General features: G+C 36.7%; 95 protein-coding genes (2 of these 95 running past the window's edge). 70 read left to right on the forward strand and 25 right to left on the reverse strand.

The genetic code is table 11. The features are described from left to right. From JTI58_RS11870 to JTI58_RS12015, 30 genes are all read left to right on the forward strand, one after another. A protein-coding gene (locus JTI58_RS11870; protein WP_205446832.1) for a manganese efflux pump MntP crosses the window boundary here: on the forward strand, window positions 1–362 show its 3' portion. Its footprint begins 136 nt before the window's first position; the window shows 362 of its 498 coding nt (coding positions 137–498); its start codon lies off the left edge, out of view; its stop codon occupies window positions 360–362. A 22-nt stretch (window positions 363–384) separates the two neighbouring features. Beyond that, window positions 385–825: a low molecular weight protein arginine phosphatase gene (locus JTI58_RS11875; RefSeq protein WP_205446834.1), complete on the forward strand. Its 441-nt coding sequence runs from the start codon at window positions 385–387 to the stop codon at window positions 823–825. Window positions 826–833: 8 nt separating this feature from the next. After that, the gene (locus JTI58_RS11880; RefSeq protein WP_205446836.1) at window positions 834–2,117 is read left to right on the forward strand and encodes a methyl-accepting chemotaxis protein; all 1,284 of its coding nucleotides are present in this window, start codon (window positions 834–836) and stop codon (window positions 2,115–2,117) included. Window positions 2,118–2,445: 328 nt separating this feature from the next. After that, window positions 2,446–2,883: a ribose 5-phosphate isomerase B gene (gene rpiB, locus JTI58_RS11885; protein WP_205446839.1), complete on the forward strand. Its 438-nt coding sequence runs from the start codon at window positions 2,446–2,448 to the stop codon at window positions 2,881–2,883. A gap of 86 nt (window positions 2,884–2,969) precedes the next feature. After that, the gene (locus JTI58_RS11890; protein WP_205446841.1) at window positions 2,970–3,512 is read left to right on the forward strand and encodes a TIGR01440 family protein; all 543 of its coding nucleotides are present in this window, start codon (window positions 2,970–2,972) and stop codon (window positions 3,510–3,512) included. Window positions 3,513–3,571: 59 nt separating this feature from the next. Next, on the forward strand, window positions 3,572–4,813 hold the full coding sequence (glyA, locus tag JTI58_RS11895) for a serine hydroxymethyltransferase (RefSeq protein WP_205446843.1): 1,242 nt from the start codon (window positions 3,572–3,574) through the stop codon (window positions 4,811–4,813). 287 nt (window positions 4,814–5,100) lie between these two features. Continuing rightward, complete coding sequence (locus tag JTI58_RS11900) at window positions 5,101–7,257, forward strand: sensor domain-containing protein (RefSeq protein WP_205446845.1); 2,157 nt, start codon at window positions 5,101–5,103, stop codon at window positions 7,255–7,257. A 124-nt stretch (window positions 7,258–7,381) separates the two neighbouring features. Beyond that, window positions 7,382–8,011 carry a uracil phosphoribosyltransferase gene (upp, locus tag JTI58_RS11905; protein WP_008180557.1) on the forward strand — a complete coding sequence of 210 codons (630 nt, stop codon included), beginning with the start codon at window positions 7,382–7,384 and terminating at the stop codon, window positions 8,009–8,011. 171 nt (window positions 8,012–8,182) lie between these two features. After that, on the forward strand, window positions 8,183–9,304 hold the full coding sequence (wecB, locus tag JTI58_RS11910; RefSeq protein WP_279381331.1) for a non-hydrolyzing UDP-N-acetylglucosamine 2-epimerase: 1,122 nt from the start codon (window positions 8,183–8,185) through the stop codon (window positions 9,302–9,304). Between the two features lie 537 nt (window positions 9,305–9,841). Continuing rightward, a complete protein-coding gene (locus JTI58_RS11915) occupies window positions 9,842–10,213 on the forward strand; it encodes an ATP synthase subunit I (protein ID WP_004269472.1) in 372 nt (123 codons plus the stop codon). Between the two features lie 36 nt (window positions 10,214–10,249). Then, window positions 10,250–10,960, forward strand: a complete 711-nt coding sequence (atpB, locus tag JTI58_RS11920) for a F0F1 ATP synthase subunit A (RefSeq protein ID WP_205446847.1) — start codon at window positions 10,250–10,252, stop codon at window positions 10,958–10,960. Window positions 10,961–11,023: 63 nt separating this feature from the next. Further along, window positions 11,024–11,248: a F0F1 ATP synthase subunit C gene (atpE, locus tag JTI58_RS11925; RefSeq protein ID WP_004269474.1), complete on the forward strand. Its 225-nt coding sequence runs from the start codon at window positions 11,024–11,026 to the stop codon at window positions 11,246–11,248. Between the two features lie 173 nt (window positions 11,249–11,421). After that, window positions 11,422–11,943 (forward strand): F0F1 ATP synthase subunit B, encoded by a 522-nt coding sequence (atpF, locus tag JTI58_RS11930; protein ID WP_205446849.1) that lies wholly within the window; start codon window positions 11,422–11,424, stop codon window positions 11,941–11,943. Further along, entirely contained in the window at window positions 11,940–12,476 is a 537-nt protein-coding gene (locus JTI58_RS11935; protein ID WP_205446851.1) for a F0F1 ATP synthase subunit delta, read from the forward strand. The genes atpF and JTI58_RS11935 overlap by 4 nt, the downstream gene beginning before the upstream one ends. Before the next feature lie 28 nt (window positions 12,477–12,504). Beyond that, window positions 12,505–14,013 (forward strand): F0F1 ATP synthase subunit alpha, encoded by a 1,509-nt coding sequence (gene atpA / locus JTI58_RS11940; protein ID WP_036123620.1) that lies wholly within the window; start codon window positions 12,505–12,507, stop codon window positions 14,011–14,013. A gap of 47 nt (window positions 14,014–14,060) precedes the next feature. After that, window positions 14,061–14,918, forward strand: coding sequence for an ATP synthase F1 subunit gamma (atpG, locus tag JTI58_RS11945; protein WP_036123615.1), 858 nt, complete (start codon window positions 14,061–14,063; stop codon window positions 14,916–14,918). Window positions 14,919–14,967: 49 nt separating this feature from the next. Then, complete coding sequence (gene atpD, locus JTI58_RS11950) at window positions 14,968–16,383, forward strand: F0F1 ATP synthase subunit beta (RefSeq protein WP_205446853.1); 1,416 nt, start codon at window positions 14,968–14,970, stop codon at window positions 16,381–16,383. 24 nt (window positions 16,384–16,407) lie between these two features. Continuing rightward, entirely contained in the window at window positions 16,408–16,815 is a 408-nt protein-coding gene (locus JTI58_RS11955; protein WP_205446855.1) for a F0F1 ATP synthase subunit epsilon, read from the forward strand. A gap of 81 nt (window positions 16,816–16,896) precedes the next feature. Continuing rightward, the gene (locus JTI58_RS11960) at window positions 16,897–17,136 is read left to right on the forward strand and encodes a DUF1146 family protein (protein ID WP_205446857.1); all 240 of its coding nucleotides are present in this window, start codon (window positions 16,897–16,899) and stop codon (window positions 17,134–17,136) included. A 495-nt stretch (window positions 17,137–17,631) separates the two neighbouring features. Continuing rightward, a complete protein-coding gene (gene murA / locus JTI58_RS11965) occupies window positions 17,632–18,942 on the forward strand; it encodes a UDP-N-acetylglucosamine 1-carboxyvinyltransferase (RefSeq protein WP_205446861.1) in 1,311 nt (436 codons plus the stop codon). Window positions 18,943–19,023: 81 nt separating this feature from the next. Next, complete coding sequence (gene spoIID / locus JTI58_RS11970) at window positions 19,024–19,962, forward strand: stage II sporulation protein D (protein WP_205446862.1); 939 nt, start codon at window positions 19,024–19,026, stop codon at window positions 19,960–19,962. A 37-nt stretch (window positions 19,963–19,999) separates the two neighbouring features. After that, complete coding sequence (locus JTI58_RS11975) at window positions 20,000–20,677, forward strand: M23 family metallopeptidase (protein ID WP_205446863.1); 678 nt, start codon at window positions 20,000–20,002, stop codon at window positions 20,675–20,677. Window positions 20,678–20,833: 156 nt separating this feature from the next. Further along, window positions 20,834–21,094, forward strand: coding sequence for a sporulation transcriptional regulator SpoIIID (locus JTI58_RS11980; RefSeq protein WP_004269485.1), 261 nt, complete (start codon window positions 20,834–20,836; stop codon window positions 21,092–21,094). A 209-nt stretch (window positions 21,095–21,303) separates the two neighbouring features. Continuing rightward, window positions 21,304–22,299 carry a rod shape-determining protein gene (locus JTI58_RS11985; RefSeq protein ID WP_004269486.1) on the forward strand — a complete coding sequence of 332 codons (996 nt, stop codon included), beginning with the start codon at window positions 21,304–21,306 and terminating at the stop codon, window positions 22,297–22,299. Between the two features lie 21 nt (window positions 22,300–22,320). Then, the gene (locus tag JTI58_RS11990; RefSeq protein ID WP_205446864.1) at window positions 22,321–23,154 is read left to right on the forward strand and encodes a flagellar hook-basal body protein; all 834 of its coding nucleotides are present in this window, start codon (window positions 22,321–22,323) and stop codon (window positions 23,152–23,154) included. A 24-nt stretch (window positions 23,155–23,178) separates the two neighbouring features. Next, window positions 23,179–24,018 carry a flagellar hook-basal body protein gene (locus JTI58_RS11995; RefSeq protein WP_205446873.1) on the forward strand — a complete coding sequence of 280 codons (840 nt, stop codon included), beginning with the start codon at window positions 23,179–23,181 and terminating at the stop codon, window positions 24,016–24,018. A 47-nt stretch (window positions 24,019–24,065) separates the two neighbouring features. Beyond that, complete coding sequence (locus JTI58_RS12000) at window positions 24,066–24,356, forward strand: DNA-directed RNA polymerase subunit beta (RefSeq protein ID WP_205446875.1); 291 nt, start codon at window positions 24,066–24,068, stop codon at window positions 24,354–24,356. 55 nt (window positions 24,357–24,411) lie between these two features. Next, entirely contained in the window at window positions 24,412–24,855 is a 444-nt protein-coding gene (fabZ, locus tag JTI58_RS12005) for a 3-hydroxyacyl-ACP dehydratase FabZ (RefSeq protein WP_205446885.1), read from the forward strand. Window positions 24,856–25,002: 147 nt separating this feature from the next. Next, a complete protein-coding gene (locus JTI58_RS12010) occupies window positions 25,003–25,386 on the forward strand; it encodes a hypothetical protein (protein ID WP_205446887.1) in 384 nt (127 codons plus the stop codon). Window positions 25,387–25,495: 109 nt separating this feature from the next. Further along, window positions 25,496–25,921, forward strand: coding sequence for a hypothetical protein (locus JTI58_RS12015; protein ID WP_205446888.1), 426 nt, complete (start codon window positions 25,496–25,498; stop codon window positions 25,919–25,921). Window positions 25,922–26,264: 343 nt separating this feature from the next. Here JTI58_RS12015 and JTI58_RS24865 read toward each other — a convergent pair whose 3' ends face one another. Both JTI58_RS24865 and JTI58_RS12025 read right to left on the reverse strand, forming a co-directional pair. After that, window positions 26,265–27,236 (reverse strand): nuclease-related domain-containing protein, encoded by a 972-nt coding sequence (locus JTI58_RS24865; protein ID WP_243456393.1) that lies wholly within the window; start codon window positions 27,234–27,236, stop codon window positions 26,265–26,267. An 83-nt stretch (window positions 27,237–27,319) separates the two neighbouring features. After that, window positions 27,320–27,745 (reverse strand): YwpF family protein, encoded by a 426-nt coding sequence (locus JTI58_RS12025; RefSeq protein WP_131520802.1) that lies wholly within the window; start codon window positions 27,743–27,745, stop codon window positions 27,320–27,322. A gap of 297 nt (window positions 27,746–28,042) precedes the next feature. Here JTI58_RS12025 and JTI58_RS12030 point away from each other — a divergent pair, with 297 nt between their 5' ends. Further along, the gene (locus tag JTI58_RS12030; RefSeq protein ID WP_205446890.1) at window positions 28,043–28,441 is read left to right on the forward strand and encodes a single-stranded DNA-binding protein; all 399 of its coding nucleotides are present in this window, start codon (window positions 28,043–28,045) and stop codon (window positions 28,439–28,441) included. Between the two features lie 245 nt (window positions 28,442–28,686). Here the strand turns inward: JTI58_RS12030 and JTI58_RS12035 are convergent, their stop codons facing one another. Continuing rightward, a complete protein-coding gene (locus JTI58_RS12035) occupies window positions 28,687–31,452 on the reverse strand; it encodes a DEAD/DEAH box helicase (RefSeq protein ID WP_205446892.1) in 2,766 nt (921 codons plus the stop codon). After that, window positions 31,449–33,023, reverse strand: a complete 1,575-nt coding sequence (locus JTI58_RS12040; protein WP_205446894.1) for a hypothetical protein — start codon at window positions 33,021–33,023, stop codon at window positions 31,449–31,451. Before JTI58_RS12040 ends, JTI58_RS12035 begins: the two co-directional genes overlap by 4 nt. Window positions 33,024–33,227: 204 nt before the next feature. Between JTI58_RS12040 and JTI58_RS12045 the strand changes: the two genes are divergently transcribed. Both JTI58_RS12045 and JTI58_RS12050 read left to right on the forward strand, forming a co-directional pair. Further along, complete coding sequence (locus JTI58_RS12045) at window positions 33,228–33,704, forward strand: IDEAL domain-containing protein (protein WP_205446896.1); 477 nt, start codon at window positions 33,228–33,230, stop codon at window positions 33,702–33,704. Window positions 33,705–33,877: 173 nt separating this feature from the next. Then, on the forward strand, window positions 33,878–34,765 hold the full coding sequence (locus JTI58_RS12050) for a flagellin N-terminal helical domain-containing protein (protein ID WP_205446898.1): 888 nt from the start codon (window positions 33,878–33,880) through the stop codon (window positions 34,763–34,765). A 257-nt stretch (window positions 34,766–35,022) separates the two neighbouring features. Here JTI58_RS12050 and JTI58_RS12055 read toward each other — a convergent pair whose 3' ends face one another. Next, window positions 35,023–36,246 carry an IS110 family RNA-guided transposase gene (locus JTI58_RS12055; protein ID WP_205444362.1) on the reverse strand — a complete coding sequence of 408 codons (1,224 nt, stop codon included), beginning with the start codon at window positions 36,244–36,246 and terminating at the stop codon, window positions 35,023–35,025. 495 nt (window positions 36,247–36,741) lie between these two features. On the opposite strand from JTI58_RS12055, the gene JTI58_RS12060 reads away from it, so the two are divergent. Together JTI58_RS12060 and JTI58_RS12065 are read left to right on the forward strand one after the other, a co-directional pair. Continuing rightward, entirely contained in the window at window positions 36,742–37,653 is a 912-nt protein-coding gene (locus JTI58_RS12060) for a hypothetical protein (RefSeq protein ID WP_205446900.1), read from the forward strand. Then, the gene (locus JTI58_RS12065; RefSeq protein WP_205446902.1) at window positions 37,650–38,639 is read left to right on the forward strand and encodes a coiled-coil domain-containing protein; all 990 of its coding nucleotides are present in this window, start codon (window positions 37,650–37,652) and stop codon (window positions 38,637–38,639) included. Before JTI58_RS12060 ends, JTI58_RS12065 begins: the two co-directional genes overlap by 4 nt. Window positions 38,640–38,725: 86 nt before the next feature. Here JTI58_RS12065 and csaB read toward each other — a convergent pair whose 3' ends face one another. The 5 genes from csaB to JTI58_RS12090 all read right to left on the reverse strand — a co-directional run bounded on the left by csaB (window position 38,726) and on the right by JTI58_RS12090 (window position 46,241). Beyond that, window positions 38,726–39,820, reverse strand: a complete 1,095-nt coding sequence (csaB, locus tag JTI58_RS12070; RefSeq protein WP_205446904.1) for a polysaccharide pyruvyl transferase CsaB — start codon at window positions 39,818–39,820, stop codon at window positions 38,726–38,728. Further along, window positions 39,820–41,733: a DUF5693 family protein gene (locus tag JTI58_RS12075; protein WP_205446906.1), complete on the reverse strand. Its 1,914-nt coding sequence runs from the start codon at window positions 41,731–41,733 to the stop codon at window positions 39,820–39,822. Before JTI58_RS12075 ends, csaB begins: the two co-directional genes overlap by 1 nt. 20 nt (window positions 41,734–41,753) lie before the next feature. After that, entirely contained in the window at window positions 41,754–43,310 is a 1,557-nt protein-coding gene (locus JTI58_RS12080; RefSeq protein WP_205446908.1) for a putative polysaccharide biosynthesis protein, read from the reverse strand. Beyond that, complete coding sequence (locus tag JTI58_RS12085) at window positions 43,307–44,047, reverse strand: WecB/TagA/CpsF family glycosyltransferase (RefSeq protein WP_243456394.1); 741 nt, start codon at window positions 44,045–44,047, stop codon at window positions 43,307–43,309. The genes JTI58_RS12080 and JTI58_RS12085 overlap by 4 nt, the downstream gene beginning before the upstream one ends. Before the next feature lie 343 nt (window positions 44,048–44,390). Further along, window positions 44,391–46,241 (reverse strand): S-layer homology domain-containing protein, encoded by a 1,851-nt coding sequence (locus tag JTI58_RS12090; RefSeq protein WP_205446910.1) that lies wholly within the window; start codon window positions 46,239–46,241, stop codon window positions 44,391–44,393. A gap of 637 nt (window positions 46,242–46,878) precedes the next feature. Between JTI58_RS12090 and JTI58_RS12095 the strand changes: the two genes are divergently transcribed. The 7 genes from JTI58_RS12095 (at window position 46,879) to JTI58_RS12125 (ending at window position 57,512) form a co-directional block, all read left to right on the forward strand. Continuing rightward, complete coding sequence (locus tag JTI58_RS12095; RefSeq protein ID WP_205446912.1) at window positions 46,879–50,157, forward strand: S-layer homology domain-containing protein; 3,279 nt, start codon at window positions 46,879–46,881, stop codon at window positions 50,155–50,157. A gap of 80 nt (window positions 50,158–50,237) precedes the next feature. Next, window positions 50,238–52,793: a hypothetical protein gene (locus JTI58_RS12100; protein WP_205446914.1), complete on the forward strand. Its 2,556-nt coding sequence runs from the start codon at window positions 50,238–50,240 to the stop codon at window positions 52,791–52,793. 966 nt (window positions 52,794–53,759) lie between these two features. After that, a complete protein-coding gene (locus tag JTI58_RS12105) occupies window positions 53,760–54,104 on the forward strand; it encodes a hypothetical protein (protein ID WP_205446916.1) in 345 nt (114 codons plus the stop codon). Between the two features lie 54 nt (window positions 54,105–54,158). Next, window positions 54,159–55,013, forward strand: coding sequence for a hypothetical protein (locus JTI58_RS12110; protein WP_205446918.1), 855 nt, complete (start codon window positions 54,159–54,161; stop codon window positions 55,011–55,013). 293 nt (window positions 55,014–55,306) lie between these two features. Next, complete coding sequence (locus JTI58_RS12115) at window positions 55,307–55,771, forward strand: JAB domain-containing protein (RefSeq protein ID WP_205446920.1); 465 nt, start codon at window positions 55,307–55,309, stop codon at window positions 55,769–55,771. 82 nt (window positions 55,772–55,853) lie between these two features. After that, a complete protein-coding gene (locus tag JTI58_RS12120) occupies window positions 55,854–56,141 on the forward strand; it encodes a hypothetical protein (protein WP_205446922.1) in 288 nt (95 codons plus the stop codon). Between the two features lie 489 nt (window positions 56,142–56,630). Beyond that, the gene (locus tag JTI58_RS12125) at window positions 56,631–57,512 is read left to right on the forward strand and encodes a tyrosine-type recombinase/integrase (protein ID WP_205446932.1); all 882 of its coding nucleotides are present in this window, start codon (window positions 56,631–56,633) and stop codon (window positions 57,510–57,512) included. A gap of 24 nt (window positions 57,513–57,536) precedes the next feature. On the opposite strand, the gene JTI58_RS12130 is transcribed toward JTI58_RS12125, so the two are convergent. Both JTI58_RS12130 and JTI58_RS12135 read right to left on the reverse strand, forming a co-directional pair. After that, window positions 57,537–57,974 (reverse strand): hypothetical protein, encoded by a 438-nt coding sequence (locus tag JTI58_RS12130; RefSeq protein ID WP_205446934.1) that lies wholly within the window; start codon window positions 57,972–57,974, stop codon window positions 57,537–57,539. 57 nt (window positions 57,975–58,031) lie between these two features. Continuing rightward, entirely contained in the window at window positions 58,032–58,562 is a 531-nt protein-coding gene (locus JTI58_RS12135) for an arginine repressor (RefSeq protein WP_205446936.1), read from the reverse strand. 327 nt (window positions 58,563–58,889) lie between these two features. Here JTI58_RS12135 and JTI58_RS12140 point away from each other — a divergent pair, with 327 nt between their 5' ends. The 12 genes from JTI58_RS12140 to JTI58_RS12195 all read left to right on the forward strand — a co-directional run bounded on the left by JTI58_RS12140 (window position 58,890) and on the right by JTI58_RS12195 (window position 72,932). Next, on the forward strand, window positions 58,890–59,327 hold the full coding sequence (locus tag JTI58_RS12140; RefSeq protein ID WP_205446938.1) for a hypothetical protein: 438 nt from the start codon (window positions 58,890–58,892) through the stop codon (window positions 59,325–59,327). A 74-nt stretch (window positions 59,328–59,401) separates the two neighbouring features. Beyond that, entirely contained in the window at window positions 59,402–59,806 is a 405-nt protein-coding gene (locus tag JTI58_RS12145) for a hypothetical protein (RefSeq protein ID WP_205446940.1), read from the forward strand. A gap of 95 nt (window positions 59,807–59,901) precedes the next feature. Next, the gene (locus tag JTI58_RS12150; RefSeq protein WP_205446942.1) at window positions 59,902–60,648 is read left to right on the forward strand and encodes a hypothetical protein; all 747 of its coding nucleotides are present in this window, start codon (window positions 59,902–59,904) and stop codon (window positions 60,646–60,648) included. Next, window positions 60,648–62,267 carry a DUF927 domain-containing protein gene (locus JTI58_RS12155; RefSeq protein ID WP_205446949.1) on the forward strand — a complete coding sequence of 540 codons (1,620 nt, stop codon included), beginning with the start codon at window positions 60,648–60,650 and terminating at the stop codon, window positions 62,265–62,267. Before JTI58_RS12150 ends, JTI58_RS12155 begins: the two co-directional genes overlap by 1 nt. A 171-nt stretch (window positions 62,268–62,438) precedes the next feature. Beyond that, a complete protein-coding gene (locus JTI58_RS12160) occupies window positions 62,439–63,362 on the forward strand; it encodes a tyrosine-type recombinase/integrase (RefSeq protein ID WP_205446955.1) in 924 nt (307 codons plus the stop codon). A gap of 15 nt (window positions 63,363–63,377) precedes the next feature. Continuing rightward, a complete protein-coding gene (locus tag JTI58_RS12165) occupies window positions 63,378–64,094 on the forward strand; it encodes a hypothetical protein (RefSeq protein ID WP_205446957.1) in 717 nt (238 codons plus the stop codon). A gap of 204 nt (window positions 64,095–64,298) precedes the next feature. Continuing rightward, window positions 64,299–65,222 (forward strand): Rpn family recombination-promoting nuclease/putative transposase, encoded by a 924-nt coding sequence (locus JTI58_RS12170; RefSeq protein WP_205446959.1) that lies wholly within the window; start codon window positions 64,299–64,301, stop codon window positions 65,220–65,222. A 569-nt stretch (window positions 65,223–65,791) separates the two neighbouring features. After that, window positions 65,792–67,900, forward strand: coding sequence for a hypothetical protein (locus JTI58_RS12175; RefSeq protein WP_205446961.1), 2,109 nt, complete (start codon window positions 65,792–65,794; stop codon window positions 67,898–67,900). Between the two features lie 218 nt (window positions 67,901–68,118). Beyond that, complete coding sequence (locus tag JTI58_RS12180; protein ID WP_205446963.1) at window positions 68,119–68,982, forward strand: hypothetical protein; 864 nt, start codon at window positions 68,119–68,121, stop codon at window positions 68,980–68,982. A gap of 253 nt (window positions 68,983–69,235) precedes the next feature. Continuing rightward, entirely contained in the window at window positions 69,236–69,610 is a 375-nt protein-coding gene (locus tag JTI58_RS12185; RefSeq protein WP_205446965.1) for a hypothetical protein, read from the forward strand. A 268-nt stretch (window positions 69,611–69,878) separates the two neighbouring features. Next, entirely contained in the window at window positions 69,879–70,880 is a 1,002-nt protein-coding gene (locus tag JTI58_RS12190) for an Ig-like domain-containing domain (RefSeq protein ID WP_205446967.1), read from the forward strand. Window positions 70,881–71,162: 282 nt separating this feature from the next. Continuing rightward, on the forward strand, window positions 71,163–72,932 hold the full coding sequence (locus JTI58_RS12195) for a transglutaminase domain-containing protein (protein ID WP_205446969.1): 1,770 nt from the start codon (window positions 71,163–71,165) through the stop codon (window positions 72,930–72,932). 600 nt (window positions 72,933–73,532) lie between these two features. On the opposite strand, the gene JTI58_RS12200 is transcribed toward JTI58_RS12195, so the two are convergent. The 3 genes from JTI58_RS12200 to JTI58_RS12210 are packed head-to-tail and all read right to left on the reverse strand — an operon-like array spanning window position 73,533 to window position 75,242. Continuing rightward, window positions 73,533–74,219 (reverse strand): hypothetical protein, encoded by a 687-nt coding sequence (locus JTI58_RS12200; protein ID WP_205446971.1) that lies wholly within the window; start codon window positions 74,217–74,219, stop codon window positions 73,533–73,535. A gap of 1 nt (window position 74,220) precedes the next feature. Further along, window positions 74,221–74,658: a hypothetical protein gene (locus JTI58_RS12205; RefSeq protein WP_205446973.1), complete on the reverse strand. Its 438-nt coding sequence runs from the start codon at window positions 74,656–74,658 to the stop codon at window positions 74,221–74,223. Between the two features lie 14 nt (window positions 74,659–74,672). Further along, entirely contained in the window at window positions 74,673–75,242 is a 570-nt protein-coding gene (locus JTI58_RS12210) for a hypothetical protein (protein ID WP_205446975.1), read from the reverse strand. Window positions 75,243–75,750: 508 nt separating this feature from the next. Here JTI58_RS12210 and JTI58_RS12215 point away from each other — a divergent pair. Then, a complete protein-coding gene (locus tag JTI58_RS12215; protein WP_205446977.1) occupies window positions 75,751–76,347 on the forward strand; it encodes a helix-turn-helix transcriptional regulator in 597 nt (198 codons plus the stop codon). A 322-nt stretch (window positions 76,348–76,669) separates the two neighbouring features. On the opposite strand, the gene JTI58_RS12220 is transcribed toward JTI58_RS12215, so the two are convergent. Then, window positions 76,670–78,190: a VPA1262 family N-terminal domain-containing protein gene (locus JTI58_RS12220; RefSeq protein ID WP_205446979.1), complete on the reverse strand. Its 1,521-nt coding sequence runs from the start codon at window positions 78,188–78,190 to the stop codon at window positions 76,670–76,672. A gap of 584 nt (window positions 78,191–78,774) precedes the next feature. Here JTI58_RS12220 and JTI58_RS12225 point away from each other — a divergent pair. Beyond that, a complete protein-coding gene (locus tag JTI58_RS12225) occupies window positions 78,775–80,667 on the forward strand; it encodes a stalk domain-containing protein (protein ID WP_205446980.1) in 1,893 nt (630 codons plus the stop codon). 66 nt (window positions 80,668–80,733) lie between these two features. Continuing rightward, the gene (locus JTI58_RS12230) at window positions 80,734–83,226 is read left to right on the forward strand and encodes an S-layer homology domain-containing protein (RefSeq protein WP_205446982.1); all 2,493 of its coding nucleotides are present in this window, start codon (window positions 80,734–80,736) and stop codon (window positions 83,224–83,226) included. A 494-nt stretch (window positions 83,227–83,720) separates the two neighbouring features. Here JTI58_RS12230 and JTI58_RS12235 read toward each other — a convergent pair whose 3' ends face one another. Together JTI58_RS12235 and JTI58_RS12240 are read right to left on the reverse strand one after the other, a co-directional pair. Further along, entirely contained in the window at window positions 83,721–84,977 is a 1,257-nt protein-coding gene (locus tag JTI58_RS12235) for an HlyD family secretion protein (RefSeq protein ID WP_243455992.1), read from the reverse strand. Further along, window positions 84,977–85,654, reverse strand: coding sequence for a hypothetical protein (locus tag JTI58_RS12240; protein ID WP_205441184.1), 678 nt, complete (start codon window positions 85,652–85,654; stop codon window positions 84,977–84,979). The genes JTI58_RS12235 and JTI58_RS12240 overlap by 1 nt, the downstream gene beginning before the upstream one ends. A 345-nt stretch (window positions 85,655–85,999) precedes the next feature. Between JTI58_RS12240 and JTI58_RS12245 the strand changes: the two genes are divergently transcribed. From JTI58_RS12245 to JTI58_RS12260, 4 genes are all read left to right on the forward strand, one after another. Next, the gene (locus tag JTI58_RS12245; protein WP_243455996.1) at window positions 86,000–89,971 is read left to right on the forward strand and encodes a rhoptry family protein; all 3,972 of its coding nucleotides are present in this window, start codon (window positions 86,000–86,002) and stop codon (window positions 89,969–89,971) included. 200 nt (window positions 89,972–90,171) lie between these two features. Continuing rightward, on the forward strand, window positions 90,172–91,239 hold the full coding sequence (locus JTI58_RS12250; protein WP_205441188.1) for a CAP and S-layer homology domain-containing protein: 1,068 nt from the start codon (window positions 90,172–90,174) through the stop codon (window positions 91,237–91,239). Between the two features lie 221 nt (window positions 91,240–91,460). Then, window positions 91,461–92,372 (forward strand): C40 family peptidase, encoded by a 912-nt coding sequence (locus JTI58_RS12255; RefSeq protein ID WP_205441190.1) that lies wholly within the window; start codon window positions 91,461–91,463, stop codon window positions 92,370–92,372. A gap of 233 nt (window positions 92,373–92,605) precedes the next feature. Beyond that, the gene (locus JTI58_RS12260) at window positions 92,606–94,531 is read left to right on the forward strand and encodes an N-acetylmuramoyl-L-alanine amidase (protein WP_205441192.1); all 1,926 of its coding nucleotides are present in this window, start codon (window positions 92,606–92,608) and stop codon (window positions 94,529–94,531) included. A 558-nt stretch (window positions 94,532–95,089) separates the two neighbouring features. Here JTI58_RS12260 and JTI58_RS12265 read toward each other — a convergent pair. Together JTI58_RS12265 and pruA are read right to left on the reverse strand one after the other, a co-directional pair. Then, a complete protein-coding gene (locus tag JTI58_RS12265; RefSeq protein WP_205441194.1) occupies window positions 95,090–97,060 on the reverse strand; it encodes an S-layer homology domain-containing protein in 1,971 nt (656 codons plus the stop codon). A gap of 274 nt (window positions 97,061–97,334) precedes the next feature. Then, the gene (gene pruA, locus JTI58_RS12270) at window positions 97,335–98,879 is read right to left on the reverse strand and encodes an L-glutamate gamma-semialdehyde dehydrogenase (RefSeq protein ID WP_205441196.1); all 1,545 of its coding nucleotides are present in this window, start codon (window positions 98,877–98,879) and stop codon (window positions 97,335–97,337) included. A gap of 180 nt (window positions 98,880–99,059) precedes the next feature. Here pruA and JTI58_RS12275 point away from each other — a divergent pair, with 180 nt between their 5' ends. Then, window positions 99,060–100,397: an AAA-type ATPase lid domain-containing protein gene (locus JTI58_RS12275; protein WP_205441199.1), complete on the forward strand. Its 1,338-nt coding sequence runs from the start codon at window positions 99,060–99,062 to the stop codon at window positions 100,395–100,397. Window positions 100,398–100,501: 104 nt separating this feature from the next. Here the strand turns inward: JTI58_RS12275 and JTI58_RS12280 are convergent, their stop codons facing one another. Further along, window positions 100,502–101,476 (reverse strand): proline dehydrogenase family protein, encoded by a 975-nt coding sequence (locus tag JTI58_RS12280; protein WP_205441201.1) that lies wholly within the window; start codon window positions 101,474–101,476, stop codon window positions 100,502–100,504. A 589-nt stretch (window positions 101,477–102,065) separates the two neighbouring features. Between JTI58_RS12280 and JTI58_RS12285 the strand changes: the two genes are divergently transcribed. Then, the gene (locus JTI58_RS12285) at window positions 102,066–102,665 is read left to right on the forward strand and encodes a TetR/AcrR family transcriptional regulator (protein WP_205441203.1); all 600 of its coding nucleotides are present in this window, start codon (window positions 102,066–102,068) and stop codon (window positions 102,663–102,665) included. A gap of 41 nt (window positions 102,666–102,706) precedes the next feature. Here the strand turns inward: JTI58_RS12285 and JTI58_RS12290 are convergent, their stop codons facing one another. Together JTI58_RS12290 and brnQ are read right to left on the reverse strand one after the other, a co-directional pair. Continuing rightward, window positions 102,707–104,074, reverse strand: a complete 1,368-nt coding sequence (locus tag JTI58_RS12290; protein ID WP_205441204.1) for a S41 family peptidase — start codon at window positions 104,072–104,074, stop codon at window positions 102,707–102,709. A gap of 182 nt (window positions 104,075–104,256) precedes the next feature. Continuing rightward, window positions 104,257–105,576: a branched-chain amino acid transport system II carrier protein gene (brnQ, locus tag JTI58_RS12295; protein WP_205441205.1), complete on the reverse strand. Its 1,320-nt coding sequence runs from the start codon at window positions 105,574–105,576 to the stop codon at window positions 104,257–104,259. A gap of 250 nt (window positions 105,577–105,826) precedes the next feature. Here brnQ and JTI58_RS12300 point away from each other — a divergent pair, with 250 nt between their 5' ends. Next, on the forward strand, window positions 105,827–106,720 hold the full coding sequence (locus JTI58_RS12300; RefSeq protein ID WP_205441206.1) for a C40 family peptidase: 894 nt from the start codon (window positions 105,827–105,829) through the stop codon (window positions 106,718–106,720). Between the two features lie 84 nt (window positions 106,721–106,804). On the opposite strand, the gene JTI58_RS12305 is transcribed toward JTI58_RS12300, so the two are convergent. Further along, on the reverse strand, window positions 106,805–107,704 hold the full coding sequence (locus tag JTI58_RS12305; protein ID WP_036076816.1) for an accessory Sec system S-layer assembly protein: 900 nt from the start codon (window positions 107,702–107,704) through the stop codon (window positions 106,805–106,807). Continuing rightward, entirely contained in the window at window positions 107,704–110,067 is a 2,364-nt protein-coding gene (gene secA2, locus JTI58_RS12310) for an accessory Sec system translocase SecA2 (RefSeq protein ID WP_205441207.1), read from the reverse strand. Before secA2 ends, JTI58_RS12305 begins: the two co-directional genes overlap by 1 nt. A gap of 225 nt (window positions 110,068–110,292) precedes the next feature. Between secA2 and JTI58_RS12315 the strand changes: the two genes are divergently transcribed. From JTI58_RS12315 to JTI58_RS12340, 6 genes are all read left to right on the forward strand, one after another. After that, window positions 110,293–111,360 (forward strand): glycosyltransferase family 4 protein, encoded by a 1,068-nt coding sequence (locus JTI58_RS12315; RefSeq protein ID WP_004230902.1) that lies wholly within the window; start codon window positions 110,293–110,295, stop codon window positions 111,358–111,360. 366 nt (window positions 111,361–111,726) lie between these two features. Beyond that, window positions 111,727–112,911 (forward strand): IS256 family transposase, encoded by a 1,185-nt coding sequence (locus tag JTI58_RS12320; RefSeq protein WP_205441208.1) that lies wholly within the window; start codon window positions 111,727–111,729, stop codon window positions 112,909–112,911. Between the two features lie 185 nt (window positions 112,912–113,096). Then, window positions 113,097–113,519, forward strand: a complete 423-nt coding sequence (locus JTI58_RS12325) for a hypothetical protein (protein WP_205441209.1) — start codon at window positions 113,097–113,099, stop codon at window positions 113,517–113,519. A 149-nt stretch (window positions 113,520–113,668) separates the two neighbouring features. Continuing rightward, a complete protein-coding gene (locus JTI58_RS12330; protein WP_205441213.1) occupies window positions 113,669–114,574 on the forward strand; it encodes a hypothetical protein in 906 nt (301 codons plus the stop codon). Between the two features lie 66 nt (window positions 114,575–114,640). Next, window positions 114,641–115,162, forward strand: a complete 522-nt coding sequence (locus tag JTI58_RS12335) for a hypothetical protein (protein WP_205441214.1) — start codon at window positions 114,641–114,643, stop codon at window positions 115,160–115,162. 175 nt (window positions 115,163–115,337) lie between these two features. Next, window positions 115,338–115,343: the beginning of a metallophosphoesterase gene (locus JTI58_RS12340; RefSeq protein WP_205441215.1), read on the forward strand. Its footprint extends 552 nt past the window's final position; the window shows 6 of its 558 coding nt (coding positions 1–6); it begins with the start codon at window positions 115,338–115,340; its stop codon lies off the right edge, out of view.

Raw genomic sequence — 115,343 nt, forward strand, 5'->3', positions numbered from 1 at the left:
TTGAATTAGGAAGCTATTTAGTTCAATTTCTATTAGAATGGGGACAATGGATTTCAAGTATTTTATTATTTTGTATCGGTATACATTTACTATTATTTTCTCATAGAGATGAAAAAGTAACAATTTCACCTGTACTTTTAGCAGTGACTGCAAGCCTAGATACCTTTTCAGTTAGTGTTTCTTTTGGTATGCTTAACTTAGAAAAAACAATCTTTATTATGAGTGCAGGCTTAAGTGCATTAATTTGTGCATATGGGTCATTAGTCATTGCACGTAGAAGCCAAGTCTTTTTTGGCAATAAAATTCAAGTAGTTGCTGGCATTATATTTATTATCATGAGTATTCTAGCTATTCAACAATAGATTAAACTGGAGAGTGATAAGTGTGAAAATATTATTTGTTTGTACAGGCAATACTTGTCGCAGTCCGATGGCAGAAGCTATTTTAAAACATAAACAAATAAACAATGTAGACGTGCGCTCAGCAGGTATTTATGCGATGCCTAATGCACAAATGTCAGCACATGCACAACAAGTGCTAAATGAAGCCCAAATGTCTCATCAGCATTTGGCAACGCAATTGTCAAAAGCTGAAATGGACTGGGCAGACTTAATTTTAACGATGACGACTGCTCACAAAGATACCGTCATTTCTAATTATCCAGAAGCTGAACATAAAGTATTTACATTGAAAGAGTATACAAATGAGGGCAGTCTGGAAAATGTAGGGGATCCTTACGGTGGTAATAGAGTAATTTACGAAGCAACATTTGCAGAATTAAAGGAACTGGTTGATCAATTAATACAAAAACTAGAAAAGAATTGAGGGGTCCTATGAAAAAACAATTTGGTTTACGACTAAAGTTGGTATTATTTGTTAGTGTTCTTGCGCTAATCACCTACAGTGTCAGTTTTATATTCATTGAGTTTTTACAACCTACCTTCTTCCCTGACACTAACAGGAAAGTTTTTGAAGTGATTACTTACGCGTTAGGCATAACATGGTCAGGTATACTAGCTGCCTTTTTAAGTGTAATTCTCATCAAGCCATTACAGCAGCTTGAGCATTCAGCAACACTTGTGGCAGAAGGAAAAATAGGGCAGGATGTCCAAATGCCTAATACAAATGATGAGATTCGATCAGTTGCAGAGGCATTCCAACAAATGGTGTTAAACTTGCGCCAAATGGTGGAAAGTATTGATCATAACTTCCAACAAACAAATCAATCAATTATTCAGCTATCCGATGAGGCAGGCGTGGCAACAAAAAAGGCAGAGGGTATTGCGTCTACAGTAAAGCATATTTCTACTGGAGCAGAAGCATCAGCAACAGCTGTACAAGATACTGCTGAAGCAATTGAAGATGTAAGAACGCTTGCAACAGAAGTAAATAGTAGAGCAGAGGCATCAGCATCACAAACGAAAGAGATTCTACATAATTTATCGACGACAACAAAAGCCATTGAAACATTAGTGAATAGTATTCAACAAATTGCGACAGGCAATAGTGAAGCATTAAAGAGCATTCATGCGCTAGAAGAAAATGCGGGACAGGTAGAACGTATAATTAGCTTAGTTGGTGACATTGCGGCACAAACCAATCTATTGGCACTAAACGCCTCTATAGAAGCTGCACGTGCAGGGGAGCATGGAAAGGGCTTTGCGGTAGTAGCTGAGGAAGTTCGTGGTTTGGCTGATGAAAGTGCGAAAGCTGTGCAAGGGATTACAGCTTTAATTCAATCCATGCAGCAAAATGTAGAAGTAGTTGTGAAACAAATGAACGAACAAGTGGCCTTTGCTACAAAGGAAGCCGATCGAGTTTCTGAAACAACGACAGCAGTAGAAAATATGGCTTCTAATGTACATGAAATGGCAGCATCAATTGTTGAGATTTCTTCTTTAATCGAACAGCAAATGCATAATATTGAAACGACAGCGCGACAATCACAGGAAGTTGCTGCCATTGCGGAACAAACGTCAGCAGGTGCACAGGAAGTTCGTAGTGCCGCTGAAGAGCAAGCCTACGCAATTGAACAGGTAGAGCATCTAGCTCAAAGTTTGAAAAAGCAATCGGAAGCACTGCATAAAATGATTCAACAATTTGATAGACAAGCATAGTGCTATAGGCTATACGTAAATGCGATGAAAAATCGGATTTATGTATAGCCTTTTTTATTAAAGGGCAATTTATGTCCACTGTAAGTAAAAAGCTAAAAAAACTTCAGAAGATGGAATATTACAACAAAAGACCATTATCCGAACTTATTAACATGATATTCACATTATCCACAAAAATATAGGTTTAAAAGTGAATGTTTTTGTGTTAATATACAATTAATGTTCGTCTTTCGGGAGAAATCAGCGTAAAAATACAAGAAAAATCATGTTATTCTTCAGAAAGAAGTGGTACACTAAGGTTGACTATAATTCGAAAAGAGGGAACCCAGTGAGAATAGCAATTTCTTCTGATCACGGAGGCAATAACTTACGTCGTGAGATTATGCAGCTATTAGATGAACTTCACATTAGCTACGAAGATTTTGGTCCACAATCTGCGGATTCAGTAGACTATCCAGACTATGCAAAACCTGTATCTGAGGGTGTTGCTAACGGAGAATTTGATAAAGGTATTTTAATTTGTGGCACAGGCATTGGTATGTCCATTGCCGCTAACAAGGTTAAGGGCATTCGTTGTGCGTTAGTACATGATGTATTTAGTGCCAAGGCAACGCGTTGCCATAACGACTCAAATATTTTAGCGATGGGTGAACGTGTTATTGGTCCAGGCCTTGCACGTGAAATCGTACAAACATGGCTAGAAACAGATTTTGAAGGCGGCCGTCATACACGCCGCATTGAAAAAATTACTGAACTAGAGCAATAGTGATTTTGTTATTCCATATATGGCATTCGTAGAGGATGTCATATATGGCATGATTTTAATGGATATAGATGAAGGAGCTGAGCTTAATGGTTGTAAAACAAATACGAACACATTTGACTCAGTTACTCAGTGAATTTGAAGAGCAGGTAACGTTACGACCCCATACAATTTTTGTAGTAGGGTGCTCTACATCTGAAGTGATTGGTCAGAAAATTGGCACAGCGGGCGCATTGGAAATAGCAGAAGCCATTTTTGAGCCGTTACAAGAATTTGCAACAAAGCATCAATTGCATTTAGCATTCCAAGGTTGTGAGCATATAAATCGTGCCATTACTATGGAAGCATCGACAGCTGAAAAATTTGGCTATGATCCAGTTGCGGTAGTCCCAGTACGTACGGCAGGCGGCTCGATGTCAGCATATGCTTATACGCAATTTGATAACCCAGTGATTGTTGAAACAATACAGGCACATGCAGGTATTGATATTGGACAAACATTAATCGGTATGCATTTGAAAGCAGTAGCTGTTCCAGTTCGAACATCGGTAAAAATGGTAGGAGAAGCAGTTGTAACGATTGCAACAACACGTCCAAAGCTAATTGGCGGAGAACGTGCAGTATATAAATAATTACTACTATTTATTAGTGGTATAGATAAATAATGATACTTTAGGAGGCTTTTTCAAACATGGCATATGAAAAATTAGCAGTACAAGACAAAGCAGTATTAGATGGAATTCTTGCAGAAAAAACACGTCAGCAAGCAAATATTGAATTGATTGCATCAGAAAACTTTGTATCCGAAGCAGTTATGGAAGCGCAAGGATCAGTACTGACAAATAAATACGCTGAAGGTTATCCTGGTAAACGCTACTATGGTGGCTGTGAACATGTAGACGTAGTAGAAGATATTGCGCGTGATCGTGTGAAAGAACTCTTCGGAGCAGAATATGCAAATGTACAACCACACTCTGGTGCACAAGCAAACATGGCTGTTTACCATACAATTTTAGAACCAGGAGACACAGTGCTTGGTATGAACCTTTCTCATGGTGGTCACTTAACACACGGCTCTCCAGTAAACTTCTCTGGTATCCTATACAATTTTGTTGAGTATGGCGTAACACAAGATACACAAGTGATTGATTATGAAGATGTACGTCAAAAAGCTTTAGAACATAAACCAAAACTTATTGTCGCAGGTGCATCTGCCTATCCACGTGAAATTGACTTCTCTAAATTCCGCGAGATTGCAGACGAAGTAGGTGCTTATTTCATGGTGGATATGGCGCACATCGCTGGTCTTGTTGCTGCTGGCGAACACCAATCACCAGTACCATACGCTGACTTTGTTACATCAACGACACATAAAACATTACGTGGACCACGTGGTGGATTAATCCTTGCTTCAAAGGAATGGGAGCAAAAACTAAATAAATCTGTTTTCCCAGGAATTCAAGGTGGTCCATTAATGCATGTTATCGCTGCTAAAGCTGTATCATTTGGAGAAGCATTACAACCAGAATTTAAAGACTATGCAAAACAAATTAAAGCGAATGCAAAAGCTTTAGCTGAAGTATTAATTGCTGAAGGTGTTGAAATTGTTTCTGGTGGTACAGATAACCACTTATTACTTCTAAATGTTAAATCTCTTGGTTTAACAGGTAAAGTAGCAGAGCATGCACTAGATGAAGTGGGTATTACAACAAATAAAAATACAATTCCTTACGATACTGAATCTCCGTTCGTTACTTCTGGAATTCGTATTGGTACTCCAGCTGTTACTTCTCGTGGGTTTAAAGAAGAAGATATGAAAGAAGTAGGAGCAATTATTGCAGCAGTTCTTAAAAACCCTGAAGATGAAGCAGTTAAAGCAGATGCAAAAGATCGTGTGAAAGCATTAACAGATAAGCATCCACTATACGCATAATCAATAGAATAATAGGGCTGTGTTTAAAGTACAAATTTTACTTTAAATACAGCTTTTTATTTTGTAAACGAAGGATTAAACTGTAAAAAACATCTTTTTTCTAATAAAGTAGAATAATCCCCTTATTTTTGAATAAATTTACATTAAATCGGTATAAAGGGATATATTATAGTAGGCAGAGGACAGATAGTGTCCTAGAAAAGAAGTTTTTTTTAATAAAAGTGAAAATTTAATTAAATTTTATGTACAATGGAAATGAGCTGAAGTGATAGAAAAGGAGGGGTTGGATGGTCACTAAATCGTTAAACACAGATTATGATGTATTATTAAACAGCATTCGCAAATTAGGGAATAATTCTAAAGAAAGCTACGTTATTTTTGATGCAACAAATCATCATTGCATATTAGAGTGTAATGATTCTTTTTGTATGCTTACTAATGCTTCACGCTCTCAAATTCTAAATACTAATTATTTTTCATGGCTATCTATGGACGAAAAAAAGACAACCATTGAAATGATTAAAGAAAAAATACATAACGGCATAATGGTGCAGGCAAAGCTAAATCATAACGGCATCAATAAACCTCCCTTTTGGGCAGAAATACAAGCACTACCATTTTGCAATGATGCAAATATAACGCAATTTGTTTTAGTATTTGTGAAGGATGTTACGTATTATCATACGGAAGACTTCTTAATGCGTCTAGAAAATGATATGTACAAGGCAATTGAGAAGGAGTTTACCTTCGAGCAGAAGATGAAGATTATTTGTAACGGTCTCAATGAATTTTTTATGCCAAATATTGCGAGTATGGTGCTCATAAAAACAGAAGTAAATCAATTACAAGTTTTCACAGGAGATAATCAAACAGAGAGCATACCAAGATGTTGTGCAAACAATGATTTCTTTAACAAGGTTATGCAATCAGAAACGTCTACTTTTATAGAGAATTTAGATGAAGTGAATATTCCTATAGAACATAAGCAATATGCTTCGCTAGCTAAAAAGCCGCATGGATGGTTTATACCTATACGCAATCAACAGCGGCAAGTGATAGGTGTTTTTTCGATATTTAGCCAAAAAACACAAAGTGACCAAACGTTTAAAAATATGTTTCGGAAAATGGGGGCACTTGTTGCATTGGCTTTTTCGTATGCAAGGACGCAGAAAAAAATTTGGGATTTAGCCTATACAGATATTACAACAGGTCTACCTAATCGTCACAGCTTTGTTAATACGATTGAACGAGAAGCTCAACAGGGACAAAGCGGCTTTATTAAAATATTAAAACCAAGTGAATTTCATCAAGTAGTTGAACTGTACGGCCGTGAAATTGGTGATGAACTTTTAAGACAACTTGCCAAACGTCTTGAGCAAGACAAGTCGGAAAATAATGAGTATGTTGCAAGATTTACAAGTTCTAGTTTGATTATGACTACAATGTCACTGAAAGAAAATTTGCATGATTATGAGATGAGAATAAAAGAAACGATTCGCCAGCCCTTTATTATAGGAGGAAAGCAAATCTATATTACATTAAAAACAGGAATTGCTTCATATAATGATGATACAAATATTAATGATGCGATCCGTTTTGCAGATAATGCGCTATCCTTTGCAATCGATAGACCAGGCACACATACCGAAATATTTACAACAGAGAAAAATGATGTGCTTGTACAGAAGATGACGGTTTTAAATCATTTGTCAGAAGCCATCAAAAATAAAGAAATTACAGTCCATTTACAGCCTAAAGTCGATTTACGCAATGGAGAGATTCAAAGTATTGAAGCACTTGCAAGGTGGATTTCTCCGAAACTAGGATTTGTTTCGCCAGCAGTCTTTATTCCTGTGGCAGAGAGTGCTGGCAAGGTTCGAGAAATTGATGTGCTTATTTTAGAGACGGTGCTCACATGGCTTTCGGACCGACAACGCTTGGGAAAGAAATTAGTGAAAATAGCTGTCAATATTTCACCTGATCATTTTTACTACACACACTTTGTTCAGGATACGCTGAAACTTGTGCGGAAGTATAATATTGACCCTAGCTATATTATCTTAGAAGTGACAGAAAATATTGGTTTAGTAGATTTTCAATCTGCCTATAAAATAATTCAAGAGCTAAAGAGCTATGGCTTTAAAACGTCAGTAGATGATTTTGGAACAGGCTTTTCTTCGTTAAGCTATTTGCAACAACTACCGTTTGCTGAATTAAAAATTGATCGTAGCTTTATCAATGCTATTGAAGATCCCGCAACACTAGCTATTGTTCGCTCTATCATTCAGTTAGCATTAAATTTAGGGATGATTTCAGTGGCAGAGGGCATAGAAACGGAGGAACAGGTTGAAATTTTACGTGCGCTAGGCTGTACAGTAGGACAAGGATACTTCTATTTTAAGCCAATGCCAATTGAACAATTAGATATAATACTGGATCAATAACTTATTTTTGACAAAAGAATAGATGATAAAAGGAGTCGTCCTAAATTTATTTTTGAGGCGACTCCTTTTTTCTGTTATACTAGTTGAGATAAAAATGAATCCGAACGGTGAGGAGAGAATCCCTTTGAGCAAAGTCTATGTATTTGATCATCCACTAATCCAACACAAATTAACTTATATTCGCGACAAGAACACAGGAACAAAAGAATTTCGTGAGCTAGTAGACGAAGTGGCAACACTTATGGCATTTGAAATTACACGCGATATGCCGGTAGAAGAAATTGAAATTGAAACACCTGTAACAATTGCAAAAACAAAAGTACTTTCTGGTAAAAAACTTGCGATTGTACCGATTCTACGTGCGGGTATCGGCATGGTAGATGGCGTATTAAAGCTTATCCCTGCTGCAAAAGTTGGTCATATTGGTCTTTATCGTGATCCAGAAACATTAAAACCAGTTGAATATTACGCAAAACTTCCTGCAGATGTTGAAGAACGCGATTTCATCATTGTAGATCCAATGCTTGCAACGGGTGGTTCTGCAGTGGAAGCAATCAATTCACTGAAAAAACGTGGAGCTAAAAACATCAAATTCATGTGCTTAATCGCTGCACCAGAGGGTGTAAAAGCTATTCAAGAAGAACATTCGGATGTAGATATTTACATTGCTGCACTTGATGAAAAATTAAACGATCATGGCTATATTGTACCAGGTTTAGGTGATGCGGGAGACCGCTTATTCGGTACAAAATAAAAATCAATACATGAAGTTTCCTCATTTAGGAAACTAATAACTTGTGAAAGCGTCCTTCAAATTGAAGGGCGTTTCATAGTATGTGTAGGTAAGTAATTCCTCCTCTTGATTAGCATCAATGGGGAGGATTGACCTTTGCATACAATAACAAAAAGGACGGTGCAGATCGTTTTGACAAAGAAATGGAAAGTAATGACGATTTTTGGTACAAGACCAGAAGCAATTAAAATGGCTCCTCTTGTTTTGGAGTTGCAAAAGTATCCTGAGCAAATAGAATCCATTGTAACTGTAACAGCACAGCATCGCCAAATGCTCGATCAAGTACTAGAGACATTTAAAATTACACCAAACTATGACTTAAATATTATGAAGGATCGCCAAACATTAATCGATGTAACGACAAACGCATTACAAGGTTTAGATAAAGTAATGAAAGAAGCACAGCCAGATATCGTGTTGGTACATGGTGATACAGCGACGACTTTCATTGCTAGCTTGGCGGCGTTCTATAACCAAATTGCTATAGGGCATGTAGAAGCGGGACTTCGAACATGGAACAAATATTCACCATATCCAGAGGAAATGAACCGTCAACTAACAGGTGTGATGGCTGATTTACATTTTGCGCCAACAGAAGTATCTAAAAAGAATCTTTTAGATGAGAATAAAAATTCTGAGACGATTTTTGTTACAGGTAATACTGCAATAGATGCATTAGCAACAACGGTCAGTGAACACTACACACATCCTGTATTAGATAAAATGGGTGAAGATCGCATGATTTTATTAACGGCACATCGTCGCGAAAATCTTGGTGAACCAATGCGCCATATGTTTAAAGCGATCACCAGAATACTAGCAGAACATGAGGATGTTCAAGTTGTCTATCCAGTGCATATGAATCCAGCTGTGAGAGAAATTGCAAATGAAATTTTAGGGGATAATGAACGAGTGCATTTAATTGAGCCTCTTGAAGTATTTGATTTCCATAACTTTGCGGCAAATTCATATATGATTTTAACGGACTCAGGTGGTGTACAAGAAGAGGCTCCTTCATTAGGGAAGCCAGTGCTTGTTCTTAGAGATACGACAGAACGTCCAGAAGGGATTGCAGCTGGAACATTAAAGCTGGCAGGAACGGAAGAGGAAACGATTTACGCTTTAGCAAAGGAATTACTAACAGATAAAAACGCCTATGAAGCAATGGCTAAAGCATCAAATCCATATGGCGATGGGCATGCATCTAAGCGTATTGTGGAGGCATTGCTAGGATTTTTACAAAAAACTAATTAATATACTATATTTTATATTAAAAATAAGTCTAATGTACCTATTGAAATGGGTAAGCTAATTTACGAGCATAATCTTGTCGTAAATTAGCTTTTTTTATGCGTGAGAAGGTTGTGAAATTTTGAAACTATGAAATTTCATACACAAATTTGTCAACAATTTGACAAGAGTATAGAGGCTGTGAAGTTTTTCTCCTTTACCAATTGACTTCAAATATCACCTATTGTATGCTTACAAAGGGTAAGAATGATAAGGGTTTCTGTTCATAAATAGGACGTTGAAACACTTGTTATATCAACTTTCTACTAAATTGACAGTTCAAAATAAAACTGTCGATTTGCAACGTTTTGTGCGTTTCGGTTTTTACCGAGTCGGTAAGGGGTGTAAGTTATTTTTTTGGGCATTTACACCTGTAATTGAAATGACTCTCCCATTACTATTCCGCTGTGAGTAGTGCTTTTCACTGCTCTTTTCTGATTTCACATAGTGGTCAGCAAACGTTTTCATTACTCGAAAAAATGATTCAGGAGATTACAACCAATGCTAGATTTGCATCACATTTTTGCTGTGCAGAAGAGGGCGTTATTTTTTTTGCTTGCACTCTGCGCATTAGGCTGGGGATTTACCCCCTATCAAACTGTTTTTGCGGGCATCGCAGTCGGTGCATTCTTTGGTACGTATAATTTTTGGATCTTAGTTCGTCGTATGGAGAAGTTTGACAGATCCATTAGTGAAGGGAAGAAAATAGGCTCACTTGGTACAGCGCTTCGCTTTGGATCAGGTGTTGCGGCAGTCGCAATAGCCATTTCGTTGCCAAACTATTTTCACTTAATTAGCACGGTTATAGGGCTAATGATTCCGTACGTTTTTCTCTTTGTCGAGAGAATTGTGTCACATGTAAGGAACCGCTAATGTGCTTTAAATTAGAAAGAGAGGTGAAAAATAACAATGAATCATGAAGCTCCGTTACTAGAAGTCGGTTTTTTAACATTTAACAAATCGACAGTTATGATGTTACTAGTTGCAGCAATTATCGTATTTTTAATTGCCTTTATTTCAACTAGAAGCCTAAAGTTAAAACCTACTGGTATGCAAAACTTTATGGAATGGATTATGGATTTCGTTAAGAATATTATTAAAAGCAACATGGACTGGAAAACTGGTGGACGATTCCACGTTCTAGCCATTACGCTAATTATGTTTATCGCAGTATCTAACTTATTAGGTCTTCCATTCTCTATCGTCTATGATCATGAGCTATGGTGGAAATCACCAACAGCTGATCCTACAGTTACGATGACGTTGGCAGCGATGATTTTAGTCTTAACGCAATACTATGGTGTTAAAATGAAGGGTACAGGTCATTATGTTGGTACATTCTTCAAACCAATGTCATTCATGTTCCCACTTAAAATAGTAGAAGAATTTGCAAACACATTAACATTAGGTTTACGTCTTTACGGTAACATTTACGCGGGTGAGATTTTACTTGGCTTACTTGCAGGTTTAGCATCATCAGGTGCTGTGGGATTCATCGGGGCAATCGTTCCTATGATGGCATGGCAAGGTTTCTCAATTTTCATCGGCTTTATCCAAGCCTTTATCTTCACAATGTTAACAATGGTTTACATGGCTCATAAAGTGAGCGATGACCATTAATATAAAGCATATATCCTATGCTTGAACAACAAATACAAACAATTCCAAGGAGGAAATTTTCAAATGACAGGTTCATTAGGTTTATTAGCAGCAGCAATCGCAATCGGTTTAGGTGCACTTGGTGCAGGTATTGGTAACGGTCTTATCGTATCAAAAACAGTAGAAGGTATCGCTCGCCAACCAGAAGCTCGTGGCGTTCTTCAAACTACAATGTTCATCGGGGTTGCATTAGTTGAAGCCCTACCGATCATCGCAGTAGTAGTAGCATTCATCGTAATGAACAAATAATTCAGTTGAACACTGAATTTTACTAGTGGCGAAGCAGGATTCACCAGATGAAACTTCGCCCTTCATTTTGGAACGGATAAAAGCTATGTGTAAATATAGCTTTTTAAAATAGGTAGTTTTTTTAATCACTAAATTATGTTGAAGTTAAAGCTCTTGAAGGGAGTGAAACAATCGTGTTTTTAGATAATCTTGTACTAGGTTCAGGCGGTGCTTCGTTTAATAGTGGAGATATCATCGCAACATTAGTTATTTTCATAGTATTAATGTTACTACTTAAGAAATTCGCTTGGGGTCCACTTATGGGCATCATGCAACAACGTGAAGAATTAGTAGCGAGTGAAATCGAAGCAGCTGAAAAAGCGCGCAAAGAATCGCACCAATTTTTAGAAGAACAAAAGAGCCTTCTTAAGGAAGCTCGTACAGAAGCACAATCGATTGTTGAGGGCGCTAAGAAGCAAGGCGAACTACAAAAAGAAGAAATTCTTACTGTAGCACGCAATGAAGCAAATCGCTTAAAAGAATCGGCTTTACGTGAAATTGAGTCTGAAAAAGAAAAAGCTATTGCAGCTGTACGTGATGAAGTCGTTTCATTATCTGTACTTGCAGCATCTAAAGTCCTTAGCAAAGAGATTTCTGAGGCAGACAACCGTGCTCTTATTGAAGAGACGATTGCGAAGGCAGGGGAAGCTCGATGAGTAATTCAACTGTAGCAAAACGTTATGCTCAAGCGCTTTTTGAATTAGCGCAACAAAAAAACAAGCTTACTGAAGTTGGAGCAGACTTAAACGAACTAACAAAAGTAATGAAAGAATCTCCTGATTTTTTAACACTTTTAAGTGCGCCTAAGTTCTCCATCGAACGTAAAAAGCAAATGGTAGCTGATATTTTCACTGGTGCAACACCAGAAGTTTTACACACAGTTCAACTGCTAGTTGAGAAAAAACGTGTAAACGAGATTAAGCTAATTGCTAATGCATATGCTGAGCTTGCTGCACAAGCACAAGGTATGGCAGATGCAACAGTATTTTCAACACGTGCACTTTCTGCAGAAGAAAGCGCTAATATTTCGACAGCGTTTGCGAAACTTGTTGGAAAACAAGCATTAAACATTACAAACGAAATCGATCCAACTTTACTTGGTGGTATTCGTGTTCAAATCGGTAACCATATTTATGACAGCTCAGTAGTTAACAAACTAGAGCGTCTAAAACGTGAATTAATCGGTTAATAATTTAGAAATGTGAGAGGTGACATACATGGGCATCAAGGCTGAAGAAATCAGCAGTCTGATTAAACAACAGATTGAGAATTATGAATCTGAACTTAAAGTAAGCGAAGTTGGTACAGTTATCCGTATTGGTGACGGTATCGCTCTTGCTCATGGCCTCGACAACGCCATGGCTGGAGAGCTTTTAGAGTTCTCTAATGGTGTTATGGGTATGGCTCAAAACCTAGAAGAAGGTAACGTTGGTATCGTAATCTTAGGTCCATACACTGACATCAAAGAAGGCGATGAAGTTCGTCGTACAGGTCGTATCATGGAAGTACCAGTTGGTGAAGAACTAATTGGCCGTGTTGTAAACCCACTTGGTCAACCAGTGGATGGACAAGGTCCTATCAACGCTACAAAATCTCGTCCAATTGAAAGTCCAGCTTTCGGTGTAATGGCTCGTAAATCAGTGCACGAACCACTACAAACTGGTATTAAAGCGATTGACGCATTAGTGCCAATCGGTCGTGGTCAACGTGAGTTAATCATCGGTGACCGTCAAGTAGGTAAAACATCTGTAGCAATCGATACAATCTTAAACCAAAATGGTGAAAACATGATTTGTATCTATGTTGCAATCGGTCAAAAAGAATCTACTGTACGTGGTGTTGTTGAAACTTTACGTAAACACGGTGCTTTAGATTATACAATCGTTGTAACTGCAGCAGCATCTCAACCTGCTCCATTATTATACTTAGCACCATTTGCTGGTGTTTCTATGGCAGAAGAATTCATGTTACAAGGTAAACACGTTTTAATCGTGTATGATGATCTTTCTAAACAAGCATCAGCTTACCGTGAACTTTCACTTCTTTTACGCCGTCCTCCAGGTCGTGAAGCATACCCTGGTGATGTATTCTACTTACACAGCCGTTTACTTGAACGTGCTGCGAAGTTAAATGAAACTTACAACTGTGGTTCTATCACAGCTCTTCCATTCGTAGAGACACAAGCTGGGGATATCTCTGCATACATCCCAACTAACGTAATCTCAATTACTGATGGTCAAATCTTCTTACAATCTGACTTATTCAACTCAGGTGTACGTCCAGCGATCAACGCAGGTCTTTCTGTATCACGTGTAGGTGGATCAGCTCAAATTAAAGCAATGAAAAAAGTTGCGGGTACACTACGTCTTGACTTAGCTGCATTCCGTGAGCTTGAATCATTTGCTCAATTCGGTTCAGATTTAGATAAAATTACACTTGCTAAACTTGAGCGTGGTAAACGTACGGTTGAAGTGCTTAAACAAGACCTAAACAAACCACTTAAAGTTGAAAAACAAGTTGCGATCCTTTATGCATTAACTAAAGGTCATTTAGATGATATCCCAGTACAAGATATCGTTCGTTTCGAAAATGAATTCTTAAGCTGGTTAGATTCAAACCACACTAACGTTCTAGATCATGTTCGTACTACAAAAGAGCTTGCTCCTGATGCGGATTATGAAGCAGCAATCAATGCATTCAAGAAAACTTTCGCTAAATCAGAATAAGTTCTAGCTAGTCACTTGATTAAAAAACAAAAGGTGGTGAAATACCAGTGGTAAACTTACGCGAAATAAAAGGTCGTATTAATTCAACAAAGAGTACGAAACAAATTACGAAAGCGATGCAGATGGTTTCTTCTTCCAAGTTACGTCGTGCAGAGCAAAATGCTAAAGCTTACGTTCCTTATATGGAAAAAATCCAAGACGTAGTAGGCGCAATTGCAGCAGGTACAAAAGACAGTGGACACCCAATGTTAACTGCTCGTCCTGTAAAGAAAACAGCTTACTTAGTCATTGGTTCTGACCGTGGTCTAGCAGGTGCTTACAACTCAAGCATCCTACGTCAAGTACAACGTACAATCAACGAGCGTCATAAATCAAAAGACGAATACGTGATTTTAGCAGTAGGTCGTGTTGTTCGTGATTACTTTGTGAAACGTGATCATAATGTCATCAGCAGTGTTGTTGCTCTTCCTGACCAACCTACATTCGCTGATATTAAAGAAATCGCTCGTAATGCTGTTGGTATGTTCATTGACGGTACGTATGATGAGCTTTATATGTACTATAATCACTTTGTCAGCGCAATTGCTAACGAAGTGACAGAGAAAAAACTTCTTCCATTAACAGATATCGCACCTGTAAACAGTAAAGCTTCTTATGAATTTGAACCATCTGGTGAAGCAATTCTTGAAGTATTACTTCCACAATACGCGGAAAGCTTAGTTTATGGCGCATTATTAGATGGAAAAGCAAGTGAACATGCTTCTCGTATGACTGCTATGAAAAATGCAACTGATAATGCATCTGATCTTATTGCAGATCTTTCATTGCAATATAACCGTGCACGTCAAGCAGCGATTACACAAGAAATTACAGAAATCGTTGGTGGAGCTGCAGCCTTAGAATAGGCTCAGCTCACCAATGTCGTATAAGAATACGATAGGAGGGTACACAGTAATGAATAAAGGACATGTTATTCAAGTAATGGGTCCAGTTGTCGACGTAAAATTCGAAAACGGCCAATTACCAGCAATCTATAACTCATTAACAGTTAAGATTGAACGTCCTAATGAAGATCCAACAATTCTTGCATTAGAAGTTGCACTTCATTTAGGTGATGATTCTGTTCGTACAATTGCAATGTCATCTACTGATGGCTTACAACGTGGAGCAGAAGTAACAGACTTAGGAAAAGCTATCTCAGTACCAGTTGGTGAAGTGACACTAGGTCGTGTATTCAACGTACTTGGAGAAGTAATTGACTTAGGTGAAGAGATTCCAGCTGATGCTCGTCGTGATTCAATTCACCGCGAAGCGCCATCTTTCGATGAACTTTCAACTACAGTTGAAATTCTTGAAACAGGTATCAAAGTAGTAGACTTATTAGCACCTTATATTAAAGGTGGTAAAATCGGTCTATTCGGTGGTGCCGGTGTAGGTAAAACAGTATTAATCCAAGAATTAATCAATAACATCGCACAAGAGCACTCAGGTATCTCTGTATTCGCTGGTGTAGGTGAGCGTACTCGTGAAGGGAACGACTTATTCTTCGAGATGAGCGATTCAGGCGTTATCAAGCAAACAGCGATGGTATTCGGTCAAATGAACGAGCCTCCTGGTGCGCGTATGCGTGTAGCTTTAACGGGTCTTACAATGGCGGAATACTTCCGTGATGAGCAAGGCGCTGACGTACTTTTATTCATCGACAATATCTTCCGTTTCACACAAGCAGGTTCTGAGGTTTCTGCCCTATTAGGTCGTATGCCTTCTGCGGTAGGTTACCAACCAACACTTGCAACTGAAATGGGTAAACTACAAGAGCGTATCACATCTACGAACAAAGGATCTGTAACTTCTATCCAAGCGATTTATGTACCAGCCGATGACTATACTGACCCGGCTCCAGCTACAACTTTCGCCCACTTAGATGCAACTACTAACCTTGAGCGTAAATTATCAGAAATGGGTATTTACCCTGCGGTTGACCCATTAGCTTCGACTTCTCGTGCATTATCACCTGAAATCGTAGGCGCTGAGCACTATGCAATTGCTACTGGTGTACAACGTACAATCCAACGTTACCGTGAATTACAAGATATCATTGCTATCTTAGGTATGGATGAATTATCTGATGAAGATAAACAAACAGTAGAACGTGCTCGTCGTATTCAATTCTTCTTATCACAAAACTTCCACGTAGCGGAACAATTCACTGGTCAAAAAGGTTCTTATGTACCTGTAAAAGAAACTGTTCGTTCATTCAAGGAAATCCTTGATGGCAAATGGGATCACCTACCAGAAGATGCTTTCCGTCTAGTTGGTTCTATTGATGAAGTAGTTGAAAAAGCGAAAAGCATGGGCGTAGAGGTTTAATACTAGGGACGAGGAGGAAAAAATATGAAGACAGTTCTAGTCAATATTGTCACTCCCGACGGCCCAGTATACGATTCTGAAGTATCAATGGTAATCGCCAAAACAACTTCAGGAGAAATCGGTGTTCTTGCAGGCCATATTCCAATGGTTGCTCCACTTGCAATTGGTGCAGTGAAGCTTAAAAAAGAAAACGGTTCGACTGATATTGTTGCTGTAAGTGGTGGTTTCATTGAAGTTCGTCCAGATAAAATCTCAATTTTAGCGCCGTCTGCTGAAATTGCTGAAAACATCGATGTTCAACGTGCTAAAGAAGCCGTTAAACGTGCTGAAGGACGTCTTCAAAGTAAACAAGACAACATTGATTTCAAACGTGCTGACCTAGCATTAAAACGTGCGTTGAATCGTATCAACGTTCATGAGGGTAATATCTAATTCATTTTTAACGGGCAGATATAGCATCTGCCCGTTTTTTAAGGTGAATCAACATATTGAAGGTGAAAAGGAGGATGCCGCATGGAACTATATGAGGCGATAGGACAAGAAGCTTTATTGGGAATATTATCGCATCTATTTTTTATTGCTATAACTTTTTACGCATTACAAGCTTTTATGATCGAAAAATTATTTAAAAAGAATCGAGTTTTTCAAATTCAGCTCATATATATTTTACTTAGTATTGCGATAGGCTCAGCAGTATCGAATTTCTTTCTCCAAATATCTAACTGGTCAGGCAAACTTCCATATTTATTTTAAAGAATTCACTTCTATCTTCAATAAATTTATGTGTCTACATACTTCAAAGGACTTTATAATACCATTTGTGTGGCCCTTTGAACTATGTAAAAAGACTGATCAACGCTGGATCAGAAATCTAATTGCGCTAACACATTAGATTCTTATAAATTCTACGCTATTAGCTGTTGAGATACCCATTGAGAGATGGGGTATAATGGGCATCCACCACATCACTTTTTATAGAAAAAGAAGTGAAAAGTTGTTTTTTATTCATATATCTTTGGGTATGTATTAGAAGCGAACGGGTTATTGGTCATTCACAAAAAAAAATTGGCAGCGTACAATAAATAAATAGCAAAATATCTAATAATGGCTTAAAATAGTGATTTGGACGCTTGAACGAGCGTTAGAAAAGTTGTACTATAGAGTTGTTTGTTTACTGATTATGACATTATACTTCTTTTTAAAATAAAAATTCGATAGGTTAATAGATTGAATTCGGAGGGACATAGGGTGGATAAAATAATAGTGACTGGCGGCCAAAAACTACAGGGAAAAGTTCGTGTAGAGGGCGCAAAAAATGCAGTGTTACCAATCCTTGCAGCAGCTTTACTTGCTTCAAAAGGAGAAAATGTAATTAAAGAAGTCCCTAATTTAGCAGACGTCTTTACAATAAATGAAGTACTTAAAAGTTTAAACGCAGCAGTTACATATATACCTGAAGATAATGCCGTATATATAGATGCAACAAAAGAACTTTCAAGTGAAGCTCAATTTGAATTTGTTAGTAAAATGCGTGCATCCATTTTAGTAATGGGTTCTCTACTTGCTCGTAATGGCTATGCTCGTGTGGCACTACCTGGAGGCTGTGCAATCGGTTCGCGCCCAATTGAATTACACTTAAAAGGCTTTGAAGCAATGGGTGCAAAAATTTCATTTGGCCATGGCTATGTAGAGGCGAAGACAGAAGGTCGCTTAAAAGGGGCTAATGTGTATTTAGACTTCCCAAGTGTTGGGGCAACTGAAAATATTATGACAGCTGCATCTTTAGCTGAAGGGACAACTGTAATTGAAAATGCTGCGAAAGAGCCTGAAATCGTGGATCTTGCAAACTTCATCAATAGTATGGGTGGCCGTGTAATCGGTGCGGGGACAAATACGATTCGTATCGAAGGAGTCGATACATTATACGGAGTAGAACATCATATTATTCCTGACCGTATTGAAGCTGGTACATTTATGGTAGCAGCAGCTATTACTAGAGGAGATGTGGTGATTGAAAATGCAGTTCCTGAGCATATGACTGCTTTAATTGCTAAAATGCGTGAGATGGGCGTAGAAATTACAGAGTTGGATGAAGGAATCCGTGTACGAGTTCCTCAAACGCTAAAAGCAGTTGATATCAAAACGATGCCACATCCTGGTTTCCCAACAGATATGCAATCGCAAATGATGGCTTTAATGCTTACTGCTGAAGGTACGAGTATTATTACAGAAACGGTATTTGAAAATCGTTTTATGCATGTTGAGGAGTTCCGTCGCATGAATGCCGGTGCTAAAATAGAGGGACGTTCTGTGTTTATCGAGGGGCCTGTGGATCTTCAGGGAGCTGAAGTAATGGCAACGGATTTACGAGCTGCGGCTGCATTAATTTTAGCAGGTCTTGTATCTGAAGGAATGACACGTGTTACTAAACTACATCATTTAGATCGTGGTTATGTTGATTTCCATGGCAAATTAGCATCTCTTGGTGCTAATATTGAACGTATTACAGAAGAAGTAGTAACAATTGAAGATATAACAGTTGAATTGCCTACAAACTAAATAGATTTCAAAACCCTTTGCTTTTTAAGCAGAGGGTTTTTGTTTTCTCATAACTAAAAGAAATCTAGCATATTATTCCTTATGAAAAAATGGATGATTAGTATAGGTGTCATTTGCTTGATTGGGGCATTATATATGCTTCCTATAGTAGGGCTTAGTGAAAGGCAAGAAGCTGTCAAATCTCCAGCTAGTGATGAGAATGCTTGTGAAATATTTATAGAAGTGGAGGGACAAGAAGAAAAAATCCCTTTGGAAACGTATATTACAGGGGTAGTTGCTGCGGAAATGCCCGTTTCTTTTAAAAAAGAGGCACTGAAGGCACAAGCGATTGCAGCACGCACATATGCGTTGAAAACGACAAATTACGGTAAAAATACGATTGCTCCAACTGTGGCAAAGCAAGTCTTCTATGATGAAGAGCAAAGAAAGGCGAATTGGGCTAGCAATTTCCTGGGAAATGAAAAGAAAATTGTCGAAGCTATCAATGAAACACAAGGACAAGTTATTCTTTATAATAATGAATTAATTACAGCTATGTTCCATTCAACAAGTAACGGTAAAACAGAAAGTGCTTATGGTTATGGTGGAAATGAAATTCCATATTTGCAAAGTGTTGCAAGTATATCCGATCAAACATCACCAAAGTTTGAGGCTGAGCAAGAGTGGACATTAGCGCAATGGAATAAGCTCTGGCCTATACAATGGCAACCTAGTGATTTTAATCGTATCCAGTTATTTTATAATGACTCTGGGCGAGTAGAGCGTTTACAGTTGGGGAATAATGTCTGGACGGGGAGAGAGGTAAGGACCCTCCTTGGTATTCCATCAACTGATTTTACCATTGTCTTTGATACCAACAAAAGAAAGGTTCAAGTGAAAACTCAGGGCTATGGTCATGGAGTAGGTATGAGTCAATATGGAGCGGAGGCAATGGCAAATGAAGGGAAAACAGCTGCCGAAATTTTACACTATTATTATCAAGATATTGAAATAAAAAAAATAGATGCATGTTTAAAATAACTTCTAGTTGTTCACACTGCAACTAGAGGTGATGAAAATGAGAGAGGATAAAAATAACAAAACTTCTCAAAACCAAGATCCAAATCAAAAGGAAAATGGCCAATTACAAAAGAAACCGTGGTTTTGGCCAGTAGTTTACACAGGCGGTGCACTCGTTCTAGCAGGATTGTTATTTGGTTACAATAGTCTCGTATCAAAAGTAGAAGAGGCTCCTTTACCAGATTTAGCTGAAGTAGATCCTGGTCCTGTAGTAGAAACAAATGCACGAACTGAAAACATGATGTATCCATTCAAAGAAGAGAACTTTAGTAAAGTACAAGTCTTACAAGAATTTTACGAGTTAGAGGCAAATGAAGAGTCTCGTGAAAATGCACTAATGGTATTTAATCAAACATTTACTACATCTTCTGGAATCTCTATTGCTATGAATGGTGAAGAATTTGAAGTACTAGCTGCTATGAGTGGTAAAGTACTAGAGGTAAAACTAGACGCATTTACAGGCAATAAGATCGTGATCGAGCATCCAAATGGTATGCAAACACATTATAGCTCTGTAAAGGATATCGCTGTTAAAGAAGGCGATGAGGTTACACAAGGTCAAGCATTAGGTAAAGCGACTGACAACGAGTGGAATCAAGCGGCTGGCGTCCACATGCATTTCGAAATTCTTGAAAACGGAAAATATATCAATCCGAAAAAATTACTAGCTTTTTAATGAGAAAAGCTAGTAACGCATAAAAAGTCAGCATTTTATCAAGAAAATGCAAAATGTGTTCTGAATAGCTTTGTCCCCACATAAGGTGAAGAAATGCGCAAATGTGCATCTGATTGCCAAAGCATTTTGTGAAATTGTGTGGAAAGGACGAAGAACGTGCATGAGCACATTCGGAAGCGCTGCATACGCCTCGGTGAATTACTGATTGAGACGCGTGAGACTGTGCGTGTCCTCGCGAAAATGACTGGTTATTCAAAAAGTACGGTGCACAAGGATTTAACAGAGCGATTACCAACAATTCATGAAGGATTAGCTGACCAAGTGAAAGAAATACTCGCCTACCATAAGGCCGTACGTCATATTCGTGGAGGAGAAGCAACGAAAAACAAGTGGAAAGAAAGAGCGAGTCAAGAATGATTCGTTCTTTTTTGTTGTGCTGGACAAGAATAATTGATGATTTCTTAGGAATAGTAATTCTATATTATAGCCGTTCACAACCTAAAAAGAAAACAGTCTTATTCACTAAATTTAGGTGAAATTACCAATAGAATATGATAAAATATTCTAGATAAAGAGATAAAATGAACGTTATGTAGTTGGAACTGGCGGGAAGGAGAAATTATAGAATGTTTTCGAAAGATATTGGCATTGACTTAGGGACTGCGAACGTATTAATCCACGTTAAAGGGAAAGGGATCGTCCTCAATGAACCATCTGTTGTGGCGATCGATAAAAAGACAAATAAAGTATTAGCGGTAGGGGAAGAAGCCCGCCAAATGGTAGGGAGAACGCCAGGTAATATCACAGCTATTCGCCCACTAAGAGACGGAGTCATTGCAGATTTTGATGTGACAGAGGCGATGTTAAGACATTTCATCAATAAACTAAATGTAAAAGGATTTTTGGCGAAGCCTCGTATTTTAATTTGCTGTCCGACGAATATTACGAGTGTTGAACAAAAGGCAATCCGTGAAGCGGCTGAAAAATCAGGTGGTAAAAAAGTATATTTAGAGGAAGAGCCAAAGGTAGCAGCAATCGGTGCTGGAATGGATATCTTCCAACCAAGTGGAAATATGGTAGTCGATATCGGTGGCGGAACAACAGATATCGCCGTTCTATCAATGGGTGATATCGTAACAAGTGAATCCATTAAAGTAGCAGGCGATGTGTTTGATAACGATATTTTGCAATATATTAAAAAAGAATATAAATTGCTAATTGGTGAACGTACTGCCGAGGCAATCAAAATGACAATTGGTACAGTTTTCAAAGGTAGTCGTAATGATACAATGGATATTCGTGGACGTGATATGGTAACAGGCTTACCACGTACAATTACAATTGAGTCTGAAGAAATTGAACGTGCACTACACGAATCCGTAGCGATGATTGTCCAATCAGCTAAAAATGTCTTAGAAAAAACACCACCTGAACTATCAGCAGATATCATTGATCGTGGAGTGATTATTACTGGTGGTGGTGCATTGTTACATGGGATGGACCAGCTATTAATAGAAGAGTTAAAGGTACCTGTATTCATTGCAGAGAGACCTATGGATTGTGTAGCCATTGGTACAGGCATCATGCTTGAAAATATAGATCGTGTGCCAGCATCCTTATAAAATTAAAATGAGGTGATTTCTTTGTTTAAAGGATTTTATACAGTTGCAACAGGTATGATCACGCAACAAAGAAGAACAGAATTACTTACCAATAATTTATCAAATGCGAATACACCAGGATTTAAGGCAGATCAATCTACCATCCGCTCGTTCCCAGACATGTTAATGTCTAGTATTGGAAAAACAAATGCACCTGCTCACCAACAAGCCGGCGCTGATTATATGAGTCAAGTAGGAGCTTTAAATACAGGGACATATTTACAAGAAACATTGCCTAATTACATACAGGGCCAAATCTATAACACTGATTTTACAACAGATATGGCATTGATTGATGGAAACTTACCACAAAATGAAGATGGTGTTACTGGTTCAATTTTCTTCCGACTAGAGCATCCTAATGGTGGTGAGGCGTACACACGTAATGGTAATTTCACGCTAGATGGTCAAGGCTATTTAGTTAACGGTCAAGGATTATACGTACTAAACGATGCGGGCCAACGTATCCAGCTACCAAATGATGATTTTCGTTTGGATGAAAGTGGCGCTATCTTTGTAAATGATCAACAAGTAGCTCGTGTTGGTGTATCATTCGCTGAAAATCCGAACATGCTACAAAAACAGGATAATGGCCTTATTCGTACAGCAAATGGTGAGAACTTGCCAACAGCCTATGGAGCGAATGGTGTTTCCTTTACACTACGTCAAAACTATTTAGAAGGTTCAAACGTAGATTCTAGTCGCACAATGACAGATTTAATGACAGCCTATCGTGCATTTGAAGCAAACCAAAAAGTATTGCAAGCTTATGATCGTAGCATGGAAAAAGCTGTGAATGAAATCGGAAAAATTTAATGGGCGAACAGGAGGCTTTTATCAATGCTACGTACAATGATTACAGCAACAAACACAATGGGTCAATTACAAAACAAACTTGATACAATTAGTAATAACATTGCTAACAGTAATACAACGGGCTATAAAGCAAAGGAAGCATCCTTTAATGAACTACTTTATCAGCAGTTTAATAATGATAAGCAGGATCGTGCTGAGCGTCAAACTCCTGTTGGTATTCGTTATGGAACGGGTGCAATGGTTGGGCAAATTAAATCCAATGAAAAGCAAGGTTCATTACAAACAACGAATCGTGATTTAGACTTAGCTTTCACAAAAGCGAAACAATATTTCAATATTTTAATGCCAGATGGTGAAAATGGAACAGAAACAGTGTATACTCGACAAGGTGACTTTTATTTATCTCCATTAAACAATGGAACAGTCATGCTCGTAACAGCAGAGGGATACCCTGTAGCCAATGCTGCAGGACAAGCTATTACATTACCGGATACTGTTCAAAAGTTTGCCGTTCGAGATGGTGGTGTATTAGAAGCATCTTATCCAAATGGGGATGTCATTCGTACGGATTTAGCTGTAACAGAATTCCAAAAACCGCAATTAATGGAGCATGTTGCTGGTTCTTATATGGGATTACCTAATAATTTAGCTGAACTTGGCTATACACAGGCGGAAGTTCTAACAGAGCTTGTGGGAGCGAACCGTCAGCAAATTGGTATGCAAAGTGGTACACTAGAAATGTCCAATGTTAACCTCTCGAAAGAAATGACAGAACTCATTCAAACACAACGTTCTTATCAATTCAACGCAAGAGCGGTTACATTAGCAGATCAAATGCTTGGACTAATTAATGGCATTCGATAAGAAGTCATCCAAAACCGCATAGTAAGGAATGAAGAGGAGTACAATCTATGACAAACGATTCACGTCGACGTTCTGTGCCGACACAAGAAACCGATACGCAACCGCAACCAGAAAAGAAAGAACGCCGCTCGACTGGAGAGCAACGCGAGGTTCGATGGGTGCAAATCCGACTGATTCCGATTTGGTTACGCATTGTAATTGTTCTCATCTTAGTCGTTGTTGCCGCATCATTAGGCGCAATGTTTGGCTTTAGCGTTATTGGAGAAGGCAATGCTATGGATATTTTTAAAAGAGAAACATGGCAGCATATATTTGATATTATGAATGGTAAAGAATAACATTATTCTTTACCTTACTTTGTGTATACATACTTAATTTTGAGGGGGAAATGACATGTTAACAGCAGAACAAATTCAAGCAATTTTACCACACCGCTATCCATTTTTATTCGTAGATCGCATCGTTGAATTAGAAGAAGGGAAACGTGCTGTAGGTTTAAAAAACGTTTCAATCAACGAAGATTTTTTTAATGGGCACTTCCCAGGTTACCCTGTTATGCCAGGTGTGTTAATTGTGGAAGCTTTAGCTCAAGTAGGTGGAGTGGCTTTATTAAATGCAGAAGAATTTAAGGGCCGTTTAGCATTTTTAACGGGTGTTGACAATTGTCGTTTCAAACGTCAAGTAGTACCTGGCGACCAACTTAAATTGGAAGTAGAGTTTGTAAAACTTCGTGGCGTAATGGGTAAAGGTCATGGTGTAGCAACAGTAGATGGAGAACTTGTATGTGAAGCCGATATTCTATTTGCAATTGGGCCTGAACAGCCTAAACAAGCTTAATTTGCATTTGTAGACCAAAAGATATAAAATAGATAAAGTCAAGTCAAAAATTGATTAGTAGGTTGTTAAATTGCGATGGCAAATAAGCGATTGTGAATTGAAATAGATGTAATTTTCAGGTTTTACGAATGTAGGAGGATTATTAAGATGTATAAGGAATTGTCTTCAGGTATTAAAATTAGCATTACTCGTTCGATTTCAACATCTTTTGAAACATACTTAGCAAGTATTGGTTGGGATGAAGAGCGCTTTTCCATGGAAGACTTCATTGCAAGCTGGCAGACTTATTTTCAGGAGAATGCCGCATGGATCGAAAAAATCCCTGCTGATACATTGATGAGTGCACAGTTTCATGAAGAAATGGCACAAAAAATCGATGAGGTTATTGCCAAAATTTTAAATGAAGAACCAACGGCGCAGCAAATCGAAACAATCGAAACATTGCAAAAAGAGCTAGGCACAAACTATAGCTACGACTGTAAAGCAGAAGCAGCATATATTGAACAATTATTAAAAGAAAAACAAAAATAGTTTGTACAAAAATCGGATAGTTCCCTCCTTTCCCGGGCAATCTATGTAGGATCACAAATACAGAAGATGTATTTGATGACATAGTACCCAAGAAAGGAGGTTTTTTACTATGTGGAAAATGTCATTTTTAACCATTATTCTTGCAACTGCATTCCTTGGAGGTTGTAACTGGGGAAATAAAGCAGTAGAAGATCACCCTGTCCGAGAAGTCGAGAATGACGTTCGTCGTGGTGTCGACGATGTCGAGGACGCATTAGATCCGAATAATCGTGATGATGCATACGATCGCAATAACGTAAATGGGAATGGTGTTGATCGAGGTACTGTAAACGATAATACAACATTACCTGAAGCAACAACACCTGGTTCAAATGCCGATATCAACGGCACAAACGGCTATGACAACACACCAAATGCAAACGGTGTAAATGGTGTTGAACGTAATGACAACATAAACAGCAACAATAATAATGATGTTGTCGACGATAAAGTTAACGACACTGAAAAGTACCGTGATGGTATGAACAACCGATAACATAAAAAGAGTGTTTCCTCTATGGAAAACACTCTTTTTTCAATACCCGCGGAAGGGAAACGAATACCCGCGGAAGGGAAACGAATACCCGCGGAAGGAAAGCGAATACCCGCGGAAGGGAAACGAATACCCGCGAAAGGGAAACGAATACCCGCGAAAGGGAAACGAATACCCGCGAAAGGGAAACGAATACCCGCGAAAGGGAAACGAATACCCGCGAAAGGGAAACGAATACCCGCGAAAGGGAAACGAATACCCACGGAAGGAAAGCGAATACCCGCGGAAGGAAAGCGAATACCCGCGGAAGGAAAGCGAATACCCGGGAAGCAAAGCAAAACCCCCATCAATAATATTTCTTCATATGCTCCAGCAAATTTTCAGGTAAATGGTAAACACGATCCTTATAGGTACCGGTATATGGAAACTGAAATTTCCGTAACAATCGAGTAGCTGCATCGTTAGAATTAATTTTAAAAAAAGCTCGTAACTGCTGATTGGTAATACAATGACTAACTAATAACCGATAATCAAGCATGGCCTCTGCAAAAATTTCTATACTCCTATAATGACAAAACGAACATTTCCAAATGCCTCGATGGAAATACATATTATTTTGATAGGAACATTTTGGACAAAGAACACCGTGTCGAAATCGTGATGGGGCTATCGTTGTATGAATCTGAGGAATCGTACGCTTAGCAAGTAAGCCTTGCACGAATTGACTTAAATGATTATCCGTCATTATTTTTTTAGGATGCTTTTTAAAAAGTAACTGAAGATACTTATGAAGACCTGACACATGAAAAATGGGGAGATTATTAGTTGGATTGACAATGATTGTTGAAGGATTCGCTATAATAACAGCCCCTTCAACAGGGAGCGAACAACTTGCAAAAAAATCTTTAAGAAATCGTATATGACGTTCAGTTTGAGTAAGAGCATTTGGGAATCCTTCAACAGTACCATCAACCTTTGTGCGTGTGCATTGATGTGTGTGTTGATCAAATTCAAGTCGACCATGTATATTTTTGATTTCTATCACCAACATAAATTGAGGACAAATAAAAAGCGTATCAATCTGATGCAGATGTTGAGCAGTGTTCACAAGGCATACATTATGTAAGACAAAAAAGGTATTTGGGTATATTAATTCATGCCATACGCGATCAACCTTTTGCTCGCCCGCAAACCCTGCATCTAGTCGACGATACTGCTCTTGATAATAATGAAATTCTACATCATCCTTTAAAAGACGCCTCATCAAAGCCTCAAGCCATAATAATTTTAAAGGCTTCTCCCTCATAGCAATAACCAAATGTAACCCTCCTTTTTTTAAATTGTATTGTACATAAAAATAATTGCTTGTCCAACAAAAAAGCGATGCAAAAATTCGCATCGCTAGTCATTTTTTAATTTTGGTCGCTTTTTCATATCTTGCGTAAAGCGATCCAGTAAATCCTCTAGGGAAACGCCCTCAGCAAGTAACTCTGACAGTAATTGCTCAGCATATTTAGAGCGTTTAATTTTAAGCGTACCTTTTAATAGTACTGAAACATGATCACCGATTTCTTCAACAGTATGTACGATCACCTGGAAAGGAGCGGGTTCATTATCTGGAAACGAAATAACTGCACGTACATTGAATACTGTAGCATTCGCTAAGAGCTCATCAAAGGTTGAGCGATATTGTTTTTCCATAAACAATTCAAGTACCCAAGATTGATGACTATTTTCCTGATTAATAATGATGCCATCGATTAAAGGGAATGGTTGCACGCCATCTTTTGTGACAAGGTCAAAGGAAAGCATTTTAAATGTTTTCAATATGTATATTCCTCCTAAGTCTGTCATTCTTTTAGTATAACACATGAGGTAGCGGTTGTTTGTGAAGTGCCCCTGTGACGATTTTTCAAAAACTGCGAAATTGCAAATTTCATGAAATAGCATTTACTATTACAGCCTAAAGCATTCAGCTAAAAAATTAATAAAAAATAGAAAAACAAAAATGTTAATTTACCCAATTTATGCTCAAAAACTGAAGGAAATTAACAATATTGATTTTTGCTAATGCCGGAATCATTTTGTAAGATGAGAGCAATCAAAAACAAAGGAGGTGAACGGATGAATCAAGTCGGATTGGTTGGAAGGTTTACGAAAGACCCGGTGTTACGTTACTTATCTGGAAATCGTGTGCAGACTCATTTTTCACTAGCCATTAACCGTAATTTTAAAAACAATCATGGGGAAGTAGATACAGATTTTGTTTTCTGTACAGCTTGGGGAAGGCTTGCAGAGAACATCGTTAAATATTGCGGTAAAGGTTCATTAATCGGTGTCAATGGCCGTATTCAAACAAGGTCATTTGTAAATGAGGAGAACACGAAGATTTTTATGACTGAGGTAGTGGTTGAGGATGTTAGATTTTATCAACTTAAACAAAGAGATAGTGACGAAACAGCTATTGTACCGTCGCAGCCACCGAACGAACAGGAAGGCTTAAAGGATTTTGTCTTACCTTAGCAAGGAAAGTTTACATACGGGGCAAGAGAACATTCATTGTCTGATCCGCCATTCTCCTTATATTTCTTGCACCGTAACAGCAGAAAGGAATGATGTGTACTACTAATAATAAACATTGCTGAAGACCGCACAGCAATGGAATTTACAACACAACTAAATATGAATGATGAAGTAAGTAGGGAAAAGAAGTAGCAAGTTCCACTAAAAGAGCGCCAAGAACTATTTGCTCTTGGCGCATCTCATTATTATATATCTAATGTTATTAAATCGCGGAGTTCTTGATCTTCTAACTCGGTCAACCACTGGCTTGATTGAATAAGCTCTTCCGATAATGCAGATTTCTGCACCAGCATTTTATCAATTTTTTCTTCGATCGTACCAATTGTCACAAATTTATGGACCTGCACAAATTGTGTCTGTCCGATGCGATAAGCACGATCTGTTGCTTGATTTTCGACAGCGGGATTCCACCAGCGATCCGCATGTAAAACATGAGTAGCAGCTGTTAAATTAAGTCCTGTTCCACCTGCTTTTAATGAAAGGATAAATATAGGGAAATCTCCTGCCTGGAAAGCCTCCACTAAGCGATCTCGCTGCTGCTTAGGCATGGCACCAGTTAAAAACGGTGCATCTACATTAAATAATTCACTAAAGCAATGCTGTAGCAATTGTCCCATGCCAATATACTGTGTAAAGATGAGACATTGCTCCCCATTGTCCACAATCTCAGCTGCCATTTGTACAATGCGCTCCAGCTTAGTTGAACGTGCAAGCATTGTTTCGGCATCCTCGAAAGGTTCCTTTAAATATAAGGCAGGATGATTACATAGTTGCTTTAATTTACTGAGCATCTTTAAGACGCGACCCTTTTTTTGAAAGCCTGTTAACTGCTCTAGTTGATCAAGTGTTTCTAAAATATAGCCCTCATAGAGTGAAGCTTGCTCTGTTGTTAATGGACAATATTCATTCGATTCTAGCTTATCAGGTAAGTTAAGCTGTAAATGTGGATCACGCTTTGTACGACGCAATAAGAATGGCTGAATTTTAGCTCGAAGCTTCTGCTTATGCGATTCTGATTCGTCCCGTTCAATAGGCAAAATAAATTCTTCATTGAAGCGGCCAAAGCTACCTAGATAGCCCTTATGAATGAAATCAAAAATAGCCCATAACTCAGATAAACGATTTTCTACAGGTGTCCCAGTGAGAGCAATGTGATGGTCACCTAGCAATTTACGAATGGCTTTTGATTGTAATGTTTGCATATTTTTTATATTTTGTGCCTCATCGAGTACAACTGTTGCCCAATCGATATTCTGTAAAAATTCAGTATCCTGTGACACAGTACCATAAGTTGATAAAATGACATGTGGCTTTTCTGCTGTCACTAGCTGTTTAAAATCTTCATCCTTTGCTCGATTTGTTTGATAATGCGTATGCACAATCAGGGAAGGAGCAAATCGAGCAAGTTCTTTTTGCCAGTTCCCAAGCACTGAAGTGGGACAAATAATGATGGATGGCTTCGTGTAATCAGCTGCGGACTCATAAATATGAAGTAAATAGGTAATCAATTGAACCGTTTTTCCAAGGCCCATATCATCGGCTAGACAAGCACCGAAACCTTGTTGACGCATAAAGACTAACCATTCAAAGCCCTCTAATTGATAAGGGCGTAATTCGGTTTGTAAGGACAATGGGATTAGAACGGCAGGCAAGCCTTTCTTCTCCAAAAGCTGCTCCATGTATGCTTTTAATGATTGTTGTATTTCTAATGCAAAGATTGGATCATCTCTCAGTGCATCATCTGCATCTTCTTCCTCAAGAGGAGCAGACAAGTCTTCTGGTAACTCTCTAAATAACAATTCCCGAACAGTCCAGCTTTCATCTTCAGCCTGCTGCATTAATTCACGCATTTCTTGCATCCAATTGGCGTCTACTCGGAACCATTCAGTTCCAATACGAATAAATTCACGTTTCTCATCCACGAGCTTTTTAAATTGCTCAGCTGAAATCGTTTGTCCGTTCATAGAAAACTGCCATTTAAACGTTAAAATATCATCTAAACCTGCTACCTTTCTTGTGGAGACATTACTAGTTGTGACGCGTATTCTAATTTTGGATTGTTTTAAATCCTTTAGCCATGCTGGTAGTACAACATCAAAACCAAGTGCCTGCAATCTAGCGAGATCCTCACGTAGGAAAGAGCGCACTTCTAAATCTTCCAGTGTCACACGAATAAAGATGTCACTATTGATCGTATCGGTGGATAGAAGTTCTACAATTTGCTGTTGTTGCTGCGCAATTTCAGTTGCAAACATTCGCCACTTTGTAGGTAGTGCTTCTTCTATAGGTAAGGATTGTTTACGAATAGCAGGTGTCCAGTAGTTTTTTGTTGTAGCAGTACTTAGGACCGTTTCTAATAACCATACATCGGCATCTTCTTCTGGCTCACTTAACCGTAAAGAAACGGAAACAGCTCCAGCTTGACGAGCTTGATCCAATGGCCAGCCGCCTCGTAGGAAAAAGGGTAGTAACTTTGGTAAATCAGCTAGTATTAGCCCAACCTGTGAAAGCTTTTGCTGTACAGCTGTTTCCAATAATGCTGAATCTATATGATCAATAGGAAAACTTAATGATGAAAAATCATCTGCAATGACAGCATGTGACCAAAGTGAAGGCTCTTGCCAGTATTCCTGTAAGGCGTATACTTTTTTCAACCATTCCATACTATCTTCATTTGCACCAATCCAACTGATAAAGGGGTGCTGGAAGCTTGATGAAAAAATATCTAGTAACTCAGCTGTAGAAACCTCAATCGTAAAATCAGCCCGATTTGTTAATAATCCATAAACATTTGCCTCATAAGTAAAGAATAGCGAAGAAATTAATGTATCAACATCGATTGTTGTACCATTTGCAGTAAAACCCTGCAACGTAAAATATCCTTCCCGAGCTACTTCAATACGGAGCTGTTGTGTTTTGGAAAAAGGGGAAGGAGCATTTATTGTCATCATACTAAGTTTCCTTTCTCAATTTCTTCTTGTAACGCACGGAGTCGTTTATATTCTGCACGAATGGTTTGCATATATGTTTCAAAATAAGCTACTTTGCCAGCCCGTTTTGCAGCGCTACGCATACTTTTCCAAATACGCACAGCCTGCTTATAATTTAGTCGTGATTTTTGAGCAATTTCAGTCATGGCATAGACATGATATAAAGGTAAAACAATTGCAGGTTCAACCTGTAATACATCCTTTAATCCACACATTTCTAAATAGGATAGAGATGATGGGTTTAATTGATGGAGAGCTGCCCATTCACGATAACGTCCTTTTTTTATTAAAAAACTTGAGAACGGCTGTAGCCCATACACACCAAAGGCACTGTATAGCATTGCTTCCTCTTCATCTGTAAGCTGTATCTCGTCAAATAAAAGTTGGAATTGCCTTACGTATTGGGCACGCTGAACAACTGGAACGACTTCCTGTAGAAATTCTTCAGTCAAAGGTAAAATTGCTCGTAAAATGACTGCTAATGAATAGGACTCACCAGCACGTTGAGCAAAAGTAGCCAGTTCAAACAAATCCTGCATTTGTGGTAAATCAATCTGTGCCAAACTTTCAAGCAGCAAATCTTCTTTTTGTAATAGCACATAAAATAATAATTTTAGCGATTGTAGAGAAATTTCTGCTGAAGGGTGATCAAGATTATTTATAAATGCCAATTCCTGTTCACGTCGAGGCTTCTCATAAAAAAGCACTGCCCACAGCAGCATGTATAGACGAAGTCGGTTAGCGAAAAGCCCTTGTCGTTCTAATAAAAATTCTCTTACTAGCTCTTGGATGGCATCATAAAATGGGTCAGTTGCAAACAGACGTGACCGATTAGAAAGCTCTGTGAGAATGCTCTCAAAAGATTGAGTGCTTTGATCGATAAAATATTTCATATAGGGTGAATCTAACGAATGTCCAGGTGTTTCATTTAAATGCCGCCATATCGAATTAAAAATAGCTAGCTCCATATACAGCTTATAAAGGGGTTGCCATTCACGCTCAAAGGGCATATGTCGACGAAGACGTTCCAATGCATCGGTTCTTACAGCGGAGAGCCCATAGCCTTCTAATACGCGCCCAGGTGGTAATAATCGTTTCATCACCTCATCCACCATCATCGACCAGCTTTGCGGGCTGCGTTCGTCTGCTAAAAATTTTAACTGAACTGATTTTTGAGCACGCCAAGCACTCGACCAATTTTGAACCGAATCAAAATATTGATAGAGAGCGAGTAAAGCACCTATTTGATGTCGGCACCATTTTGCTTGAGGACAGCTACAGTGTAGCTCTTCCTTGGAAAAATCAATTTCAACAGAAGCGGGTCTGACATCTTGAACACTTGCATATAATATAGAACTCGCTCCATTAAACCGTTCAAAAACAATGGATTTATTCCTTACAGAAAAGACAGCACGACGCACTAGTTCCTCATCCTCGGTGGAGGAAGGATGTAAGCCTTGTTCAGCTTCTTTTAATTTAGTCAGCACAAATGCTTGATGTTCCTTAGCTAATTGCGATATAGACAATGCCATAACCTCACTCCTTTCATCATGTATGGCTATAGTTAACATTGTTAATTGTAAAAAAGGAAAAAAAGACTGTCCTTCCATTATACGATTAAAATGCAGTAATGATAAGCTGAATGATCAGAAAGAAAAAAATGAAATAAAGATAGTTAACAAGGCTTTTGATTTGTGTTAAAATCTGAATAATCAGATAACTAGGAGGGGTGAAGGATGATGCAAGTTCAATACATGAAGCCGTTTTACACAAAAGTTACTGGAGATAAATTACGTCTCGTATTTGCTTATCAATATTTCTCTATTTTAAAAGAGAATGAGATTTTCCATTTCATTCCCATAGAAGGTAAAGAGATGATCATCAACATGAAGACACAGCAAATTGAAAATTTATCTGAGGTATTTGTTTTCCAAAAAGGAAATCGTTTTATTCGACTACCACTTTATCAACTATTGCTTATTACCAATGTTCACGAGCATCTAGCACCAATACTTGAAAGCGCTACACCAAAGCAACAAATTCCGATGGTTTCTACTGTGACGGTTGGCGAGATCGATCAGCTTATTGCAGAGCTAGAGGAGAAAAATTTGGATCATTTAATTGATCAGGCATTATTAGAGAATGATAAAGTACTCTTTTTCGAGTTGCTACAGCAAAAGAGCCATCAACTTGGAGGTTTCAAAATTGAATAGATGGATTGTCCAGTAAGCACCTACTTTTCATAAATGAAAAGCAGGTGCTTTTATGATGTGGTTAATCAACTATAAAATGTTAATAACTCATAAAAAAATAGAAACAATTTCCAAAAATAAAGTCAATAGATGAGGGGACGAACCGATATATAGGTCAAGAAGGTGGTGAAATCATGCTTGGTAAGTGGTCAGCAACGGGGATGGCGATCCTGAATAATATGAATCGTCATTATGGTGCGATGAGTAAAGCCGTGCTACGAATTTCTTCCGGTTATCGGATTAATAGTGCGGCGGATGATCCGGCTGGACTGGCGATTTCTGAAAAAATGCGTGCACAAATTCGTGGATTGAATATGGCAGCTAAAAATATACAGGATGGTATCTCTCTTGTGCAGACGGCAGAGGGCGCATTAAATGAGACACATGCCATGATTCAGCGTATGCGTGAGTTAGCAGTTGAGGCAGCCAATGATACATTAACAGATGAGGATCGTAAAAAATTAGATCTGGAGTTCCAGGAATTAAAAAAGGAAATTCAGCGCACATCGACCGATACAGAATTTAATACGAAGACATTACTCAATGGGGATTATGAAACAAATGGCATTAAGATTCAAGCAGGCGCCAATGCAGGGCAAAATATAGAATTATTTATCAATGGGATGGGGTCCGAGGCACTTGGTTTGAAGGATGCTTCCATTGCCACTCGTGAGGAAGCGGAAAAAGCCATGTCTTCAATGGATGAAGCCTTAAAACGAGTTTCCAATGAACGCTCAAGACTTGGTGCCTATCAAAACCGCTTGGAACATGCCTACAATGCCAATGTGAACACCGCAGAGAATTTACAAGCAGCAGAGTCTCGAATCCGAGATGCAGATATCGCAAAAGAGATGATGAATATGGTGAAGGCGCAAATTTTGATGCAAGCAAGTCAATACGTGTTAGCCATGCATATGCAGCAAGCACAATCGATATTAAAATTATTAGAAGTAGGAAAAAAGAGGCTGGGACAAAAAGAAAAAATGTTAGACCAAGATATAATTGGTCTAACATTTTTTTGATTTAGGAAGGCATATTTAACTTCTTAAAGTGAAAAAGCTATTATCAATTTTTATTGTTTTTCAATATAATCGAATTCTGTCCCAGCCTCTTTCTTACGATTAGTCAACTTTATTTAATGAATAATTTATATTTTTATGAGTGTGAAGTGGTGAGGGATATCCCTCATCACTTCACACTCATTTTTAGATACGCCAAAAAGACCTGACGATTTTTATTTTTTTCGAAAGGTCATTATGATATAGTTCTATGTAGGTGATTACGATTTCTGAGCTGGTAGTGCGGACTCATAATCGTAAAGAATGCCATGCGTCAGTAACTGAAATGTCACTTTCAGAAACTTATTGATGCAGGCGATGATCGCAACCTTATGAGGCTTCCTCTGAGGTTGCTTTTTTAATTTGTAGTAATAGTCCACAAAATGATTCGGTTTTCCTTTAGCCATAAGCATGGCGCACACCATAAAATATAAAATCTTTCGTAAATGTTTGTTTCCTCGTTTATTAATTCTGTCTCGATATTGCATATTCCCAGACTGGTACCGCATAATATCAATGCCTGCGTAAGCGTTCAGTTGTTTCGCATTTTGAAAGCGGTGGATGTCACCAATCTCTCCAATTAATCGGCACGCCGTTGAATCGCCAATTCCAGGAATCGATCGAAATACTAGATATTCTTTTCGTCCTTCCGACAATTCCACCATCTGTTTCACAAGCGTATCTTTCTTCTCTTGTAAATCCGCAATGCGAGCTGCGTAATCTCGTGCTTGATCACAACGAATATCTGTTGGTTTAATCGCGGGGTAACTATTTTCAGCTGCTTCTAATAATGTAATAGCTTTAGCCTCCGCACGCATTAGCGAGAGGTTTTTTCGCGTATTGGCCTTTAAACGATTTTTAATCATCGTTTTTGAATGGGCTTGTAAAAGTGCGGGGTGTGGATAGAGTTGTACAATATTTAAAAATAGTGCTGAACTCGGTGTAATCAGCTTTTCTAATTCTGGAAAACTCAGCTGTAAAATGGCATGCATTCTACTTTTGAGTAAAATGATTTCTTCATCAATTTCATCGTAGTAACGAGTCAGTGCACGCATCTGTTCATAATAATCGTCTTGTATGTACGTTATTTCGCGTTCCATTTTAAAATGAGTCTTCGCAAGTTCATGGGCATCACTAGTATCGGTTTTATGACGACGCATCGTTGCCATCTGTAAATTCGCTTCAAGTGGATTCATGCGGCAGTATGCGTAGCCGTAATCTTTGAAAAATGCTTCGATAGGTTTTGAATAGGTACCTGTTGCTTCAAATACGATAGCTGGTGCTTGTCCATCTTGTTTTGACATCTCTACTATTCGTTCGTGTAATCGCTCAAAATCACCGCGTGTATGAAGTAGCACACCTTCGAATTCACATTGGCGGTGACCATCATAAATCGCAACAGTACTTTTTCCTTTACTGACATCTAACGCAATAACATGTTTCATCTCATTCTTCTCCTTTTGACCAATCATAGAAGCCTTCACAGTACCTTATCGATTCCACTTTCTTATACACGATCTCTTGGACCCAACATACTAAACTGATTCATATAAGGGCATGAAGTTAGCCGGTTTAATATACGGACTCACAAATGGTCCCAGAGGCTGGTCGGCTTTTCTTCACTTCTACTATAAAAAAATAGTAGCACAAACCATGGCCTTGGTTTGTACTACTAATGTTAGTATGTTTCTTTTGAAGAAAAATTAATAATTTGGTAAGAATTATATTAAAATTTATTATTCGTCGCTTTAAAAATCCTTTAATATTTACATCATTTCTAGTGACTATTTTCAACCAAAAATATATTAAAACATCTTCACATGATTCTATTCGATTAACATTAGTTTCATAAATACAAGAAAAAACACCTCTGTATATTGTAAATTTTGGATGTTAATATATGATAAATATATCAATTAAATTAAAGGAGTATACCAAAAATGTTAAAGGATTTAGTTATAGATTTGACCGAAAACTATCATGATTTGGGCCATAATGGTAGCTCTGTTGATGCAATGATGGATTCTGTTGCTGGGATGGGGCATCGTATTAAACATGGGCATGATGCACAAGGGCTAATTGAGGCATATCAACTTGAAGGTATAGAGGGGATTGGACTTTGGTTTGACCATATGACAAAAGACTTTACCTCCCCAGCAGGCATCCCTTTACCTTTTTCGGAAGCTATTTATAATGTTAGCGGTATGCAAATGAATACGGCGATTGATTGGCTTACAGTAAATGCCTTCGATGCAGGTTCGCTTATTACACAAGAGATAGCCTTAAAATTATCAAAAAACAACCCAAAAGCATATAAAATAGCGTTTCTTCTTGGCTCTGGCATAGGCATTATTGATGATAATCCTCTTATTGTTGTTGCCAATACATTACGTCTACTAAAACAAGGAAAATTGCATCGATTAGTAAGGGATTCTTCAATACAATTTTTGAACCGTACAGCTCAAATTGCGGGGAGGGTATGTATGGGCACAGCCGCCATTACACTAAGTGCAGGTGTTGTTGGTATAAATATCCCAGAGAATATAGAGGAACTTGGTGATAATTTTGATTTGGTAGAAGGATTATCAGATGTTGCGGATATTTTAGATGGAGTGGTTTCTTTTGGTGTGATGTTATTAGTTTCAAAAGGGATTAAGGGTTTAGCAAATGAATGGAACAAAGAGTTAGTTGAAGAGGTACAACTTATTGAAGAGGACTTGGCCATGTTTAAATCATTAAAGCAACAAGTAAGTAATGGTGCTTCACTATCAGTAATCGCCCTATTAATGGACGATATGAAGCAGCGTAATTTGTTGCCAAATAAACAATTGCTTTTAGGTGATATACAATGATCGGTGCGTTGGTAAATACGTATAGAGGATTTAAAGATAACCATGATTTAAAAAACCGTAGATATATTTTAGAAAGAGAGTTAAGTACAAATGACTCTATCGATAAAATACTGGACCAAATGGAGGATCCTTTTGAACGAATACTAGCAAAAAATCAGCTTACTTTAGCAGAATTTATGAATGAACGGCAAAATGATCAATCTATGAAACAAATGAAAAAAATGTGGGAGATGGTGAAAAAGCAAATGACAGCAAATATCCAAGCAACAGAAGAACAATTAAACAATGTAAATGCGACAAAGTTAGATATTGCTCGAATTGTAACAACCTTGACTCAATTATCAAATGAGCTTGATTTGGAATTAGAAGATGTAAGGCAGCGAATTCCATTAAATAGAAATTTGCAAATTAAATTAGAAGATCTTCAAAATCATCCTCTGATTATTTCTTTAAAAAAGCAGTCAGGTAAACAGCAAATCGATTTATTAAAATTCAAACAGGATATTACTCAATTTACACAAGAATATCATCAATTTAAAACACAATATAACAAAGACTTTGGTGAAAATAGAAATAGTGTATTATTATTAAAATTTCAATTGAAAAATTCAACTGAGCGAATTGCTGATTTAGAGGAGAAACTATTAGAACATACGGTGGCAACTGATCAATTAGAAAAAGTTATGAATAACAGAATGACGCAGTTAAAAAAACAAGATGAAGGCATTCTAAGTAAGGTAGATTCAGTAATAAAAGAGCTTTATACTACCATGGATGAATTAAATGAACTAAAAAAGGTTGTTGATATACGAACATCTAAAATAGAATCACTATTACAGGATCAATATCAGCAATGGACTACTCGTGCACACAAGCTAGATCAGTCCATCCAAGAGCACTCAAGACATACTAAAATGACTCTACTAAAACTAACTGTTCCTTTATATGTGATTGTACTAGGCATTATTATTTTTTTATTTCAATAATTAAATGAAAACGAAAATGTTTTTGTTCACCTAAGACAATAAAAGATGAATTTCAATATTTACTTTTGAAATTCATCTTTTATTAATTATATTCTTCTTTGTACTTTTGAAAAAGCTTCAATTGCTAATTTAGCTGTTGCTGTTGCTTCGTCTTGCAATGGGATGACAGCCTGGCGCATTTTTTCTTGAACCGTTGTATAGGATTCAAGGATTGCCACAGCTTGTTCAAACAATGTCACACCATTCCAATCATCTACTTCGACATGACCGATTACAGGTTGTTCAACGATATCAGCAAATGCATCAATTTTCGGATCATAGGAAATCGCAATAAAAGGTGTGGCATAGATTGCAGAGAAAATTAAGGAATGTAGTCGCATACCTATTAATAGTTGCGATTGACCAATCACGGCAATTTTCTCCTCAATGGATAAATCAGCAGGTGCAATCAAGCTCTTTTCCTTCATAAGTGCTGCTACTTCCTGTGAAGTGATAAAATCATGCTCTCCATGCATAGGGAGGAAGACGATTTGCTCACCCTGACGTGCTAATTCATCTAGGCTGTGTGCGATTTTTTCTTTGTAGGCAACAGCAGAAGGCCAGTCACGAACACTTACCGAGATATAGCTATCGGCTGACAAAGATTCATTTTCTAGCCAATCACAATGAAAGTTATTACCGTTTAGTCCCATAACAGGGTCGGGTACTATCATTGTTTCTTTTCGTACGCCGATCTCTGTTAAAAGAGCTAGAGAGGCTCTATCCCTAACGGTTATTTGCTCGACCTTATTAAAGACTGTACGAACAATGAATTTACTAAGCGAGTGATTAATCGGACCCATGCCTTGGGCGTAAACAAATACTGGTTTCTTCAACCATTTGGCGATTTGAATAACGCCCGCATAGTAAGGAATAGTTTTCATGCCTGTTTGATCCTGCATGAGGCTACCGCCACCACTAATAAGTCCATCTGCTGTCTTAAGTAATTGGCGAATTTCTTTCATTTTCCAACGATTAACGGCTTTGACACCATATGTTTGCTCAGTAGCTGCTGGGTTATTAGATAATACCGTGATCTCTATATCATTTTGCCACTTTTTGAGAGATTGGATGATGGACAGTAGAATGGCATCATCTCCGACATTCTCGAATCCATAATAGCCAGATAAAACAACGTGCATTATGACCACCTCGCGATTGCCTTAGAAACCCAACGATAACCGATTTTGAAGAGTAGGATAAACACTAGTCCTACTACAAGACCAAGAGATGCGCTGTACAGTGTACGTAAGACAGAAACAGCTACTGGGATGTGTAGGTGAGTAAACGTATTCATGATGGATAAGAAACCGATAACACCTGGTACAAGGAGAATGCTACCCCATTTGCGATTAATCCCCATTACATATAACGCTAAAATAAAGAATGGGAAACCAATTAAAAATTCCTTCGTTCTTGGACGAACATACAATGTATTTTCTAGCCATTGTCTAAAGGCTAATTCCATATCACTTACAGAGCCAGAGTTACCTGTTCGGCTAATGTAAAATAATCCGACACCTGCCAACACAACGAGTAGTAGCACATGCCAATATTTTAATTCTTTATTTAACAATGTTACCGTATTCGATAAAGAGTTCTTAATGTTTTGATCCGCTAGTCGGTTAATCTCAATCACTGTAAATAATAAAACACCCATGATTGGAATAAGATAAACAAGCTTAACCCCTTTAAACACAGCAAAGCCTGTCATAAAGGCATTACCATTCAATAAGCCAATAACAATAACAATGCCAATAACGCTAATCGCTACAGCTTTTAAGTATTGGACCAATATGTTAGACAGCTTCGTAGAACCTTGCGCCGATTTGATGACTGCATAGGTTGGTGCAAGGACTGCAATAATGAGTGCAAATGCTTGTAAGAAAAGGGTACTTTTTAGGATAAAGTACGCAATGGCTAGTACAGCCATAAAGCCAGCTGCTGCGATACGAAGAGGCAGCCATTTTACTAATTCTGAAATGATAAAGGTAAATAAAATACCTGCTACTAATACGGCTGCTGTAACCCAAGCTGGTACGGCTACTTTATCAAACAGCTTTGGTTCACCTGGTTGGAAATGATCTGGCATTGTGTCATGCACGCCATTTAAGTAATCAATCGTTTCTTCTACATTTTCTTTGGCATTGCCTGTTGTTTTAATATGATAGAAGATGGAGCGAATATTACGCTCTTTGACAGCACGTGTTGTACGGTCAATACTTGCATTTAACTTTAATTTAGTCTCTCTGTTGACATTGATACTATGCAAACGAATCATATTGTAATCCGTCATTTGAGCGATTTTACTTTCACCTTTAAGTGGGTTACTTTCAATTGTGTAGAAGTAATAGCCAGCATCATTTAATTTTTCAACTAATTGATTGCCGTCTTCTTGTCCAAAACCAATAGCTTCATCACCTTGACCAAGTAAGCGGCCAGCAGAAGCTTCTTTTAAAGCGACTAATTGATTAACCAACTTTACATTAGCTACTTCATTATCTGCATTTTCTACCTTAAAGATGTGAGCTAGTCCATGCTTACTAATCATGTCAATAGCAGGCTGATCGTAGCCAATTGGTGTTTTTAAATCAAAATTGTGGTTAGAAGCAGGAAGGAAATAGAAAGCTTCTTCTCCTATTTGTACTTCCGCTGGTTCAACGCTCTCCATGATCAGCTTTTGGTAGCTTTCATTTTCAGGCACTCGAATATAATAGCCACTATTAGAGATATCTACAGCATCTTTATAAGGTGTAAACAATAATTGTGCGGCCAATTCACTTTCTTTATAAACGGTAATTAAGTTTTGCTTTTCCATTTCCTTTAATGTTAAGGGCTCTAGACTCACAGTATTCAGTCCAGCATCCTTTAATGAGGAAAGGATTTCATCCATTGTTAGGTCGCTATTTTTTTCTGCGGTTTGTATTTCATCATAGGGAATGACAATCTCATAAGCATCATTCGATTGCTCCGCATTCCACCTCATCATGATACCTGTAGAGGAAACGACGAGTAAAAGAACAATGATTCCCCAAAGCCATTTCTGTTTTGACATAAGTGTCCTACCTCTCTTATTTATGAAAATCTTTTTCCGATAACAGGGATTTTCTTTAAATCTTGTTTATGAATAGCTTTCATCAGCCATAGTAGAAGGAAGTAAAGAGCCCCTCCAACTACGATTGCGACAGTTAGATAGCCCATAGCTAACATTCTTGACCAATGTGTAAAGTCAAGCCAAAGTGTTGGTAATCCAACTGCTGCTCCCATTACAATCGAAGACACAATCATTTTTACCGTATCTTTTCCAAGGACAGTAAAGCGAATCGTACGATAAATAAAGACAGAATTCACAATAAATAACACAAAATACACTAGCAAAGTTGCATAGGCAGCACCATCTAAACCGAATGTCTGAATAAGGAAGATGTTAGAAAACACCTTAAGGACAACACCACTCAATATAATGATAGCCCCTGTTTTGGCAGCATTCATGCCCTGTAGAATACCTGTTCCAAGCAAAGTCAGAGATGTAAAGACAGAGCTAAGATTGATGATGGCTAACATTAAGCTTCCCTCTAAGTCTTTAAAAAGAGCTAAATTTAAAGGCAAGGTTAAGGCTAGTAGTCCAATCGCAGCTGGCCATGAAATAAGATGTGTCATACGATGGGTTTGTTCGATAATTTTGCGTGTTTCATCCAATTTACGTTCAGCTAGCTTCGTTGTAATGAGCGGTACAAGCGGTAAGATAATCGAAGAAGCAAAAACAGTCGTAATTTGAACTAATGTTAGTCCTCGACCATAAATACCATAAAGGTAACTGATCTCACTAGCATCTGCACCAGCACTTCTTAAGCCATATGTAACCGTAAAGGAATCTACAAAGTTAAAGAGTGCCATTGTGACAGAACCAATCGCGATTGGAATGGAAATTTTTAAAATGGTTTTACTGTATTTAGAGAAATCCTTACCAGAATATTTCTCCTTGCTCGTCACTTTTACCGAAGAACGGAAATATTTAAAGAGTAAATAGAAAAGTGAGCTGAGAGCTCCTAGTACAGAGCCTGCCATAATCCCCCCAGCTACGATATCATTCGAATAATCCATCGCAACTAGGAAATACGCCACAATTAAAATTAACGCAACACGTACTAACTGCTCAATCACTTGCGAGATGGCAGTAGGTCGCATATCTCCAAAACCTTGGAAAAATCCACGATAGACAGCCATATAGGGCGCTACCAGTAATGTGAGGGCAACAATAATTAAGGCAATCTCTGTTGAAGGCCCACCAAGTGCATTCGCTATCTGCTCTGAAAAGCCGTAAATGATTGTAAAACTAATGACGCCAAAGGATAATGCAAGGATTCTTGCAGTCACATAAATTTTCTTAATTTTGGCAGTATCATGACTCGACTTGGCTTCCGCAATCAGCTTTGAAATAGCGATAGGGATACCTGCAACGGATAAATAAAGTGCTACCATATAAACAGGATAGACAAGACTAAAAATACCGAGTACTTCATCACCAGCAATATTTTGAAGTGGTATACGGAAGATACTACCGATTACTTTAGAAAGTAAGGTTGCAATCGTTAAGATGAGTGTGCTTTTAACAAATGTTGACTGACTCATTTTGTTTTGCCCTGACCTTTAAGCTTTAATGCAAATACCTTTAAAGCGAAGCGTGGAAGTACAAGCATTCTGCCAAATCGACTTGGCTGGCGTAACAGTCGATAGAGCCATTCAAGATTTAACTTTTGCCAAATAACTGGTGCACGTTTGACAGTGCCAGCGATGACATCGAAGGAGCCACCTACACCGATAAATACACCCTTTGAAAATTTCTCAAGGTTTTCCGTTATCCATTTTTCCTGTCTTGGTACACCTAATGCCACAAATACAAGATCAGGCTGTAGAGTAGCAATTTCTTTTGCAAAATCATTATTATTCCAGTCGAAGTAGCCATCATGATAGCCAACGACATCAACGTTAGGATAGTTCTTATGAATATTGGCAACCGTCTTTTCGTTGGTTTCCTTTTGAGCACCTAATAAATAGATTTTAAAACGCTTTTGTTGACCAACTTCCAACAGACGTACCATCGTATCATAGCCTGTTACACGCTCTGGAAGTGAATCACCAAGAATTTGAGCAGCCTTAACGACACCAATGCCATCCGCACAAATGTAAGTTGCCTGCTTTAAGTAATTCATGACAGTTGGATTTTCATTTGCCTGCATGACAACTTCAGGATTGGCTGTCACAACGAAAGTTTTTTCTTGCTGTTCAATACGATTAACGAGTAAATCAACAAACCCTTGCTGACCAATATGTAAAAAGGGTACGCCCATAATCGTTACATGCCTCATATAGTGTTCAAACCTTTCTGTAATTCCATTTTCACTGCAATCTATCATACCATAAAAGCAATATTGACAGGAAATTTTCGATAATGGGCTTAACGGGGATTAACTAGGGTATAGCTCTCATAAGATAACGAATTTTAAAAAGAATATGGATCATCATATGAAGCTTTTTAGCGCACTTTTTAGGCGTAGAAATTTACTAAATTTTAGGGAAACATTTTGAAAATGATAGCCTAAAATTTCGAGTTTCTTCTATTATATAGCGCTTACATCTCCGTGATAAAAAATGACCAACAAAAAGAGTGCGAATCATCATCGCACTCTTCTTTGGCGCCTTCTATTAAAATCATTTTTTTACAATATAATCGCCATGCACCCAGCCTGTTTTTCCGTTGTAGATTACCTGATACCAGGCATCATTTTTTACAAATTCACCTTTATCGTCTACAACGCCGATAATAAAGCCATTCGGTTTAACAGTACCTAAAATAGCACTCGTAGTAGATGGTTCACTTCGGACATTTAGTGTAATGTTCATGTTGACAATTTGTAAACCATTTTCAAGACTCACATAATCATCAAGCACCCAGCCTTCTTGTCCATTGACACTTACTTTCAACCAACCACCATTTTCACCAAGGACCTTAATGGAGGTATCCTTTGGCAAATTCGTAATAATCGAAGCATTATCTGTTGTATTTGGATATGTTCTCATATTGAGATTAATCGTTGTCTTACCTATTGCTCCAGCTAAACCTAAATCCATTGCATATTGCTTCGTTGGGCTTGGTAATGAAGGAGCGGAAGATTGACTTTGATAAGCAGGTACATCAAACACTAGATTAGTTGTCGTATGAGCACCAATCAATTCATAAATGTCATAAATCTTTTTCGCTTGAATGACGGCCCACATCACATGTGTTGCATATTGATGGACTGTCGGGTTGTCAGGATTCCAACGCATTTTATAGAGCGTATCTTGACCCTTGCTAATGTACTGGTCCTTTACAAATTGGGCACCACCGATAATGGCATCCTGAACAGTAAACCAACCATTTGTATAAGCACGCTCAGCACCGTACTTATTAGCATCGGCATCAATAGCGCCAATACCGTAAGCATTGTAAGTTTTCTTAATAGCGGTTAATTTATCGCGATTTTCTGGTGTCGCCATCATCGGTTTGCCATTTGTATCTAAGCCAACCTCAATCCCTTTAATAAGTGCAGAACCACCATTGGCTGTTTCATGTAAGGCGTGTGAGACCAAATAAATAGCATTGATCTTATTGTCGATACCAGCCTGAATGAAGGCATCTGCTGTACCAGCTAAGCTTCCTTTATTTGCAAGTACTTTATCATTCAGCTCTTTTGCACTCAGGTTATTGACAACAGTAGATAATTTTAGGAATTGATAATAAGATGGGCTATCCTGCATAAAGCTTTTTGGGTGTACATAGTATGACACTAGTGCCTCGTTAGCCGTGAAAATGCCAGCACCATCGACCTTTGGATTATTCTTTGTTTGTTTACTCACTACAGAAGAGTAATCATGTGAGTAATTCGTCGTCATGTATTGCTTACCACCTGTCCCAGGCGCTTCCAGATGGATTAAACGATAGAGCACGGTAGCTGCCTCTGCACGAGTTGTTTGAGCAAGAGGTGCAAATTGATTATTCGGCTTCCCAACAAGTAGTCCTGTTGAGACGACAGCTTGTACATCTGCATAGGCCCATTTGGCAATACGTGCATTGTCACTAAAAGCGATAGGGGAGGAAGATGTGTTGATGTTTTGATAAGTAAGAGCTCTTTTTAACATAGCCGCCATTTCCTGACGATTAATGTGATTATTCGGATGGAACTTGCCTTGCTCGTCACCTTTAATTAATCCGTGATAGCTTGCTTGCTCAACCACTCCATAATACCAGTCACCTTTTTTAACATCTGCAAAGGTTGCCTGACTAGAAGCTGCTGGCAAGTTCAGGGTTCTGACAAGAAAAGCAGCAAATTCAGCACGAGTGACAGCATCATTCGGACGATAATGGCCGAATTCATCACCCTTCATTAAATCGTTGGTAATGAGATAGTTCATTTCATGGTAGGCCCAGTGCTTTGAAATATCTTCTGCTGAAGCGGTAGTAGGGGCAAGATATAACATGCCTGCCAAAACTGCTCCATAAAGAGGAAATTTACGTTTCATTTTTCAAGCTCCCTTCAATAGTTGATCATGTTCTATCAAACTATCAAAAGTGTAGCATAAAAAGTGGCAATCTATTATTACAACATGGGGACAGATAGAATTGATTATTTACTTAATAAAGAAGAAACTCGTGAAGTTGGTGGGGGAGTGGCAGAATTCGCTAAGAAACGCCTTCTATATTTCTGTTTCTTTACAATTATAACTAAAATATTACGGGAGTCTTTAATTTTTGACAATTTAGTAACCATTCCAGAAAATGCTTGGTTATTATTGAGAGTAAGGTATAATAGGTAACGGAACTATATGTTACCAATACATTTTAGACAATAAATAGATGGTAGCTTATTGGTATCTATTATATACCATAATAGGTATGGTAAAATAAGCTTTCATAACTAAATTTATGTCCCAGTGCTTGAATTTAGGAAAAGTTAGTGTTATATTATTGTAGAAAGTGAATAAACTTACTAGAATGGTATTCTACTACTCTTTTTCTAGTAAATTTACTAACAAATTTGCTTTAGTTTTGTATTATTCAAGAAAGCTATAATACATACATTTAGGTAACTAATAAGGCGGTACTATAGTTTTCGTTGGATTAATATCAATTTAAGGAATTTTAGGGAGGAATACATTAATGGCAAAGCAAAACAAAGGCCGTAAGTTTTTCGCGGCATCAGCAACAGCTGCATTAGTTGCATCAGCAATCGTTCCTGTAGCATCTGCTGCTCAATTAAATGACTACAACAAAATCTCAGGTTACGCGAAAGAAGCGGTTCAATCACTAGTTGACAACGGCGTAATCCAAGGTGATGCTAACGGAAACTTCAACCCACTTAAAACTATTTCTCGTGCAGAAGCTGCAACAATCTTCACAAAAGCATTAGAATTAGAAGCTGATGGATCTGTAGATTTCAAAGACGTTAAAGCTGGCGCTTGGTACTACGATGCAATCGCAGCAGCTGTATCAAACGGAATTTTTGAAGGTGTTAGTGCAACTGAATTCGCACCTAACAAATCATTAACTCGTTCAGAAGCAGCTAAAATCCTAGTTGACGCTTTCGGTTTAGAAGGTAGCGAAAGCCTAAGCCAATTCGCTGATGCTTCTTCAGTAAAACCATGGGCTAAATCTTACTTAGAAACAGCTGTAGCTAACGGAATCTTCACTGGTTCTGAAGCAAACGGTAAATTAAACCTTAACCCTAATGCATCAATCACTCGTCAAGACTTCGCAGTAGTATTCTCACGTACTCTTGACCTAGTTGACGCTGAAACTCCAGTGGATGCTTCTATCAAAGCTATCAACAACACAACTGTTGAAGTAACATTCGACGAAGAAGTGAACGTTGATGACGTAAAAGCTTCAAACTTCAAAATCGATGGTTTAGAAGTTAAAAACGCTTCTGTTAAACAAACAAACAAAAAAGTTGTTGTTTTAACTACTGAAGCTCAAACTGCTGACAAAGAATACGTTTTATCTTATAAAGAAGAAGAAATCGGTAAATTCAAAGGTATTGCAGCTGTAATCCCTACGAAAATCGATGTAACAACTACATCAGTACAAGGAGTTATTGGTAAAGAAGTAACTCTTAAAGCTCAAGTTACTGTAGCTGAAGGTCAATCTAAAGCTGGTATCCCAGTAACATTCAACATCGTAAGCGATAACGCTAACGTGAATGCTAAAATCGAAGTTGAAGCTTTAACTGATGAAAACGGTGTTGCTTCTTACTCTTACACTCGTTACTACGAGCACAACGATAACGTAGCAGCTTACGCTACTAGCAAATCTTCAGTTTCTTCTACTGGTAAAGTATACTGGGCTAACAAAATTCAATTAGCAGTTTCTGAAATCACAACTGGTAATGAATTAGCTAACAATACTAAAAAATCATACAAAGTAGTTGGCGCTAAAAACACAACTTACTATGTAGCAATTAAAGAAAACTTAGAAGTAAATCCAGATAAAATTGTTGACGTTAAAGTACAAGATCATAACAACAGTAACTTTGTAACTCCTTATGAGTTAACTACTGGTAAAGATGAATATGCTAAAGTACAAACAAACGCTAACGGTGAAGCAACATTTACTCTTTGGGGTTCTAACTTATCTGCAACACCTATCGTTTACTTACCATCATCAGTTAACAAAACTGTAACTGATTTATCTTACTCTAAACTTGCATTACAATCAGAAGCTCCAACAGTGAAATTCTCAAAAGTCGATAAATTAGCGATTACTGTTGCTGCTGAAGGTACTGCAGAATCTGCAGAGTTCCTAGCAGAACCAAAAACTTACGATCAAAACTCTGTAGGTGGCCGTAACTACACTGTTACTGTAACAGACAAAGATGGTAAATTAGCACCTGAAGGTACAGTTGCATATGTAACATTTGAAGACGGTAACTTCAAAGGTGATGTTTACTTCTCAACTGCAAAAGAAAACTTTGTAAAAGTAACAGCAGATACTCCATACAAAGTAACTGTAGGTAAAGAAGGTAAAGCACAATTCCACGTAGCTGGTAAAGGTGCAACTACTTTCGCAAAACCAACTGTATTCCTAAATACATCTGGTGACAAACTAGCACTTGACAAAAACGATGTGCAAGCTGTATCTGAAGTAACTTACTTCAAAGCACCAGTTGTGAATAATGCAAAATTAAAAGTAACTGATGAGTATGGTCGTACAATTTCATCTACAACTGCTGGTAAAGATGCGTTCTTCACTTACCAATCTGTAGACCAAAATGGATTTGACTACCGTCCAACAGGTTATAAAATTACAGGCGACACAACTCAATTAATTTGGGAAAAAGTAGTAGCTCCAGATGGTACAATTGCTTACATTCCTAAATACGTAACAGTTACAGGAGAAACAGTTTACGAATACAACTTAGCGTTTGATGTAACTTCTACATTTGGTAATGCAACTGTAAAAGATGCTTCTGGTAAAGTATTAGCTGCTTCTCAAAACTTAGGTAATACAAAAACTTACCAAGTAAAATCAGATGCATATGGTCAAGCAATTGTTCGCGTTACAACTGACACTGCTGATACAGTAAGTGTTAACGTAACAGGTGCAAGCAATATTCTTCCAACTCAAACTGCTTCTGTAACATTTACAAATTCATCAGTTGTACCTTCACTTTACACTGGTGTAGTAGATTCTTATGATTCTATTAAACGTACTCTTAAATTTGCAGGAAAAGATGCAGTATCATACGCTGGTGAGAAAGTTTACTACCGTAACCTAAACAACACTCCAATCGCAACTGCTGAAGACTTCGAAAAAGCTTTAGCAAATGCAACTGGTACTGTTCAAGTAACTTATGAAGTAAAAGATGGCGTAACAACATTCTACATCTACAGCGTGGCTACTACTGGTAACAAACCAGTTGATACAGCTGCAGCACAACCAGGTGCAGAAGCTTTAGCAACAGCTATTAAAAATGCAGAAAATGCTAACCTTAAAGAAGCTGATTACACTGCAGAATCTTGGAAAGTATATAACGATGCATTAGTAGCAGCAAAAGCTGTAGCTCCTACAGCAGCTGACTCTGTAAAAGCAGCAGCAGCAAAAGCTTTAAATGATGCTCGTACAGCACTTAAATCAGTTGTACCAGTTGGCGTAACAGCTATTACTTCTGCAACTGCAGTAGCTGACGAAACTTTCTTAGGTCAATTATTAGGAAACTTTGACTACACAGTAGCTGGTACAGTTGCTGACGTAAAAGCTACTTCTATTGAACTAGAACTTACTTTAGCAGACGATTCTGTAGTTGCTCGTACAGTAACTATTACTCCAGATGCAAGTGGTAAATTCACTGTTACATTCAGTGACAATGATTATGACCACAAAGTAAAAGCTATTAAAGCAAAAGGCACTGAAGGCGCAGCAACTAACGTAGAATTTAAATAGTTCAAAGAAACTATTAATATCTGTATAGACCTAGATTAGAAAATCTAGGTCTATACTATAAGTTTGGGAGGAAATAATAGATGAAAAAGGGTAAAATTGTGAAATTCTCTGCAGCAACAATGGTTGCACTATCAGCAATCACTCCAGTAGCAGCATTTGCAAACGAAACTGAAACTACAGCTCCAGGTTTTTACACAGGAAGCACTTTTGTTCCAGTAGCAGACTTTGCAAAACTTTCAAAAACAGCTAAGAAAGCATTTTTAGCAGAAAATATTGCTGCAAACGCATTAGTACTTGTTCAAAACGGTAAAGTTTATGACATGACTAAAGAAGAAATCCAAAAAGCTCCAGCTAACGAAGTGGAAGGCTTAGGTAAAACTGTAGAAGAATACACTGCAGAAACTGGTAAAAAACTTACTCCTAATGGAATCGTTGAAAGTATTGCTGGATTAACTGTTAGTTCGGTAAGTGCGATTAACGCTACTCAAGCTGAAGTAACATTCAACAAAGAAGTGAAAGAAGTTAAACCTGCTAACTTTAAAGTTACTGATAAAGACGGCAATCTTGTATTTGTTAGCAAAGTTGAGCTAAACGAAGCAAAAACAGTTGCTACTTTATCTTTCTTTGATAAGTTTGCAGATAAAGGTATTTACACAGTTGAAACATCTGGCGTAGCTGATGCAGCTGGTAATACAATCGAAACATCTTCTAAAGCATTCGAATATGCTGCGGCAGCAGTTTCTAAAGTTGAATTCACTGCAACTACAATTGCTCCAACTGCTAACATTAAAGATTTGGTTAAAGTTACAGATGCTTTAGGTAGAGACATTACTAAAGAAGCTACTTTAGTATTTGAATCTTCAAATGAGGCAGTAGTGAATAGCTCTACTGGAGCACTATCTGCTGGTTCAGCTATTGTTGTAGCAAAAGTTAAAGTTGGAGACACTTTTGTTAAATCAGCTCCAACAACAATCACTGTAAAAGATGCAACAGCAACAACGTTTGCTGGTTTCTATGCTTATACAGGTGCAGCTGCACCTGACACAGACGCGTTTGCTAAATTAGATGCAGATAAGAAGAATGACTATGTCTATGTTGGTGGAGCAGCATCAAAATTAGGTCTATACTACAAAGACCAATTTGGTAAATCAATGAATGTTGCTGAGAAAAATGATGTAACAATCACAAACTTAACACCAAATGTTGTTATCGTTGAGAAAAATTCTGTAGATAATACTTTAGATATCAAACCTATCTCAGCTGGAGAAGGATATGTTAAAGTCAAAAACGGTGATTTCGAGCAAACTATCAAAATCACTGTAAGAGCAGAAGCAAAAGTAACTTCTTTTGAAGTAGAAAAAACTGAAGTTGCTGTAGGAACAAATGCTGGTGTTAACAGCCAAACAATTAAAGTTGCGTACAAAGATCAATTTAATGCAGAGGCTACTCCAGCTGCTTCTACACTTAAAGCAACAGCAGCAGACGATACAGTTGTATTAGCAACTCCTGCTAACGACGGAAAATCTGTTACTATTACAGCTCTTAAAGAGGGTGCAACTACTGTAGAATTAAGCTACAAAGTAGATGCTGATACTACACTTAAGCAAACAATTAATGTAACAGTAACAAAAGCTGGCGACCTTTCAACATACACTGTTGAAAATGCTGCTGCTAAGTTAGACGTAAATGGTGATGTATCTGATACGGCTAAAACTCCTGAAAAATCAGTAGTAAAAGTATTTGCAACAGATGCAAATGGCAATAAAATCAACCCAATCACATTAGATGGTACTGATAACAAATTAGTAGCTGTTGATAAAGATGGCAAAGCAGATTCTTCAGTTGTTAAAATCAATGGCGATAACATTACTGTTGAAGCTGTAAAAGCTGGAACTGGCTATGTACAAATTAAAGTTGGTTCATTAGTAGTTGATACATTGACATTTGAAGTAGTAGATACAACTGAAGTTGCTAAAACTGCAACATTTGACAGTCTAGCTATCGTTCTAGGTGAAATCGAAAATGACGCTACTGTTGCTCTTAATGCTAAACTTCAAGATATCGTTAAAGTTAAAAACCAAGATGGCAAGGACTTAACTGGATTTACAAAAGGGCAATTAGCTTTCGAATACACTATTACTAATAATAACGGTCTAACTCTTGGTGGTACTGCTAATGCAGAGACAATAACAGCACTTACAGAAGCAAATGCTTCAGCAGATATCGTAGTAACAAAAGTAACTTATGATGGTGGAACAGCTAACCTAATTTCATCACCTGTAGTTGTTAAACTATCTGCTAAGGATACTAAAGCACCAACATTGGATGCAGGTGTTGCTATTACAATTGATGGAGCTAAAAAGAAAGTTACTTTAACATTTACTGAAGCAATTACTAACAACCTTGTTGACATTCCAGCTCTAAAAGCTGCTGTTACAGTTGCGACTGATGGTGAAACATACGTTGCACTTGGTGACGATGATTCAGTAACAGTATCAGGAAAAACTTTGGTAATTGATTTTGATACTGCATTGAATACTGCAACAAACACAATCAAAGTTAATGCAAATGCATTAAAAGATGCTGTAGGCAATAAAACTGTAGAAATAACTACATCTGCAATTGACGCTTCTTAATAAAACTAAACGAAACGTTACTTCATAAGCTAGTTATCTAGTGAAAGAAGTGGAAATTGACCTCGTGGATATAACTATAAAACGATCTTCTCCATGAGGTCTTTTTTTCTAACTATCGTGCTGTATTTGTCAGGGAAGTTCTGATGCGTGATAAACAGTTCCTAATGATCACGAGCCTAATCCTCCTGCATCCAGTGAAGAGCTATCTCTCTGAAGGGGTGAAGTCAGGTAAAGTCGTACTTAGGTGAAATTCCTGGGGCGGGGCTCTTTAAAAAATGACTATGGCTAGGAAGACGAATCCATGTAGGCTGTATGTGACAAGTGCATGTGTGAAATTGCTAGGAGCTCGCATGTATTTCGATGATCTGCAATGATCATCTGAGCATTCGAACAATTAGGAGCTGTTAAACGGATGATGTGCATACTGTATAGTGGGAGCCTAAGGTCATTAAAAGAAGGGAACAACACGATGGAACGTTTGAAGTCTAGTAGGTGGAGGTTAGATAGAACCAGTGATACCTAGTAGATGGCAGCGGGTTCATAGTAGTGTGGATTGCTAGCCGTTTGGACTTGATTGGTAACAGTCGAGAAGGGTAAAACTAGCAGGAGCGAAGGAACCCAGTCAGTGAATAGATTCAATACTTATCTCCCAATTAGTATTAAACCGAAATAAAATATGTATAGAACGGTCATGTGAAATGATTACAAGTAATTGTAAAAAGTTTTTCATGACTGTTCTTTTTTTAACCTAATTTTACCTTTGGTTAGTATAGTTGAAGTGGGAGATAAATATTGAAGGGAGTGTTTCATTGACGGATCGCCGTGTGCGATGAAAGTCGCCTGCATGGTGAAGGCTCGTTATAAAACCGAGATATAGAGAAGGTATAAGACGAGAATAGTGGATTATTAGCTCCGACGAATGTACAAGGTATATCCCAGGACACAGTTCAAAATGATTGGGGCGGTGTGCAAAATACAATTTCTTGGACTGACAGTCAATCAAGTGGGACTATTACGTATACAATTAAACGTAATACTGTAAATTCTCTTGCTGGAGCAACTATTTTGCAATCAAATATCCCTTCAGGGACACAGCAATATGTTGATGTGGCTACAAATGCTTCATATAGTAGTACAAAAACATATTATTATTTTTTAGAAGCAACGAATGGTACGGAAACTGTTGTTACAGCTAGTTATGAATTAATAACGGTTAAGGATGTAAAAATAGTTTCAAATCTAAACTATCAAAATACTAAATTCGCAAATGTTGTATTTAACCCAACAACAGGTTCTTTTGAGCGTATATAAAAATTTTAAAGAAGCCTACTGGTTAAGTAGGTTTCTTTTTTAGAGGTGAAGGCATTGGAAATCGTGAAGCTTAGTGTAGAAAATTATTTACTATTTAGTCCTTATTTGAATCCTAACCATTTTCAACGATTCGAAGATGGTGATGATCTATTTTGGGGATTCGGTTTAGTAGAGGGGCATGTACCATATGGTGTACTATTAGCTGAGTTATCTAGTACAAATAGTGTCTCCATTACACATTTTGAAGTAGCTCAGGACGCGCAAAGTACAACTTATTTAGAGCGTTTATTAGATCATACAGAAAGACAGATTAATCAAAATGATTTAGTTATTACAAATATGACGGTAAACTCCCCAATTGAAAGTTCATCTGTAGAAGAATTATTCAGAAAAAAGGGGTGGAGTCAAGAAAGCCAAGTCATTAATCAATATATAGTTGATTTTAAACTGATGCAACGTAGTGAATGGGTGTGGAGTTTGAAAAAGCCTGAAAACATCGCTATTCAAACATGGGATGATGAGGTTGAGCAGGCATTTAAAAGGGCGGTACATATTGAAGAGAAGTTTGATGACTTTGTCTTGCCGTTAGTCAGTAATTTAGGGGTAATTGACGATCAGTACAGTTTTGTTTTAACTGTGGATGGGGAGATTATGGGGTGGTGTTTTTGTGAAAGAGTCGCAAAGAATATGTTGCTTTCACCAATGAGTTATGTGAAACGAACACCCGCTACAAGACTTGGAGCCATGCTTTTATATTCAGAACTAGTAAAAAAGGCATTAGAAACAGATATGTATGTGACGTTTTTTGCGAATGTAGATAATCTATATATGCAAAATATTATAAATAGAAGATTCAAGGAATGTATTATTCAGAAAAAACCAATCATGCATTTGTTTAAAAGTAAGTAGTTGTCCTCTTCAAAAACTAAAATTCTAGTTGAATCACTTTATTTTTCATAGGGTGATTCTTTTTTTATACGACTATATGTAATTATGTTGACCAAGATGGAAAGAAAATAACCGTGGGAAATTGGTAGGAATTAAAAAAGCGCATGACAAATAAGCCAACTAAATCAAGCTTTGGCAATAAAACCGCTTTAAGTGAAAAGATAGACATATATTATATTAGTAGTAAGTACTAAATAAGCCTTTCATTCCGTCATGGAGTGAAGGGCTTTTTCTAGTTCAAGGAGGAGATTCACATGGCAGAAAAACAAAAGAAAGTACCAGCTAAACGTATCCAGTTAGTAGATGTAGTATTAGAGCGCAAAGGTTCACAACTATTTGAAGGGCGACGTGTTCGTTCACCAGAAGATGCCGCAAACATCATTCGTGATTTCATCGGAGATAGCGATCGTGAGAAATTCGTAGTGTTGTGTCTATCAACAAAAAATGAGCCAACAGCTTTACAGGTTGTCCATACCGGTTCCATTAATGCTTCAATTGTTCATCCAAGGGATGTACTAAAGGTAGCAGTCATTTCAAATAGTGCCAGTATTTTAGTGGCGCACAATCATCCAAGTAATGATACAACCCCTTCACCTGAAGATATTGAAGTAACGAAAAGACTTGTGGAGGCTGGTCAGATTTTGGGCATTGATGTCATCGATCATCTTATTCTAGCATCAAATTCATTCCGTTCACTCAAAGAATCAGGTTACATGTAATTCGAGAAGTATTCAAAAAACTCGTACACCGAGCAGAAACAGCTGCAAAATGAATATGTGAAGGAAAGGGAAGGTGGTTTACATGGCAGCCGAAAAACGTCTTTTAGAGGTTTTATCACAGAAGTTAGGAAAGGAAATACCCATCAGTGAAATTGGCTACGAAAGCATTGAGTTCATGAAAGAGGAAGTGGATGAGCAGTTAGTTCCTGAGCATGTCCTTGATCAATTAGCTGAACCTATCATTGGTGATAGTGCAAATTATACTGATGATAAAGGAGATTACTATACTTTGATTTCAATTGAAACAGGTAACGGAGAAACGTATGAAGTATGGTTAATCAATGACAAAGTTGTCTCTAATTTTACATGAGAAAAATAATCTGAATCGATTTTATCTCGCGACAATTCTAAGTTAAATCTCGCGACATAAGTAAAGGCGGATGGCAGAGAAAACGGTAAGTGCATGCGACACATAGCATGCGCTCATATTGTGTGCAGAAAAACTGACGACATTATTATATAACTGTCGTGAGTGGCCTCAGTAGGTAATGATTTTCACATGAGAGGAGGTGAGAATCCAATGTGGGGTGAATTATTGACAATTGTGATTATAGCTGTTGTTACAGCGGTTGTGGATTACGTGGTGAATCAAAAAGAATCTATTATCCGTTATGCTAGTTACTAATTTGAAGGGAGTAAGTGATTCGGAAAACTTGCAGGGGGAGGGAAAAAGTGAACGAAACTTCTTCCCTCTTTTTTTGATTTCTAGAAGGAGTCAATGTTCTGTGCATCTTGAGTTATTAGGTGTAAGCAAATTAAACAAATATAGTTTTTCATTGTGACAGAAAGGATGAAACACATGGAATTTAAAATTAACATAGTAGAACGTTTTACTGAATGGTTGACACATGAGGGAAAAGCAAGTGCAACCATTGCTAGTTACATTAATGATGTAAAGCAGTTCAATCAATACTTAGCAGTAAAAGATGTTGATCCAGAAGTGTTACTCACACGCTTCCTGTTCACAAATTACATGAAGCAACTAGAGACAGAAGGAATGGCAGTGTCGACTATCAACAAAAAGGTCAATTCATTAAAGGTGTACAATGACTGGCTTTATCATGAAAAAATGGTCGAGGATGTGTTCATTAGCATTAAAAAAGACAAAGTGAAAATTGCTACTGGTAGTGAAGCAGAGGTCAGTGTACTTACAGATACACAGGTAGAACAGTTTCTGTTTCATTTAGAGAAGGAGAGTCAACGTAATAAGTTAATTGGCTACCTTTTATTGTATACAGGCCTTCGAGTAAGTGAATTAGTAAATATTCAGCTAACAGATGTAGATCAACTAACTGCACAGCTGACAGTGAGGGGCAAAGGGGGCAAGCTGCGGGAAGTGCCGTTGCGAAAGGATGTGCTTGAAGCGCTGCAACAGTACCAAAAAGGGGAGCGAGCCAGCAGCAAACACAGTCAAAGTCTCTACTTGCTCGTCAGCCAGCGAGCAGAGAGGATGCACAGAGACGCAGCGAGACGATGGCTTGAACAAACGGGAGTCAAGCTAGGCTTTCACATGCATCCGCACATGATTAGACATACGTTTGCGACACGACTGTTACACAGAGGCAATGTGTCAATTACAACAGTGTCAAAGCTTTGCGGGCATGCATCGTTAAATATGACAATGCGTTTTTATATCAATACGTCAAAAGAAGAAAAGCAATCAGCGGTTGATAAACTGTAAATAGAATAACGGCTAGCAGAGAAGCTAACCGTTATTTTTTTGATGTTGTGCAATGAGTTCATCTAAAAAAGCAGAGACGTTGGCAATCTGACCAGTAGCTTGTAATTGCTTTACATAATCCATCTGTTCTTTCTGTAAATGTGCGGTGAATTTGATGCGATTTGCCTTGTAGGTGTCAGTAACTTCTTTTTTTGGTCGACCTCTTTTATCTGTGTACCCAGCATTTTTGAGTCGACCTAAAATAGCAGTAAGCTGTTGTTCTTGGTGACGAATCCTAACTTCTAATTGTTTTTGAAGTTTTGGATTACTGGATGCTTGCAGTTGTTGCTTAAAGTCTTGAAGATTTTGTTTTACATCTTTCAGTGTTTGCAATTGTTGTTGGATATACTGTTCATTTTTTTGAGCCGCCTGTACTTTCAATATTGCTACATTCTCCTTTGAAAAAATAACTTTTCCCATCATTTATCACTCCATTAAATTAGAATAATAAGTTGTTAGAATATTTTGGTCGACCAAAATTTAAACAAAATGACCATCCAAGATTTGATTTAATTCTGCTGTAATATTGACTTGATCTCTTTCAGAGAAGGTTAGTAGTATCTTTCCTGAATGATTTGCAAATGCAACGAAAGGATCATACCTATTTTCAAATAGCTGTTCTAGTAATACTGCTACTGCAACAGCAATTTGTGGTTCAGTATAAAAGATTTCAAAAGTTAAATTCAGTTTTTCTTGAGCTTCCTTCGTATTTACCTTCCCATCATCCAATCCATTATGAAAGTAATTGCTCTCAATTCCTGTACTTGATAATAAATTGTAGATTTGAATTTGTAGGTCTCGTTGTTTAGATTCTTGTGAGAGTTCAAGTGTCATTTTTTCTTTATTGCGATGAATCTTCAATTCTTTTAAATCTTTTGAAATAATCGAACGGTCGACTTCAATACTATATTCTTCTGCTAATATTTGGCGAATACCATCTTGTGTTAATCTATCATAGGTTTTCAAGATTTCTTTAATTTTTCTATGACGTATTTGTTTGTTTTCTTTCATTATTCCCTCCTGGAATTCGGAATTCACATTTTAGACACAATTTCCAGCGATGTGCAGCCAATAATTGTTTGTACGTTGATTCTATAAGGTTTTACCCAGATTGTAATTTGATAAAAGAATCAATAAGGATATCCTGTCACATAAAACCAAACATTGCAATTATCTTTGCACAATTCCTAAAATGTTGCACAAATTACTGTGTGTTTTATTGTTTGTTTGTTGATTTGAAGATGTTTTAATGTTGATTGTAATGTGCAAAGATTGTAAATTGAAGAAGCGGAAACGAGATAGATTGTTTCGGTAACAAAACACAAGGAGGTATTCAAAATGCAAACTGATACACATTGTAAAGTACTAGCAGAAGTTAAGAAGAAAGTTTATCCGTGGTACGATCTCGTCTTAAAAATGCACTCATCGATTCACGAAGTTGCGCCAAGCACAAATGAGGATAGTGTGATGTTATTTTCAACTCTTAAAGTAGAAGGTAAATCAAATTGGCATGGTGACTTAGATCATCTAAATGAAAAACTCTTACCGTTTATAAGTATAACGTTTCCGCAATTCTCCATTCAAACGCTAACGTCAGAGAATGACAACTTCGAAGCTACTTACGAGGCTCAAGCAATGACTCCATATAAGTATATAGGAGATTTATTTCATCAAGAACTAGCTTGTAAAGATGAAGCAATCAATGATTTTATTCAGGAGCATAATCTAGCGGATATAAAGTTAACGGTCTACATCGGTGCATGTATCTATGAATAAGTGAATTAGATAGTAGGTTCTAGCCTCAAAATGATTAAAAAATACTGAATTTTCAAATAAAAGGAGTGTTAAGTATGGAACAAGTACAACGTAAACAAATCAAAGCGAAGGTAGGTAAATTACGCTTACCAGAAGGAAAACACACAATGAGCATTCGTGATTTTAAAGACATTCAACAAGAGTTGAGTAAATTCGGTAATCAATGTCAAACAACAGAAGTTTTGTTAACAGGTAAAGTTTTCGATAAAGAAATGGAAGTATGGCAAAAATTATGGCTTCATAGTGATCCAGGTTCTTTATTCCAACAACTCATCTGGGCAACAGGTATTGAACCAGATGAAGAAGGCGACATTGATTTAACTGATGCCTTGGATAAAACGATACAAGTAATCGTAGAAAGGCAGGGACAATTTGTGAATGTTACAAAGTTTTTACCAACCAATCGTCAATCATCTTCATCCAAATTATTCAATATGTAAGTAGTTAACGGTCAAAAAAATACTAAACAAAGCCACATGGAAAGGGATGTAATAGTTACTTAGTTCCCTTTCCCATTATGAGGAGGAAATCAATCATGTTTAATCAAAATAAACCGTCAGGTACGAAAGTTATTAAAAAGCGCAACAATAATCCGTATGCTCAGGAAGTACAAGAAAAAGAGCAAAATCTAGCTACTTTTGATGAGACAGAAACTGAAACAACAGTTGAGGTCGCAGAAGTTGGATTGCCACCAAAAGATGAGCTAGAAACAACAAAGGGGGAAGAAGAGTCGGCAGCGGAGCTACCTAAACCAGCAACGAACGGATCGAAAGAAGAGCAGCAACCAGAAAAAACTTCATTAGATGATACCACTGAATCTAATGAATCAACCGTATCTGCTGAGGTTGTAACTATAGCTTCTAATAAGGTAGAACTTGATTCTTTGGAACAGGATGATACTTTGCTAGATGAAGCTGTTGCAACTACTCCGAATACGCCAACACACCGTCAAATGAATGCACCTCTAACAGTAGTGAATCATAAGAACGGGAAACGAAATAAAATCAATAAAGATGTCTGTAAGAAACTTGACTTAGCTGAAGGTGATCAGGTTGATGTGTTCGTCAAAGAAAATTGCGTGCTCATCTGCAAGTCACTCAATAACCAAGGGCATACCTTGAATAAAGGTAACATTATCTACAATAAAGAACTTGTAGAAATGATTACAGAAGCGTGCCAATTAGACTTCGATGGATGTTCATCAAATAGCTTAACGCAAGTCAAATACGTGCAATCCCAAGGTCGCCTTGTAGCGATTCTTACAAAAGGGGGTGATGTGTAATGATTACAGAGGCAGGATTAACAGCAGGAGATACTTTTGAATTCAAAAATCTTTTACTCAATAAAGATGGTGTCTATCGTTACGATACTAATAAAGAAGAGTACGAGTGGTTATGTAAACCTGTATTTATTTCATACAAACGACAAAACTACTTTAATAATCAAGTGATTCTAGGAATCAATTATTGGCAAAATAATCGATTTAGCATTTTGGAAATTGATGCTGAAACATTCAATAAACAAGTGGTAGATGTGCTAGCACCTGTGGGATTCTTAATTCCTTATTACTTTAAGAACTATGTCAATACTTTTCTTATCTTGCAACAACAAGAAGTGGCATTCAGAAGTGAGTATCATCAGATTGGATTTTTACCTAAGCCAACAAAAGATTCCCCTATCATTTATGGCTTGTCTACACCAATTAGTCAGTCTGAAACAAATTTACAATGGAATGAAGTCTTATGTAGATACGACTTAAAGCCTAAAGGTGAATTCGGAAAATGGTTAGATATGTTGAAGAAGCATGTCATTCCAAGTCCAGCGTTAAGTTTTATGTTGGGGGTGGGTTTCTCCTCCATGTTAATCGGGTACAGTAGCCATACATCTGAACCCTTAGATACGCAACTTGTGCATCTCTTAGGAAAATCAAGCTCAGGGAAGACGACCGCTGCTCAGTTGGCATTGTCTATCTATGGATTACCAACAGAACGAGCAGATGGAACCCTTTTTAACTTATGGCACGCAACTAATAACGCATTAGTCCATCAATTGACTGGAAATTATGGTGTAGCGATATTATTCGATGAATTTTCAATGTCCACCGCTAATACAGTCACATCATTAGTCTATGTCTTGGCTAGTGGTAAAGATAAGAAACGAATGAACGATAAACTGATATTAAAAGAAGGTGGGGGTTGGAGTACCGCCTTCATCACTACAGGTGAAAATAGTATCTTTGAGAAAACAAATCGAAATATGGGACTTACCGTCCGTTTGCAGGAATACGACAATAAACAATGGACAACCGATGCCGCTCAATCAAATGACATTAAAGCTACTGTCAATGAAAATTACGGACATGCCGCAATCGAAGTCGCACGCTATTTAGCTACCTCCAATTGGTCAACTGTCATGCCGACTATCCAACACTGGAAGGAACAGTTCCTATTAAAGTTACCTGAGAGTGGTGTGAAGGATCGTATGGCACGTAAATATGCAGTCATTGTAGCAGCCCTCTCCTTAGCTGGCGAAGCGATGGAGATTGAGTTCCCATTGGATGAAGTCATCGAATTTATCGTGCAGAATGATTATGTGTTAGAAACACAGCGTGATTTGGCAGATGTTGTCTATCGTGGTGTGATTGATGATATAAGGTCGAATGCAAATCAGTTTATATTCCCAGGTATAGCCCCATCTGGTTATCACATAAAAGGGAAAGTTGAACGTGACCAAACCTCCTACAAAGTTTATTACATTAAAGCAGAATTTGAAAAGTTGTTGGAAAGCCAAGGCATCACAAACTACACCAGTATTATAAACATGTTGAAAAGTAAACCTTACTTCGAAGCGGATACGGATCGACCCACACAGCGAAAAGTCATCGAAAAGGACAAGGGTTGACAGAATACCTATGTCTTTAAAATACCAAAAGCAGAGCTTGATACATGGTTAGTTTAAATCTAAAACCTACAAAACCAGTAAATAAACAAAGATAAAGACTATATTATAAAAGTAATCAAGGTAGTAGCGAGCGTGGGCTTGCTACTACTAGTTATTTAAGGAGGAGTTTACATGAAAAAGAACCAGTATACAGTTGTAAAAGAAGTAGCAGAAGATATAGTTCCAATGTTTAACACCGCTAAAGAATTGTTTCTAACAACTTTAAAAGATAAGCAAATGAGCAGTGAAACGATTCGGGGTTATGATAATGATTTAAAGCAATTCCATACCTTCTTAAGGGATGGCAGTAATGCCCCAGTGTTTGTGAATTGTATTACTACCGAATCCATTGAATTGTTGGTCAAACAGTTACGAAAAAATAAGCTAGCTGCTGCATCCGTTAATCGTAAAATCAATGCCATTTCAAGCTTCTGTAACTTTGCGGTAAAAAAGAGATGGTTTGCATTTAATCCAGCTGCAGATGTCGATCGTGTACGTGAGAAAAGTAAAGAGCGTGCTTACCTTAATGTAGAGGAGATACAAAAAATCCTTGCAGCCATCACGCATACAACGATTAAGTATGTCGTTATTTTGATGAGTAATACTGGTTTACGTGTGAGTGAAGCAACAAATCTACGATTATCGGATGTAGACTTTGACAATAAAGTGTTACATGTCATTGGGGGAAAAGGCAACAAAGATCGTGATGTTCCGCTGAATGATGCTCTCATTGAACAATTAAAAACGTATAAGGATAAGCATCGTCCAACTACAAATTCACTGAATTTCTTTGCGACAAGTAAAACAGGCGGTATTAGCCAGCAGTACGTGAATCGGGAGCTGAAAGAAGCAGCCAAAAAAGCAGGGATTGAAAAGGAAGTGACAAGCCATGTGTTACGCCATTCCTTTGCCTCACAACTTGTTCAAACACAAACCCATGTTGCTGTAATTTCGAAACTCTTAGGGCATGCAGATGTAAGAACAACTTCGATTTACATGCATGCTGATCAAACAGATTTGCAGCAAGCAGTGAATACAATTGGATTCTTAAAATAACAAGGAGGTCATCATATGTTAGAAACGGTTTGCCAGGATGAAAAGGTAGCTAAAGTATTAGAAATGTTACAAGAAGGCTTCAGAAGAGATGACATTGGTGACTACTACGAACAACAGTGGAAGTCAGTGGATATCTACATGCGGAGAAAAGGCTTTCGCTGGTGCAGGGAACAACAAACTTACATCCTGAAGGAAGGTGAACCTGAAACCAAGTTAGAAGAAGCTATACAAACCATAAACACTAAAGCCGCTCAAGTTGTTCGGATGTTAGATGTAAAGCATCCGAACATCCGCCAAACGGCTGCTAAACAAGGTTTTGCGTCCATTGAAGACATGGGCGAATACATGCGATCACAAGGCTACATCTGGGATGATGAACTTAGTAATTATCAATACGATGAAGCTAGTAAACCAGTTGTAAGCGAAGTATTAGCATCCATAACATTACCTGTAGGTGCTTTGGATGAAGAAGCAATCTTACAGCTACTTGTCCGTCATCAGGAAAAACTACTTCATCTGTTGCAATCTGAACAAGTGGGGAGTTTGCATACTTACAGATTCAAAGGAAATAAAGTCAACAAAACACTGACACTTGCCTCTAGTGCAGCTGCCCTTCTTGAAGATTACCAAAAAGAGTACAACATCACACAACGCTCCATCGTTGAGACAGCACTCGCAGAATTTTTCGAGCGACATGGCTACGATGAACAACTAAGACTGGCGACAACCTAGCGAAACAAAGAGTGAGCATGACTTCGGTTGTGCTCATTTTTCGATTTTGTCCGCTCGTCCCGCCTCCAAAACCCGTGTCAAACCTTTGCCACACAAGGGATTCCCGTAAATCCCGCTGTTTTTTGGGGAGAGGGATTTTGTAAAAAATGGCTTCCCATTTAGAGGTCATGGTATAATTAAATAAATAATTCGAGGTGAAATCCAATGAATCACAAAGCCTTAAAACGTATTCCATTGAATAAATTAATGGATTTAAAAGTAGACTATGCCTTCAAACAGTTGTTTGGTAGTGAGAAGAATAAAGATATTACAATCGTATTTTTAAATGCTATTTTACAACGTACGGGTCGAGATACAGTAAAAGAAGTCATGTTTGTTAATCAAGAAGTTGGTGGCGAATATGAAGATGATAAGCAATCAAGATTAGACATAGTAGTAAAAACACAAATGGGTGAATTGATTAATGTAGAAATGCAATTATCTAATCAAGATGATATGTTTAAGCGTACGCTATTTTACTGGTCACGTTTATATACAGCACAACTTCAAAAAGGAAGAGGCTATCGTAAATTATTGCCTACAATTACTATTAATATTTGTAACTTTACGATTTTTGATGAGATCAAACATTATCATAGTACCTATCATTTGTATGAAGATACAATGCTTGAACGATTAAAGCCGAAAGACGATGTACTTGAAGTGCATTTTATTGAAATGAACAAGTTTTTAAAAGCTTGGCATCAAGAGCAACTAAACCCATTAGATGATATTTTGGCTAGGTGGTTGTTGTTACTAGGAATGGTCGATGTTCGTAAGGAAAAGGTTTACAATGATATTTATCAAGAATTGGAGGAGTTAGCAATGAAAGATGAAAACTTATTAGAAGCGTTTAATGAGTGGGAAAACTTAAGTCAAACACCTGAGACAATAATTGCTTACCAATCTCGATTAAAAGCCATTTTAGATGAAGAAGCTCGATTAGATGATGTACATGAAAAGGGCATTGAAGAAGGTGTAAAAAAAGTAGCAAAAGAATTAATTTCTTTAAACCTTGATTTGGAAACAATTAGAAAGGCTACAGGTTTATCAATAGAAGAAATTGAAGAATTAAGATCAGAAATGTAATGTCCGTTTCTCGAGCAGTACATCTTTAAAATAAGGTGTGCTGTTTTGGTATAGGCTGTTACCGAAACAGCCGTTACTTTTTTTCTTGAAGATAGGTGTTAGGTGAGGGATTATACAAAAAGACATATCATTATCATGGTTTTAACCTTGATACTTTTTAACACTATATAATAGTAGAAACTCTGTTTTTTTGTTTCTGTGTTTTTGACTGTCTCTCCCAAATTGTCGGGATTGACGGGAACTTGATGTGTCCCATCGAGTTGTGTCGGGTTTTTCGACCGGGCATGACGGGAAGTGACTAGAATTTTAGTCTACAGAAATTATGATGTGGTTTAGTAGATATACAGCAACTTCTCTAGAATTTATATTGAATTTTACTAGACTAGCTTTTTGAAAGTATCCACAAATTCATGAGGGAGAAGGGATTGTGAATTTACTAAAATAGGAATAAATTTAGTTAAGTTTGTGCGATTAACAAAACTGGTGTTGACGTAGCAATCACTGCAACAACAGAAGCACTAACAGGTGTTACTATTGAAGTTAAAGACAACAAAGGTAACGTTGTTGAAGTGAAAGCAGTTGACCTAGTTAAAGGTGAAACTGTTGCTTCATTCAAATTTGAAAAAGAATTAACTGTTGATCCAGAAGGCGTTTGGACTGTAGCTGGCATCTCAGTTGATCTTGATTTGAAAGCTAATCTTGAAGCGGTTTACAACTACGAAAACCAAGTTAAACTTCTTGAAGGTTTAAACAAACTAGGTTTGACTGACGTGAACGCTGATAACATCGTTAAATATGCAGATGCAATTACTGCTTTAAAAGACTCTACAAAAGATACTTATGTAGCTCTTGAAGATTTTACTAAAGCTGTAGCTCAAGAAGCAGTTAAGGCTGGTAACAAAGCAGCTGCAGAAGCAACTGATGAAGAAGCAGTTGTAAAAGCTGTTAACGAAGCTAAAACTGAAGTTGCATTGTTAACTGCTCTTGCATCATTTGACCGTGTAAATGCAGATTGGATTGCTGAGTATGATGTAGCTTTAGGTACTTCTGAAACTACTATCAAGTCAATCCAAGGGAAAATTGATAATGCAAATGCTACTAAACTTTCATCAGGAGTAACAAGCCCTGTTGGAAAACTTCAACTTGATGGAACGAACAATAGTATTGTTAAAAAAGATTTAACAGATGCTAAAGCATTAGTTTCTGCATACATGATTCCAGATGCTGAAGGTGCAAACGCAAAAGCTGAACTTCTAAGAGAAATTGATGTACAATTAGCAGTTGTAGCAGTATTAGAGGCACAAACTCCTGCTCAATTAACAGTTGCTATCAATGGACTTAAAGCTGTAGACGCTGCTTATGTATTAAACATGGATAACTATAAAGATGCAAATCGTCAAGCTTACATTGATGCATTTAAAGCTGAAATTACTGTAACAAATAAAAATACTATTTCAGATATTAATGTTAAATTAGCAGTTGTTAACGGCGCTGTAGCAGCAACTCCTATTGCTAACGTTAAAACAAAAGGTAATTTCCTAGTTGCAGCACCAACGGCTACTCAAAAAGCAGAATTGTTGGCAGCTCTTAAGTCAGCAGACTTAAAACATGTTGCTGATGTAAATGCAGATGCTTATGCTACATTAGCAGATACTTCTGCTACAACTAAGAATGCTTTTGGTGAAATTACTATTACAGGAACATTAGCTACAGATAAAGCAACTGTTCAAGCACTAGTTGAAAAAGCAAACTTAGCAGCTATTCAAGCGGCTACAGATGGCGATAAAGTATACGCAGCACTTGTAGCTTACGGAAATGATATTAAAGATTTATCAATACACAATAAAGCACAGTACAATACAGATAAAGCAAATTACATTACAAACAAAGCAACTGTTCAATTAGCTGTTGATGCTTCTAATATTAAAGCTCTTCAAGCTCAAACAACAGCAGCTGGTGTTCTTGCTAAACTTCAAATTATGACACAAGTTAAGAATGTTAAAGCTGAAAATGCTCCAGCATATCTTGCAGGTGTTCTAGATACATCTACTGCTTCTTCTTTAGGTAATGCTACTACTGATACTATTGGAGAAGTTCAAACAGCAATTAACACTATCAACACAGCGCAAGCAGCAACTGCTGGTGTTAAAGCAGTTAATGAAGCTACAACTGCAACAGCTCTTCGTGACATCTTAACTGACCTAGTTGTAGCTAGCGATGTTACAGCAGGTAGTTACCTAGACCTTACAAATGCTGATAAATTGTTAGTTGCAGAATTGTTCTTAAACGATGATGTATTTACTTCTACTGGACTAGTTGCTGCAACTCGTACAAACCTTGATGCAAATGATGAATATCAGGCTCTTGGTGATATTGGAACTGATTTAGAAGCACTTGCAAATGCATTTAATACATTAAGAACTGATGCAAATACAGTATTTGCTGGAAATGCTGTTGGTTCTGTAACAATTTCTGCTGTTCAAGCTCAACTTGATAACCTAGTTAAAGCTAACTACACTGCATATGATGCTCTAACAGGTACTCAAAAGCTTGCTGTAGCTGAAGCATTTATCGCTGCATTCCCAGTTGATAAAGACGGTGCTAACTACCTTGCTGGTTACACTACATTTGGTGCTTACACAGCAGCAGTTGACGCAGCAATCGCTGCTTCAAAATAAGAATTCTTATCCACTCAACATTCTAAACTGTAGAGTAGATAATAAGAAAGGACTAGCCTTCGGGTTGGTTCTTTCTTTTTTACTTAGTGGAGCAGAAGGGAATAATGTGAAGAAATTATTCTAAGTGAAAATTACTATTACTTGAGAATTATAAATAGCGCTTTGTCTATTTACTCTAGAAATTATTATAATAGAGAGAACAAGAGGAGGTTTTGGAAATGGAATTTGATGTTCTATCTGGAACAGTTGCAACCAATGAAGAAGTCCTTGTACCTGAGATTTTAAACACAGGACAATTCATTGAAGTTGTAGAAGAAATGGCTTTATACCAACAACTATCTAAACAATTAAGTGAATTAGAAGTAATGGTAGATTATACGGATTCACAAGTGAAAACTATTCAAGTGCTAGTTGAAAAAATGATGATTCGTTTAGATGAAAAAGAAGAATTATTAATGCGTTGTGAGTGGTTAATAACAATGAAGGACATCGAGGGATGTTTAGATCAGTTGACTACGTTAGAGGCAGTAAAGGTTACTCGTGCACAGCTAGGTCGTGTACAAACTTGTCCACTGAAAAATGAATTACAACAAAAACTAGAGGCACTGGAAGCGCAGCTAACACCAGTTGAAAAACAACTTTCACCGAAGGAAGCACTCGTAGAGGCTATCTTTATGACAGGGAATGAAACGTTCATGAATTTAGGTAGTGCGGGACGTAACCATATTGTAGAGGAAGTAGTAAAAGGAGATGGCAAAGTAGAGACAGCTATTGCCAAAGCAGAAGCATTAGAAGCATCTGTACAAGCTACAAAACAATCAAGTTCTATAGCAGTGCTTAGACAAGCATTACAGCAACTACCGTTACAGAACTTTAAAACCATTCCTGTGGAACATGAAGCAGAAGTGTTACAGAAACTGCTCGACAATGCTAACTGGAATGGATTATTCCTACTGGATCTTCAAATAAAACATACCACTGCACAAATATATCGCAAGTATAATCCAATACAAGAAGGAGTATTGACAACTCTTATTTTGGATGAAAAAGTGAAGGAAAAGCTAGGTGTTCAACAACTGTAATGGTTGGAAAATCAAATATTTATTATACCCTTGAAAAAGCTCAAATGACTAACTGATGGTCATTTGAGCTTTTTGTATTCTTTAAATCTCCAAGAAAGTATTCTCTAAAAAGCAGATAAAGCAATGAGTAAGTCTAATGTATTCTCTGATAAATTTGCTAGATTAATTATTATCATCCCAAATAAAAAATTTATACGCTCATTGCCAATGATTTGGATTATAATGAAAATATATACTGTAGGAGGAATTTAAATTGAAAAATATGTTAAGAATTATAGTGGTTGCTGTACTACTATTTAGTATTTCTTTATCAGCACCTGTAAAAGAAAATGCCTTGGCAAGTGAGAAAAATGTCGTGGCTGGTTTCTATATTAAGAATGAGTTGGTCTATAATTTAAAAGATTTCCAAGCATCTTCTAAAAAGGATAAAAAGAAAATTATCAAAGACGTATTGGGCTATAAAACCTATTTAGTGATGGGTAATCAAGTATATGATTTTCAAGCAGCAGCTAAATTGCCAGCGGGCCAAAATCCTAAAGGTGTTTCTGTTAGTGAGTATGAAAAAGTAAATGGAGAATTAAAGCAACCAAATACTACTACAACGTTTACAATCCTTTCTATTGAGTAGTTAATACTTAAATATGATTGTGCATTATGGCTCTAGTAAAATTAATAGAGAAGACAACTGTAGTAAAAAGCGAAAACTCCTCATATGTTTTGTTTGAGCAACAGAACGGTTGAAGTGTTTTCGTCTTTTCTGTCTTAAGACAAGATTTTCAAAAATTTAGTTGAAATAATTAATAGTTCCTGAATTTACTAAACTATTCATAGTAAATCTTTTATTTCTACTTTAAATGAATATAGACTGAATAATATCAATGAATGGAGATGTTTGAGTGAAAAAAACTATTCAATTAATGGGATGCCTACTATTTTTATTATGTTTTACTAAAACCGTTTATGCTAGCGATACAGAATGGATAGCTAAAACAAATATAAATGTCGAAAAAGAATGGACCATTACTTTTAATGAGCCAATTGATGTTTCTACTGTAAGTAATGACACTTTCTATATTGTTGATACGAATGGTAATCGTTATGAAAGCTTAGTAGTATCTTTAGATGAATACCGTGTATTAGTCACACCAATTAATCAAGGCTATAATCCTAATACTACATATTCACTAATTGTTAATAATGTTAAAAATTTTAAAGGTAAATCATTAGAAGGTAAAGTTAAGATGAACTTTACAACGGAATCATTTTTTACAAATGAATTATCCAGTTCAGAGTATCTTCTTCTTGCAAAAGAAGTTCAATTAAAAATTGATAAAATAAAAATTTATTATCCTATTGGAAGATTAAGTGATTATGAATTCAAACGTTCTTATAACAAGCTATTGAAAGAAATTAAACTATTAAAAGAAAATATCGCTTTATATGAATTGGATAATTCATATGAAGGTAAGATGAATTTAAAAAATGCTAAAGAACAGCTTGGAAAAGTGAAGAGTGAGTTAGATGATTTTCTTATAGCGAGAAGAGCGCAGTTACAACTAAGATCATTGGAAAATATTCTAATCGAATACACTGCAAAATATGATAATGATAATAATCATTCCATTATTGATAAAAAAATAACAGAGATACAGAGACAATTTCCAGTAGGTGATTACTCAGATTATGAATATGAAAAACTTATAAAAGAAAAGTCAGCTGAAATTTCGACAACAAATTATAATATTTCTATCTTGGCTCTTGATACATCTGCAAAAGCAGATAAGAAAAGAAAAGAACTACAAGCTCAATTAGCAGAACTTGAGTTAGATTTGGATGAGATCAGAACTAAGAGAAGTGCACAATTACGAATCCGCTCTCTTGAAAGTCTTAGGGATTAGGGAAGAACTCCAAGAATAAAACGAGGTTTAACTTTACAATAACTGTCTATTTTTGGACAGTTATTGTTTTATATGATTCTAAGGAATCTCTAGATTTAAAATCTTACTTATTATATACATACATGAGTGGTAATTATATTCGATTTAATATTACTTTTTAGCTTTATGAAATATATTATTTTACCGATAAAAATATATTACTAGGTTTAGTATATTCATTTTTAATAGCTAAAATCAGAAAATTAAGGCATTAGTTTTATAACTTAAAGGGGGATACTTCCATTGAACAAACGAAAATTAGCACTGTCTGTCTTTATGACTGTACCAATTGTAGCAGTATCAGTAGTTCATCCTATAGAGAGTCTTGCCGAAAATCAGGATTGGGTTAGTGAAGAAAGGGGATTAATCGCGAATCCTGACATGAATGGTGTTAACGTTAATGTTTATAGCGATGTACAAGTATTAGCTGAAAGTGTACCAACTTTAACAGCAACGACTGTGCAAGAGCTTGCTGCGCTTATTGAGAGTGAAATGAATCAATTTCAGACAAATGTGTCTATCCAATATACGGGCGATAGCTCAATGATTATGGAACAAATCAATAGCATCATAAAAAACAACTTACATAACTATGATTATTTAAATGGAACAGTTGCAAGTTGGAAATATGGCTATAAGGGTACTGCTAATAATATTGCCATTAGTATAAATTTTGACTATCATACGACAGCTGAGCAGGAGGCATTTATTCAATCAGAAGTGAGACGAATTGTACAAGAAGAAATTAATCCGTCAATGTCTGATTTTGAAAAAGTAAAGGCTATCAATGATTATATTGTGTTAAATTCAACATACTCCTATAATTCATCGACAACACCGCATGCAGTGTATGCCATTCTTAATGAAGGGAAAGGGGTTTGTCAGGCATATGCGCTACTAGCTTATCGTTTATTGCAAGAGGCTGGAATGGAAGTACGCTATGTTACTGGCTGGGCTGGTGAAGCACATGCATGGAATATCGTAAAGGTAGATGGCCAATGGTATCATCTAGATACGACTTGGAATGATCCAGTATTCTCTGCAAGTGCGGGAGATATGTCTGATTATGTTAGCTATAAATACTTTTTAATTTCAGATAATGCTATTTCCCAAGACCATCAAATTGATGATTTAGGCTACCCAAATGCAACAAGTGAGCGTTTTGTGGCAATGAGAAATGTGGAAAGCCCAATACAAATTAATAAAGTTTTATATTATCCAAATGGCTCTGACAACCAAAAATTATATAAGATCGATTTAGGGAGTATGAATTTACAAGAAGAGAAGGTATCCGATACGCGTGTGCAACATTTGTTTTATGCAAATGACTGGTTATATTTTAGTAACTATTCAAATGGTGGATATCTCTATAAAATGAAGTCTAATGGCTCAAATAGTATGATGCTTGCCAACAAACGAGTGACAAAGATAACACGTGAAGGTAGCAATTTAGTAGCTTATAATAACAATGTTGAAATCTATCGTGAAAGTCTTCAAGAAAATCCTACTGATGATACGAAAATTAACCAAGTTACAGAATTGTCGAATCAAATCGTATTTCTAAGTAAAGATTTTAAATCGAAGGCAGAGCAATTATTTTCATTATTTGATAGTCTCTCACAATCTGAGCAATTACGACTATCAAATGGAGTACAGCAGCGCATTAAGCTCATAAGAGAGAAATATCAAAAAATGGAGTCGCTTACCTTTAATGACTCAACAGCTTGGACATCTGTGCCGAAGGTGAATGATGTAAAGAAGCCTTGGACAATCCAGTTAAGTCAAGAAGTGTTAAACACTCCTGAAAACTTAAAGCAAATTGTATTACTTGATATGTTTGGCGACCCAATAGATAGTTCTGTTCGAGTAGATGGCAAAAAAATTACGGTAACGCCAATGAACAATTATATAGAAGGTATCACCTATACGCTTGTGATTAAATCAAATTTGAAAAACTCAAATAATCAAACGCTGGATAAAGGTATTCATTTACAATTTAAATATCAAAAATAATTGAATTAAGAGAGAACAAAAATAAGAGTTTCGTGGCCAAATGAGTCACGAAGCTCTTATTTTTTTATGTTATGAGCTTGTAGTTTACAAGCGTTTGAAGTATTCAGGAGATGGTATTTCAAGCACTGCAATACGACGCAATCGAAAAGGAAATTAATAATTATGTAACTTATTGAGGCTATCACAAGTCTACTTAAAAGAGTAGTTTGATGTACTAGCAGTGTGAGTGCAACCAATTTGAAAAAAATTTGCTAGAAAATGTTCGTGCAATTTTGGAAAACCCTTTATTCTAACTGAAGCTTTCGAAGGAGGAAGGCTAGCACTCTAGTTGAAGAAGCTCAAGCTAGGTATCATGCCAATAAAGTGAAATGTGGTGCCCTCTTTTCTAAGTTGTTACGTGGCGTATTTTAAAACTATGCCTCCTTGCAGAAATATAACAGCTATTTGGAATCGCGCTGATTGAGTTTTTTTAAAATATGGCTATGAACAAGAACTCTTGAAAATTTTACGTTATGCTAACAAATGATTTATGGTCGCATAAATGAAAGAAACCAGCTTGGTGAGTGAATCACGGAGCTGGTTTTCTATTTATCAAGAGCTTTAATATTGTATGAAGTCTTCTCTACCGATTATTTTGAATTTAGAAGAATCATCGATTAAATTTTTATCCTTTAGTTCACCTTTAGTCATAATGATATCATCAAATGTTGCTAAAACAATCTCATGTTTAATCTCTTTTTCTTCTAGGTGTTGTTCTAATAGTTTGAGATAGTTAATGTCCTTTTCTTGAAAGGCATTTGGGCTGAATTTTACCTCGACAAATTCACCGACTTCGCCATCCCATGCCCCGGCATCAACAGATTGACGGTTACGGTCAGTTTCTGTAATAACTGCTGGTCTATATAAAACAGGAACACCATCTATCAGCACCTTTACCCCATAACCTTTTAAGGAACCACTATGTTTTTTATCAAAAAAAGGTTCGAAAAGGCTTTCAGCTATTAGACCTCTCAGTTTTTTCCAATCCTTATCATCCGCACAAACAGTTCCTATTTTCCCAAGCAAAGCTGAAAATTCTAGAACGTCTGCGGGATGCTTTCTCTTGTTAAATTGAGCACTCCATTGTTTATAAAATCTATTATAAGATTCTAGTGTATTTCCACTTCGTCTAAGAAATACAGTGATATCTTCATTTCTACTACGATATTTCAGTACAGCCGTTGCTATTTCTTTTGCTAATGCATCTAGTGCAGGTCTTTTAATATCTGATGGCTCAAACGTTATCATTTTATTGTCCTTTATTTTTTGATAACGATTCAATTATATCCATAGTTGGTAAATGGATTGGCTGCTGAAGCATTTGGCTAGTAATCGCTGAAATATGTGAGCGTGCGTAAGAAATTAGCTGTGGAACTGTTTGAATGTTTGCGAATTTCATTAACGTATCTATTCCATCAATATCTGTTACAGAAACATATTCGCCTTTATAGGTAACATTAATATTGAAAGCTAATTCACCTGTAGAAGTTAAACCTTTGATAGTGGTATGTAGGTATCCATAAACCTTTTCATTTTCATGCTTCACTTCGTATTTAAGTGACATAGCTGGTTGAAAATCATTAGTTTCTAGTACTTGTGTAAAACTTGAATTAACTAGTTTTACATTTGTTAATTGAATAGAAGTCTTGGCAATGACATATTCTTTAATAAGTTCGTTATTTTCCATTGGAAATTACTCCTTTATATAGATAGTAAAAGCTCTGCTTGTTCTTTATTAGCAGAGCTTTTTGGCATTTCAACAGACCAAGTTAATGCTTGTTGGTCTGTTATAAATGATTGAGGGTCATTTATAAGTGATACAGAAGATAAAATGACATCTTCTTGTTGTGGTAATGAACCGTTTATTGCCTCTTCATAATATTCACTAACATAAGTATTGATTGCTGGAATGATTTCTGTGATTGAATATAAAAAATCATGCATTGTGCCTTCAGTGATATCTGTATCCAAAATAAATTGTTCATATTCTAAAAATGCTTCGATATCAAATACAATGTTGATAGGAGTATCCAATTGATTAAGTTGCGGAATTCCCTTAGTAAAGAACCAATTGGCTACATATTCTTTGTTAGGGTGTTTAATTAAAAAATCATGGAAGAAATCTTCTAATTTGCTATAGTTTTGCCGTTGAATATTGAAATATATTTCAAATCCCTCAAAAATAGTGATGAGAATTGAATCCAGTAATTCATCTGCTCTTGTCATTGTATCTTTTTTCATTCCAATAAATTCTCGGATGTTTTGAGTCATGTTTAATCCACCTCCGAAAGGTTTTATACTTTAAGTATAGCCGAAATGCTTCGAAATACAACTTCGAAACTCTCTACATGTAAGTTGACGATTTTACGTTATGCAAACAAATGATGTAATGCCCTTTAATTAAAGAAACCAGATTCGTGAGCAAAACCACTTAACTGTTTTTTCTTTAAGGTTTGAATGTTAGTATCTTTCATAATGAAATACATGCAGGCTATGTGATGATACTAATATAGCGTTTTATAGTTAGCATTGTTTGGATTTCCGGGTCTGAAAATTCTCTATTCGAACAAGTCATAGTTGGTATTTCAATAACATTCCGGCACAATTGCATAAGTTAATTCTCCTTATAATATGAAAATAGTGGTAAAAGCATGACAGTGACATGATTTTTGAAGAGACTGGTTTATAAGATACAAGAAAAACAAAAAGTATTGAAATGTCATAAAATGTCTCATATAATAAATTAAACAACTACATTATAGGGAGGAAGGAAGTTAAGATGCCATTATTAACGATTAATGAAATTTGTGAGCATTATAAAATTTCCCGTAAGACTGTGGAACGTTGGATGCATAGAGGATTACCTGTTGTGAAATTAAATGCTAATAACGGAAGTGTTCGCATAGAGGAATACCAATTGGAGAAATGGTTAAGCGGTTTAAATGCAGAAAAAATAGGTGATAGAATCAGATGGCATGAATATGAATTAAAACACCAAATTTCCTATGATTTAGCCAGTTGTCAAAGTAATAAAAATACGTTTATTCAATTAGTAGATGAATGTAAATTAATATATCCGCATGATTATTATATAAAATTGGAAAATGGGAAAGAAATTTTAATATCAATCCAATGTTCGGACGGAAAGACTTTCCGTTCGCAAGAGTTTGTGGATAGTCAAATCGAAAGCTTTATTAGACAACTTCATCAGGAAAACAGAAAACCATATTTATTAATTTTGGATATTGATCTAGGAAATGCCGATGAGGAGTATACTCTGCATTTTGATGTGACACGATTTATTAATAAGGTTGTTATAAAAAGCCAATATATTCTTGAATTCGATATTATATCCTATTTACAAGCCTTTAAATAAATAATGTTTGGATTCAAAAATCCCTCAGGACGATTCTTGTGTCTCGTAAGAAAGGCTCTGTGGGAGTGGAAGTGAGTGCCAACATCTACTTTTGGTGTCCCTTCTAAGTAAGAGGTACTTCAACAACAACTGCCATGTGTCTCTTTCAAGAGGCAACTATGGAGGAATTAGTGACGGAGGTAGAGCATCAAAAAACAATACCGCATGATGAGTATAAAGACGATATAGATGAGCGAGGAGATGGACAAGGAATTCTCTTTAGTTAAATACAAATGTTGATAAGGGAGTGTCTTATACGATTTTTAAGATATCCCCCTATCAATTATTCATGAACGTTTTGAATGGCAAAAAAATCACATATAACTTCTATGACTTTTGGTTTTGTTGCTTTGTGAATATACCATAGCCAAGCTTGCCGATCATGAAGAATCTTTTGTATCGTCTTTTGTAAATGTTGATATCCAGTCCACTGGAGGGAACGTTGATGAAATACGCTACCCCATGTATAAAGCTTTGTTAAACCAATAAAATAATGAATATGTTCATCACTGGAACTCTTTTTCCAACTATATTGATGGTGTTTAATTTCCTCTAGTGTTTTTTCAATTTCATTAAATAGTTGTTGCACATCATATTCCATATGGATATATTGGAGTACGCCAAAATAATAGCTGGAATAAACGATGTCATTAATATACTGCTGATTTTGTAATAGAGATTGTAATAATTCCTGCCACTTATCAAATAATCCTTGACAAAGTTGGTATAAATTTTTGATATTCCCATAGCCATTTTTTCCGTATTGAATAAATTCTAGTTGTTCGGTTAAAATATCTTTTGCATTTTTATATTTTCTTTGTCGAATCCAATCTCTCTCTGTTGTTGCCCCTTTAATATTGCTATTATTTTGTGCTACAACATCAATAATTTCGACTTGTCTATCAGCAGCTTTTTGAATTGTACGTGGCTCATTACCTCCAATATCCATATTGAAAGCTAGATGCTGCATAAAACTTGCTGTTTTGGAATAAAGAATTAATTGATGTTTCGTATCAATGATTTGAACCGTATTAAGAGATTTGCTGTTTCCTGTAGTGACGGTAAATTTCTCTTTATTTAGCTCTTGTGTTAGATGAAAGCTAGTGATGGTTTCATCAAAATTATCAAAGATTTGCAGAGCATAATGCTCTTTTGCTAGTACTCTAGCATCCCATACTAATTCAACATTCATTCCATCCCAGTTTTCAGTAGATCTATAGTGGATTGCCGTGAGGTTAGAAGGGAATTGAAAGATGATATTACCTATGCGATCATTCATGAATTGTAAATCAATTGGTAAGATATTTTTTATGTAGTGATTAATTTTTTCAAGTGACGTGACTTGTAATAGTTCGTTTAGAAATGTTTTCTCTGTATCAAAAAATTCAATGATGTAGGAGCCATTGTGAAAATTATTTTTTAAAATAGAGTTTAACGGCACATTGCTTGTACCATTACATTTAATAAATTGCTTATTCAGTTTTTGTAGACCGATTAATTGAAATTCTTTTTCTTTATATCTCCAAATATGTTGTTGAAGCAGATGATTATAGGCTTCTGTTATTTCTTCTAATGTTAAATTATATTGAAAGATACCAATGAAAAAATCTTTCGAAATGTGAAAAGGATTGGAAAGGTAACTTTCATTAGGCGAGGAATAGGGTCTCTCTTCAAAGGCAATAAGTGTATAAAGATTATATGTCGTTTTTAATTTTTTGTTATAAATAAAAATCATCGTCACTTCACAAGATTGATAAAAGCCTAGCACACCTGGTGTTTGAAGTAATGTAAATTCATTGCTCATATTATCCAGTCTCCCTGAAATATATTTTAAGGCAAAACAACCTTTATAAAAAAATACGTGATAAATTTCAAAATCATGCTGCAAATAAAGGTTATGTTAGCTTCTCTACAGTCATTAATTATCTAGTAATCGTCACTAGAATGTACTACATATTTATTATCAACTACTATTCTATGCTTTTCTGCCCCGCATATTTCTACTATCAGTGACAACTACATCAAATATTCCCTTAGAAACATTGTGTTTCTAGCATAATACATCTTTCTTTATTCATAAAGTTTTCCTTTTATAACGCAACTCAATCGTTCAATTTCTTAAAAGGAAATTAAAATTATGTAACTTATTGAGGCTATGGCAAGTCTACTTAAAAGGGATGTACTAATAGTGTGAAAGCACCCAAAATAATTTTTATAGAAAATATTCATGGTATTTTAGAATACCATTTGTTCTATATGAAGCTTTTGAAGGAGGAAGGCTAGCACTCTAGTACCGAATTCTACTTTATTCGATAAAAATCCCACATTTTAGGGGTTTTTCGTGTTAAGATGGTAAAGACGATTTTAAGAGGAAAAAAGGAGATTGAGATGTTTAGAAAACTAAAGACTACATGTATTGTATCAGCAGTTGCTTTGGCTACAATTTTACCTGGACAAGCGTCTGCAACAGCTACTAATAACAATGGAATTCAGATAAAAAACAATGTTTCGATTACGATTAATGGAGAGACCATTAGTGTTTATGACCCTATTTTAAATAAATCGGATTTCTTATTACTACCAATGCGTGCATTATATGAAGCGGTTGGTGCAAGTGTGGATTGGGATAAGGAAACGTTGACTGCATCGGCGATTCGCAATGGTAAGACGGTTGATTTAACGATCGATTCGATGACTGCTTTAATAGACGGAGAAGAGGTTGCAATGGATGTTGCGCCATTTATGTATAAAGATCGTACTTACATGCCATTACGTTTCGTCAGCGAAAACTTTGATGGTGTTGTTAATTGGGATGAGGCTACCCAATCGGTAGATATTACATTATCAGATGAAACAACAGCACCACCGCAGGAAGACCCATATATCTTACATATCAATAACAAGCGTATTGTCATGAAAGATCAGATTGTTACAAAGGATGGAAGAACCTATTTACCTGCTAACTATATTTATGATTATTTAGATGATTCGTCTGGCACATGGCAACCTGATGGTTCCTTTGAATTGTTAATTGGTGGGATGAGCTTTATTTTCAATGATAACAGCAATCAGGCTTTGATTAACAATGAAGCAGTGACAATGATCGAAAAGCCTTTTATACAAAAAGGTAAAATGTATGTTCCTGCTAAGTTTCTTGTGGATGCATTAGGCGGGAATTTACGCTATATCACTGATAAAAAAGAAATGTATATTTACGTATATCGCTACATGTATACTAGTTCTTTCCTTGAAAAGTCATACGGTACTACGTCATCCCCAGAGGTTGTTCCTTCTGCTCGTTTAGAAGGGGATCGTGATCTATTTATTAGTGATAATCCAGAAACATTAACACGCAAGCTTGTACCAATAAATAATGTAACACTTGCACAATATGATGTGAAACCAACGACAGCAATGAATAAGCACCGTGTCTTTGGCTGGCACTATAACACGCTAGGAACAGATGTCAATATTGGTATTACCGTTCAAAACAAGTCTACTACAGAGAGCATTAAAGTGACTGATTCGAAAGGCATTAACCAAAAAACAGGTAATAGTTGGGTAGGTCATGATATTGGTTTAACAATTGCTGATGCTGTATTAAATAATAAACTTAAAAAATCAGAGAGTAGTGGCATTGTTATCGCACCAGGTGAAACGAAGCTAATTGAAACATATGACCTACACTATGATTATATTATTGGTTTTTTACATGATTTAGATATTCAAGCAGTCAATGGTGGAAAGCCAGAGTATACGATTCGTACAGTGCTTTCAAAAGATAATACAGATTTAACAACAATCCAATCGAATCAGGTTGCGGTAGATGAGTATGCGAAACATCCAAGAGGCGCGTGGCCAAGTGCTACCATTCTAGCAGAGCTACCAGCCTATACAGTAGATTCTCCTGAGGTAGGCTATAACATTTCTAATGGCCGTACAGACCATCTACAAACGGCTGAAAATTCGCTTTCTCAAATTAATGGTGCGGTAGGAAATCCAGGTCACTTCGGTATGAACTATAAAGTGTCCATTCCAGTTGTCAATCCAACAGGCTCTACAAAAACGATTAAGCTGAAGCTAGCAGGTCGAGGAGGATTATACAGCGGAGCGATTAAGGTGAATGGCAAAGTGTATTTAGTGCCTTCTTTAAGAGTAGGGGCTGAGTATGTTGAATTACCAGATTTCAAGATGAAGGGTTCAAAAGATACGATTGAATTAGAGTTAATGCATGCTGGTGGCGTGAATCTTCCAGTAGCGATCTATGTAGAAACAAAATAAAAAAGTCACTGGCATGGGCCATGTGACATGGTACGTGCCATACTTTGAATTAATTCGGAGTGAAAAATGGCAAGAAAACTAATAACGATTATTGTAGTCCTATTCATGCTTACACTTACAGTTAGTCCCATCAATGGACAAGCTGCTGGTTTAGGCAATAAAGTCAGTGAAGTTAAAACAGAGGTTTCACCACAGGTAATACATTCACAGCAAAACTATACTTCAGGTTCTATACGTCAGTTTGTAAATGTTTTAGATGTCAATTTAAATAATACATATACAAAACTAGAAATTGGTATGCCAAATCCTATTAATTCTTTAAAAACAACATCTGCTATGGCCAAGCAAAACACAGTTGATGGGCATCGCGTTGTTGGAGCGGTCAATGCCTCTTACTTTTTAGGAAATGGTATGCCTGCGAACTTGTTAGCAGAAAACAATGAAATTGTGAACTACGGTATTTTGGGAGATACATATGATAGCCCAACACAAAAACCAGTTGCATTTGGTTTATCGAAATCAGGGAAAGCGATAGCAGACTATTATTCTACGAATCTAACTTTCCAAGTGAATGGCAAAAGCTATCCTATTGATCTTATTAATAGTGAACGAGGAACAAATAAAAACGTTTTATATACACCTGAAAAAAAATCAACAGGGACAAATACATGGGGTGTAGAACTCGTTGTGTCGGGTGCTAGCCAAGATACAAACACTTTGCATTTTGGTGATCAGTTCTCGGGCACAGTTTCTCATGTAACAGCCTATGGAGCAGAAGGTAACTCGTCTGTACCAGCAGATGGCTTTGTCATCTCTGTACAAAATAAAGAATTAGCCGCTGAATTAACTAGCATTACAGAAGGCACAAGCGTGGATGTCAGCTTATCAATCGATCAAAAATGGATGGATGCACAGTTCATTTTAGCTGCTGGACCAATGCTTGTACGTAACGGTAAAGTTGATATTTCAATGCCAACAAATTCAGGGTTTGCTTCCACACGTAGCCCACGTACAGCAGTAGCCATAGATGCTACAGGTACAAAGGTATCACTTGTGACAATTGATGGTCGCATAAGTGGTCATAGTAATGGTGTTAATTTATCGGATTTAGCTGCTCATTTAATTTCAGTGGGTGCTTCTTCGGCTATTAACCTAGATGGAGGCGGCTCTACAGCAATGGTGGTGCGTAATCAAGGAGGTTATTTCGCCAACCTAGTGAATAGACCGTCAGAGGGTAGTGAACGTCGTGTATCTGCCATTTTACAGGTAGTGAATACAGCGCCACCAGGGAAAGTAAAATCAATTACGTTAAGTAGTGTTGGTCAGGTAATGAAAGGATCTTCTGTAGATATGCAAGTTGCAAGTGCCTATGATCAATACTTGAATCCAATGACCATCAACCCAGCAAATATGAACTGGACAGTTGAAGGCAATATCGGCAAAATGGACGGTGCAACCTTCACAGCAACACAAAAGGGTGAAGGGAAAATTATTGGCGAGTATGAAGGAATTCGTACGTCTACAGCTGTGAAAGTAGTAGATCTAGCAGAAAAACCTATTGTACTAGATAGCTTTGATAATACTTCTTCTTGGACAACAGAAACAGCGAAAGCCAATGCTTCGTTAGCAAGCTCTAAAGAATATAATAGACAGGGAGCTGCTAGCTTACAATTAAACTATGATTTCACAACAGCAGGCACAGGTACAAAAGCAGCCTATATGGTTGCGAAAACACCAATTGCTATTTCAGGGCAGCCTAAAAATATCGGTCTTTGGGTATTTGGCGATGCTGGTAAGCATTGGCTAAGAGGCGTTGTCATTGATGGCGCTGGAGCTAAGCATACAATTGATTTTACAAGCCAGGGTGGTTTAGACTGGAGTGGCTGGAAATACGTGACGGCAGATATTCCAAGTGATCTACCACAGCCACTAAAATTCGAGCGTTTGTATGTTGCTCAGCCAACAGCATCTCTTCAGAAGAAAGGTCAGCTGTATTTCGATCAATTACAAGCCGTTTATAAAGATAATCATGAGGAATTAGTTTATACAGATGTAACAAAAGGACATTGGGCATTTTCCGAAATCCAAAGTCTATACGATAAATCTCTTATTAAAGGATACTCAAATGGAACGTTCAAACCAGAGGCATCCATTACACGTGCAGAGGCAGCTACGATCATTGCCAGAGCTCTAAATCTAACTACAACGAAGGATTCGAGCTTTAAAGATGTGAGTAAGAGCCATTACGCATACAGTGCTATAGCCGCAGTTGAGCAGGCTGGCATTATTAAAGGGCAAGAGGCAGGGAAGTTTAATCCAAATGGACAGCTTTCACGTGCAGAAATGTCTGCCATTTTAACAAGAGCCTATAAATTAACAGGTACAAGCAAAGTAAGCTTCTCTGACGTTAAATCAACACATTGGGCATACAGCCATATCCAAGCACTTGTGGCAAATGATTTAACTGGAGGCTTCCCAGATAACACATTTAGACCAGACGCACAAATTACACGTGCACAATTCGCAAGCTTCTTAAATAGATGCTTATCATTAAAATAAAGAAGACAAATCCTCTGTAACAGCTACAGAGGATTCTTTATGTTGTCTTGAAAAACAAAACGATTAACAGAATTTATGTGAAAGGTGAAGTGGATATCCGTTGCTTGCTTACCTGTGAGTTAGCGCAAAGCACTCTAACCCACAAAATGTTAACTTTTTAGAAAGGCTTTCACTAATCATATTATTGAGGAGTGCTGTCACTCATCACTTCTCCGCATTTTTCACTACTGTTAGTATGAAAGAAAATGAAAAGATACATTTTCAGAGTGGTTGATTGGAGTGGAGCCAGCGTCACTCCTTGGGGATTTAGCGTCACAGAGGAGACCCTGGAGCGAACGGAAGTGAGTGAAGCGGCTCATCGAACGCCCCCTGGAAAGGACGATGGCGCAACGGAAATCAACCCATCGCTTGTTTTGCAAAATAATTTTTAGTGTCAATTTCTTTTGTAACAAAAAATCCGCCTAGTCCATAAAAGGACGAAGCGGATTTTTCAATTAGAAAACGATATATTTCACATATTGCTTCCAAGTTAGTTCTTTAAAATGGCTCCATTGTATTTTCTCAACAGGCAATGTTCTGAAGGTATAGGATTCGATATTACGTTTTTCATTAGTGAGCATTGGCGTCCCTTCATCAACATAATCCATAAAAATAGCTGACTTAGCCGTATTGAATTGCACATTGACATCAATTAGTTGGATTTTGCCGTCCTGATTGATGATATACAGCTTTTTGTTCCCTTTTTTAGCTGTGACTAGCCACGATTTATCGACTTTATAAGAATCAAAAGCTTCATTGACAATAATAGAGGCTTTACCAGTTGTGGAAAATGGGATGTCCTCTAGTGGTGCATCTTGCTGCAACGTTACTTCATAATTTGTTGGTTGCGGCAAGGTTGCTGTTTTGGCTAGCTCATTTGCCCAAACTGTCTGATCGTCAGTAGCAATCGTTTGTTTTTCTAATACCACGCCAGATAGTTCATCTTTGACATGTTTCACTTTAAAATCAACAGTTTGTCCTTCCTGCACCTTTTGCCATTCTTTTTCCGATAAATAGGCATACATTGCTTTTTCATTGGAGTAGATTTCAAAAGTTAGCGCACCAGCTTCTTCCTTAATCGCTGACACAATACCATCTATAGGGCTCACAATACCTTGACGAGATTGTATTTGTGTTATTTGGGCTTCAAGTAGCGCAATTTGACGATTCGTTTCAGCGATATGTCGATTTAACAGCGCAACTGCTGTCGATGCTGAATTTTGTTGAGCTAGCTCTAATTTTAGCGTTACGGATAGCTTGTCATTGATTTGATCCGTATTAATAGAGCTTTTTGGGTTAGAGCTGTCTCCGTACTCATCCTCAATTTGATCAAGTGCATCCTGTAAATCGTGTAATTCTGTTTCATAGGCCGTACGTTCAGATTCGAGTTTAGTTAACTCCTCATCCACCTCATCCGTTTTATAGGTAGCAAGTACATCATTCATCATCACTTCTTGGCCACGCTTTACATTCACAGCCGATAAGTTAGTGGCATCAGCAGTAATCGTGTATGTTTCAGCAGGTGCTACAATGGTTTCTTTATGAACCTGCTCTGTATTCGTGCCGACATACGCTTTTTGAAACTCATCGATAAAGTAGGATCGTGTCACACTGCTATTATCTTTAAAGACAAAATATGCATTTATACCGATTACTAGCATTGCTAACACGATGGTCATCGTTGTCCATAGTCTTGTTTTGATAAATGCCATCATCCTAACCCCCTAGCAATCCATTCTTTAATTGGTAGCACACTGATCAAGCCAACAAATAGAGCCATAAATAGCTGTACACCAATCAATTTGACTACTAACATTTTTCTACTAGCTTCTTCCTCCCATTTTGATAGGAAGAGATACTGTACAATAATGATTAAAACCGTTGTTACCGTCAACTGATTGATCGTAAATAATACGAAATCTGTTTCAATCACCTGTAAGGCAGCAGGAGCTAAGGAGAAGAAAGAAAACATGGTTGTATAGCCTACTGCATAGAAAACAGCAAAGAGGATTGCTTTTTCAATTAGTAGAAAGGCCACAACATAAAGCTGGACTCTTTTTATCCAAGTATAAGGAATGTCCGTTAATAGATGTAATAGATAGGTAACACCATAATAGTGGAAGCAAAAATAGACGATTGCCCATATAACGGCACCAAGCATCGAAAGTATACGTGCTACATAGTATTCATTTTGTAAATCCATTGCGAATAAGGAAGTTAAATTCTCTGTCCCCATGCCCCAATATTCGCGAGCAGCAAACAACAGGATGAAAAGAATGAACACCGTTAGTACTCGTTTTTTATATCCGATGACCTCGCCTTTCTCTACGATGCTAGTAAAGTAGGTAGGATTTTTTAAACTATGCCAGAACTTATAATGGTAAAACATTAAACAGCGTCCTTTCTTCCAAAATAGGATATCAAAGTTGTAGTATACACCTTGTAAAGATATTATGACATATGAAAATAGCTGTTTTTTTCCAATAAATTCATTGAAAAAACGCTTTCTCTCATTATATGTCGATTGGTGAAAATCTCATAACACCATTGTATAGTATAATTGAAATAACTTCCTGTTTTTCTAGCTAGTAATTTTGAAAAGTTACTTTTGATATGTCTGATTTTGTAAATGTATTAGAATGGCTTGAAATCAAGCATTTTACACCGATACTAAAGTCATAATTTCTAAATGAAAATGAACACAATCATTTTCCTATACATAAACGATGAAAGGGTGGTTCGATTGAATCGAAAATTGACGGCAGGAGTCATAACAGGTCTTTTATTAGCACCTACGACTATAGCCAATGCACAGGAAAATGATGCACAATCCCGCGTTACAACACATACGGAGCAAGTTGTCTATACGAACGAGGTAGCGGCTGCAACGACAAGAGATCAGCTTATTGCACAATTTGGTAAGCTGTCGGAGAACTCAGGGCCTGATGACATGGTCATTGCAAAAGGAGATCTTCAAGTTCTAAGTGCTGCAGGTTTTAATGAACACGAAATTGAATTTATTCAAGCAAAGTATACCTATGTTGAGGAGCAACGTAGCCTATTAAGTGAGCTACAAACAATAGGGAAAGAAATGTTGGGAATCTCGTTTACAAGTAAAACATTTATTGCAGAGGTTGAAGCTTTAGAAACGAAATATACTAACTTTTTAAATGTTGGCAAGGATGCTCAAAAAGCGTATGTAACTGTTCAAGAGGAATTTGAAACAGCTGTCAATAAGGCACTTGTTAACGATGCAAAAGATATTGCCAATACAATTCGTGGCACATCTTTACAGTATGGCTATACTGATGCTGAACGCAATGCCTACTTTAAAGGCAAGGGAGTAGATATCTACAGACTTAATAAATTCATTAGTGATGCAGCTACAGCGAAATTAGCTACAGATGAATTAGATAAATTAAATTTACTAGATGCTACTGCAATAAAAAGTTTTACGACTACTTATAATGCACTTACAGCAGATCAAAAGAAAATAGTCGAAGCCTATAACCCCAAAAACGAAGCAGTAACACCTTTTAAAAAGTATAAGGATGTTTTAACAGGTCTGTCAGCAGTGGATAAAGTCTCTTTAAGTATCGATCAGCTAAAGGCAAAGCAACCTTCAGACTTTTCCTCAGCAACAAGTTTTATAAGTGCCGTAGCAGCTATTGAAAAATCATATAATAGCCTAAACAATGCTCAAAAGAATTTAGTTTCAAACTATGATGATTTAAAACCATTTATACAAGCAGCAGATGTTTCTAAGCAAATCTCATCTCTAAGAGTTTCAAGTGAAAAGACTTATCGTGATTCAGTTTCATCATTAAAGACAATCTACGATAATTTAGATAAAATTAAATTATATGTAAAAAACAGTGTAGATTTAGAAACAGCGAGTGAGAATATTGATTCTGCAGTATTCATTGAAGGATTGATTGAGAAAATTAAGGATGCTACTAATAAAGTTGAAGCAATTAAAACAGCACGAAAAGCTTATGATGTCCCTTCATCACAGTCTGGAGCAACTATCAACGTAGCAAATGTCAAAAAAATAGTCAATAATTTAGCAGAGTTAACAACGTGGGAGAAAAATTTAAGTGCGGCATTAAAGGTAGATAAGTTAATCGATAGCTTAGATCCAGCCGCAAAAACATTTGAAAGTAAAACCCTATCTGCTTGGACTGCCTACGACAAGTTGAATGCCAATGATAAAGATTTGGTTCAGGGTTCTGAAAAGATAAAGTTATTTGTACAATACGCTAATGTATCAAAAGCAATCAATACATTAAAGCCTTCAGCTGATTACAGCACACAGCTTGCCGAATTAAAAAACCAAGTAGATCAATTAGATGCACAAGGTAGCGGCTATGAAGAAGCTCTTAATAATTTGAAAACAAAGTTAACAGAAGAATTAAAGGCTTTGACAGATGAAGAAACAACTGTAGAACAGGTTAAAGAGAAAATTACGAATCTTGGTGCGTCCACGAATGTGGCAATTGAAGAAATACTGGCTGCACGCTCAGCTTACAATGCATTATCAACGACAGCTAAAAAGCGAGTAACGAATATTAAAGTGTTAACAGATTTAGAGAAATCCTATAAATCAGTCGTTAATGTTATCTCTCTCTTTGAAAAACTAGATTCCAATTCAAAAAGCTATATTTCTAAAGCAAAATCAGCTTATACGGCTTATGCGAAGCTAGATGATAAGAATAAGACATTTGTACAAAATTATAAAGATTTAAAAGATGTTATTCCTGCAATTGACGTAATGGTGCAAATTAGTGCATTAAATACATCTAAAAAAACGTATAAAGATGATGTGGCAAAAGCAGATGAAGCGTTTAATAAATTGGGTGAATCTCTTAAGGTAAAGGTAGTAAACAGCGAGGACCTAACAAAAGCACAGGGCTATATCAATACGGCCAAGGCATTTGATGACCGTATTATAGCATTAGCAAATGAAGGACCTGATACATTTGTCAAAAAGGTAGCCGATCTGACAGCTGAATATAAAGCAATGGATAAAAACGCACAAAAGCTAGTGGAGCAAGCTAAAATGTTAAGCTCCTACGAGAAGGATAACAAAGCGGTAATCAAGGTTATTCAAATGATTGATGCCTTAAATCCAACAAATAAGGATTATACAAAAAAGGTTCTTGATGCTCGTAAAGCCTATAATGCGCTTGATCAAGTTTCCCAAAAACGTGTAACAAACTATGCTAATCTCACTGCTGTTGAGGATGTTGCTTCCTTAATTGGTCTTATTGCTTCATTAAAGCCTACTAGTAAAACATTCTATCAAGATATGAAAACAGCGCGTGAGCTTTATGATGCCTTGCCAGAACAGAAGCAGCAAGCGATAGTAAACTATGATGCACTGGTAGCAGCAGAAAATGAGCAGGGCCTAGCACAGAGCGTGGTTGAGCTTATAAACTTAACAGAAGTGCAGGATGCCGACTATTTAACGAAGCTAATGAATGCCCGTGTAGCATATGATAAGTTGTCATCTAACCAAAAGAAATTAGTGACGAATATTAAAGATCTAACAACACGTGAGAAAGCGGTTAAACCAATTTTAAGTGTGATGGTTCAAATTAATGAGTTAGATCCAGAATCAAAAAGCTTTGTTAGTAAGGTAAGCTCAGCACGTAAAGCTTATGATAAACTATCGAAAGATCAAAAAAAATATATCGACAATATTGATATTCTCTTGAAATTTGAGCCTATCTCCAATGTGATGGAATTGATTAGTAAACTAAAGTCTTCAAGTAACACCTTCCTTCAAGATACGTCACGAGCACGCTCACTTTACGATGCACTATCTGACGATATGAAGCAATATGTAACAAACTACTACTTATTGCAAGCAGCGGAGTCTAGTATTTTAGGTGCTGGTAATGTCATGCAAATGATTGATGGTTTACCATCTGTTGATCCAAAGCAATATGTAAAACGCATTCAAGAAATCCGTGCTGCTTACAATGCTTTACCAAAGGATCAGCAACGAGCTGTTCAAAATTATCAAGTGCTACAAGATCAAGAAAAGCTAATAAAGCCTGTAATAAGTATTGTAGAAGATATAGATCGATTGCTAACGGCAAAAGATATGAATAGTCAATACCAAAAGATTTTAAAAGCTTATGATAAACTCAATGCTGATCAACGACGCTATGTTTATAACGACCAACTATTGCTTTCACTAGATAGTGTTATAAAGGTTTATAATAATATTGCTAAATTGAATCCAAAGGATAAATATTACTTTGGCATGGTGGAAGCGGCGCGTAAAGAGTATGATAGTTTGAATACGACAGATAAACAGCGTATCTCCAACTATTCTATTTTACTCGAAGCAGAGAAAAGTTTAGCTGATGTGAAGAAGGTTGTAGAGATCATAGCGGGACTTTCTCCAAGTTCTTCGACATATATTGAAGATGTGGCGAATGCCGTTGCAGCATATAAGGCATTGGACTCTAAAATTAAAGGACAAGTCATTAATGAGGATGTCTTAAAGCAGGCTGAAAAAGATGTGGCTGCCGTTCTCAAAGTTGTTCAAGCTATCGGAAACATTGATCCAGACAGCTCATCATTTGAGAAAAAGGTGCTAGCTGCTCAAAAAGATTATAGTAATTTGTCGATTGAGCAACAGGGCTTAGTGTATAATTACCGCATTCTAGAAGACTATCTTAAAATGATTCAATAGTATGATAAAAAAGGAGTTTTCCCAATGATTATTACGGGAAAACTCCTTTTATAAGTAAGAAAAAGTGGACCTTAATATTATTTTCCAAAAAAGTGAAACTATATCATTTGAATTTCGTATCTTATAGTATAAATGGTCGCTTTGATTGGGAGGTACCATTTGATACATATTCATTTTGCCAACGTGAGGAGGTAGCCCTGTTGAAAAAATTACTTAGTATAATGGTACTTTCAATAGCTGCAACCGTAGGAAGTTTAACTAGTTTTAGTCAAGTCGAAGCAGCATCTGCAAAGGCTGTAGATGTGACAAATTCATACTGGGCAAATGCCTCAATTCAACATATGCTCACTAAACAATATATGACTACATATAACGATAACACTTTTAAGCCTGAGCAAGCTATTACAAGGGCAGAGGCTGCTGCTGCTATTGCACGCTCTCTTCAAACAAACATTGACATTGAAAACCCTGTAAAATTTAAGGATGTTCCTACAACACATCCTTATTACAAGGAAATTTGTCAGCTTGTTAAACTAGGAGTCATTCAAAAAAGTGATGCCTTTCAACCAGAAGAGCCTTTAAAGCGTATGCAGGTGGCAAAAATGCTAGCACTTGCGTATCAGTTTAAAGTAGATAGCAAAAATAATAGCCAGTTTGCAGATATTACACGTACTCATTGGGCAAAAGATTATATCGAATCCTTAGCAGATATCGGCATTATCGGTGGAGTGGATGCTAAACATTTTGCTCCTGACCAAATGGTAACACGCGCTCAGTTTGCTGTTTTTGTTGAGCGGAGCATTGTTTTTCAGCAAAAAATTAAGGCATTGGAAGTAGCTTATGACTATCTTGCAAAGGATTATATCCCAACTGTAAACCTTTCTTCCGAGTGGTCTAAAAAGGTGATTGAATTAATTAATGTTGAAAGACAGAAGAATAAGCTGGAACCTGTTGTCTATGATTCAGAGCTGACACAAATCGCTATTATCAAAGCACAGGACATGGTAAAGCGTCATTATTTTGAACACGTTTCTCCATATTATGGGGCACCTTGGGATTTAGCGACATTATTTGATTACAACTATACAAGTTTTGGAGAGAATATTGCTAGAAATATTAAAACGCCAGAAGTTGCAGTAAAGGCATGGATGGCTTCTCCAAGTCATCGAGATAATATTTTAAAAGAACATTATACAAATACGGGTGTTGCAATAGCACAGGATAGCAAAGGAAATTACTATTGGGTTCAAATGTTCTCTAGTCAATAAGTTGTTGTGTAACAAAGAATCGCTAATATTACAGAAATGTTACGAAAGTTCCAAATTACGATAAAAAAATCCCCCTTTTAACGCTGGGAATACCACCAAACGTTGGTATTACAGCGTTTTTTTGCTGTCTAAAACCGTTACACAATTGAAAAATAACATGAGCCTCTTTTGTGATAGTCTATGTATAGGCAAAAAAGTTTTGAGAGGGGTATAACAAAAGTATGAATAAGAAATGGTTATTACCGATTTTTGCATCTTTTATGTTATTTTCAACTACTAATATTAATACTGCTGAAGCAGCGTCTAAAGCAGATTTAACTGATACAGCTTCTAAATATTTAGGTGTTCCATATAAATACGGCGGTACAACAACAAGCGGTTTTGATTGCTCAGGCTTTACTTCTAAAGTATTTTCAGACTTAGGCATTCAATTAAACCGTACGTCAGGATCACAATATCAACAAGGTACTGCAGTTGCAAAGAGTGATCTTCAAGTTGGCGATTTAGTATTTTTCAATACAAGTGGTAGTGGGATTTCACATGTGGGGATATACATAGGTGATGGTAAAATGATCCACTCTCAAACTGGTCAAGGTGTAAGCTACTCAAATGTTAATGACCCATATTATTGGGGTGATCGTTATGTAGGTGCAAAACGCGTGGCAACATTTGATGCTCAACAACAAGCTGAAGTAAAGCAAGCAGCTATTGACTTTTCTGTATATGCTTCTCGTGCAGAGGTAGCAGTACAAATTGCAAAAGCTTTAAACTTAGATACATCTGATACTACTACTAGTTTCGTTGATGTAAAACCTACATATGCTCACGCAGGTGCTATTGCAGCTGTAGCTAAATTAGGTATCTTTGAAGGCGATGCAAATGGTAAATTCAACCCGTCTTCACCAATTACGCGTGCGCAAATTGCTAAAGTATTAGTGTTAGCATTTGGCCTTGAAAACAATGGTGGAAGTGTAACATTTAGTGATGTACCTCAAAAGAGCTGGGCTAATGAGTATGTGTCTACTCTAGCATCAAATGGCATTACAAATGGTGACGGAGATGGTAGCTTCGGTTCTGATGAATTACTAAAAATCGAACAATTAAAAGTATTTATTGAAAGAATTCAACAATAAGTTCATAAAGTTAACACTTTAATTGTGTCATAGATTGCAAGAAATGATCTTTTGAATAGCGTATAATGGAAGAAGGGTTTGCAATAGCAGACTCTTCTATTTTTATGATAATTTTGTAGGAAAGGATGTGAATTGGAAAATTAAATTTTAACAGTTCTATTGTATGATGCTTTATTTAGCTAATTTTGTTAAAATGGACACGTTAAGAGAACAAGAAGGGAGGAAATAAGACATTGAACATCAAAAAAATTAGTCTTATCTTGTGCGTCTTATTCATTTCGGCTTCTATGTTTACGATACATAGTGCAAGTGTCAGTGCAGCTAACAATTCGAATATAACATTTGAAGATGTTACTAAAAATCACCCAGCCTATGAAGAAATCAATTATTTAGTAAATTTGGGGGTAATTCAAGGTTACTTTGTGAATGGTAAAAGAGTCTTTGGCCCAAATAATAGTGTAACAAGAGGACAAGCAGCTAAAATGGTTGTTGTGGCCTCTGGTAATAAACCATTAGTTGTAAATAAATCTAGCTTTTCAGATGTTACAGTCGGCACTGAAATGTCAGGTTACATAGAACGTGCTGTACAGCTAGGATTTTTCGACAAAAATATAAAAGGCCAATTCTTACCAAATAAGCCTCTAACTCGTGGAGAAATGAGTTATGTATTAACAAAGGCTTTTAATTTAGATACTAGTGAGTATGAGGGGATCGACTCACCATTTACTGATGTAGGAATCACACACGAATATGTGAAATACATCAATACAATCTATTATAATGGTATTACAAACGGAACAGGTAATACGTATTTACCAAATGGCACTGTAACACGTTCACAATTCTCATTATTCGTTGCACGTGCAAACAGTGAAAAATATCGATTAGAGCTTCCTGTAAAAGGTGTACAAGTTCCAGATACATCACAAGTCATTGGCTTAGTGAAGGTCACTACTGATGGGTTAAACATCCGTAAATCAAAAGATTCTACTTCAAGTACGAACATTGTAGGTAAAGTCAATACAGGCGGTAAATTATCAGTTTACGCTGTTGAAAGTAATTGGCTAAAGGTTACTTATAAAGGGGCATATGCCTATGTTTATAAGCAATATGCAGAATTTGTAGATGCAGATGGCAATGAGTTAGGAACAGTCGAAAAAGAAGTAACGACAAAAAATGCTATCAATTTATATGTGAAGCCTACTTCTTCAGCAAAAGTAATTTCATCAATTAAAGCGAATGAAAAGCTTCCTGTTTACAAAACAATTGGTGGCTACTACTTAACACAAGTAAATGGTTTACCAGGTTATATTGTAGCGAGCAGCACTACGGATACTGTGGAAGAAGAAAAGCCAAATCCGAATCCAGATCCAGATCCTACACCACCACCAGCTTCAGGTGATGTGCTTGGAAGAGTAACGGTTGATAACTTAAATGTTCGCAGTCAAAGTAACTCTACATCAGCTGTGTTATTTAAGTTGAATAAAGGAGAGTATGTCCAAGTTAATAGCATCAATGGTTACTGGGTAGAAATCACTTATAATGGCCAAACAGGCTATGTTCACAAGTCTTATTTGAAACTATTAAATCAAACAGCTAAACCTTTACAAAATCGTATTATCATCCTAGACCCAGGTCACGGTGGTAAAGATCCAGGTACAGTTAAGGGCTCTGCTTCTGAAAAGAACATTACACTAAAAGTCAGCACACAAGTGAAACAATTACTAGAGAATGCTGGTGCAAAAGTTTATATGACACGTACTGGTGATACGTATCCATCATTACAAGATCGCGTAGACTTTACTCAAGCAAACTATGGTGAAATTTTCGTGAGTGTTCATGTCAACTCTGCTGCTAATACGTCAGCTTCTGGTACTGAAACATATTATGCAATATCTACAGGAGATATGTATCAGGAAGACATTGATTTAGCGACTTATGTTAATAATCAAATTGTCAACAATTTAAATATGAAAAACCGTGGTGTCAAGCAAGAGCAATACTACGTAATTCGTAATATGGTGATCCCGTCCATTCTAGTGGAACTTGGTTTCTTAACGAATACAGAGGATAACAGTAAAATGACAAATGATCAATACGTTAAATTATTTGCAGAATCTATTTATAATGGTATTTTGCAATACTATAAAAAACAATAAGTGATTAAGAGACGATTCCCAAGCTGTACTAGCCTTTGGAATCGTTTTTCTTATTCTCTATATACCCACATTAGAGAAAGACAAACAAATCTATATAAATGGATGCCTCGTTTGCAGGCTACTTGCTTTTCTGTGGGCTCGCCTGACTCTCTATCTCACGGGAGTCAAGTAGCCTTCCACTCCAACCCACAAAATGTTAACTTTTTAGCAAAGGTTTTTAAATAAAGTGTTTACTACTAATTTTATGGCGAGGAGTTATCACTCATCGTTTCTTCATATTTTTCACAACTGTTAGTATGAAATAAAAGGAAAAAACACTTTTGTAGAATGGTTGATTGGAGAGGAGCCAGCGTCACTCCTAGGGGATTTAGCGTCGCAGAGGAGACCCTGGAGCGAACGGAAGTGAGTGAAGCGGCTCATCGGATGCCCCCTGGAAAGGACGCTAGCGGAACGGAAATCAACCTCTCGCCTTATGAAAAGGTCTTTTTCTGCTAGTAACTTTATCCTTTTTAACAACAGTAAATGGCTACCTCAATTAGAAGAGGCAGCCATTTGCTGTTATTTCACGGTATTAATGAATTTAATGTAATCCTTGCTAATATATCCTGGTTCAGTATTTAGTTTATCCGAAACAACTTGATACCAACCGTTTGAGCTTGTATCTGTGACAATGACCGGCATATTACTTTTACTAAATGTGAAGAGTGGACTTTGACTTGTTGATGCATCTGCACGAACATTTAGTCCAGCTGTTGTTGTGAGTGCAATTTTATAAGGATTATTCGCATCTTTAAAGCCTAAAGCTTTTTCTGCACGATAATAATGTCCAGCAACTTTGGCGCCCCAGAATGGATCTGAAGCGTATTTTACGTTGAAGCCAATAGCCTTAGAGCCAACAACTGCGCCATTCGTATAACGTCCGCCTGGCGTGATATAATTTGGCTGTAAGAATTTTTCAACCAACTCATTAATATTAGCTTCGACACTATCAAACTTCTTGTTCAGTGGATTTGTATCATAGACATATAATCCAAATAGATTGTTTAGGTTTTGAGCGTGATCACTCATACCATAGGCACTCTCATGCTGTGCTAGAGATAAAATAAGCATAGCATTGATATGAGAATTTGCTTCCACGTCTTTTAATACAGAACCTAAGCCAAGTAGCTTACTTTTAGTTGTGGCATTTTTATAAATCGAAGCACCAGAGCTTTCAACCTCTGCTAATTTTTCCACAATATATTGATCTAGCTCTTCTACTGTATATTGAGTTGTTGCACGGGCTGGTAAGAATTGATAGTAGTTATAGGCTTCTCCTTTTGAAGAACCATCAGCATTGGTAAAGTTAATGCCATCCCAGCTAAAGTATTTCTCACCCTGCTTCATAAAGCTAGGTGCCTTGCCATACACGTAACTAGCTGAATATTTATTTGTTTTATAATCATATAAGGTATGTTTTATTTCACCATATTCATTTGTGTAATAAGAACGGCCTTTCACTAAAGTAGAAGGAATTAAGTTAACGTCTGCCTGCTTTAAATAGCCAGTATGACCAGCTAAGCGTACTTTTACTTGTGTGGCATCACTACCTAGATACTCCATTTCTGTATTACCAGCAACTGCGATTTGATCCTTTATGGTTTCAGAATTCAGTGCCACATAATTATTCGTTACAACATAACCTGAAGTCATTTTGATAATTTTATTATTTTGAGTAATCACTAAAGAATTATTCGTCATCGCTTTTTCAGCTGCTTCAAAGCTAGTAAAGGTTTGCTTGTCTACTAGATTACCATTTGAAATTTCTTTGACGATATATGCGGTAGTATTACCGTTATTACCAGTATTATTATTGTTCTCATTATTATTAGTATTACCGTTATTCTCGGAGTTACCGTTGTTTTCATTTTTACCAGCGTCAACCTGATCAGCAAGAAGGATTAATCGTAAGATAAATGTTGACGCTTCACCAATTGTGGCATTGTCTCTAGGTAAAAACATGCCATTGGAGCTTCCTTTAATAAGTCCTAATTGTGCACCGATTGCAACATCTTGACGGAAATCTTTAAAAATAGTGGTATTGTCTTTGAAGGTAATAGAAGAAGTACCTTTTGGTATTTTTAAATAATCAACAGCTCTGATTAGCATAACTGCCATATGCTCTCTTGAAATACGGTCATCCGGCTTAAATGAGCCATCCGTATAGCCAGTAATAATTCCAGCAGTAGCAGCAAGCTTAATTTCATTTGCAAATAAATATGTGTCTGAGACATCTGTAAACGTTATCTCGTTCTTTGCGTCCAAATCTAACGCTTTTGCTATGTATGTGGCGAATTCACCGCGTGTCACCGTAGCATTTGGACGATAGCTACCATTTGCATCTTTCAGCAATGCATCTTTCTGAATTAAATAGCGCAGACCACTCTCGTGCATATGTCCTGATAGCTCATCTGCATAGACCGATTGGGGTTGCCAAATGACTAGACTAACAAGCATCATGAGCAACATAAAAATTGATAGTTTTTTCATAGTTTTACCCTCCTAAACTGATATCATTTTAACAAAGTTACACAATCAAGATAAGGGTCAAATGTTAGAAATACCATAAAATATACCAGCCTTTTATAGGCAATAAGTATGCTTTTATATTTTGATGGGAGAGTTAGTTTAAAATAGGGGAGGGGAAGTGAATCGAAATTCACATGAGTTTCTTCTATTATATATGTCCTTTGTGTTGTCCATAAAAATAATGCCGTACATTGTGTGCTAAGAAACAATGTACGGCATTTTATTGGGATAATAATTAAAGCATTTCTGAAGTTGTTTTTGCTTGCATATGCAGTTGTAGGTAGTCTGGGCCACCTGCTTTTGAATCTGTACCTGACATGTTGAAGCCACCAAATGGTTGGTAACCAACGATTGCGCCTGTACAGCCACGGTTGAAGTAAAGGTTTCCTACATGGAATTCTTCACGCGCTTTTTCTAGGTTCACACGGTTAGTTGTGATAACAGCACCTGTTAAACCGTATTCTGTATCGTTTGCAATTTCAATTGCGTGATCGAAATCTTTTGCTTTTGCAATCGCTACGACTGGTCCGAAGATTTCTTCTTTCATAATACGTGCAGAAGGCTCTACGTCCGCGAATACAGTTGGTTGTACGAAGTAACCGACTGTATCATCCGCTGTACCACCAGCTACTAGGCGACCTTCGCCTTTACCGATTTCGATGTATTCCGTAATTTTATTGAATGCTGCTTGGTCGATTACTGTTGCCATGAAATTGCTGAAATCTGTTGGATCTCCCACTGTTAGAGCGTTTGTTAACTCTTCTACACGGTTCACCACTTGGTCATATACATCTTCTACGATAACAGCACGAGAACATGCTGAACATTTTTGACCAGAGAAGCCAAATGCTGATTTCACGATTGATTGTGCAGCTAATTCTAAATCTGCTTCTTTATCGACTACGATTGTATCTTTACCGCCCATTTCAGCGATAACGCGTTTAATCCAAATTTGACCGTCATTTAACACAGATGCACGTTGGTTGATACGTAAGCCGACATCACGTGAACCTGTGAAGCTGATGAAGCGTGTTTTTGGATGATCAACTAAGTAGTCACCTACTTCAGCACCAGAACCTGGTACGAAGTTCACTGCACCTGCTGGAAGGCCTGCTTCTTCTAATACTTCGATAAATTTATACGCCACAACTGGAGTTGTTGAAGCTGGTTTTAATAAAACTGTGTTCCCTGTTACTAAAGCAGCTACTGTTGTACCAGCCATAATTGCAAATGGGAAATTCCAAGGTGAGATGACGATACCAATTCCTAGTGGAATATAGTCATAACGGTTGTATTCACCTGGACGGCTTTCTACTGGTTGACCGTTTTTAATGCGTAGCATTTGGCGACCATAATATTCCAAGAAGTCGATTGCTTCTGCTGTATCTGCATCTGCCTCTGCCCATGGTTTCCCAGCTTCTTTTGTTAATAAAGCAGAGAATTCATGTTTACGACGACGAATAATCGCTGCTGCTTTGAATAAAACGTCCGCACGAATCGCTGGATCAACTTTTTTCCAAGTTTTAAATGTTTCATCTGCCGCTTGCATTGCTTTTTCAGCTAAATCTTTGCTTGCTTTCGAAACGCGACCAATGACTTCTGTTTTCTTTGCAGGATTGTACGAAACAATTTTATCTTCCGTTGTAATGCGCTCGCCACCGATAATTAGTGGGTAGTCTTGACCTAAATAACCTTCAACTTTATTTAAAGCCTCTACATAAGCATTGTAGTTTGCCTCTTGTGAAAAATCTGTGAATGGTTCGTGTTTGTATGGAATCATGTCAGTTTCCTCCCCATGGATAAGTGGTGCCAAATGATTATGCACCTTTTAAGATTGTGTTAATTATATAATGCAATATAATTTGGCATTAATCAACTCAAATTTTAAAACTTTTTTAATTTTTGCATCTGCTTTTCATATTGGTGTTAGAATAAGCTTAATGGAATACAGGAGGACAAGATGGATAATAATGTACTACTAAGTATTTATAAATACGTCATTGAAAAAGGCGATATGGGAATTTGCGTGGTAGACACTGAGGGCAAATTGCTTATATACAATAAAAAAATGAGAGAATTAGAAGGCGTTAATGAGGATGAATTTGAGGAGAGGCGAGCCTTAGAGATCATTGATTTTGAAATCGAAAAAAGTGATATTTATAAGGTCCTCAGCTCTGAAACGCCAGTGCACAATATAAAAAAAACGTATTGGAATAAAAAAAATCAAGAAGTGACCTATATAAGCAATATTTATCCGTTGCACTATGAAGGCTCTTTAATAGGCGCTGTGGAATTTGCCCGAGATATTACACAGCTTGAATACATGATGTATCAGCCATTAAGAAGGTATGGCGCACCATTGACATTTGACATCATCACGGCCGTATCACCAGTCATGAAGGATGTCATTGAAAAGGCAAAAATTGTGGCGCTAAGTAGAATGCCTGTTGTATTGATAGGGGAATCAGGTACTGGGATTGATATGGTTGCAGAGGGAATTCATCATGATCTAAAGGTGCAAAATGATATGTTTATTGCTTTAATTTGCCGCCGAGATGAGAAAACGGTTTTAAAGCAATTTGAAAAATATATTGTGGAAAAGGAGAAAATAACCTTCTTTGCTGAGCGCATCGAATATTTATCTCTAGAAGCACAAGAAAAGATTGTTGAACTTTTCAATAATCATCCGAATCATCAGCATGTTTTAATCGCTAGTGTTGGCAAAGATCCAATTGATCTAATTCAAAAGCACGAGCTATCCAAAAAGCTTTACCGACTTTTTTCAGGTATTACGATTTATGTGCCTCCTTTACGAGAAAGAAAAGAAGATATTATGCCTTTTATCGATGATTATTTCAAAAGGCATCGTGATAGCTTTGGCTCATCTATTCAAGGGCTTTCAGAAGAAGTACGAGATACTTTTTTAAAATATGATTGGCCTGGGAATTTAAAGGAATTAGAAGTCCTGTTGGATGAAATTACCTCATTGATCACCAATGAAACAATCGTTGAATCACATATGCTACCTGTGCATTTCAAATGGAAAATTCAAAGCTCTTGTGAGGAGACGGAAAAAGAGGTTTCTACGAGTGACTTGTTTGTTATTAAAAATCAACAGGATATTCGACCGTTAGATGTCTATATGAAAGAGGTAGAGGAGTACTATATTTCGAAGGCATTGGACTTTCATCAAGGAAATATTTCTAAAACAGCTGCTGCATTGGGGATTCGTCGACAAAGTTTACAGTATCGTGTTAAAAACTATAAGCTCAATAAAAAAAGCGAAAACATTGATTAACGATGTTTTCGCTTTTTTTGGATAGGTTCCCGAAAGTGAAGGATGGAACTATCTAACTGAAGGATAGAATTACTAAACTGATGGATAGCTCTCAGCTTGTGTAATTATTTACCTTTTTTTGAAAGGCGACCAAGAGCAAATGCTGCGGCTCCTAAGCCAATTGCCATGTTCGTTTTTTTGTTAAACACTTGTTTTGTTACAAGTGCTACGTTTTGCGGACGCTCTGCTAAACGACGCATGAAGTAACCGTACCAATCATTACCAAATGGAAGGTATGTGCAGAAGTTATAACCTTCACGTGCAAGATCTAGCTGCATTTCTTTACGGAAACCATATAGCATTTGGAATTCGAATTTTTCATTTGGAATATTGTGTTGTTTCACAAATTGTTTTACATGGTTGATCACATTATGGTCGTGTGTAGCGATTGAAGTAAATTTACCATGTAACAAATGATATTCAATTAGTTTTAAGTAATTATGGTCAATATCAGTTTTTGATTGGTATGCCACATTTTCAGGTTCTTTGTAAGCACCTTTTACAATACGTAAACGGAAGTTTTTATATTTCTCAATATTTTCCTCTGATTCGAAGAAGTAAGCTTGAATAACTGTCCCTACGTTATCATACTCTTTGTGTAATTCCTCTAATAATTCAAAAGAGCTATGTAAACGCTCGTAGTTTTCCATATCAAAATTCACGAAAACATTATATTGATGTGCAAGAGCTACGATTTCTTTTAAGTTTTCATAGCAAAATGCATAATCAATATCTAAACCTAATTGTGAAGGTTTAAGAGAGATGTGTGCATCAAGCTGTTCATCATGGATAGCTTGTACAACAGCTAAAATATTATTTTTGGCAGCAGTTGCCTCTGATTTTTCGTAGACGAACTCGCCTAGATTATCGACAGTACAAGAAATATTAGCCTTGTTTAATTCTTTAATCGATTGCACAACTTCTGGTAAACTTGTACCAGCAACAACACTTTGGGCACCCATTTTTAAACCATATTTTTGTGCAGCGCTGTTTAATAATTTGTTCTCTGATAAATAAATGAAAAAGTCACGTAATACCATCATATGCCTCCAAAAATGAAAATTTTAAATTCTTGGCGATTATAACACTTTTTTTGAAAAGTAAAATGGTTTGATTTTCAGAAAAAATTTTTTTGACAGCTAGTTAGTGAGATAAAACTATTGCAGTCATTGACTTTTTCGTAGTAAAAAAACAATTTAAAAAAATTTTTTCAAAAAAAAGGACTTTTCAAAATTATAGATTTGCTTTATGTTGATTGATATATGTCTTAATTTGGGTATATGTATGATATTGGTGTTTTAGAGAGTAGTTTTACTTAAATGGCAGGATAGTATTTAGGAATCTCAATATAGAGTTATTGTTATTTTAATATAATTTATTAACTAAAAATAGTGGATATCTTAGAAGCGATTCTTAGGTATCCACTTTTGCATTTTTCAATCTAAATATCATATTAATAGTAGTTTATAGTAAAAAAAAACAGGGTGTATTATAATGAAATGGTATATAATCAAGATTAAATTATGTACGTTTTGTGAATTTATAGTTACTTTTGATTTAGAATAGTGTGTCTATATAAGCAATACAAAAGGGAATATGACCACTCTAAACTAAGATAAGGTGGAAAGTATGGCAAGAGGCAGAAAATTTAATTCAAATGGAGAACAAAGCAAACAACTATTACTTGAAAAAGCGATAGAGCTATTTTCTGATAAAGGTTATCATCACACAAAAATTAGTGACATTGTAAAGGCTGCCAATGTAACTCAGCCTACTTTTTATCTCTATTTTAAAAGCAAGGATGCCCTTTATAACGATTTGAATGCGCAATTTCAAAGTGGATTCTTTGCGGTAATGAATAATAAGTCTACTGACATTATTGAAAACGGATTACAGGGTTTTATCACGCTATTAGAGCAAAAGTTATTGAGCTTGTTCGTTTACATAATTGAAAATCCTCAATTAACAAAAATAGGTTTTATTGAATCCGAGCAATCCCATTTGCTAAAAAATCAACTGACACAGCAATTGATCCACCTTATTTATCTACATGATTGTGACAAAGATCTACAACTGTATAGTGTAGATATAAAAATCATGATAGATAGTTTGGTAGGGTCAATAGAAAGATTAATCATAACGAATTTATTAGAAGAAAAAAGGCTACCTGCAGAACTTGCAAATGATATTGTACAATTATATTTTTGGAAAACTAAAGAAGTGATATAAAAAATCCTGTCATCGATTCTTATTATCGATGACAGGATTTTTTAATTGTTTATTCTTATATGCTGATAGTAGCCTTTTTGATCTTTGCTCCTAGGGTGAATAAGTAGCATATATTCTTGATCCGCTGATAAAGCACTCTTAGGTGTAACTGTTATTGAACGCCCTTCAATTTTAACTGTTACGGGTACTTCCTTACCTCCTAAAGCAACCAGTTGAATGTTGCTCTTGGCGATTTGTGAAGTAAGTGCTGAAGGGAATTTCACTGTGAATTTTTGCGTATCAGCAATACTTTTTACAGTAGAGAGTTGTTTATATTTAGGATACTTCTCCTTCAATGCATCATAATGTGCCTGGAAAATAGGTGCTGTTGTCGTCTGAACATTTGGTTTAACGCCTACTTCATGAATGGTATGACCCGCAGGACCCGTAAATTTACCAACTGTGAGCTTTAAATAGCTTCCATCATGTAATGTATAAAAGCCTTGCATTGCACCTTTCCCGTAGGTTGTTTCTCCGTATAAAATAGCAGCTTTTTGATCTTTTAATGAGGCAGAAAGCATTTCAGAAGCACTTGCACTATAGCGATTGACAAGAATACGCGTATTTTTTGGAAACTTAGTATCTTGTTGAACTGCTGGTATTGTATAAGAGGCTTGTGCTTCTTCTAATAAATAGGCAATTTTAGCAGATTGGAATAATCCTGTAAGTTCTTCAGCTGTTGTCACATAACCGCCACCATTGTTTTGTAAATCTAAGATGAACGATGTTGCACCAAGCTTTTTTAAGTCAATCATTGCATTTTTAACAAGCTGTGCGCCATCCTCTGAAAAAGAGGCTAATGAAATATAGCCCACATTTCCAAATAGTAGGTCAGTTTGTACATTCGGTAAAGTGAATTTTTTACGTGTAATAGTTTTCGTAGTTGTTGAACCATTACTATGCTTTAATGTAACTTCCACCTTAGTTCCTTCATTACCGATTAATAGGGAGGATGCCTCTTGTGTAGAGCGACCAATTATAGATTCGCCATTAACGCCAATGATGATATCTCCAGCCTGAACATCAGCCTCAAATGCGCCGCTTCCTTCAATTACTTGTAAAATATGAATTCCATCTTCGTGTTCTTCAATCACAACACCAATCCCTATAGTAGCTAGGTTGATGCTATTCATATAATTTTCGAATTCTTGCTTAGTGAAGTAGGTTGAGTAAGGATCAAGCATACTCATGATTTCTGAGATGGATGTAGCCTTTTCTAAGTTTCCATTAATTGTTCCAACGTAAGTATCTTTCACAATCTCCTTAATTTCCTTGATAAGCTGTTGATCATTTTCAACAGCGTGAGTCGTTGTAAAAGGGAGAAGGAAGAAGCCTAGAACAAATGCGAATGACCATATTAACTTTTTCATTGGACACCTCTTTTCTAGAACTCAAAATAGAATGTAGCATGTTATGGTATTAATTGGATGGTTACATTTTGCAATTGAGTATCTGATTTTTATTATACATGAAGCCAAAGCTATAGTGGTGGACTTATATGAGATAGAAAAAGAATCCGCTTGTCACTAGAGGATAAGCAGATTCTTGTATATTATTTTTTTATCAATTTATGAATAATAAAACCAATTACTGCACCAACAATAGCTGGTAAAAGCCACCCTAAATTTTGCTCATACATTGGCAATGCTTTCAGGATATTTTCATAAGGTGTAATTTCAACTTTCATTTGTTTTAAGCCACCATATAGACTGACAAGGAGAGTTGGAACGAGCGCTAAAATATAAACAATTTGTCCACCTTTAAAGAAATGATCTGCTAGTGATAAGACCATCAATACCATAGCTAAAGGATAAATAATTAAGAGTACAGGTAGTGACGCATTAATTATTGTTGAAAGCCCTACATTTGTAATAGCTGTACTAAAAATAGTGAAGACAATTAAAAACGTTTTGTACGAAATTTTGGGGAAGAGCTTGTGGAAAAACTGTGCATTGGCAGTTAATAAACCGACAGCTGTTGATATACAAGCTAGTAAAATAGTCGCAGACAAAATAATACTTCCAAGGCTTCCAAAGAGCACCTCAGCTGATTTTGCAATAATATTTCCTCCATTATCAGAGATACCGATTGCATTGATACTTGTGTTACCAATATGGCCTAGAGAGATATAGACAAATGATAAACCAATAGCAGCAACGACACCGGCAAAAATCGTTGTTTTTACTTGTTTTTTCGTATCTTTCATACCCATATCACGCAAGGCCTGTAAAATTACGATACCAAAAACAAGAGCACTTAGAACGTCCATTGTTAAGTAACCTTGTACAAAGCCTTCAGCTAAAGGTGACACTTTATAGTTTCCTACAGCTTCTCCTGGTTCTCCCATTGGAGAGATAAAACTTTTAACAGCAAGCAATAAAATAACAAAAAGCAGGGCAGGTGTTAAAATTTTGCCTACTCGATCGACAAGTTTCGAAGGATTAATGGATAAATAAAGAATTAAAGTGAAAAACAAAATAGATGTGATAAATAGTGGCGCCCAATGATCCCTCATAGCTTCAGAGAGGAATGGCGCAATGCCTATTTCATAGGATACAGACCCTGTTCGTGGTACAGCAAAGAACGGTCCAATCGCTAAATAGACAATTGAGGTGAAAATCACACCAAAAGCAGGGCTAACACGGTTTGCAAGCAGCTGTAAATCGCCTCCTGCTTTGGCAACTGCAACGATCGCTAGTAGTGGTAAACCAACACCTGTTATAAGGAAACCAATCATAGCTACAGTGATGTTTTCACCTGCTTGTTGGCCTAATAACGGTGGAAAAATAATATTACCAGCACCCAAGAACAAGGCAAATAGTAGTAATCCTACTGCTAAATTTCCTTTGATGAAATGCAAGATGTTCTTCATAAGTATAAAAACTCCTTTAAGATTGAAAAGCTAAAACTTTCTAAAAATTTTAAATACAGAAGTGTATGTTATCATAGGAACACTAATCTTGCAATCGAAATAGTATTTCAATATAGTCGGATTTCGTCGTATTCTATAAGTTTGCTATAATGTTTGAAAAATAGTCAGTTTTTCCGATTTTTCATGAGGTAGTTATCTAGTATGATAGACACACAAGGGAATATTCTAGCATGAACGGAGGCACTTTGGTATGCAAAAGACAAAAAAATGGAGAATTCTTGTTTTAAGTACTATAGCAACTTCATTTTTAGCACTACAAACAGCAGAAGCAGCAACATATACGGTACAAAAAGGAGATACTTTAACTAAAATCGCCCAAAATCATCAAGTTTCTATTGGGGAGATTATGAAGTGGAATAATCTATCGAAAGATACGATTTATGTAGCTCAAAAGCTTGAGATTCAAAAACAATCTACGGATGAGGGAGTAAAGCCTTCCACTCCATCAACATCTGTAAAACCAACAATTAGCTCACATACAGTAGCAAAAGGTGACACATTATCAAAAATCGCAAAGCAATATAATGTGACGATTAAGGATATAATGGATTGGAATAAGCTTGAAAAAGACACGATTTTTATTGGACAAGTGTTGAAGGTTTCTCAAGGCGCAGTGATACCCGATGGTGATACTATACATAACAATGTGACTTCAGGTACGGGCACTCCATCAAAAGTAACCGCTAAAGATCCTACAGCTAATGGACAAGCGATTTATAACAAAACAGTTGAAGTTGTCAATACATTGGTTGGAACACCCTATCTATACGGTGGTAATACACCAGTAGGTCTTGATTGCAGTGGCTTTATTTTTTATGCTTTTAATCAAGGTGGTTTAAAAATAGGAAGAGCAAGCAGTGAAGGTTATTTTTATGGCAATACAACCCATGTAGAAAATCCGGTACCTGGTGATTTAGTATTCTTCGAAAATACGTATAAAGAAGGTATTTCTCATATGGGGATTTATCTCGGTGATAATAAATTCATTCATGCGGGTACAGATGGTGTAGAAGTTTCAGATGTTACGTACTCTTACTGGTCTTCTAAATTAGTAGCTTACAAGCGTTTTGACAGTGTGAAATAAAAAGTAGCGATTTTTGCCTAGGCAAAAATCGCTTTTAATTTGAGCAAAACCCCCTTCTTCAAAAAGAGAGGGGGTTTTATTCGGTTATTGTGTTACACGTGCTGTCCAACGAGAGAGGTCAGCGTCTTTTGCATCAACAAGCTCTGCTGGGAAAATAAATGTCCAAGGCTTTGTAGAGTTTGGTTGGACTGTTAGAATTGGATTCATTTTAAATGAACCTTTTGCAATTTGTTTACCTGTTGCATCAATAATTTCTAACGGTAATTGTTCTAAATTGATTGCTTTCTTATGTCCGTTGCGGATAAAAATAGTTGCATTTAAATTACCATTGTCAGCTAACTTTGCCTGTAAACCTGTGAAGTTTACCTCTGTTTCGCCTAACTCTGGTAATGTTTTAACGATTTTTGCAAGCTCTTCTTTTTGTGCTTCTGGTAATTGTTCTTCCCATGATGGATCTAATTCTAATTGATGACCACGAAGGGAAACAAGGTTAAAGGCAATTTTCCAACCATCTTCTGGCACTTCATCTGCTTTAATTGTAGCATTTTCAAACTCAAACACCCATGGACGTGCGCTTTCTGCTGGAATTGTGCCGAGCGCTTTAAAATCGAATTTTTTAGATGCTACAAGCTCATCGTTTTTATCCAAGATGAAAAGTTCAATCTCACCTAGTTCAATTGCTTGAGATAAGGATGAACGGAAAAATGCACGAACAAGCCATTTACGAGTGAGTATGTCTTCTTCGATACTAATAGAAGATAGTGACAATTGATTTGGTTTCAATGGCTCTAGCTCATTCGCTAGGAAGTTAAAAATGTATTTTTGTTCTTGTGGCACATCCCACTCTGGATGGAATGATAATTTTGTTTCCACATCACGATTATCGCCAGTGTTTTTTGCAGTATTTCCTAATAAATCTTTTGAGTCAATTGTGTTCTCCTGAACAACTTTATCTGATTTTTTAAAGAATGAAAATAAGCCCATTATTGTGCCTCCTGTTGTGCCTCAACTGTTTTCATGAAGCCTGTAATTTCAATAATTATTGAACGACGTAATTCTTGGAAATTTTTACCGAATAATTCAAGTCCTTCACGTTGGTAAATACGCATTGGATCTTCTTGCTGATAATGACGTAAACCGATTCCTTCTTTTAAATGACTCATTGCCTCTAAATGCTTTACCCAACCACTATCGATATGGCTAAGCATGATTTGAGGAAGTACTTCCATTACTCTTTCGTTTTCAGCAAATTTTTCCATATGATTGAGTAGTTCTTGTTCAGAAGGCTGAACATCCATTAGCATTTGTTTTACTTTTCCAACTTCGCGATCAATTGTAACTGGTGTGATGAACAAGGAGTTAAGTGCGTACTCCATTTGATCATAGTCCCAATCTATAGAAGACACGTCTTCCGGTGCGGCGTCATGAACAGCAAATTCAACAGTTTCACGAAGCATTTTTTTCAGCTCACCCATCAAGTCTTCACCGGCTAAAATTTTGTCGCGTAATCCATAAAGAACCGTACGCTGATCATTAATGACATCATCTAACTTTAAGTTGTATTCACGCATGCCGTACTGTGAACCTTCAACAATACGCTGTGTACGGTCTATAAGTTCTTGCACCTCTTTATTTTGAATTATGCCATTTTCATCTACAACCATTTTTGCAGAGAATTTTTCAACTTCTTCTTTTGCGTAACGGCGGAACATATCATCTTCAATAGAGAGTATGAAGCGGCTTTCACCTATATCACCTTGACGACCTGAACGCCCACGTAGCTGATTGTCTACACGGCGGCTTTCATGCTTTTCTGTCCCAATTACATATAAACCACCAAGTTCATGGACATCATCACCTAGCATGATATCCGTACCACGACCAGCCATGTTTGTCGCTACAGTAATACGACCCTTTTGACCTGCCTGTGAAATAAGTTCGACTTCTTGTTCAACTGTTTTTGCATTAAGTAATTGGAATGTTAACTTTTCCTTTTTCAGATAGTCAGCTACAGTTTCAGACTGTAAGATTGATGTTGTCCCAATTAAAATTGGCTGTCCTTTTTCGTGACGTTTCTTCGTCTCGGCTGCAACATACTTATATTTTGCTTCCTGTGTGCTAAAAATAATATCAGGCTGATCGATACGTTGACGCGGACGGTTTGTTGGAATTTGTATAACTTCCATACCGTACACTTCGCGAATTTCCTTTTCCTGAGTTTTCGCTGTACCCGTCATCCCGGAAAGCTTCGGATACATACGGAAATAGTTTTGAATAGTGATTTGCGCCTGGGATTTATTTTCATCCGTAATGGCTACACCTTCTTTAGCTTCAATTGCTTGATGTAAGCCATCAGAAAGTGAACGACCTTCTAGAATACGACCTGTAAACATATCAACAAGCTCAATTTTGTCCTCTTTCACAATGTAATCAACATCGCGTTTAAACATAACATGTGCACGCACAGCTTGGATTACATAATGGAAAAGAGTTTGATGTTCTAAGTCATACAGATTGTCTACATTGAAGGCTGCCTCAACTTTTTCAATACCTTTATCTGTAAGAGAAGTAGCCTTTGTTTCATCATCGAAATCATAATCTTCGTCTGCTTTAAAACGTTTCGCTAACATAGCAGCAATACGATGTAATTCATCGTTAGAAGGCATTTTACCTGCGATAATTAACGGTGTTTTCGCTTCATCGATTAATACACTATCCACTTCATCGATAATAGCGAAGTGATAAGGACGTTGCACTTTATCTGCTAAGCTATAAGCCATATTGTCACGTAAATAGTCGAAGCCAAACTCAGTACCCACACCGTACGTAATATCTGCATTATAGGCTTCTTTCTTTTCAGCCGGTTCCATCATCGGTACATTTAAACCAACAGTTAAGCCAAGGAAACGATGGATTTGGCCAACTAGCTCATAGTCTCGTTTCGCCAGGTAATCATTTACTGTGATGACGTGAACACCTTTGCCTTCTAATGCACGCACATAAGAGGGAAGGGAAGCAACAAGTGTTTTACCTTCACCTGTAGGCATTTCAGCAATATTACCTTCAGTTAATACCAGACCACCGATAAGTTGTACATCAAAATGACGCATTCCTAATACACGCTTTGAGGCTTCGCGTACAACAGCAAATGCGTCCGGGATAATTGATGTAATAGGCTCACCTTGTTCTAATTGATCTTTGAAAATAAAAGTCATTTCTCGTAATTCAGCATCTGACTTGTTAACATATTTTTCTTCAAGATTGTTAATTTGATCTACTATTTTGTAGTAGCGTTTTAATTGACGAGCACTAGTTTGCTCTTTGTTGCTTTTGAAAATTGAGAACATGAAATATACGCTCCTTTAATGTTGTCTACATGCTAGACACTCCATTATTCTATCAAATTTTGCGAATGGTGACTACAATTGACTATATAGGAATCTATTAATGCTAAAATGTACAAAATATTTGTGAAATCGTGGAAAATGTTTAGAAAAAGTATATTTCAATGCTTGTTCATGCTATAATCAATTTGGATTTCAATGTAGATTATTTATTTGAGGAGGAGAGACATGCTTTACGTGTCTTTAATAGCAGCATTCGTTGCATCCATTTTGTTAACTCCATTAGTGAAACGTTTAGCGTTTAGAATAGGTGCAGTTGACGCACCAAACTATCGAAAAGTACATGCTCGAATTATGCCAAGACTTGGCGGTTTGGCCATTTTCCTTGCCTTTATAATTGGCGTGACGATTTTATATTCTTTTTTAGTCCATACGAAACATGGTAGTAACGAAGCTTTATTAGCTATCATTATTGGTGCTTGTATAATCGTGATCACGGGTGTTATTGATGATATGCGTGAGATTTCTGCTAAAGCAAAAATGCTTGGTCAGCTAGTTGCTGCCCTGATTGTTGTTTTTGTAGGCGGTATTGAAATTGAAATGGTAAATCTACCGTTCTTAGGTACATTAGACTTTGGTTTACTTAGTATTCCATTAACGATTATTTGGATTATCGGTATTACAAATGCCATTAATTTAATTGATGGCTTAGATGGTTTAGCTGCAGGTGTCTCTACAATTGCACTTATTACATTAGCTGTCATGGCGTTTATTATGAGTAATGTGTTTGTTTTAGCGTTAGCAGCCATTTTAGCTGTAGCTTCACTTGGTTTCTTATTTTATAATTTCCACCCAGCAAAAATCTTTATGGGTGATACAGGGGCATTGTTCCTTGGATTTATGATTTCTGTGTTAGCGTTACTTGGTTTTAAAAATATTACATTTGTAGCTTTAATCATCCCAATTATTATTCTTGGTGTTCCGATCTCTGATACGTTCTTTGCGATTGTTCGTCGTGTTCGCATGAAGAAGAAATGGTCTGATCCAGATAAATCACACTTACACCATCGTTTACTCGATATGGGCTTTACACATCGACAAACAGTCTTAATCATTTACGGAATTGCAGTGATGTTTGGATTAGCAGCTATCATTTTCTCTATGGCAAAGGTTTGGGGAGCTATTTTACTTGTAGCGGTCATCCTAACAGCTATTGAAATCTTTGTAGAGGTTATCGGATTGGCTGGTAAAAACTATAAACCATTATTGAATTTTGTACGGATTTTTAGTAAATAATAGACAAAAGGAGGTGTCTCAAAAACATTTGAGATACCTCCTTTTATTTGTAGGCAAATAAAAAAGAGCAGTGGTGTTCTATTTAGTATACATATTAAAAGTCAGAACAGCCGATGATAAAGTTGGAGTTACATAAAAGGGCGAGCTGAGAAATGGATAGCTTTAAATAGTTTCTGTCTTTATATTTACTATATAATTAATAAATAACTATATTTACTATATTTAACTAATATAATAAATTTGCAATACCATTAATCGATGAGAGTATAAAATATTTTGTGTAAATGAATAAGACGACAAAAAAGGAAGACCTTTTCTTGGTAGAATTAAGTCACCACAACCAATCCTAGAAAAGAGGTCTTCCCTATGAATCAGTTTACAACAGAAATTGTCGATGCACTAGTCAAAAAACAAGATATTACAGAGGTTTTTCGCTCACATTTAGAAACAGCGGTCAATACACTGCTGGCGACAGAACTGACAGCCTTTTTAGATTATGAAAAATATGATCGAATCGGCTTCAACTCTGGCAATTCACGCAATGGTTCGTATTCACGGACGTTACATACAGAATACGGTGATTTAAACATCCAGATTCCACGCGACCGTAACGGTGAGTTCGAGCAACAGACCGTCGCACCCTATAAACGTTCAAATGACACGTTAGAATCAACCGTTATGCACCTCTTCCAAAAAGGGATTACGATGTCAGAAATTGCCGGTTTAATTGAAAAAATGTATGGCCATCATTACACGCCACAGACGATTTCCAACATGACAAAAGTGGTCACAGAACAGGTAGAAGCCTTTAATAAACGTCCCTTAAATGCACGCTATGTCTGCGTTTATCTAGACGCGACCTATATTCCTGTTCGTCGTGATACGGTATCCAAAGAAGCTGTTTATATCGCTGTTGGTATTCGCGAGGACGGCTCAAAAGAAGTACTTGCCTATTCGATTGCACCAACTGAATCCGCGTACAACTGGCAGGAACTTCTCACAGAACTCAAGGAACGTGGTGTCGAAGAAATTCTTCTGTTTATTTCTGATGGCTTAAAAGGCATGGTGGATGCAATTACTACGGACTTCCCGAAAGCACAGTACCAAACTTGTCTAGTACACCTGGCACGCAATATCTCGCACAAGGTCCGTGTAGAAGATCGTCAAGAAATCTGTGATGATTTTAAAACAATTTACAAGGCGGCAAATAAAGAAGCAGGACAACTCGCGCTAAATGATTTCTGTTCGAAATGGCGAAAAGCCTATCCTAAAGTTGTGAAATCTTTGCATGACAATGCCTATCTCCTAACGTTTTATGGCTTTCCGCAAGCGATTTGGCGTAGTATTTATAGCACCAATCTAATTGAGTCATTTAATAAAAAAATCAAGAAATATACAAAACGCAAAGAGCAATTTCCAAATGAAGAATCACTTGAACGTTTCCTTGTTTCACAATTTGAAGATTACAACCAAAACTTTGCGACACGTTGTCATATCGGTTTCAATCAGGCACGTGCAGCACTTGAAGCGATGTTTGAGCTACAAGAATAAGCAGGAGGGACACGCAGCGCGAAATTTTGTTTTTTGGGAAGGGTTAACCCTTCCCAAAAAACAAAATCATTCCTTCGAACAAGTCTATTTAAAAATCAAAAGTGATGATCTATAAGAAAAGGTTGGATTGTCATTTACACAAAAATATTGACAGTCCCTAATCGATTGTGGAGTGTGTAAATATTATGACTGCTTTATTTATTTTCAATTTATTCAAGAAAAAATATGAAGATGAAAAATCTGGATTTTATGAATTTGTTCATTCGAGAAATTTCGTTGAGATACTTGAGCCTTTAACACATTTTAAAGTCCCAGCAAATCATCCACTTGTTAATACAAATGACAATGAAAGTAAATGCTTATTAATTTTGATGTTTTTACTGAAGGATTATTGCGATACAACAAATGAAAATGGTTTTGCGGAACAATTAAAACTTTTAATTATAGCATTGCAGGAAAATGAAATAGCAATAGATGACCTGAAGAATGAAATATACTTTATGTTAGCTGATGGTGAAATCTGCACAAGTGAAGTATGGGCAAATGCTGACATTTACTTAAAAAAAGTGCTGAATCTAAATAATTTTAAGGTGAATATAAAAGAATAGCCTATTTTACAGGTTGTTCATCGGAAGAATGGCAAATTATTTTACTTATGCCGTTCTTTTTTATTTTTTGTGACAATATGTCCGGAAAAGTTGTCCAAGACAGGTATATTAAATTGAAATATTATAAGTGTAAGTAAGGAGGAATGGAAATGAAAACGACCGAAGAACAAACAGGGACCATCCAAGCGCACTTTCACAAGATACGACGTAATATTACTGTTTTACAAAAAAAAGGAGATTTTAAAGAGGCTTCACTAGATCGATTAGGAAAATTCATGCTTGTAATCGACAGTATCCCTTTCAACGAAAACAAGCCTGTGCCATTGGCTCCAAATGATGTGAAATTAATAAAGGACAAAGTAGAAGATAGGTCTGAGGCTTTTAGAAAGGAATTATACAGATTGGTTAGTGGAACGCGGAAGAAGGTTCTGCCATTTTCGCCTAAGGACATAAAGCGGCTGACTGAACATGCCAACCTGATTAAACTAATTCCATGTTCAATTCGTATGATTGCTGACATTCTAGACTTCGAAATACAAGTTAGTGATGAATTAGAGTTAAATGTTCAAAAATTAATAAAAATGCTAGAAGATTACAACCCACGAAAATATATAGCGCAGGAGGTAAATAAAATGTCAACAAACGATTTAATCTCTATTCAAACACATGATGATATTGCAGAGCAATTACATTCAAGTACACCAGATGAAATACGTCGTTATTTTAATTTCCAGGCTGTTTATAATCACTTTAACATGATGAACATAATTAAAGGCGATAGCTCAGCCATAGCATTTACCTATAACGATGAAGGTTTTGAGGTAGATATGTGTCTTTATTTTATTAAACAGCCATTTTCAAACGGTGATGTCATGCAAATTGGTTTGCTAGATTACAATTCTAGTAGAGAAGAATATGAGCTAGTTTTTCTTGAAAAACCTCTTTTAACTACGGAGGTATCAATGTATATTCAAGATTTACTAAATGAAAAGGCCATTGAGTATATTTATCCAGATGAAGTTGAGAAATTAAATGGTTTATTAAACGCTTTATAAATGTTATTTGATATGTATTTTTCCTGTATTGACCAAACAAAACAATAACAAAGGACAGGTGTAAAAATGATTGAAATTAATAAGGATTATAATAAAACGTTAATGATCATCTACATGGCTACAGTTTTAGCAAAGGAATCCTACACAATTGAAGAAATTGCAGAGGTTTTTGAATCAGATACCCACGAATGGTTTAAGCATAATCAAGAACCTCTTTCAACTAACCTACACGCTTTTTTAAGCATCAGATTTAAAATGGCTCAAAATATTAGCGAGGATATGGACTATGTTACTCGTTTCAAAAATGAAAATAATAAATGGGAGTATCGTATTAATATCAAAGATACGCAAATCCAAGCAAAGTGTATAAAAGTAGTGTCGAAAATGCTAGAAAAGTTAGATCTTTCTTATGAACTTGATCAAGATAATCAAGTTATTGAAAGAAATTATTTGAACGATGAGGGCTTGTATATATCTGCACCTAAAATTTTCGCCTTATGTGAATGGCTAGAAGCGGCAACAGGTAGCTTACTAGAATCTGCTTTAACATTTGAACAAGCTATACAGCTGAAGGTAGTCAAATACTAACATAACTTTTGAGGGAGAGGAATGCTATTATTCTCTCCTTTATTAGATATTATTTACACTGTGAAGGTTTGAGATGTAAGCAGCCGTTGTACATGAATTGCAAAAACTATTGGTAGGGCACAACTATAATCGTTATACCAGATCAAAATATAACTAAGGGACAAAAAGTATAGAGATGTAT

The organism is Lysinibacillus fusiformis (genome assembly GCF_016925635.1).
Classification (GTDB): Bacteria; Bacillota; Bacilli; order Bacillales_A; family Planococcaceae; genus Lysinibacillus; species Lysinibacillus fusiformis_F.

Coding starts and splice junctions, on each gene's coding strand:
- JTI58_RS11880 (WP_205446836.1), top strand. CDS start 834: ATGAAAAAACAATTTGGTTTACGACTAAAGTTGGTATTATTTGTTAGT.
- JTI58_RS11890 (WP_205446841.1), top strand. CDS start 2,970: ATGGTTGTAAAACAAATACGAACACATTTGACTCAGTTACTCAGTGAA.
- glyA (WP_205446843.1), top strand. CDS start 3,572: ATGGCATATGAAAAATTAGCAGTACAAGACAAAGCAGTATTAGATGGA.
- JTI58_RS11900 (WP_205446845.1), top strand. CDS start 5,101: ATGGTCACTAAATCGTTAAACACAGATTATGATGTATTATTAAACAGC.
- JTI58_RS11915 (WP_004269472.1), top strand. CDS start 9,842: ATGCTAGATTTGCATCACATTTTTGCTGTGCAGAAGAGGGCGTTATTT.
- atpB (WP_205446847.1), top strand. CDS start 10,250: ATGAATCATGAAGCTCCGTTACTAGAAGTCGGTTTTTTAACATTTAAC.
- atpE (WP_004269474.1), top strand. CDS start 11,024: ATGACAGGTTCATTAGGTTTATTAGCAGCAGCAATCGCAATCGGTTTA.
- JTI58_RS11935 (WP_205446851.1), top strand. CDS start 11,940: ATGAGTAATTCAACTGTAGCAAAACGTTATGCTCAAGCGCTTTTTGAA.
- atpA (WP_036123620.1), top strand. CDS start 12,505: ATGGGCATCAAGGCTGAAGAAATCAGCAGTCTGATTAAACAACAGATT.
- atpD (WP_205446853.1), top strand. CDS start 14,968: ATGAATAAAGGACATGTTATTCAAGTAATGGGTCCAGTTGTCGACGTA.
- JTI58_RS11955 (WP_205446855.1), top strand. CDS start 16,408: ATGAAGACAGTTCTAGTCAATATTGTCACTCCCGACGGCCCAGTATAC.
- JTI58_RS11960 (WP_205446857.1), top strand. CDS start 16,897: ATGGAACTATATGAGGCGATAGGACAAGAAGCTTTATTGGGAATATTA.
- spoIID (WP_205446862.1), top strand. CDS start 19,024: ATGAAAAAATGGATGATTAGTATAGGTGTCATTTGCTTGATTGGGGCA.
- JTI58_RS11975 (WP_205446863.1), top strand. CDS start 20,000: ATGAGAGAGGATAAAAATAACAAAACTTCTCAAAACCAAGATCCAAAT.
- JTI58_RS11985 (WP_004269486.1), top strand. CDS start 21,304: ATGTTTTCGAAAGATATTGGCATTGACTTAGGGACTGCGAACGTATTA.
- JTI58_RS11995 (WP_205446873.1), top strand. CDS start 23,179: ATGCTACGTACAATGATTACAGCAACAAACACAATGGGTCAATTACAA.
- JTI58_RS12000 (WP_205446875.1), top strand. CDS start 24,066: ATGACAAACGATTCACGTCGACGTTCTGTGCCGACACAAGAAACCGAT.
- fabZ (WP_205446885.1), top strand. CDS start 24,412: ATGTTAACAGCAGAACAAATTCAAGCAATTTTACCACACCGCTATCCA.
- JTI58_RS12010 (WP_205446887.1), top strand. CDS start 25,003: ATGTATAAGGAATTGTCTTCAGGTATTAAAATTAGCATTACTCGTTCG.
- JTI58_RS12015 (WP_205446888.1), top strand. CDS start 25,496: ATGTGGAAAATGTCATTTTTAACCATTATTCTTGCAACTGCATTCCTT.
- JTI58_RS12030 (WP_205446890.1), top strand. CDS start 28,043: ATGAATCAAGTCGGATTGGTTGGAAGGTTTACGAAAGACCCGGTGTTA.
- JTI58_RS12035 (WP_205446892.1), bottom strand. CDS start 31,452: ATGATGACAATAAATGCTCCTTCCCCTTTTTCCAAAACACAACAGCTC.
- JTI58_RS12040 (WP_205446894.1), bottom strand. CDS start 33,023: ATGGCATTGTCTATATCGCAATTAGCTAAGGAACATCAAGCATTTGTG.
- JTI58_RS12045 (WP_205446896.1), top strand. CDS start 33,228: ATGATGCAAGTTCAATACATGAAGCCGTTTTACACAAAAGTTACTGGA.
- JTI58_RS12050 (WP_205446898.1), top strand. CDS start 33,878: ATGCTTGGTAAGTGGTCAGCAACGGGGATGGCGATCCTGAATAATATG.
- JTI58_RS12055 (WP_205444362.1), bottom strand. CDS start 36,246: ATGAAACATGTTATTGCGTTAGATGTCAGTAAAGGAAAAAGTACTGTT.
- JTI58_RS12060 (WP_205446900.1), top strand. CDS start 36,742: ATGTTAAAGGATTTAGTTATAGATTTGACCGAAAACTATCATGATTTG.
- JTI58_RS12065 (WP_205446902.1), top strand. CDS start 37,650: ATGATCGGTGCGTTGGTAAATACGTATAGAGGATTTAAAGATAACCAT.
- csaB (WP_205446904.1), bottom strand. CDS start 39,820: ATGCACGTTGTTTTATCTGGCTATTATGGATTCGAGAATGTCGGAGAT.
- JTI58_RS12075 (WP_205446906.1), bottom strand. CDS start 41,733: ATGTCAAAACAGAAATGGCTTTGGGGAATCATTGTTCTTTTACTCGTC.
- JTI58_RS12080 (WP_205446908.1), bottom strand. CDS start 43,310: ATGAGTCAGTCAACATTTGTTAAAAGCACACTCATCTTAACGATTGCA.
- JTI58_RS12085 (WP_243456394.1), bottom strand. CDS start 44,047: ATGAGGCATGTAACGATTATGGGCGTACCCTTTTTACATATTGGTCAG.
- JTI58_RS12090 (WP_205446910.1), bottom strand. CDS start 46,241: ATGAAACGTAAATTTCCTCTTTATGGAGCAGTTTTGGCAGGCATGTTA.
- JTI58_RS12095 (WP_205446912.1), top strand. CDS start 46,879: ATGGCAAAGCAAAACAAAGGCCGTAAGTTTTTCGCGGCATCAGCAACA.
- JTI58_RS12100 (WP_205446914.1), top strand. CDS start 50,238: ATGAAAAAGGGTAAAATTGTGAAATTCTCTGCAGCAACAATGGTTGCA.
- JTI58_RS12115 (WP_205446920.1), top strand. CDS start 55,307: ATGGCAGAAAAACAAAAGAAAGTACCAGCTAAACGTATCCAGTTAGTA.
- JTI58_RS12120 (WP_205446922.1), top strand. CDS start 55,854: ATGGCAGCCGAAAAACGTCTTTTAGAGGTTTTATCACAGAAGTTAGGA.
- JTI58_RS12125 (WP_205446932.1), top strand. CDS start 56,631: ATGGAATTTAAAATTAACATAGTAGAACGTTTTACTGAATGGTTGACA.
- JTI58_RS12130 (WP_205446934.1), bottom strand. CDS start 57,974: ATGATGGGAAAAGTTATTTTTTCAAAGGAGAATGTAGCAATATTGAAA.
- JTI58_RS12135 (WP_205446936.1), bottom strand. CDS start 58,562: ATGAAAGAAAACAAACAAATACGTCATAGAAAAATTAAAGAAATCTTG.
- JTI58_RS12140 (WP_205446938.1), top strand. CDS start 58,890: ATGCAAACTGATACACATTGTAAAGTACTAGCAGAAGTTAAGAAGAAA.
- JTI58_RS12145 (WP_205446940.1), top strand. CDS start 59,402: ATGGAACAAGTACAACGTAAACAAATCAAAGCGAAGGTAGGTAAATTA.
- JTI58_RS12150 (WP_205446942.1), top strand. CDS start 59,902: ATGTTTAATCAAAATAAACCGTCAGGTACGAAAGTTATTAAAAAGCGC.
- JTI58_RS12155 (WP_205446949.1), top strand. CDS start 60,648: ATGATTACAGAGGCAGGATTAACAGCAGGAGATACTTTTGAATTCAAA.
- JTI58_RS12160 (WP_205446955.1), top strand. CDS start 62,439: ATGAAAAAGAACCAGTATACAGTTGTAAAAGAAGTAGCAGAAGATATA.
- JTI58_RS12165 (WP_205446957.1), top strand. CDS start 63,378: ATGTTAGAAACGGTTTGCCAGGATGAAAAGGTAGCTAAAGTATTAGAA.
- JTI58_RS12170 (WP_205446959.1), top strand. CDS start 64,299: ATGAATCACAAAGCCTTAAAACGTATTCCATTGAATAAATTAATGGAT.
- JTI58_RS12180 (WP_205446963.1), top strand. CDS start 68,119: ATGGAATTTGATGTTCTATCTGGAACAGTTGCAACCAATGAAGAAGTC.
- JTI58_RS12200 (WP_205446971.1), bottom strand. CDS start 74,219: ATGATAACGTTTGAGCCATCAGATATTAAAAGACCTGCACTAGATGCA.
- JTI58_RS12205 (WP_205446973.1), bottom strand. CDS start 74,658: ATGGAAAATAACGAACTTATTAAAGAATATGTCATTGCCAAGACTTCT.
- JTI58_RS12210 (WP_205446975.1), bottom strand. CDS start 75,242: ATGACTCAAAACATCCGAGAATTTATTGGAATGAAAAAAGATACAATG.
- JTI58_RS12215 (WP_205446977.1), top strand. CDS start 75,751: ATGCCATTATTAACGATTAATGAAATTTGTGAGCATTATAAAATTTCC.
- JTI58_RS12220 (WP_205446979.1), bottom strand. CDS start 78,190: ATGAGCAATGAATTTACATTACTTCAAACACCAGGTGTGCTAGGCTTT.
- JTI58_RS12225 (WP_205446980.1), top strand. CDS start 78,775: ATGTTTAGAAAACTAAAGACTACATGTATTGTATCAGCAGTTGCTTTG.
- JTI58_RS12230 (WP_205446982.1), top strand. CDS start 80,734: ATGGCAAGAAAACTAATAACGATTATTGTAGTCCTATTCATGCTTACA.
- JTI58_RS12235 (WP_243455992.1), bottom strand. CDS start 84,977: ATGGCATTTATCAAAACAAGACTATGGACAACGATGACCATCGTGTTA.
- JTI58_RS12240 (WP_205441184.1), bottom strand. CDS start 85,654: ATGTTTTACCATTATAAGTTCTGGCATAGTTTAAAAAATCCTACCTAC.
- JTI58_RS12255 (WP_205441190.1), top strand. CDS start 91,461: ATGAATAAGAAATGGTTATTACCGATTTTTGCATCTTTTATGTTATTT.
- JTI58_RS12265 (WP_205441194.1), bottom strand. CDS start 97,060: ATGAAAAAACTATCAATTTTTATGTTGCTCATGATGCTTGTTAGTCTA.
- pruA (WP_205441196.1), bottom strand. CDS start 98,879: ATGATTCCATACAAACACGAACCATTCACAGATTTTTCACAAGAGGCA.
- JTI58_RS12275 (WP_205441199.1), top strand. CDS start 99,060: ATGGATAATAATGTACTACTAAGTATTTATAAATACGTCATTGAAAAA.
- JTI58_RS12280 (WP_205441201.1), bottom strand. CDS start 101,476: ATGGTATTACGTGACTTTTTCATTTATTTATCAGAGAACAAATTATTA.
- JTI58_RS12285 (WP_205441203.1), top strand. CDS start 102,066: ATGGCAAGAGGCAGAAAATTTAATTCAAATGGAGAACAAAGCAAACAA.
- JTI58_RS12290 (WP_205441204.1), bottom strand. CDS start 104,074: ATGAAAAAGTTAATATGGTCATTCGCATTTGTTCTAGGCTTCTTCCTT.
- brnQ (WP_205441205.1), bottom strand. CDS start 105,576: ATGAAGAACATCTTGCATTTCATCAAAGGAAATTTAGCAGTAGGATTA.
- JTI58_RS12300 (WP_205441206.1), top strand. CDS start 105,827: ATGCAAAAGACAAAAAAATGGAGAATTCTTGTTTTAAGTACTATAGCA.
- JTI58_RS12305 (WP_036076816.1), bottom strand. CDS start 107,704: ATGGGCTTATTTTCATTCTTTAAAAAATCAGATAAAGTTGTTCAGGAG.
- secA2 (WP_205441207.1), bottom strand. CDS start 110,067: ATGTTCTCAATTTTCAAAAGCAACAAAGAGCAAACTAGTGCTCGTCAA.
- JTI58_RS12315 (WP_004230902.1), top strand. CDS start 110,293: ATGCTTTACGTGTCTTTAATAGCAGCATTCGTTGCATCCATTTTGTTA.
- JTI58_RS12320 (WP_205441208.1), top strand. CDS start 111,727: ATGAATCAGTTTACAACAGAAATTGTCGATGCACTAGTCAAAAAACAA.
- JTI58_RS12325 (WP_205441209.1), top strand. CDS start 113,097: ATGACTGCTTTATTTATTTTCAATTTATTCAAGAAAAAATATGAAGAT.
- JTI58_RS12330 (WP_205441213.1), top strand. CDS start 113,669: ATGAAAACGACCGAAGAACAAACAGGGACCATCCAAGCGCACTTTCAC.
- JTI58_RS12335 (WP_205441214.1), top strand. CDS start 114,641: ATGATTGAAATTAATAAGGATTATAATAAAACGTTAATGATCATCTAC.